This is a genomic window from Paenibacillus sp. FSL K6-3182, assembly GCF_037976325.1.
In the GTDB taxonomy this organism is placed as follows: Bacteria; Bacillota; Bacilli; order Paenibacillales; family Paenibacillaceae; genus Pristimantibacillus.
Genome location: NZ_CP150265.1, coordinates 4949326 through 5064668 on the forward strand (window position 1 = coordinate 4949326; position 115343 = coordinate 5064668).

Consider the following 115343-nt stretch of genomic DNA (forward strand, 5'->3'; position numbering starts at 1 on the left):
TTGCAATTTGCCCTCGCAAATAACCGGTCATTTCAATCCCCCTCTTATGTTGGTTGAAAGATTGTTCTGAAGAGACACACAGGCTGATCATAGGTCTTAATGTTTTAATTAGAGAATAGTATTGTAGTTATGCCAAAACGAAAATGCTATAATATACTAATTATGGATCTAAAAAGTAAAAACCAAACAAATTTAAAAGTCGATAAAGGATCAGCCATGAACAAAAAAACTCGTAAACCAAAATTAAAAGTCATAATGAAAATCGTAGTGTCTGTTGTCATCCTTCTGTTAATAGGAGGAATGTGGCAATACAATATGATGAATAAAGAATCGCAAATGTTTTTGCCGCAAGGAAAACGATTTACGATAAACTCGCATGACATGCACGTATACAGTGTTGGAACTGCTGGTAGCCTAACCATTGTTTTTGTTGCTGGGTCTGGTACGCCTAATGCTTTTACTGATTTTTACTACTTACAAAACGAACTGCAACAATATGCGAGAACCGTAAGTTTTGACCATGCTGGTTTTGGTTGGAGCGAGCAAACACATATCCCTAGAACGATTGATACATTAGTTGATGAACTGCATGAATTGCTTAATACATCAAATGAAACCGCGCCTTACGTTTTAATTGGACACTCGCTCGCATCATTAGAGGTGCTTCGTTTTGCACAACGATACCCTGACGAAGTAGAACAAATCATTTTATTAGATGGCGGCAGCCCTGAATATTATGCAAATGCTAGGGAGATGCAGCCCTATTTGATAAATCGCTTTATGGCAGGTCTGCGTGTAACTGGAATAGCTAGAGCTTTAGGAAATATAGGCGTTTTACTTCCATTTACCGCTGAGAACATACGTAATCAACGGCTCCCTATCGCATGGAAAGCCACTGACTTAGCCATGTATTATAATCATATTGGAGATTCCAATAATTTGAGTTTCATAAAAAATATGAATGAGAATGCTCGTGCTGTATTAGATGGCGGTTACTTAAAAGACACCCCGCTGCTTATTTTATCTTCAGATAGTGGAGGCGAATGGGCGAAAGTGCAGCGACAGCTTTTACAATGGTCCAGCCTTAGTAAACAAGAAACCATTTCTGATTCTGAGCATTACATTCATTGGTCTAACAGAGAAGAAGTATTGCAAAAAATAGTGAACACAATTAATAATAATTAAAGCTAATTTTAAAAATATGGCATTCATACTAGAAACCTTCTTCAACTATTTCTCGGGAAATGAATCATCCAAAGCTTCCTTATATTTATTCTCTTTATAGCCAATAACCTCAGACATGACATCACTTATACTTTTACCTTGTTCTCTCATCTCGTCTATATAAAAGTCCGCTTTAATTCTGCCCTTATGAACAATAATGGCACGGTCGATAACATGCTCAATTTCTTCTATTAAATGTGTCGTAAGCAGGATCGTCTCATCGCCTTTTAAATTGGAAACCATCAGCTTTAAAAAATCCTTTCTAGTGAACATATCTTTGCCCTGAAAAGGTTCGTCCATCAGCATATATTTTGCGTCCTTAGCAAACCCCGCACAAATTTCAAGCTTCAGCTTTTGCCCTTTGGAAAATGTTTTGATTTTTTGCTGCGGTTCAAGCTCATAAAAGCTGATCAGCTTGTCAAAATGTTTTCTATTGAATCTAGGAAAAAAACCAGCCAAAAACTCTGCATATTGAACGGGTGTTAGATCAGGAAGAAAGCTGCCCTCTTCCGTAATCAACGCAATGTTGTCATACTGCTCCGTTACTGGTCTGCCTTCTACTGTTATGGTTCCGTTCTGAATTTCTCCGATTCCCATAATCGCTTTCAGCAATGTTGTTTTTCCGCTGCCGTTTCCGCCAAGAATACCAACGATTTCACCTTTGTTTATCGTTAAGCTATCCACGTATAAGTACTCACTGCTCCCAGGATAGCGCTTTTCCACATATTTCAGCTCGATCATCCATGCCCCTCCTGCCTGCTAACCTTTTATTCAATAGTGAGGTTATCGTAATACCTATACTCTGATTGGCTGTATCCAAACCCGCCTGGCAGCGGCGGTAGATTCATCGCTCTCATATTATCGTCATTCAGATCAGTCATAAGCTCGCCTTTGTAGAGCAATCTTGAGGCTTGATACACGTAAATCATAAATCGTTTAGGAAGCACAATATCATATTGAAGCTGACTTTCATCTTTAGGCTTGCTTCTCATTGTTTTAACGACATATAACTTATCGTTGCGATAGCTCATCGCGAGCATACCGCTGAAATTGTCCTCTTCTCCGTCCGCAAAGCTTTCTTTTATCGTTTCGTTTAATTTCATTTCACTCGATAAATGAAAACTAAACATTGTTTTATTATTATTATTGGCAACAGCATCCTCTGCTGAAGAGGACCGGCTAAAACTCAGATTTAGCGTGTTCTGATCGTGATCGCTAAATGCTTCATAGTTTTCATAATAGGTATCCCCGCTCGGATTATTGAAAGAGCTCGCTCGATTCCGTCCTGCCAAGTAAAAATGAGGAACTATTGTCTCACCTAATTGCTTCCCGCTGATACTGTCATATGCCCGAATAATAAGCTGGTTATCTTCAACTGCAATTAATGCCAAGCTGCTGCCAACGGCTTCTAATCCAAGAATTTCAATGCTTGAATTCGGATTATCTTTGTTTTTATCCAGGCTGAAGGTTGCCACGGTACGCGGCTCCTGCCCTTTGTCTCCGGTTATGCCTCGATAACCCCAATTATCTGAAAACTTGAGCTCATAGATTCCGTTCTCTCCTGTGTAATGCGTTGTCGTTGGCAATGTAAAATATACGTTATCGCCAATTTTGGCAAGTCCACATTCAAGAGCATTCGTATAAGTGACGCTGTTACCCTTCTGATCCGCTCTATTATAATGAACAGGCGGGTTAACCGTTGCCGTACCGATAGGAATGGGAATCGCGTTCCGTCGATCACGAGCAACGATTTCAAAAAGCGGTCCAGTATTCGAAATATCATATTCAACGCCATTCATTATTTTTGCATTTCCCGGAATAAATCGTTTTGGGGTTTGCTGCTGCATCTGCTCAAATAACACGGTACTCGTTTTCACTTGGCCTTTCTCAATACGGAAACTAGTGCGATGGCTCCCATCCTTCAGCTCTCCACTTATGGCTGCATCCTCAATCGCTTGGCGTGAACCCTGCAAATCTTTTAAAAAAAATGTCCCTTGATCCTTCTTCGAGTATATACTGCCGGACATTATCCCTATGACAGCTATCGCTGCAATTAGAGCAACAAGAACTGCATGATTTTTCAGCTTTTTCATAGCGATCCCATCCCTTTCTTAAGCGATAGCTGCTTTTTTTATTAGCTTGATGCTGTGCCATATGAAAAATCCACTTAAAATAAGCATAATTGAACTGCTAATATACAAATGACTTGGTGCTGCATAAGAATAGGATTCACTCATTCGATAGCTCAGTATTTTAATTGCCACTATAACCGCGGCTCCAATAGCGACAAAACCCCAGTACCTTTTGCTTCGTTCACATAAAGCCCCGTAATATAGAGCTGTTGTGATCATAAATAAAATACTTGCTGATGATAAGATTCTGCTTAGGTTTAATGGCATGATGATTCGAAAAAAATCAGAACGGATAACCGCTAAAAAAAGTCCATTTGTCATCGAAAAGCGGCCTTCACCATAGCTTGCAAACTTCGCCGATACCACATCGTATCCAAGCTTTATGCTAATTAGCTGCGACCCGAGCAGCATGAGCAAGCAAATGACAAAAACAACGATTTTGCTAAAATAAATCGATTCACGCCTTACAGGCAGTGATAAAAACATGTATATACTTTTACTGCCCCAATAACCTGCATAAATCGTCTTTAAGAAAAATCCGCATGCTGCTGCTATGCATAGGAGGAATACGATGATGCAGCCTGAAGAGGCATAAATATTTTCATAGCGCTCGTGAATGGTATATTCACCATAGTCTTTGACAAACATGTGGAGCAGATAAAGAGGGATAACGATTACAGCTGTGCAAAGCAGCATAATCGCTTTCAACCAGGTTGAAAATTCATATTGCAGCAATCGATAAAAGGTTCTCATGATACCACCTCAATTGTATTATAGTAGTAGTACAGATACGCCAAAAAAAACTATTCCCAACGCTCGCTAATGAGGGAAATGACTTGTTGGAACGACAAATGAATCTCCTTAGCGGAGCCAATAAACGCTTTCACTAACTCATCCGTCAGCTCAGCTTCAATTTGCTTTAAGATCGCCTCATCTACATAAATGACACTGCCGAGCGTACTGCTCGTGCGAACATAACCTTCATCCTCCATAAGCTTAAAAGCCTTTTGCACTGTATTCGGATTAATGTTCAGTTGTGCAGCTATTTCTCGCCTAGACGGCAGCTTATCTCCCGATTCAACTTTCCCCAGCAGTATTTGCCTCTTCACATACAATGCGGCCTGCACGTATACGGGCTCCTTGTTGTTTAGCTTTAATTCATAAAAATTTAGCACGTACACATCACCTGCCTTATCTCTTGGTTGTATTATTGCACTAGTACAATTTAGTTGTCAATATGTAACAAAAAAAGGAGCGTGATTTTGAGATCTGCTCCTTTTCTTCGATGATATGTAATAAATCTTTCTAAACCTTTTAAAAATGAAACCTTTTCTTTATTTCCTCTTTAAATTGCCGATCCGAAAAAATAATCATGCCGATGATCGTGAGCAATGAGTAAACAATCGCTGCCACACTTGGCCAAATGACATCCGCTAATTGAAAAATAAATAAAATCGCAGGACATAGGCTGATGAAAAACATCGCTAATAAATAACCGATATCATTATGCCATAACGATTTTTTTATAATGGCGAGCAGAGTCATCATAAAAGTTGCTGCCATACCAAACAGCGGAATGGCATAGGTGGTTGACCACTTCATAAACCCAACAAAAATATCGATTACGAGTAAAAAAAGCGCTAATATCGCGTAATGAAACAATATCTTTTTGCCGATATGCGCCTTTGACAAAATCGTATCTTTTACGATCACCCATGCATAGATTAACCCGGTCGTCACAATCGCAGACCACAATTTAGGATTGAGCTGCAACGTTAATAAATTAATCGTAATCGAGAGTACTATAGCCGATATCGTTAAAAACAAAAACAGCTTCGTACGTGTAAATACGGCTGTTTCTTGATGTAATTTTGCATAGGAGGGGTACTCTGACGCACTATTCCCGCGATTCCCAAGAGGCCTCGAGCATAACGGACAATAGTCGTGCTGATCGTCAACGCTCACATTGCATCGATTGCATAACCTCATCCATTCCTCCCCCAATCATTTGAATATACTCTCACGTCAAGCTCAGCCTGAGCCGCTAAATAAGAGAAAAAATATTGCAGTATATCGGCTTCTACAATACTTCTCGTAAACGTAATCGTCAGCTTATCATTAACCGTACAGACGCCGCAGCTTACTGGGCTTTTATTTGATGGATAGACTACAGCCTCAATAACGTCGATATAGTCATACATTTGCTGCGGCAAAATGATGTTGCCAACATTGGATAACGTCATCGTTCTTCTGCTTTCTCCTAGTGTGCGAAAACCAAAATCAACAAACCAGCTTTTGAGAAACAGCGGAATAAAAAGAGTAGCTTTGTTGCGTTCGAGCGCTACATTGTTATAAATAATATTTTGCAAATTTTCTTTTCCAGTTTTCTGCTTTAACATTTCATTTACTCGAATAATGAGCTCATCAAATGAAGCGTCCTCGGTTACTTTTATTCCGATATTTACAACGCCAAAAAAATTGCGAAGCGTTCGCGACGGGAAGGCTTTGCGTAAATTGGCTGGAATAGATATGACCACCGGGGCATTCTGCTCACTAAATTTAATCCTTGTTTGATAAATAGAGTAAATGAGCAATGTCGTTAAATACGCTGTTATCGTACAGCCCTTTTGCTTGGCAAGTGCATTCAATGCAGAAGCACTAACAACGCCGTGCACCACATTGTTTCCGAAGTGCTCAAAGCGTGTACCTTTAACATGATAAGATTTGCTCGTTATCACTCGTTCAACATAACAATCCTTGTAATACCTGCGAAAGCTGTCCTCCATATCAAGCACATCCACTCCAGTATCCGCGAGCAAAATTTTCCCTTCAGGATCGATGTTTTTTCCCAAATATATGAGGTAATAGTATAAAAGTGATTTTAAAAATTCAATGGTTCCATTGCCATCCGTAAGGGAATGAAAAACTTCAATCGATACTCTATTTTGATAATATAAAACCTTAAATAGGTAGCCATTATTCGTATTCGGATCAATATCCCGACATGGATACTGCTCGTCCTCTTCGATCACAATTTTCTCCGTATTTTCATCCAAGTAATTCCAAAACACACCTTTACGTAGTTTAACTGTAAACATCGGAAAACGATCAAATACGGTATCAGCCGCTCTCTGCAAGGCGTCAGCATCTATTCTATCCTTCAATACGGCTGAAATTCGATAAACAGAGGTGTTTTTTGTATTCGTAACGGATGGAAAAAGCTTTGCAGCATTATCGAGTTTATACCATTTGTTCAATTGGAATTTCTTCCTTTCTAGATTCATGCTGTTTAGCTCTTGTTTGTATAATCAATCGAATTTATTTACAATGAAAATCATAAACTCTTGTGTAACATAAGAGTCAATAGGAGCAGATTGACATGAGGACATACTACTCTATCGGAGAAACAGCCAAACGAAGCAGCACGACCATAGAAACCTTACGGCATTATGACAGAATTGGCTTGTTGAAGCCTGCAAAAGTAGATGTTCACACAGGTTATCGCTATTATTCAGATGAGGAATTGGTTTATCTGAACGTGATTAACTTTTGCAAACAACGAAGTATGCCTTTAAACGATATTAAAGAGTTGTTCGCAAATGACCATTATGAATATATTATTCCTTGTCTAATAGCGACTGAAGATAAAATAGATCAGGAAATCAAACAACTGCAACAAACTAAAAAATTGCTTTTAGCTTTGAGAGAACAGTATGAAACGCGTACGACACTCATACCTGAGCAGCTTTCCGATCATGTTTTTTCAAGCAAAATGATTCCAAAAAGAATGATCTTAACGTTTCCTTCTATCCAGCAGCCGAGCATTGAAAATTTCCAGCTGCTGCAAGATCTGCTCCTGCAATATAGCAGTGACGGCGAGGGAGGTTCATTTATTTTCGAACATACAGCATTTATATTGACGACATTAGAGAAAGAGCAGTCTGAAAACCATTCTGTCCTATTTGGTGTCTGTGAAAAGTGGCCTGCTGAGGCAGACAATATGGCCGTATTGCCTGCCGGAACGTATATTTATGGTTATTGCTCCGAAGAGCAAAAACCATTGGCCATGCAAAATATGATTAATGATGCAAAAACGAAATATGATGCTGAACTAACATTTATTGTCCAATCGGTTATTTTTACAGGCATTTTTCAATGGGTATATGAACTTCAAGCGTTATTGGTGCCCTGTTCAGAGTAAAAAGCAAACGGGACTGTCACTCAAGGTCATAGACCTTAAGGGACAGTCCCGTTTTTTGTAAAATTAAATATAGTCCATAATAAGTCCAGCCGTTTCTTCTATCGCTTTGTTCGTCACATTGATAACGACGCAGCCTATTTGCTTCATTAACGCTTGCCCGTATTCCAGCTCTTCTATAATACGCTGAAATGTTGCATATTGGGACCCCGTAGGAAGTCCAAGCACTTTCAACCGCTCCGTACGGATATTCAGAATATGCTCAGCATCCATCGTAAGTCCAATGATGCGGCGGCTTGGAATTTTGAATAGCTCCATAGGTGGATTGACCTCTGGCATGATGGGCAAGTTCGCGGATTTTATGCCTTTATGCGCCAAATAGATACTTAACGGCGTTTTTGATGTACGGGATACGCCAATCAGAACGACTTGGGCTTGCAGCATGCCGCGAGCATCCCGACCGTCATCATATTTGACCGCAAACTCCATCGCTTCTATTCTCCGGAAGTAATCCTCATTCATTTCATGGAGCAAGCCCGGTTGTCGTTTAGGTGTATTTCCATACGTGTCCACGAACGCCTGAAGCATCGGACCCATAATATCTACTGCGCGAATTTGAAATCGTGTGGCTTCTGCTTTCATCATTTCCCGCAGTTCAGGCTGGACTAGCGTATAAGCAATAAAACCACCTTTTTCTGCCGTTTCCTTAACAACTTGCCGAACCTCATTTACGCTTCGTATATTGCTAAACCGCCTGACCGTAACTTGCTCTGGGTTAAATTGACGAATGGTCGCCTGAGCAACCGCCTCGGCCGTTTCGCCAATTGAATCAGAGCAAATGACTAAATATTGCTGCTCATTGTGCATCATTGTTTTCCGAATTTCAGCTTGGCTTGAGCCGCAGCTATTCTTGCCAGAGGCACCCGGTAAGGGGAACAGCTGACATAATCTAATCCCGCGTTATGGCAGAAAAAGATCGATTCCTTATCCCCGCCATGCTCCCCGCAAATGCCTGTTTTGAGCTGCGGTTTACGCGATCGGCCTTTCTGAACAGCCCATTCGACTAAGAGGCCAACCCCTTCGGTGTCCAGCACCTGAAATGGATTTACGGGTAATATCTCATGGTCAACATAGTGACTGAGAAACTTGCCCTCCGCATCGTCCCGACTATAGCCGAAGGTCATTTGTGTCAGATCATTTGTACCAAAAGAGAAAAAGTCAGCATGCTCGGCAATTTTGTCTGCGGTTAACGCCGCTCTAGGCACCTCAATCATCGTCCCTATTTTATAGGATATGTGTTCTTTATTTGGGCCAAGCACCGTATCAGCGGCACCTTCAACGAGCGATCGCATCACTTTCAGCTCGTTCGCATGCCCCACAAGAGGAATCATAATTTCAGGTAAAACTTGAATGCCTCTATTTTTACAATTCAGTACAGCATGGAATATCGCAATGGCTTGCATTTCGTAAATCTCGGGGAAAAGAATGCCTAAACGACAGCCTCGTTGTCCAAGCATCGGGTTCATCTCTTGCAGATTGCGCACCTTACGTATAAGAGCATCCAATGCTTGCTTTTCGCTGACATGCTCGTGAACATTTGCAGCTAGGAGTATTTGCTGCTGTCTCACGACCAGCTCCTCCAAATGCGGTAAAAATTCATGTAAAGGTGGGTCAAGCAGCCTTATTGTTACAGGAAAACCATCCATCGCAGTAAATATACCTTCGAAATCGCTCTGCTGCATCGGGAGAAGCAGATCGAGTGCTCGTTGCCGCTCCTCCTTCGTATCCGCCAGGATCATGGCTTGAACGACAGGCAAGCGCTCCGCGGACATGAACATATGCTCCGTTCTGCATAGACCGATGCCTTCTGCGCCGAATGCTCTTGCTTTCTCCGCATCCTCCGGTGTGTCGGCATTCGTTCGAACGGCCAAATCGCGGACTTCATCCGCCCATTCGAGCAGCTCCTCCAGCTCCACGCTAATTTCTGGTTCTTTGAGCGTCACTCCGCCCAAAATAACGCGTCCAGTGGAACCGTCCAGCGTAATCCAATCGCCTTCACGTACCGTGATTTCACCGGCAGTGAATAATGCAGCATCTTTATCGATGCGAACTTCCTCGCAGCCGCATACACATGGCTTGCCCATTCCCCGAGCCACAACGGCGGCGTGGCTTGTCATCCCCCCGCGGCTTGTTAACACGCCTTCGGCAGCGATTACGCCGTGAATATCTTCCGGACTTGTCTCTGCGCTGACAAGCACAACCCTTCTGCCTTCGCGCACCCATTCCTCTGCTTTGTCAGCATCGAAAACAACTTGGCCCGTTGCTGCTCCCGGCGATGCTGGCAGTCCCGTTGCCAGCACATCCAGCTTAGCATCCTCATCAATCGCTCGGTGAAGCAATTTATCCAAATGCTCCACCTCTATTCGAGCGAGCGCCTCCTCCCGCTTCAGTATGCCTTCCTTGGCAAAATGAACAGCTAGCTTAACCGCTGCTTGTGCCGTTCTTTTCCCATTCCGTGTCTGCAAAATGAACAGTGAGCCGTTCTCCACCGTAAATTCAATATCCTGCATATCCTTATAATGAGCTTCCAGCTTTGCGGCCGTTTCTACAAGTTGTTTAAATACTGCTGGCATTTCCTCCTCCAGCTTTGCAATCGGAAGAGGTGTTCGCACGCCAGCGACAACGTCCTCACCTTGGGCGTTGATCAAGTACTCCCCGTAGAGCATCTTGGCGCCCGTTGAAGGATTCCGGGTAAACAATACGCCTGTTCCGCAGTTATCCCCCATATTGCCGAACACCATCGATTGAATATTTACTGCTGTTCCTTGATAATCTGGAATGTTATACGCTTTCCGATAGACGATTGCCCGGTGATTGTTCCACGAACGAAATACCGCTTCGACGGCTAGCTCAAGCTGGATGTAAACATTTTGCGGAAACGTTTTTCGCGATTTAGCTTCTATTAACTGTTTATAGGAAACAATCAACTCCATCCAAGCTTCAGCCGGCAAATCCTTATCATCTTCTATAGATCTGCTTTGCTTCAATTGATGCAGCAGTGATTCAAAATATAAACCTTCAATATCAAATACGACGTTGCCGAACATTTGGATGAGCCTTCTATAACAATCATAAGCGAAACGCGGATTTCCCGTTTGGCGAGCAAGCGCCTCTACCGTAACATCGTTCAGTCCTAGATTAAGTATAGTGTCCATCATTCCAGGCATTGAATTAACCGAGCCCGATCGGACTGATACCAGCAGTGGATTCTCATCCCCGCCGAATGATTGTCCTTTCAGCTTTTCCACTTTCATTAAAGCATTCCGGATCTCCACGAATAGACCTTCCGGCAAAAGCTGCCCTCCAGCATAATAAGCTCTGCAAGCCTCCGTTGTAACTGTGAACCCAGGAGGAACTGGAAGTCCGGCATTCGTCATTTCTGCTAAATTCGCACCTTTTCCTCCGAGCAAATGCTTCATCCCTGCGTTGCCTTCATGAAAGAACAGCACTCTATTGCTCGTCATCACTCGTGCCTCCTTGTATTCTCCCGGAATTGTAATTCGTACAATCGGCTTGACCGCATTCCAAGTAATAGACCGTTGCTTTTTCAGTATCCAAGGTATCAATGACTGAATCGCAATGCTTACAGAGTATCACTCCCATTTTTACCTTGCAGCGGTTTGTTTCCATCCCTCTACACCTCCGATAGAATGTGGATTGCATGCCCATTGCGCCAAATCCATTACTCTGCAGGAATAAGCCCACTCATTGTCATACCATGCCAAAACCTTTAATTGGTCTCCGCTCACCATAAGAGATGAACCATCAATAATAGCTGAAAACTCATTACCAATGTAATCCGATGAAACAAGCGGTACATCGACTACATCTAGATAAGATTTTAAGTTCGTCGCAGCGGAAAATAAAAAAGCTTGTTTTACTGCCTCATATGAAGTCTTTTTGGCCAGATGAACAGTCAAATCAACTAACGATACATTAGGAGTCGGAACACGTACCGAGATACCTTGAACGAGCGAAGCTAAGTGCGGCAGTACATCAGTAAGCGCTTTACCTGCTCCCGTTGAAGTGGGGATAATGGATTGTGCACATGCACGCGCACGTCTAAGATCTTTGTGAGGATTGTCCATATGATTCTGATCACTGGTGTAGGAATGTATCGTAGTCATCCATGCCTGCTTTATGCCGTAAGCTTGATCTAACACATCTAGCACTGGAGCAACACAGTTTGTCGTACAAGAGGCTGCGGAGATAATGCGATGTCGATTCGAATCAAAGCGATGCTCGTTAACTCCCATCACAACCGTAAGGTCGGCTCCCTTGCAAGGAGCAGTAATCAGTACCATCTCGGCACCTGCCGCAATATGTTTTGATGCACCTTCACGATCAGTAAACTTACCCGTCGCATCAATTGCCAGCGTTACGCCAAGCTCCTTCCAAGGAAGCCGCGACGGATCTTTTTCCGTCAAATATTTAATTTTATTATTATTAATCAGGAGATCTCCATCTTGTACAGATACATCTACATCCCAGATGCCATGTACGGTGTCATATTTTAATAAATGTGCAATGGTCTCAACAGGATAGGTTGAGTTGACCGCTTTAACCCTCAGTCCTTTCATTTTTCTGGAAAAAGCTCTGCGTATAAGTAATCTGCCAATTCTACCCGTGCCGCTAATGCCTACTCCAACCTCCATTACCATTACCCCCTGTTGTGATTTGAATCTATATAATACATAACATATAAATAATTAGTACGCAATATATAATTATTTAAGACACATAAATCGCATATTATTTACTTAGTTTTTATATATGCGTCATATACTGGAGTGAGTATGAATGTTAAGACGATTTGCGCCAGCCACTTGATCGACTCGTTTTGTTGATTGTACACCATTTTGAATAATATTGACACCATGTCATAATTATAATATAGTTATCTAAACAATAATAGAATTTACTCAAGAAGAGGTGACATAATTGAAAGCGATTACGCAGGATTATTCGTTAGAGTACGCCAAACAATTAGATCATATGGATAAGCTGGCACATTTGCGCGAAGAGTTTTATGTACCTGACGGCATGATTTATTTAGACGGAAATTCGCTTGGCCTCATTTCCAAACGCGCTGAACGAACGATGCTTGAGATGCTTGAGTCATGGAAAACACAAACGATCGATGGTTGGACCCAGGGCGAGCGCCCATGGTTTTTCTTGCCTGAATCCCTTTCCAAGCAGATGGCTGCCCTTGTCGGGGCAGATGCGGAGGAAGTAATTATTACAGGTTCTACATCGACGAATATTCATCAGCTTGTGTCGACCTTCTACCAACCATCAGGCAATCGCACGAAAATAATGGCAACTGATCTCGATTTTCCGACCGACATTTATGCTCTTCAAAGCCAGCTTCGCCTAAAGGGGTATGATCCCGAGACACATCTGATTCGTGTAGCCAGCCGTGATGGCCGAATGATTGAAGAAGAGGATATTATCGCAGCAATGTCCGATGAGATCTCTGTTATACTGCTTCCTACCGTTCTATATAGAAGCGGACAATTACTAGATATTAAACGTCTAACAGCAGAAGCACATGCTCGTGGTATTATAATTGGGTTTGATGGCTGTCATTCGGTAGGCTCTATTCCTCATTATTTCAGTGATTGGGACGTGGATTTTGCGCTGTGGTGCAATTATAAATATTTGAATGGCGGACCGGGCGGCGTTGCCTCTCTTTATGTGAACAAGAAGCATTTTGGCCGTGTTCCTGGTTTAACGGGTTGGTACAGCTCTAATAAAAGCAAGCAATTCGATATGGAGCACAATTTAACAGTCGAGCACACTGCAGGCGCTTATCAAATCGGAACGCCGCATATATTCAGCATCGCACCGCTCATTGGAGCATTGGAAATTTTTGAAATGACTTCGATCGAACAAATTCGCGAGAAGTCACTGCATATATCACGCTACATGGTTGAGTTAATTAATCATGAGCTGCCGGGTCTTGGTTATGTGCTTGCAAATCCACAAGAGGATGACCGCCGCGGCGGCCATATCAGCTTGGAGCACGATGAGGCGATTCGAATATGCAAAGCTCTTAAGCAAAATCATGTCATCCCCGACTACCGTTCTCCGAACGTCGTGCGCCTTGCACCTGTTGCTCTCTACACGACCTATGCAGACGTTTGGCAAACCGTACAAATTCTCAAGAATATCATCGTAGAGAAGCAGTACGAAGCATTTGATGCCAAGCGCGGCGTTGTTGCCTAGTTGACTAGTTGACTAACCGAATAACAAATGTAACGCAGCCCCCTCTCCACAAATAGTGGAACGGGGGCTTTTGAAGCGGTACGGTAGACATTATTACGGAGTTTATTAATAGTATGGAATGAGTTTCAATCACCGTATAAAAACGCATCTGCTCAGCCAACTCACCCATCCCCAAACGCATTCTAACGAACTCCACAGGTGCTATTTGATCAAATTAGGCTTGTTTTAAATTCTAACGAACCACACACTCGCTATCTACCTAAGTTACCTCGCATTTGGACATCATTTTGAGCAATAGCGCTTCTGGAGTTCGTTAGCGTTCAGAAAACACAATTTCCTGCCAAATAGCGTCTACTGAGTTCGTTAGGATTGGTAGACTACCCTCGCACCCTAGCCCCTACCTCATCACATTCTAACGAACTCCACAGGCGCTATTTGATCAAATTAGGCTTGTTTTATTTTCTAACGAACCCCACGCTCGCTATTTACCTAAGTTACCTCGCATATGGACATCATTTTGAGCAATAACGCCACTGGGGTTCGTTAGCGTTCAGAAAACACAATTTCCTGCCCAATAGCGTCTACTGGGTTCGTTAGGAATTGGAAGACTACGCTCGCAACCTAGCCCCTACCTAGACACATTCTAACGAACTCAACAGGCGCTATTTGATCAAATTAGGCTTGTTTTATTTTCTAACAAACCCCACACTCACTATCTACCTAAGTTACCTCACATTTAAACATCATTTTGAGCAATAACGCCTCTGGGGTTCGTTAGCGTTCAGAAAACACAATTTTCTGCCCAATAACGTCTACTGAGTTCGTTAGGAATTAGTAGACTAAGCTCGCAACCCAGCCCCTACCTCGATACATCCTAACGAACTCCACAGGCCCTATTTGATCAAAATAGGCTTGTTTTATTTTCTAACGAACTCCACACTCGCTATTTATCTAAGTTACCTCGCATTTGGACATCATTTTGAGCAATAACGCGACTGGAGTTCGTTAGCGTTCAGAAAACACAATTTCCTGCCAAATAGCGACTACTGAGTTCGTTAGGAATGAAAATGTAATTGTAATGTGAGCATCCCCTCAACCAAAACAAACTAAAAATGACACCCAAACTGTTATCAGTTTGAATGTCATTTTCATTTCCAAGCCATGCTTATACGCAGCTTAAAGATACGCTTCCCAGATGAGCAAACTGTGCTTGAATTGTATCTCCCGGCTGAAAAGCAATCGCTTCCGTAATCGCTCCGCTCAGCACAATATCGCCCTTGCGCAGCCCTAAGCCACGCTCGCCTAACTTATTAACAGCCCATGCGACCGATACAGCGGGGTCGCCCAGCACCGCGGCACCGGCGCCAGTAGCCATCACTTGATTGTTTTTCGAGAGCACAACGCCGATTTCAGGCAAATTCAACTCTCGCACGGGAACCATTTTGCTGCCAATTATAAATTTAGCCGATGAGCAATTGTCCGCTACAACATCCGCAAGCGTAAACTTGAAATCCAAATACCTGCTGTCTATTACTTCAATCGCTGCAGCAACATACTGCGTTGCTCGCAGCACATCTTCACCGGTTATATTCGTTCCTTGCAAATCCTCACCTATAAAGAAAGCAATTTCCGGCTCAGCCTTCGGATGAATCAACTGTTTGAAATCAATAGATTCCCATTCCAAAGCTAGCATATCGCTAGTCAGCTCACCGTAAATCGCTTCATAGACACCCATCATTTCCTGCTTTGCTTTGCTAGTCAGCCCCAGTTTATAGCCAATCGAGCGCGTGCCAGCTTGAATCTTGCGCTGCAACAGCTGCTTTTGCACATCATAAGCCTTCTCTATCGTTAAGTCTGGATATTGATCTGTAACCTTAATTACTTCTCTGCACTCTTTCTCGGCATCGTACAAATACATTACGATTTCTTGTTGCATTTCGCGTGTGATCTCCATTGTTTACAACACCCCGTTCTTATTTCTGTCCGCCAGCTCTGCGGCAACATCAACAATCATGTCTTCTTGTCCGCCGATAATGCCCCTTCTGCCAAGCTCTATTAGAATGTCGCGCGAGTCAATGCCAAATCTTTTGCTTGCGCGATCCGCATGCAGCAGGAAGCTGGAGTATACACCCGCATAACCCATCACGAGACTGCCCGTGACGATTTCTTGCGGACGCTGAAGAAGTGGACCGACGATATGCTCAGCCAAATCCATCATTTTATACAAATCGATCCCGATATTCAGACCTAATCGATCTAACACCGCAATTAAAACCTCTGTTTGGGTATTGCCCGCTCCAGCTCCCAAGCATCGCACGCTGCCATCAATTCGAGTTGCACCTTCTTCGATTGCTACAAGCGTATTGGCAACTGCCAAAGACAGATTATTATGCGCGTGGAAACCAATTTCAATCGATAAGGCTTGTTTTAACGCTTCAATTCGCTCACGAACCTGATGCGGCAGCAGCGCTCCGGCAGAATCCGTCACATACACAGCCTCAGCGCCATAGCTTTCCATCAATTTCGCTTGTTCCACCAGTTTCTCTACGGGAGCGGAATGCGACATCATCAGGAAACCAATCGCTTCCATTCCGAGCTCTCTAGCCATATAAAGATGCTGGGCTGACACATCTGCTTCCGTGACATGAGTTGCTACTCGTACTAGGCTTGCCCCTAGAGCTCTTGCTTGCTTCAGCTCATGGACCGTCCCTATGCCTGGCAGCAGTAGAACGGCGATCTTCGCTTGTTTGCTTTCATCTACGGCTGCTTCAATCAGCTTCATTTCATCAATGAGCGAACGGCCATACTGCAAAGTTGACCCGCCTAAACCATCGCCATGGCTGACTTCAATATTGTGCATGCCCGCATCATCAAGCGCACGAACAACGCTCCGTACCTGTTCTTCTGTAAATTGGTGTGCAACCGCATGGCTGCCATCCCGCAAGGACACTTCCGTAATTTGGACCGGCTGATTACTTTTTCGGTTCACCCTTTACACCTCGCTATTCGTTTCGCTAGACTGGTTAGATAGGCGGTTTTTTGCATAATCTTCAGCTACCCGGACAGAGGCAGCCGTCATAATATCAAGATTGCCTGCGTATGGCGCGAAGTAATCTCCTGCTCCCTCAACCTCGAGAAACACCGATACTCGATTTCCATCAAAAATAGGCTCTTGCTTCAAGCGATAGCCTGGCACGTATTCTTTTACGCGTTCAACCATGACATAAATCGCTTTGCTTATAACAGCCTCATCCATATTTTTCACTTCGCAATAAACGGTGTCTCGCATCATAAACGGCGGGTCTGCTGGATTTAAGACGATTAGCGCTTTTCCACGATCTGCACCGCCCACCTCTTCTATACCGCGGCGTGTTGTAATCGTAAACTCATCGATATTAGCCCGCGTGCCTGGCCCCGCGCTTTTGCTTGCGATTGTCGCTACAATCTCAGCATAAACGACGTCCGCCGCTTCATTTATAGCATGAATGATCGGGATCGTTGCTTGCCCCCCGCATGTGATCATATTGACGTTCGTCGCTTGCAGATGATTGCCCATGTTTACGACAGGGGATAGGAATGGCCCAACTGCTGCCGGTGTTAAATCAATGACCATTTTCCCCATCTTTTGCAGCACTTCATTATGTTTAACATGAGCTTTGGCGGAAGTCGCATCAAAAATAATGTCTGCAAGCTCAGGATTGTCGATAAGCCCCTGAATGCCATTCGAAAAAGTCGCATATCCGCGTCCTTTGGCCCGCTCAAGTCCTTCCGAATTCGGATCGATGCCGATTACCGCTGTAAGCGTAAGCCAATGGCTTCTTTCCAGCTTGTACATTAAATCCGTACCGATGTTGCCAGATCCGATAATAGCTGCTTTCAATTTCCCCATATGGTTTGTCCTCCTACTCGAATGCTACGGATACCGACCCGATAGAACCAAATCGTGCTTCGATGTGGTCTCCGGCTTTAACCTGAACCGCTCCTGACAAAGCACCCGGCAAAATAATTTCTCCAGCCTTTAATGAAATATCAAATTCACTAAGCTTGTTCGCAAGCCATGCAATCGCATGAGCTGGATGTCCGAGTGCAGCTGCTCCCGCTCCCGTTGCGACTTGCTCGCCATTTTTAAATAAAATCATTCCAAGATCGCGTAAATCTATATTGTCGATAGACGTTTTTTTCTTCCCGATCACAACTTTTGCCGAAGAACCATTGTCAGCTACCGTATCGATCAGCTTGATTTTCCATTCTGCAATTCGGCTATCAATAATTTCTAATGTAGGCACAATATATTTTGTAGCTAACAGCACATCGAGGAACGTTACATCCGGCCCCTTCAGATCCCGATCAAGGATGAAGCCAATTTCCGCCTCAATGCGCGGCGCGATCATTTCCTTTGCTTTTACGATGCTTTGATCTTGCACTTCCATATCATCCAGCAAATGTCCATAATCCGGCTCATTGACATTCAGCATCGTTTGCATCGCTTTGCTTGTTAGTCCAACTTTCTTGCCTATAATGTGACGACCTGCCTCCAGCTTTTGCTTGACGACCTGCAATTGTACGTGATAGGCATCGGTTACAGTTATTTCCGAGTAACGTTCAGTAAAAGGTGCGATAGCCACTTGTGTCGCTTCCGCTTTCAATAGTTCACTTGCTAGCTTTTCAATGATTGGATTCATATTAAGCGTCCTCTCTTTCCTCCTAAAAATAAAGCGGATGGTGACGATATCGTCACCATCTTCCTTATAGCTTCATCGTGATCGATTTGGCTTCTGTATAGAAATCAAAGCTATGACGACCGCCTTCACGGCCGATTCCACTTGCTTTCGAGCCTCCAAATGGGGTACGCAGATCGCGGAAATACCAGCAATTAATCCAAAACAATCCGGAGTTTACAGAAGCGGCCACACGATGTGCGCGGCGCAGGTCATTCGTCCAAACGACGCCTGCAAGTCCATAAATCGAGTCGTTTGCTATTCGAATCGCATCTTCTTCTGTTTTGAATGGAATGACCACGAGAACCGGTCCAAAAATCTCCTCCTGCGCAACTCGCATCTTGTTGTCTACATCATAAAGCACAGTTGGCTTATAGAAGTTGCCATTTCCAAGCCCTTCGACGCGTGTGCCTCCGCAGCCGAGCTTCGCACCCTCAGCGAGTCCTATCTCCACATAGCTGTGGACCTCTTCGAGATGTGATTTGGATACGAGTGCCCCCATATCCGTCTCTTCGTCAAGCGGCATACCTACTTTTATTTGATTAACAGCTGCAATAAATTTTTCCAAAAACGTATCGTATACGCTTTCATGAAGCAGCATACGTGAGCCAGCAAGACAGATTTGTCCTTGGTTACGGTAGATGGCATCGATTGAGCCTTTCACAACTTCATCCAAATCAGCATCTTCAAAAACGATATTAGCTGATTTGCCGCCCAGCTCGAGAGAAACTGGAATCAATGATTCTGCTGCATTTCGCATGACCGTCTTACCTGTACCCGACTCGCCGACGAATGAAATTCGGCGAACATAAGGATGGGAAGCCATAATTGTGCCAACCGTGCTGCCTGATCCGGCAATAATGTTCAATACGCCCGGAGGAAGCCCAGCTTCATTTGCAATTTCCCCAAGAAGAAAAGCACTGAGCGGTGTGTTCGAAGCTGGTTTAACAACAACCGTATTGCCAGCTGCAAGTGCTGCCGATACCTTCCAGGTCATTTGCATGAAGGGCAAGTTCCAAGGAATAATGATGCTGGTTACGCCCGCTGGTGCATATTTGGTATAGGACATCATGCCTTGCTTTTCAAAATTTTCAGCATGATGATAGAGTGCCATTTCGGCAAAAAATCGCATATTCGATGCCGCTCTCGGTATATCAAAGCCACGGCTTTCTTTAATCGGCTTGCCGACATCAAGTGTTTCTAGTACCGCAATTTCTTGATGCCTTTGCATAATCAAATCGGACATGCGGCATAAAATTTCGGCTCTTTTCTCTACTGTCATATGGCTCCAAACGCCGCTTTCGAACGTTCTCTGCGCTACCTCGATCGCCCTGATCGTATCTGCTTCATTCGCCATTGCCACTGAGGCCAGCTTCATATTCGTTGCCGGATTAATCGTATCGAATGTGGCACTCGAAATGGAATCTACGAATGCGCCGCCGATAAATAGCTTCGCATCTTTTACAGCAGGATTTGCTATAATGTCATGATTCATTTACAGCCCTCCTACTCTTCAATTTCGAGAGTCATTTCAATTTCAATGGCTGTATTGTTTGGCAGCTGCGCCATTCCAACCGCGGATCTTCCATGCTTGCCCTTATCTCCGAATACATCGACCAGCAAGTCAGATGCGCCATTCATTACTTTCGGCTGCTGTGTGAAATCTTCTGTGCTATTTACGAAACCTAAGATTTTGACCACACGTTTCACTTTGCTAAGCTCGCCGAGCTCCTGCTTCACGACTTTTAATAAATTTATCATCGATTGCCGTGCAGCCAGATAACCTTCCTCAACGGTTAAATCCCTGCCCAGTTTTCCATGATACTCATCTACTCCCTGACCTGCTGTGAAGAGCAGGTTCCCCGCCCTAACGCAGGTTACATAATTGCCTACCAGCGGACGTGAGGAGCCAAGCGTGATGCCAAGCTTTTGCAAGTTTTCTTCCGGTGTTGCCAGCGCTTGATTTTCCACCTAAGTCACCTTCTTATTCTGGTTTCCATTCCTTAACTTCTTCAGACATTACATGTCCGCATGATTTGCAAGTACGCACTTCTATATTTGAATTGAAGCTGTGGATCGCTCCTTTTACTTGTGTTTCAATGTCGGTTAACTGTACGGTTACGCGGTGCATCTCGTGGTTGCAGCTCTCGCAAAACCATACAAAATCCTCTAGCTCCCCTTTGTCGCGTTTGCGCTCAATAACGATGCCAAACGTGTCAGCCACACGATGCGGTGAATGCGGTACCATTGCTGGCAGCATGAATACTTCGCCTTCATTAACGGCAACAACCTTACGCTCACCAGCCTCGGTAATACATTCCACATAACAAGAGCCCTTCACTTGATAGAAGAACTCATCAGACGGATCAATGTGAAAGTCTCTGCGTCTGTTCGGTCCGCCAAGCACCATTGCAATAAACTCAGAATCTTCCCATATTACCTTGTTATTAACGGGAGGTTTGAGCTGTTCCTTGTTATCTTCGATCCATTTCAAAAGATTAAAAGCGGTTAATGATTTAGCAGTTGCCATAATAAACCCTCACCTTCAAATCGATATTTTTTGGATAAAAGCTGATCTTGTTTTCACTATAAGATAATGTCGACACCATGTCAATATTAATATTGACGATATGTCAGTTTTATTTGAAAGCACATTAAAAAAGGGAAAAGACCGCGTCGCCAATCGGCACTACTGCGGTCTTCTCCCTGCCAAATCATCTTAAATACTAGTCACAACAATCGCCTTATCATCCTGATTCCACACGGCTTTACTTCCGGTTGCTAGTTCAATAAAGGAGATCGGAATATACGTTGTACCGCCCACCATGACTGAAGAAGCAGCCATCGGTTTCTTCACTCCATTCACCGTTGCTTCCTTCTGCCCAATCTGCAATTGAATAGTAACGCCGTCTTTTGTCCCCGTTACCGTCTTGGAAGCACCATTCCATTTCACTTCATAACCTAATTTCTCAAAAATAGTACGCAATGGAACGAGCGTTGCACCATCTTTACTAAACGGCTGTGCTGCCAAAGGAAGTGCCGCCTCACCGTTAAGCTGCAGACTCGCCTTAGGCAGTCCGCTAACAGGATCACCAAGTAGCGGCGAAGAAAGGACGTACATCCCATGGCCAGAGAACACCCAAATTAAATGGCGATCCCATTCTACAAAGGTGCCGTGCACAGGATCCGATTGATCGCTCATATATTTTTTACCTTCATCGTCAGTCAATTCGCCTGACATTTTCGGTACAAAATAAGCAGCAATCGTTGGTTTTAACGGATCTTTAAGATCAAACATTTGAATGCCTGCATTGTAGAATGCATAAGGCATATATTGTTGGCTTGGTGTACCTGGCTGAATTTCAGCATAGCCGGTACGCTTCGGTCCGAAGCTGCCTCGTCGCTGGCAATAGTCCGTAAACGGCGCATCTGCCGGCGGCGTTGGACGCGGCATAATCGTTGCTATTTTCGGATTAAGCGGATCTTTAACATCAATTGCATAAATTTCTTTATACGGCTCATGGCAATCCTCGCTGAGCGGATAACCGCTGTAATAAACCATGCCTGTCGTCTCTACTTTACTGACGTCGATATTATCGCCTTCAGTTCCTGCAAAGCTCATCGGCATTTCAAGATGCGATACCGTCTTCATATTGTTCGGATCAGAAATATCTACAATGTAGAAGCCTAATCCCCCCATCGCTGCATAACCGTATTTTCCGCCTTCTTCTACTGTTTTGGGAATAAACAACGGCATTCGCGATCCCATCCAGCTTGTTTTATTACCTGCTCGCGGATTTAGATTATATTGTGCTTTTTCGCCAATGCGTTGTCCAGGTACTGACCAAATCGATAGCTGCTTTGGTTTTGTTGGATCAGAGATGTCATAGACAAGCTGTGCACCTGAATAAAGATAGGTTTTATATTCTGTGTTCGCGTAGCTGTCGTCTGGAGCACCTGCAACAAATAAATATTTATCGCCGGAATAGACCGGGATGTCTTGGCAGCCAGATCCTTGCTGCGGCTTATCTTTGGAGTAAGTACTTGAATCAAGCGGCGTCTCGGAAAGAATTTTCCAATCCGTCCAGTTCGGGCCGTTCACCTCATAAATTCGGAAGCCGCGCAGCATTTCAAAGTCGCGAATTGCCTTTACTTCGTCTGGATTCGTGTACTTATTCGTTATTTTGCCGTAGCGCGGAACCTCATAGCACTGAACAGCTAAATTTTTATCTAATTCCTCGTTGTACTTCACGTTAAACGGGCCAAATTGATGTTCACCCGCTTGTTTGTCGATCCATTTTGTCGTAATAAGCTCGGCCTTTAGCGGGTCCGTTATATCAAACAAATTGTATTGATTGGTCTCATAGTCATACAAATAGCGACGTCCATCCAAATCAAAGGATGTTTGCCAGCTGTGTCCGTACCCCGCTACGAATGGATAAAAGGCTTCAACCTTCATGTTTTTAATATATTGATTCAAGTCTAGATAAGGCAAGCTGCCGTTGAACGGCTGTGGTCCTTCATTTTCCGGCATGACCGTCGGATGAGTAAATACGCCAGTCTCTACATTGTAACCCCAGCTGCCTTCTGCTGGTTCGGCGGGCTCACCCGGCAATCGTTTATGCGTTTCGTCTACTGGATACGGTTGTCCAGCATCAGGTGCATTCACGTTGACGCCTGTGCGCTTCGCAACATAGGCGCCTGAATTGGATTCTGCCTTCACGGCTGCTGTATCTGAGGATGCAAAGATAGGTAAAGACGGAAAGATGAGCGTACTAACAACAGTTACGAGGAGAACACTACTAAAAATTCGCTGCCTGACCGCTTTTTTCATCAGTTCAAAACCTCCAGGAATAAAATATTCATTACCTTTTGGAAACGCTTGCAAATGACCTGATCGAGCAACCCTGACAAGACATTCATGCTGTTCTTAGCTCGAACGTATTCAGCCCCTTTAACAGCCTCCTTCAAAAACATCAGATGTAATTCCAGAATCAACCTAACAATATATTGAATATGACACAGTGTCAATATGATTAATTTCATTTTTTTTATCCAAAAAAAAGCTGCAACGACAAATAAGAGTCTGTCGAAATTACCATTCGCCAAGACTCATTTTCAGTCATCATCCCCTATCGATCACACAAAATTAAATCGTTAAACGTCTTTCCAATCTGCGTGCAAGTAAAGAAAGCGTATAATTTACGATGAAGTAAAGAATAGCGACTAACAATAAAATTGGAATAACAAACTTAACATTATAGTTATAAATAATTTGTGCACTTCGCATCATTTCTGGGAGTGTAATTACAATAGCAAGCGAAGAGCCTTTGAGAATAGAAGTACACTCGCTGACGATAGGCGGAATCATCCGTTTTAGCGCTTGTGGGAGAATAATATGCCATATCGTTTGGACATAGGTTAAGCCGGAAGCTCTTGCAGCCTCCACCTGCCCCTTAGAAATGGAATTTAAACCACTGCGAACAATTTCACATAACATTGCTGACGCATAGATCGTCAAGCCCGCAACTGATGCGGTAAACACGTCCAGCTTTAAGCCAATTTCAGGCAGTGCAAAAAAGATAAAGAAAAAGACGAGCAGAAGCGGAATGTTGCGAATTAAACCTACATAGAGAGCAATGATTCTCGCAATAATAGGAATTTTTGCATATCTAATAATGCCCATGATCGTACCAAATACGAAGGCTAATACAATAGAGAGAGCTGATACTTCAATCGTTACTAAAAATCCTTTAAGTAAGTAAAGAAGATTATTCGCTGAGTAAGCACCTATGAAATCCATGACAGCTCTCCTTTCTAATCGCTCGCCGATAATTTCCGTTCTAGATAGCCGATAAAGAGACTGAGCGGAAGCGTCAATATTAAGTAGAAAATAGCTACAAAAATGTATACATCAAATACAATAAACGTATCCGATGAAATAATGTCCCCGTAGTACATAAGATCCTTGCCGGATATCGACCCCAGAATAGCAGATCCCATCACCAAATTTAGAAATTGATTGCCAAGAGGCGGGATAACAACTTTAACCGCCTGCGGCAAAATAATATGTCGCATCGTTTGAATGTAAGTAAGTCCTGATGCCCGCCCCGCCTCAACCTGCCCATGAGGTACTGCTTGAATTCCTGCCCTAATCGCCTCTGCAATATAGGCACCCGAATATACGGCTAATCCAAGCGTTCCGCTTACAAAGGCATTTAATTGGATCCCTACCGCCGGTAAACCAAAATAGAAGAAAAAGATTTGAATGAGCAAGGGCGTATTTTGAATAAATTCAATATACATCGTCGCCAAGCCCTTAACGGGCTTCACGGGAGAAATCTTCATGACGGCAACGATCGTTCCAATCACTAAACTTAATAGCAGCGCGAGCAGACTGACCTGAAGCGTTGTTAGAAAACCAGCCCAAAATTGTTCCCTGTATTCAAGTAAAATTGAAAAATCCAACATCTAACTCAGTCCTCTCCGCTTCTAGATGTCTAAGGAGATAAAGGGACGAATGAACGCATTCGTCCCCTCCTGCCATTATTCTGGTTTTTGTTTTAACCATTTTTCATATATTTTGTCGTACTCACCGGTTTCTTTTAATTTTTTTAGCGAAGCATTAACCTTATCCAGCATTTCTTTATCGCCTTTTCTAACTGCGATTCCCCATGGCTGATCTTCAATAACACCGCCAACTAGTTTATATCCCGGGTTTTCCAAGGCAAGTCCCATTAAAATAGCATTGTCAGTCGTTAGCACATCACCTTTGCCCGTGCTAAGCGCCGTAAACGCTTCGCCAAGGTTCTCATATTCAGATACGACTGCTTCCGGTGATTTCTCTTCAATTACTTTGCCGTCTCTCGTTCCTTTAACAGCGATAACCTTCTTGCCCTTTAAATCTGCAATGCTTGTAATTGCTGAATTCTCCGGCACGAGCAGTGATTGCCCTGCACTGAAATACGGATCAGAGAAATCCACTTCCTGCTTTCTCTCTTCTGTAATTGTCATCGTGCGGACAATCAGATCGATGTCGCCATTTTTCAGCATCGGAATTCTTGTTTTACCATTCACTTCAACATATTCAATATTGTCTTCCGAGCCCGTGATGTCTTTTACGATAGCTGCTGCAATATCGAGGTCAAAACCTTTGGTTTTGTTATCTCCCGTGTCAACATAACCAAATGGAAAAGCATCTGCGCCAATTCCGACGGCAATTTTTTTCTGATCCTTGCCTGATGCCGGTTCTGCTTTACCTCCACACCCAGCCAGACTAACAGTAAGCAACACCGATGCAACCGTTATACTTAGATTCTTCTGCCATTTCTTCATACGTAAATCCCCCTTATTCCCTTTTATTAATGAACCAGAATTCGACTAAGAAACAATCTCGTTCTGTCTTCACTTGGACTTGCAAAGAAATGTTCAGGTTTTCCTTCTTCAACGATCTGACCTTGATCCATGAATATAACGCGATCGGCTACTTCACGTGCGAAGCCCATTTCATGCGTAACCACAACCATAGTCATCCCTTCACGTGTTAGCGCTTTCATGACGTCTAAAACTTCACCAACCATTTCAGGATCTAATGCAGAGGTCGGTTCGTCAAAAAGCATGACTTTCGGCTTCATTGCAAGTCCCCTTGCAATAGCAACCCTTTGCTGCTGACCACCTGATAGTTTGGATGGGAAAACATTTGCTTTCTCCGTTATCCCAACTTTATCAAGGTAATACATAGCCAGCTTCTCAGCCTCGTTCTTTGGCATGCCTCGTACTTTGATAGGAGCAAGCGTAATATTCTCGATCACTGATTTATGTGGATATAGATTAAAATGCTGAAACACCATTCCAATCTCTTGCCGCATGACATTAATATTCGTGTGCTTGTCATTCACTTTATGGCCGTTCACAACAAGTTCTCCAGAAGTAACATTCTCCAATCGGTTAATGCAGCGCAGAAGTGTGCTTTTTCCAGATCCTGATGGACCAATGATGACAACCACTTCTCCTTCTTTGATGTTTAGATCTATATCTTTCAGGACGTGGTTCGAGCCATAATGTTTATTTATTTTGCGAAATTGAATCACGCGGTGAACCTCCGATACGAAAGAATTTTGCAGCATTTCCGCCAAATAAAGCGGCCTTTTCTTCTTCGGTTAAGCTGAGGCTTTGTTCGATGACCTGGCCTGGAGGAACCTCCCTAAGCAAAAAGGGGTAATCAGAGCCCATCATAATTTGTTCATGACCAAATCTATCTATCATGAATTTGAGGTTAAGAGGATCGAACACTAAAGAATCATAAAACATTTTTTTGGCATAATAGCTGGGCGGATGCGTTGTTAAACGAAGCTGCGGCCAAACGTTCCACCCTTGATCAAGCCTCGGCAGAATATAGGGAAACGATCCACCGCCATGAGCAAAACAAACCTGCAAATCTGGGAATCTCTCCATCAGGCCGCTCCAAACAAAAGTAGCTGCTGCTAGAGCCGTTTCGCTTGGCATGCCTATCGTATACATGAAATTATGCCTTGGCGTTCTATCTTTTCCGAGTGTCTCCCATGGATGAATGAACAAGGGAACCTTCCATTCTTCAGCCATTTGGAAAAATGCAATAAAAGAAGGATCGTCTAAATTTTTGCCATTTATGTTGGAGCCGATTTCAATTCCATTTAAATGAAGCTCAAGCATGCAGCGATCCATTTCACGAATAGCGGCATCAGCGTCCTGCATCGGGACGGTACCGAGCCCGGCAAAACGGTTTCTATGCTGCGCGACCGTTTCAGCTATAAAGTCATTCTGAATGCGTGACATCTCTATTGCTTCATCTAATGGTGCCCAATAAGAAAAGGTAACCGGAATTGGAGACAAAACCTGCATATCAACGTTTTCCCTATCCATATCCTCTATTCTTTTTTGGGGGCTCCATACTTGATCTGTTACTTCACGAAATGATTTGCCGGCTACCATAATCGTAGCACCGCAAGTACATGTTCGATTTAATATCGGCCATCGATCTCCCCCGTATTTCTGATAAAAATCGGGAAGCTGCTCAGGTATAATATGCGTATGCGTATCGATTCGCATGATTTGAAACCTCCTTATAAAAGGGATATCATTCTAAGTAGAGAAGCATGTGCTGGGAATAAAGATGACGAGATGTCAGTTTTTTTGAAAAAAAACACCATCGAATCCCAAATGAGGTATACTATTTAAATAAACCGCTTACAAATTGTGCAGCCTTTGTAAACTTTCAGCTTGGATATCTATCATATTATGATGATCATGACATCATGTCAATAAGAATTATGCAAATTTGATTTTGGATGATAGCCGATGAACCGCCATTCTTTTTTATATTTACAATAGGGATGTCATTCGACTAGAATGTATAGTACTCTACAGGCAATATTCTCTTGAAAGGTTGAGATCCTATATGGAAAACGAAATAAAAGATATCGACGGTCGACACCTTAGATCGCAGCAAACGAGGCAAAAGCTTTTAAAAGCAGCCAGAACCGTTTATTTGAAAGAAGGCTTCCAGAACAGTACAATTAATCAAATTATTAAATTGGCAAAAACTGGTTATGGTACAGCCTATACCCATTTTACCGGAAAAGATGATTTTCTAATCGTATTGATGGAAGATGTCATGCAGCAGTTTTTTGATATCGCGAATATCTCCTTCCAACCGACATCCAAAGAAGAGGCTAAAAAGGTCATTAAGAGTCAAGTACTCACCTTCTTCCAAATAGCCGAATCAGAACGAGACATGATGAAAGTGTTTGCTGAAGCTATGGGACTCTCATCCGCGGTAAATACAAAATGGGAAGAAATACGACACAAGCTTATTCAAAGTATAACGACTGACATCACCTACTCTCAGCAGCATGGTTTAGCTCGAACAGACTTAAAAGCAGAGCTTGTTGCATGCCAATGGTTCTATTCGAATGAAATGTATCAATGGGATATTGTTCATAACAGACACCAATATTCTCTCGAAGAAATTGCGAATACCATCACAACTATGTATACCGACGCTCTTTACTTATAAGGGCTCGGTATGCCTTTTTGGCATTCTTGCACAATAATATTGACACTTTGTCATATTTATTTTATATTGATGCTGCGTCAACTTGTTTGCACAAAATTGGTTGAAGGGATGGAAAAGCAGATGATTATCGGGGTTCCAAAAGAAATCAAAAACAATGAAAACCGTGTCGGAATTGCACCAGCCGGAGTAACGGCCTTCTTGAACAATGGTCATGAGGTTTGGATAGAAGCACAAGCAGGAGCAGGCAGCGGATTCTCGGATGCTGACTACTTAGCCGCAGGAGCTAAAATTGTATCCACTGCTCAGGAAGTCTGGTCTGCAGAAATGGTTATTAAAGTGAAAGAGCCGCTTGCAGAAGAATATGTTTATTTTCGTGAAGGCTTATTATTATATACCTATCTTCACCTTGCTCCAGAAGCAGAGCTAACGAAAGCATTGGTCGATCGCAAGGTCGTGGCCATCGCCTATGAAACAATTCAATTCGATAATGGAGCTTTGCCGCTGCTCATGCCGATGAGTGAAGTTGCCGGACGGATGTCGATCCAGATCGGTGCCCAATTCCTTGAGAAGCCGCATGGCGGAAAAGGTGTTTTATTAGGCGGCGTGCCTGGGGTAGCACCTGGTGAGGTGGTCATTATCGGGGGCGGAATCGTTGGTACAAATGCGATTAAGATCGCTGTCGGATTCGGCGCTTCTGTTACCGTACTCGATGTAAGTCCAGATCGCCTTCGGCAGCTTGACGATATGTTTGGCGGGCGTATTCGAACGCTAATGTCCAATAGCTATAACATCGCAGAAGCGGTGAAAAAGGCTGATCTTTTAATCGGTGCTGTTCTTATTCCAGGAGCGAGGGCTCCTCGCTTGGTGACGGAGGAAATGGTTAAAACGATGCAGCCGGGGTCTGTCATCGTCGACGTTGCCATCGATCAAGGCGGTTCTATTGAAACGGTGGACCGTATTACTACCCACAGCAATCCTACCTATGAAAAACATGGTGTCATCCACTATTCCGTTGCGAACATGCCTGGTGCCGTCGCTCGAACTTCTACGATTGCTTTAACTAATGTAACGATTCCTTATGGCGTACAAATTGCCAACAAAGGCTACAAGCAGGCTGCTCTAGACAACAAAGCCATTGCTAGAGGAATTAATATTGCTGAGGGCAATGTAACCTATAAAGCGGTTGCCGATGCACACGGATACGATTACATTGACATTTCCGACTATTTGAATACCCCTTCTAAGCAAGTTGCCGTGTAAGGGAGAATCATTAGATATGCCAATCGTAACGATTCAGATGATGGAAGGAAGATCAACCGAGCAAATAAAGTCTCTTATTGCCAGTGTAACAGAGACCATTGCAGCAGAATTGAACTCTCCAAAGGAGCGAATTCGCGTTTTAGTTACAGAAATCCCCTCCACCCATTGGGGAATTGCCGGTGTTCCAGCAGCAGAAATTATCGCTCCACCTAAACATACGTAGTGACTTCCACCTGCATAAATTCAGCCACTTTATTGGACGGTGAGATCGGTACCGCCAATGATGGTGGCTATTTGTTTTGATAAAGTTGCTTAGAAAAGGGGTTTACCTAACGATGAAACAAATCAGCAATTCTAAACAAATGAAACTATCTTTTTTTGGAAAAAACCTGCTTCTCTCCGGTTTGAACATCGTCTTGATTGCGCTTATCCTCATTGCAGCCAGCTATTTTATCCAAGAACGAGTTTTAGTCAAAACCTTAAATCAACAGGCAGAAGGTTTTGCAGCGCTTGCTGCAAGTGAATTCCAATTAGCCGAAGTTAAAGAAGCTTTCCAAAATCATGACGTAAACAGTCCGCTCCACAAAAAACTTATTGGGAAAATAGCTCATTTTCAAGAAACGAACAACAGTGTATCCCAATCCTATCTATACTCTGTTGATATCGCACAAGGAAAAACACCGATCCTGCTAGCCGTCCCGCAAGACTATATTGACTCCGGCTACACGCCCGGCACCGCTTATGAGCAATCCCCCGTTATGCTGAAGGTCATGAAAAAGCTGCTCGAAAGCAAAAAAGCAGCAACAACAGACATTTACACGAACAGTTATGGACAATGGATAACCGTCGTTCATCCCATCATGGATGAGCAGAACAAGGTCATTGCAGCATTTGCGATTGATCTTCATGCGGATATCGTCTCCGAAGGAAAAAAAGAGCTGCTCCTATGGACGGTATCCGTTCTGATAGCAGCGCTTCTCGTCATTTTGTTTATCCAAATTGTTGTGCTGCGCAAATTGCTTTCACCTATTAAAGAGTTGAACGGTGCTTTTCGTAAAGTTAGCGAGGGTCAGCTTGATGTGAGCCTGCCTACAAATCGTCTGGATGAATTAGGCTTATTGAATGCCCGTTTCAATGAGATGATATTAAGCTTACGAGACATGATTAGTGGTGTGCAGCAAAATGCCCATCAAGCAACGATTCAAGCGAATGAACTAGCAATGAATGCCGAGCAAAATTCGAAGTCGCTTAGTGAGGTTTCACACCGCATTCGCCAGGTTGCTGATGGCGCAGAAACGCAGGAACAGGTAGCCTTCGAAAGCTCTCGTGCGATGGAGGAAATGGCAGCGGGCATACAGCGTGTAGCCGAATCCGCAGCTAGTATGGCTGTTGCCTCTGAGGATATGTCTGAGGAAGCCTCACAAGGCAATCTCTATATTACGAAAGTTATCCATCAGATGGATGGCATTCATCAATCCGTTCAACAATCGTCCGCTTCCATCAACTCGCTAAGCGATCGCTCTAACGAAATTGTGCAAATTGTCGAGGTCATTGCTGGAATTGCGTCACAGACCAACTTATTGGCACTGAATGCCGCCATTGAAGCGGCAAGAGCCGGCGAACAGGGAAAAGGATTTGCAGTTGTCGCAAGCGAAGTTAGGAAGCTCGCTGATCAATCCCATCAGGCTGCCACTCAAATTGGCGTATTAATCCTTGAGATTCAACGAGAAATAACGCAGGCGGTACATGCTATGGATGAAGGAACGAAGGAAGTAACACAAGGCATGTTAATCGCGGAGGAGACGGGAGACAAATTTCAAACCATATATGCGGCCACGCAAAATGTTGCTCAGCTGATTCAAGAGGTTTCAGCCATATCTGAGCAAATGTCAGCGGGCTCTGAGGAAGTCGCCTCCTCTGTTCAGGAGCTCTCAACTATAGCTGAAAGCTCTTCAAAGGCTGCTGTTGACGTCGCTAATGCATCGGATGCACAGCTCGATTCTACGAAGGAAATTAGCGCTTCTGCTGTATCACTTAATGAAATGTCCAAGCAGCTTCAAACATTAATTAGCAAATTCAAACTATAAAATAAAAAAATGCGTCGGCAGATATAAACCCTACACTCTGCCGGCGCATTCATTTCCTCCCACCTAAATAGGGAAAGCTTATTTTGTTCAGGGCGTATAAAAAAATCATAGTTTTACCTTGTTTTTCACAACTGCACTCTTATGAATTTTCAGTTCATCGCGGTATTCCACCGTCTCAATTTCGCAGTCTATACCTATAGTTACATTCTCTCCTCTAACGATACTTGCCTTCGTATAATGAAGCTCGATGTTATCGCCCTCGATCAACCCCGCATTGAAAATAACCCCGTCCATCGATTTCATCAGCCTCAGCAATGTTCCCACTTTGCTTCTTTTAATTTTGATTTTGCTGCCTCCGACCTCTTTAGCAAAGCTAGGTCCGAACATACTAATAGCCAGCTGATCTGAGCTTAATAATCCATCGATATTTACTGCGCCAGTTATGTGCAGCTCTTCCGCTTCACAATCACCTGCTGCATCCAATTGACCCGTTAACTTAATTTTGTCTACTCTGACTCTTCCTTTTGACTTCATCTCACCTCGTCCTTGCAAGCTAACCCCGTTTAAGCTGCCGTCAACGGCACATACGCCCGTTATCTTCATATCTTTCGCAATTAAATTTCCAGCGATCTTGACTTCTCCCGTCAGCCTGAGCTTCTCACAATCCACATCACCGTTAAATTTACATTCGCCTGTTATATTCACATTTTGATAAAACCCGCCCGCTGACGTTGTTTCACCTAATACTTTCAATGGATTCCGTATAGGCTCAGTCACTAACCTTCTCCTCCTTCATAATTGCAGCGCCGGGATGTACGGACAGCTTCGAGCGATATTCTACTCGTCCTATCGAGCAGCCCTGACCAATGATGACAACATTACCCCTAACGATATCTGCAGTTGTAAATTCAATATCAATATTGTCGCCTTCAATGACCCCAACACGCAGCTCAGGCTTTAGCTTCGGAATAATTCCACTGAATAATTTATTCCACATCCCCACGTCTGCCTGCCTGATGATCAGGTTTTCCACGCCAATCTCATTCGCTTTTCCTTGGCCTTGCAGTTGAAATTCCAGCTGGCCCGCACTGAGCAAGCCGCCAACCGTGAAGCCGCCCTTGCCTGTAAAATGCTCTAGCTCACAATCACCTTTTATGCTCATCATGCCATTTAATTCACAGCTTTCGCCGCTAACTCCGCCCGCGATAGTAAGCAAACCATCCGCCTTCATATTTCCAAATTTCATATTGCCTTTTACATCCATCGTACCATTAACTTCAAGCTCATCTGCCGTAAGATGCGCCTTCATTCGTATATGTCCATTTCCCTTAAATCTACGCGCAACAATAGGTCCGCTTACTTTGCCAACACCATCTATAGATACGTTATCGTAGCTTCCACCTGCGGCACCGCTAACTCCGCTAATCTTTAAATCTGACAGCTGATATTCCATCATCGCTCTTCCCTCCATTAAGAAAGCTTCCCTTTTAATTGTTCAATCAAATCACCTAAGCTTAGCTTGGCAACAAGTCGGACACCTTCGTCAAATACTAATTCAGTTGGCGAGTGCGCCATGATAAAGGAAGTCATCCCCATTTTTCGAATAAAAAATAGATCCCAACTCTTCCCCTCGAACTTCCTGACCTTCTCGTTCAAGGTTTGAAACAACAGTTCTGCTTCCTCTAAGCTCAGCTCTCCGAGGCCAAGCAGGTAATCAACTGCAAATAAATGCACAAGCTCGTCAAACGAATATTGTCCACCAATTCCAGATAACGCTCCGAACCTGCTTAGGGTCATAGACGAAACAATGTTACGTTCTTCGACTTCTGCAGCAGTCAGTGTCATATCGTTAATAGCGGACGTATCAGATAACTTACCCGCTAGGTCATCTAACGAAAGATCATCCTTCATATTAATAATGTTATGGATGCGCGCTAATATCGTCTGTTTTGGGAAAAAGGTTTCTTGTCCTGTAAACGTTGATTTTCGAATAAACCATTCCTCAGGAATAAGCTTCTTTCGTTTCCAACGATATAGTTGCCCATACGAAATGCCGGTTAAATCCAGCAGTTCCTTTTTCGAAATTAAATCCTTATCCACTATAATCACCTCTCGAAATGATCGTAACATAACACTGTTACGTTGTAAATGAGAATATCGCAATAAAGAAAGGTTATGCTGGCTTGCTATTCTTCATTTATATAAAAGAAAAAGGCAGCTCCCGATTCCATTACGAATCAGAAGCTGCCTTTTGATGAAAAAACTTTTAAGAATTTATGCCATGTTCATTTCGGATGTTATACATGCCTTGAATCAGCAGCTCCGCAGGATCCCGGTTCAACTGCAAATGTGTCAACAATAGATGTAACGGAATAGCGCAAACGTTGTTTCCGTCTTTAATCGTTGGAAATCCAGCTTCAAAGACTGGACCGTGTTCTTCGTTCCAAGCTAGACCCGCATGTACCTGTTCCGGAGCAAACTCTTCCGTCACAGCTGTTATACATTGCGGAACGAGGATTTTATCGATTACCGCTTTAGCCTCCTCTTCACTTGCAGCTGCTTGTGAGAGAGGTTTCCCACCCTCGATCTCCATAAGATCGACGAAGAAAGAAGCCATCCACACCGCAGGATCATTCCCCGATTGGAATCTATTGACCAACTCATGCAGGAAAAATCCGCAGGAATATACGCTGTCCGACTCATCCTTCACATGAAATACAAAAACTGGTCCATAAGCTTCGTGGTTCAACACTTGTCCTTCAACATCGTTAAATTGCATTTTTAAAGCTACGATGCCATTATGGTGAACAGCCTTAATAAGCTCCGCCCATTTCTCCTCGGTCATCGCCGAATCCTTACTGCTTACTTCCTCATTTGTTGTCTCATTGTTTATTGTCATAGTTCTACTCGTCTCCTATAACAGCATCATCTTGTAAATCTCGTTTTTTTCACTAGCCTATCCATCAGCAAGCTTTCTGCTCATTAATTATAGATTACCACAATTGCTTACTTTGTTTATATGCAAGTATTTTCCAGACTCATAATCGACTGCGAAGAAACTCAGCCACATTATGGTTTCCTTGCTTAACTGCAAGAGACAAGGCAGTATCCCCTTCTTGATCTTCAGTCTTTATATTTGCTCCATGTTCAAGCAATAAGCAAATGATTTCAATATTATCATCATGAAAAGCTGCAGTATGCAAGCAAGTATGACCATTGCTGTCTAGAAGATTAGTGTCGGCATGATGCTTCATAAACAAATTAATGAGATCTATATTTCTTTCGCCTGCTATCGCAGCATGCAAGGCTGTATTAGAGGGAATGAAAGAAATCTTGGAATGAGATACTGCATTAATGTCAGCACCATAGTCAAGCAATACCTGTGCCGCTTCTTTATTGCCGAAATGTGCTGCGAAACCGAGTGGTGTAAGACCATCCTTATTTTCGGTATTTGCTAGGCTCGGGTCCGATTCTAATAAGCTATTTAGCTGAGTTCCTGACTGAATCGCTTGAAATAAATCTTCGATCAACGGACCATTCATTTTTTTCCCACTCCATTTCAACTGGTTTCATTCTACAACATTACCAAACTTTAATAGACGATTTCAATTATAATAAAATACGTTTATAAACTATTTTTTACTGCTTCTATTTCGAACAATTGTGATAGATTAAAATAGATAGGTATTTTTGCTTGCATGAGGTAAATGCAGGGATTAGAGAGGCGTGTGAAGTATGGAATTATATATATCAAATGAATGGAATAACGATGATAAATCGTATGTTAGCAGCAATATGTTTGCTTTTAATTTAAAGCATTTTCCAGATGACCTTAAAGGTCGCTATCAGGAGGTGAATCTATTTCTAAAGAACGCTGATGGTCAAATTTTCGGTGGACTCCTTAGCGAAATATGTTGGAACTGGATGCAGATCGAGTACTTATTTGTTGCGGACGAAATTCGTAAATCCGGGTATGGCAAGCAGCTTTTAGACGAAGCCGAAAAAATAGCTAAAGCGAAAAACTGTAATTTCATAAAGCTGGATACATTAAGCTTTCAGGCGCTCGATTTTTACAAGAAGCAAGGCTTCGAGGTGTTTGGATCGATACCGAATGCTGGCGGTTATACGCACTATTATCTAAAAAAAGACCTTTAAGCTCAGTTGCTTAGCTGTTCTAATTAATCTTTTAGCGCCAAATAAAAAAAACTCCATCGAAGGATGGAGGGAGCTTTGTCGAAACTGATTATAAGAAAAACAGTTGCACGATGCTCCTCCCTCATCTTTACTTCTTACCAAATAAATGAAGAATCGAAACATTCATGTCCTCTAGTGAGCAAGCTGCTTCCACGTTTTATTAAGCCACTCCGCAAATAACTCCTTCTCCTCAAATTGCGGATAATGAGCCGATTGTTCAAACAGAACAAAATCTTTCACAGGAGCATGCAGCACGTCAAAATATTGTTTTGCAGCATTCACCGATGTCATATAATCATATTTCCCCATCACAAAATAACTAGGAATATCCAGTGCCTTCACTACATCAATAATATTATTGCTCGCTTCCTCAGCGAGCAGCATCTTTTGCGTTACAGAAATTCCTCTTAAATAGCGAACAACATCAAGCAAATTATACTCAGGCTGAAATATAAAACCTTTGTAATAATCCATGTTGTCGTCAATTAACCTTGCTGCCCCGCCATATTTTCGAATGATCGATCTAGGCGTCGTTTCCTCCCCTTTTTCGATTGGTTCCCGAAGTGACTCTAATCTTTCCACTTCCTTGGTATTGTCAGCCAGCTTCGCCTGTTCTATAACGTATTGCAAACTATCCAATTCGCTCGTTACCGTATCAGCCACTTGCCCAATTCCGATATAAGCCGCAAACTTGTCAGGTGCTTTAGCCGCAGCTTTCATCCCAATGTATGTGCCAAAAGAATGACCGATCAGCAGCACTTTTTGTTGTCCAAATTTCGCGGTAACATAATCGGTCAACGCAAGCAGATCATCAACAAGCACGTCAGTCGTTAGATTAGAATAGTCTTCATTAAAATGATAAGATTTCCCGCTCCCGCGCTGGTCATAATGTACGATTGTATAGTTTTTCTCAAGTAGATCTTGATATTTCCTTACATACGGAATTTCAGAACAACCCGGGCCGCCATGCACAAAAATGACAATCGGATTGCGTTTGTCTACTCCTCTAATCATCACTTCATGCCCAGTACCATTGATTTCAACTTGCTCTAACGTACTTATGCTGTTGTCACCTTTAATGCGAGGTGTCCACGTTGGGAATATCAATCCGACCAGAACAATCAGAACGATGATCATAATAGTGACCTTCCCTATTTTTATTATTTTCCTATTCAAGAGCTGGCTCCTTCAAAACGTTATTATCCTTTCATTATAAATGATTTCATTTTGACTTCATAATTAACGATTTCCTTGCTAAACTTTGCTGCTGTAGGAAGAAATGAAAAAAACGACATCGCTGTCGTTTCTCATGGCTATGATGATATAGAGGTATCGAATTAAAAAAACTGATCACTATTATGATGCAGCTTCATCTGATGCAGAGAGCCTTTTTCCATAAACCCGATATAGAATGAGACCAAACAGCATGCCTACAAAAGATATGGCGGAAATAGACAAGTACAATGTTTTGCCTCCAAAGCTACCATACACGGCTCCGCCTACATAGGAGGCTAAAATGCCTGAAACACCAAAAAACAGCAGCGCAAGCACCGTTTGACCTGTGGCGCGCCATTCGGTTGGTACTATTCGATAAAGATACTGAATAGCTGCTGAATAGAACACAGGGAAAGTCAACAGCTGTAAAATTTGCAAATACGCGAGTATGTGCGGATCGGTAATCCAAGCTGAGAGGAAAAACCGAAGGAAATAGAACACGGCTGAAAACGAAATAATAAGCAGCTCTTTACCTTTGCGCATCCACCAAAAGCTCAGAGCGAACACTACAATTTCACTGCCTGCTGCCAAGAAGAACGCTTGACCAACCAATTCGGTACTCCCGCCAAGCTCACGAATGTATACGCCAAGAAAGGTATCGTTCATCCGTGCAGGGACGGAACAGATAAACACCAAGAGCAGAAACATTAGTGTCTCTTTATTGCTAATAAAATGCTTGAGGCTCTTTAAGGTAACCGGCTTGCCTGTCACAGGCGCATCCGGCATGATCCAACCTATAATAAAACTGATTAACCCGATTCCTCCAAAAAGCAGCGCCAAGCTATGTTCACCGAAATAAGAGATAACATAACCTGTAAGCAGCGCTGCTAAGGCATAACCCAATGCGCCATAAGTACGAATAGAGCCGTAGCTGGTTCCTGAAGATTCGGCAATTGTAAAATTCAAGCTTTCCGTTAATGGATCGATGGACATGAGAAAGAAGTACAACAGCATAGCGTACAGAATGAGCTGCGGATAACTGCTGGAATCATAAAGCAAATAACCAATTATGGTTGAGAAAAATAACAGTACCAACAATACTTTACGAATGGATTTGGTTCTATCGCTTATCATCCCCCATAAAGGTTGAGCGATTAGGGTAACAAATCCGCCTGTTCCAATAATGAAGCCAATTTGCGAAGGACTTAGTCCTTGTACATCTAAATAAACCGGAAGGAATGAAATAAACATAGCCAATAGTGCAAAATACAAAAAATTAAAGCCTCGTAATAAGTTTGATGCCTTCATAAAAGTTTAGTTCCTCCACTTATTTCTTAAATATAGCTATCTCAATCTTTTATTCTACCATGAAATGAACTTTTATATGTGGATCAAAATTAAAAAGCGTTTATGCTGCTGAATTTGTTTTCATTGAGGCTTATCACATTTCGCGAACATAATTTCGAAAATGTTTATGTGGATTTTATATTTTATTAATAACTGGTTTCTTGGGCGTTTAACTCTATCCTCTATTATAGAAACAGGCAATAACAACCGAAACGATCTGAGGAGGATTTACAAATGAGAAACTATAAGAAAAAAGCAGCAGCCCTTTTGGTTGCAGCAGCACTAGGAGCATCCACCATTCCGTATGCTGTTATGAACGTATCCGCAGCACCAGCAGTCATTACAAAAGTTTCTGCATCCTCACCATTATCCAATAAAGATATAGAAGCAGCTGTTAAGGAGCTCGTAAAGCTTGGTGTTATGCAAGGTTATCCCGACCAATCCATGGGCAGCCTAAACCCAATTAATCGTGCCGAACTTGCCAAAATGATCGTAAAAACTTTCCTTCTCGAAGACTCTGCTCCAAATGCAGTAACCTTAACGGATGTGAGTCCGAATGCTTGGTATGAAGATTATGCTGCAACGGTTGTAGCGCTTGGCATCATGCAAGCTGAGAACGGTCAATTTGGGCCTCGAGCTGTGGTCTCAGATGAAGAGCTGATTCAAGCTGTATCCAAAGCATTAAAGCGTGATCTCAAGTCCGTGAATGCATGGGCCAGTCCGTTCAGCTCTACGAATAATAACTTAACCCGCGGCGAAGCTGCTTATTTGTTGCAAACCGCTCACAAGGCTATTCCATCAGACCAAGCTAAAATTACAAACGTCCAAACGCTAAATGCCATTACACTCATCGTGACTTTCGATAAACCGCTTACGACAACGGATGAAGAATTCACGAAGGCAAAAACAGATTTTGCTTTTAACGATGGGCTTACTTTAACCAATATGCCGCGTCTAAAAACCGGTTCCATCGCAACCTATATCGTTCCTACTTCCGTTCAGCAAGCAGGCACAACCTATAATCTCACTTATAAAGGTCAAAATGCCGCTTCTTTTACTGGAAATGCAACGAAAGTAAATATGACAACAGCAAGCCAAGTAACAAATGATACGTTTGAGGTAGAAGCGCTGCAAGCAAACGGAGTAACTGACTATGGCTATATCATCTCAGCCTATAGCGGCGGTCGAGGTGCGAATGCATTCATCCTCGATGAGAACAACCAAGCAGGCGGCAAGACATTCCAAATCATTTCTTCAATGCAAGCTCGCCAAGTGACGATTACACCTGAAGGCGGTCAACCGATCATTGCGAAATATGTACCATTCACACAATCAACAGATGGAAAGCAGGAGCCAAAATTCCGCCTTCCCGAAGGGCAAGCATTGAAGCCGGGCGTGACTTATATGGTAACATCAGATTGGGCTGCTATCGCGAACGCTTCCTTTGTAGCAAAAGAAATACCAACCTTGCAGTTAACAGGTGCTGAAGCTGCTAGTGAAACTTCGATTCTCTTGACTCTAACACAAGACCCGGGAGATGAACTATTCTCTGGCCGCAGTGTCGAGTTAACGGCGCCAACTGGCGAGAAGATCGTTGCTTCCTATAAATATTCCAGCCGTAAAGGCGCAGTTGGCGTATTTGATTTGGCGAAAGACACGAAATTAACGCCAGGAACAACGTACACAGTAAAACCGATAGGCTCGTGGGCAACCGCTCAAGATGTTACAATGTCCTTAAAATAAATTAATTTCTGAGAAAGGATGGGTGTGTGATGTTGCGATTAATTATAATCATGCTGGCTCTTGTCATTTCGGGCTGTCAGGAAAATAATGATCAGGAATTAACAAATGATGAGCAGCATGCAGCCCAATCGGTGAACAACGAAATGGACAAGTTGAATAAAGCTTTGTTAGCAGCAGCAAAACAAGGAGATCGAGCGTCAATAACTAAGCTGCTAGCCGAAGGTGCCGACATCAACGCGACTGACGATCAAGGCAGAACCTCTGCAATGATTGCCGTGCATACGAACCAGCTCGATGTGTTTAACCTCTTCATAGAAAAAGGAGCAAATATCAATATTCAAGACAATCGCTCTGACAACCCGCTCCTTTATTCCGGCGCAGAGGGGCTGATGGACTTCGTTCAAGCATCGATAGCTGCCGGCGCAGATACAACCATCACCAATCGCTTTGGCGGTACCGCACTCATTCCAGCTGCTGATCGTGGACATGTTGAGATTGTAAGGGAGCTGCTAACCACATCCGACGTCAATATCGATCATGTGAATCAGCTTGGATGGACCGCACTTCTTGAGGCTATTATTCTCGGGGATGGCGGAGCAGATCATCAGGCGATTGTGCGATTATTAATCGATCACGGCGCTAATGTAAATATTGCGGATTCAGAAGGCGTAACCCCGCTGAAGCATGCCCAGAACCGGGGTTTTAAAGAAATGATTGAAGCCTTGCAGCAAGCTGGTGCACAGAAATAGCGGAACGATAATTTATACAAGAACAACCCACGTGGAGTGGGTTGTTCTTTTGTATATTTATTTCAACGCTTTAATACTAAATGAAGTATCGGAAATGGTCGTCCTGAACTGTCTAGTTCAGAGCGTCCTTGCTGCACAAAACCATATCGTTTGTAGAAGGTGAATGCTCCTTCGTTTTGCTCATTGACATCGACTTGGAGACTGCTGCCTTTTAATGCTTCGGCATGTTTTATTAATCGACTGCCTATACCCCTTCCGTGGTTATCGGGGTGTACGAAAAGCATCTCGATCTTTGTTCCATCAAGCCCAATGAACCCTGTCAGTACTTTGTTTTCATTTACCTCTACCCAAATCTCAACTTCCTTTAACGCACCGTTTTGAAGCATCTGATGATAGAATGCAATATCCTCATCTGTCAAAAATGTGTGCGTATGTCGCACAGCCTGAAACCAAATATCCACTAATTTATCGTGATCGTTTTCTTGATAGGGAACAATTTTGTTTATCATAACTCATCCTCCGTATTCATTCACTCATTTGTCAGAGAGTTGTTTTAACCAGGAATAACTAATACTAACCTGCGAGAATCCAAGTGATTTATATAAACCTACATCCGATGCGACATAAACATTTTCAGCACCTAAAAGCCTGCATCTCCGCATTCCTTCCGTAAGTGCAATGCTTGCTAGTCCCATACGCCGGTAATCCGGATCTACACAAACAGGTTCAATATAGGCTGTACGACTAAGATGATCATACCAGAACCCTGCATAAGCAACAAAATTCCCTTCTTCATTTTCAATTACGATATTTATAGAAGGATCATATCCAGGTGCACTCTGCATATAGCATGAATTCCATAAATCTTTGGGATCCGGTTCTCCAACATGATCAAAACCGCGCCATAAAACGCGCAGCCTGCGTCCATCGTCTTCTTTTTTTCGAATATTTCTTACAAGAAGTCCTTCAGGCAGCTTCAGATCAGGGAGCTCGTCTACGATTGACCTGCCGGAGTAAACCTCATAGAGGGCAACATCCCGTATATATCCTCTTTCTTCTAATAAAGCTTTCAATGCTTCATTGCTCTCATCCACATGAAACTCTATACTTTTCCGGCCATCTTCTTTTATTTCATATAAATTCGCTTCCGCGTATTCAATCATTTCCGAATACAGAAATGTATAATTCGGGTCTACATCCAAATATACCTCGCCTAGTTCGCTCTCGAAATGAGCAACTGCTACTATTTCTCCATCTTCTTCCCACAGTCCGATTTGTTCGAACACTCCAGCTTGTTTCAGCGGAACGATATTGGGATGAAAAACGATATATTCCCACCGGGCTGGCATAAACACATGACCAACCGACCATTTTCCAAATATATTTTTTAGAAAATCTCTAACCCTGATAAAATCATCTTCTTTATAATGCCTGCACTCTATTCTCATTTGCTTACATTCCTCTCAAACTGCTATTCGGTTGCGCCTTTGACTATCTACAACTATTTAAGCATAGTTACTGCAAATCAGAGATACTAGGGATAAAATAGATATAAACAAATAATCCTGCGCTTAAGATAGCAAATCCCTTTCAATCCTTCATTTTATACAAGTTTACATAACCCTCGTTTTTGCTTTTAAACAGCAAGTAAAATATTTTTAAATTTTTTATGAAATGGTGTCGATATTCCCATCAGCGGTTCGTCGTCTTAATAAAGACATAAGGCTGTTTATTCTAAGGAGGCAATCAAATGTATACCGCAACTTCTAAAGATGGAACCAAAATCGCATATGACAAAATGGGTAAAGGGCAAGCACTCATATTAGTAGCAGGTGCTTTCAGTTACCGAAAATTCCCCGCACAAGTACAGTTAGCACGATTATTGAGCGAGCACTTTACGGTTTTCAACTACGACCGCCGCGGCCGCGGCGATAGCGGCGATACACAGCCATATGACACAACCCATGAAATCGATGACCTTAAGGCGATGATTGAAGAGGCGGGCGGCTCAGCATATGTTTGGGGACTGTCATCTGGAGCAGTTCTCGCTCTACAGGCCGCTTCGAATGGAGCTAATATCACGAAACTGGCTTTGCATGAGCCGCCATTTGTTGTCGATGCAGCAGATCGCAAAGCGCCGAAAGACTTTGCACAACAGGTCAAGAAGCTGATTGCACAAAATCACCGTGCCGATGCCATCAAATATTTTATGACTAAAGGAATGGGAGCCCCCTCCTTCATTGTTACCATGATGCGCATGATGCCAAGCGTTTGGTCTAATCTTATGGCTGTCGCACATACGCTCCCTTACGATGCAGCATTATTGGATGGCTTTATGGATGGAAAACCACTTCCTGCCAAGCTTTGGAGTACGGTTACAATGCCAACACTGGTGATTGAAGGAACCGAAAGTCCAGCTTCACTGCGGCGGGGTGCCCAGGCCACTGCGAAGGCGCTCCCACATGCCCAGCTCGTTAGTAAAAAAGGGCTTGGACATACCAAGAAGCTCGACGCCAAACGAATTTCTGCGGAGCTTATCGCTTTTTTTAAGAACAATCACTAAATATAAATATTAACGAATAGATGTAGATGAGATGTCGATCTAACGATGATTGATTCGTCTAATGAGTAGAAGCTGAATTATCGGACTTACTTCAATCGGTAGAAGCTTCACTAAAAAATAGGAGGAATACACCTATGAGATTTATGATGATTGTAAAGGCTACAACAGATTCAGAGGCTGGGGTTATGCCAAGTTTGGAGCTCATTAATGCTATGCAGAAGTATAACGAGGAGTTGGTAAAAGCCGGTGCCTTGCTTGCTGCAGATGGACTGCTGCCGAGCTCCAGCGGCATTCGGATTTCTTATCCGGAACCCGGCGGCAAGCCGAAGGTGATAGACGGGCCGTTTACGGAAGCCAAAGAATTAATTGCCGGTTACACGTTGATTGAGGTCAAATCCAGAGAGGAAGCTGTTGAATGGGCGCTTCGTTTCCCGGATCCCCATGGATTTGGCCAAGGCGTAATTGAGCTAAGGCAAGTATTCGAGGCAGAAGACTTAATGAACAATCCCGAAACCCTTGCAAAGGAAATGGAGCTTCGTAAACAAGTTGTCGAGCAGAAGAATGCGTTTCTTCACCACGCTATTGTTAAAACCGCTAAGTTTTGAGAAAGGAGATCCTTGTCGATCTCCTTTTTCATTTTTCCAACTAACAATAGCCTGGATTACTTTTGACTCGGCATAACAATTTTTGTCCTTTTTTCGTTCAAGGGTCTACAGGACATACTAATTTCATATAGATAGACAAGTTGGATGCCTGTACTAGTTGAGCGAATTATATTAGAAAGGATGCGATTGTCGTTATATGGAGCATCTGTTGCCTTTAAAAGTAGAGTTTCGTCTCATGTTTGGGATAGCACTATTTTGGACGATCGTCTATATTCTCGTTATTTACAAAGGATTTAAGGATCAAGCCTGTGGAATGCCGCTCGCTTGCATATGTGCAAATATTACTTGGGAATTTCTATTTACCTTTATTATGCCGTTCCACCCGCTTCAGCAACTCGCGACCTTAATTTGGTTCCTGCTTGACTGCATTATTTTACTGCAATCCCTCTACTATTCCAAAGGCACCTATCCAAAACGCGTTATTCACGCATCTGTGTTTGCGCTGCTTGTTATCGCTTTTCTGCTGCATTATGGTATGGCGGTTGAATTCCATGATAAGATGGGCATATATTCGGCTTTTGGCATCAATCTGCTCATGTCGATTCTCTTCATCCGAATGCTGATGATCAAAGATTTGAAGGGACAATCCCTGTCTATCGCTTATTTCAAAATGATAGGTACCTTATTCGCCTCGATCCTCTGCTTCTCGCTCTTTCCGCAATCTCTATTATTGTTTATCATGTATGTTCTGATCCTTGTACTGGACATTGCTTATATCCTACTTGTTTATAGGCTTTCAATTAAAACCGTTCACAAACATACGATCAATAAAACACCGCATATCAATGCTTAATGCCTGCTAGCGAAAGCTTAGAAAGCGTAAACTTTCGCTAGCGGATTTCTATACTGGCTGCTTATTCTGCTGTGTATCCACCATCAACCATCAGACTGGTTCCCGTAATAAAAGATGCATCATCGCTAGCTAGAAATAGAACGGCTTTCGCCACCTCTTCTGGTTTGCCTAATCTGCCTATTGGATGTAATCCTGTTAAATATTTTTTTGCTTCTTCACTCAATTCCGCAATTAATGGAGTATCAATATAACCTGGGCAAACGGCGTTTATACGGATACCTCTAGCAGCATACGCTATCGCTGTAGACTTTGTAAGCAGCTTGACACCGCCTTTTGCAGCTGCGTATGCGGTAACTCTTGCTTTACCTACATGGCTATGGATGGAACCACAGTTAACAATCGCACCGCCATCTCCTTGCAACAGCATTTGCTTGATTGCATATTTGTTGCAAAGAAAAACACCTGATAAGTTAATATCGAGCGTATGCTTCCAATCCTCAAAGCTTAACTGATCTGCAGGTGCATCCTTTGCTATTCCAGCGTTAGCGTACATTATATTAAGCTTGCCATATCGCTTAACGGTCTGTTCTACCATCTGGATAACTTCATTTTCTTGGGTTACATCTGTTTTTATAAAATAGGTATCCAGTCCATTTTCATTGCATTGATTCGAAAATAATAACCCTTGCTCAGAGTAATCTGCTATAACAACCTTTGCGCCCTCTTCCGCGAATAATCGTGCTGTCACAGCTCCGATGCCGCTTGCTCCCCCTGTAACAATTACCACTTTTTGCTCAAATCTCATACCTGTCATTCTCCTTTTCGTTCATTTATCGTTTCAACCTCTTCGATCACACGTACCAATAAAAGCATGCTAAGCAGCTCCAGATTTTTAAATTTTCTTTAAGCATCACCACCCTCTTAAGCTAACGGGAGATTTCTAAAAGTTTATATTTTTAAAACTAACTAGTTATTTATAAATTATTTAAAAGAAATCCGCCTTATCAAACTAAAGGCGGCTCGGCTCCATAACTCCATATATGACTAACTTTTTAACCTGTTCTCTAAAAGCATCCTGTGACATTGTCCACGTTATCTCATCTCTTTTATCATTAAGCCTTTCGAATGTTTGCAAGAACGGAATAACCGCATTCATCATTAAGATTGGAACCATAATCGGCTCCAAATCTTGCCGGATGATACCGTTGTTCTTAGCAGCTAGCGCAATCTCATAAAATGGAGAAACATCATCGGGAGGATTGGATATACTGCCCCATGTTTTCCATCCCTCTGCTGCCTCCCAAGCATATATTTTTAAGTACCGGGGATTGTCAGAAAGAATTTGAAATGAAATATCTATAACCTTTTCAAGTAATTGCTTAAACTTCACAGCATCAGACGTAGCCGTCTCGTCCAACATCAAATTTCCAGCTAAATCCTCCAGCATTTTATTCCCCGATTGTTCCGCTCGTTTCACTACTTCTGTATAAAGCCCAAGCTTATCGTGAAAATACTGATAAATAAGACTTTTATTATATCCTGCTGCGCTTGCAATCGCGTCAATTCGCGCTGCGGAATAACCTTGCTCGGCAAATAATTGCTCGGCTGCATCAAGAATAATCTCTTTGCTTCGTGCAGCATCATAAGTCCTTTTCTTCTGAACAGCCATCTTAATAAACTCCATCCATTTCAAAAGTAACCAACTGGTTAGATTATAAAAACAATCCATTTTAAAGTCAAGCATAATCGCTTTTCCGCCTTAGAACTAAAGACAATCCCCTCCAATATGCAAACTAACTAAGAGTTGCGTTTTAGTTGCTGGGTGAATACCCTATTGCAATGAACTCAAATGGAGGATATCATGATGATTCCGTTTTATCCCTATTATGGCTACGAAACAAAGTGCAAACAGGAACCCCTAACCTTTCCGCCCCAGCATCAAGACAGGCAGCCTGGCCTTGAATACAAAATGAACCCGCTACCGATTTCCGACAATCCCGCATATAAAGGAAGTGGAAAGCTGTCCGGCAAAGTAGCGATCATTACTGGAGGAGACAGCGGAATTGGCCGAGCTGTTGCCATTGGCTTCGCCAAAGAGGGTGCTGATGTCGTTATCGTTTATTTGTACGAACGTCAAGACGCGCTTGCAACTCAGCAAATGGTAGCGCAATACGGTGGTCGCTGCCTGCTAATTGAAGGTGATCTCCGCAGGCCAGAGCTCTCCACAGAAATCATCAGAATAACACTCGAGCATTATGGAAAAATCAATTGCTTGGTGCTTAACCAAGGAGTCCAGTTTCCTCAGACGAGTATTTTGGACATATCGAATGAGCAGCTGGAAGATACTTATCGGACCAATATTTTTCCTCATTTCTATTTGACGAAAGCCGCGCTTGCATATCTTCATCCAGGCAGCACCATCATCAGCACAGCGTCCGTAACTGCATATGCAGGTGCCCCGCTTCTGGTCGATTATTCTTCAACAAAAGGGGCAGTCGTATCTTTTACCCGTTCGTTATCGCTGCAGCTCGTTAATTGCGGGATACGTGTTAATGCAGTTGCACCGGGTCCGATATGGACACCTCTGACCGTCTCCAGCTATCCAGCTGAATATGTGCAAACATTTGGCGCCAATACGCCAATGAAACGTGCAGGGCAGCCATTCGAGCTCGCTCCAACCTACATTTATTTAGCTTCAGACGATTCATCATTCGTTACAGGTCAGGTATTGCATGTCAATGGCGGAATCATGACAGAAACTTAGTCTTCACTGCCTTCTTACCTTTTCACAAAATAAGGGGTTGCTCCTCAAGTAGATTAAGCTACTTGAGAAGCAACCCCTTAGCATTTATGAATGCTTTAAATAATAGGAAGCCGTCATGGGACGTTTCTCACATTTCTTGCGATAGGTTACTGGACTAAGTCCCGTCACCTTCTTGAAAATTCGGCTGAAATGCTCAGGATTAACATACCCTACACTTTCCGCTACATCGTAAATTTTCAACCCGTTCTCTAGTCCTTCTTTCGCTTTTTCAATTCTTAAATTGGTTAAATAGTTGATAAAATTAATACCGATTTCTTTCGCAAACTGTTTGCTAAGATAACTGTCGCTCACACCGACCATGGCGCAAATCGTAGACAAATGCAAATCTTCATTAAAATGATTATCTAATATCGCTTTAGCTTTCGCTACAACAGGGCTCAGCCAAGCAGCTGTTTTGTCGAGCTTAGGATGCAGCTTATCATGCAATGCATCAAGAAATAATTGCAGCCATTCCATGGTCTCATCCCATGTCTCTATACTCCGGACATGCTCAACCGGTTGAGGAAATCTTTCATGCAGCTTATCCCACGACATTCCTCGCTCATGCATCAGCGTGCCCGTTTCCCAGATCAAATCGCTGAGTGCTTTTTTGATAGGCTCAGGCGAGGATGGAAAGTATTCAAGCAGCAGCTTGAATCCGTGCTGAATGGACTGTTTCCATCGCATAGGGTCAGCATCTTTTAGCGCTTGCAGCAGCTCGAGCTTAAATGGCGCCCATGCTTCTTTCCAATTGTCCTTCTCTGCACCCATTGATCGTTCGGCTTCTGGATAAATCAAGTGGTCATATCCTTGATAGTAACTAAGAAGGGAAAGCCGTTCAGCTTGACGGAACAAACGATTCCACTGCATGACTCCATTCGCAGAGTCACTGATGCCGATCGATAAATGAAGATTCAAAAACTGCCGCAGCCTTATTTTCACATCCGTTAAGACGGCTTGGGTCAAACTTCGAATAGCCATCGCACTGCATTGCTCAGGGAAGGTGAAATACAGGATATAGTTCCGTTCATCATGACGACAAACGCGGCATATTCCTTCATTTCTATCCGTGTTCGTCACGGTTCTAATGGTTTGCATAATAATTTGCTTCGTATGCTCGAAGTGAACCACTTGAGATAGTCTAATAAAGGCTACCTTTTGATTTTTCTCGCCCAACTGTTTCCGAACGATATTCAATCCTAATTTCAACTGTTCATCCAGTTCACAATCAGATGAGCTCAATCCATCTGACACGGACAGCTGATGGAGCATGGAACAAACGATTTCGTCTTCATCCAGGGCAGACAATTCAGGTTCCGCAGCCTTGCTCCGCTGTCGCCTATTCAATTCCTCCACTGTCTTATTCAGCACTGGCGCAATATATTGTTCATCCAATTTCGCCTTTAGCATATAATCAAACGCCCCAAGCACAAATGAGTCTCTTACATAGCCATAGTCGCCATATGCACTAAGCATAATAATAAGCGGCGGGCGTTCGAACGACACTTCTCTAAGTGCGGCAAGAAGCTCCACACCATTCATGCGCGGCATCTTTATATCTGCGAAGATGATGTCGATATCCTGACGATCCTTTAGAAGATGCAATGCTTCTTCTCCGTCGCCAGCCTCTCCTACAATTTCAATATCTGTTGAAGTTAAAGCGATATATTCCCGAAGCGCTAATCTGGCTAAAGGCTCGTCATCCACGATAAAAGCTTGGTATTTCGGCATCTTACTCCCCCTCATACATCGATAGGCTTTAATTATGCTGAACATATTGGACCGCTTTGCTCCAGTTTTCATTTATCTTGTTCTGAATGCCTGCTGCTGACTCGCCTGCAAAAATTTCTTGTGCCAGCTTTTTCTCGTCATACTGCGCTGCGTTTTTCACTTGTACAAATTTCTCATCTAACGCGGAATACATAAAAGGTACAAATGGATGCTCTCTATTCTCCTCATTAAAAAAGGGAAGTATGGACTGAACATCCGTTAACGTCGATGAGCTTTGTGAGTTGTTAATAAAAGCCTGATAAACCTCAGGGCTGAATACCCATTCAAGAAATTGTATCGCTTCTTCTTTGTTTTTGGAGTTTTTGTTAATCGCCATATACTGGTCCGGCATCGTTACAGAAAGCAGCGGTTCTTTGGTCGTTTCCCTCCACGGCAGTGCAAAAGCACCTATATCCTCATCATTGCTCACTTTTGCCACATGATCCGAGTAATACCATTGACCGAGTGCGATCATTGCCGCTTCTCCGGACTGAAACAATTGTTTCGCCTGATCAAAGCCAATTTCGAGCGCGTTGGGACCAGCTAATTTATTTTCCGCGATCGTCTTGAGCATATCGGCTGCTTTGCCAAAGGCTGAGCCTTCTCCGAATGGTCTCAATTCGTTTGATATATTAGCCAAATAGTTCTCGTCCTTCGCAAAGATTGGCGGTCCAAATTCAATAAATGGATAGAAGGTCCAATCATCTTTGCCCCCGATAGCAATCGGAATATATTTGCCGTGCAATTTAATTTGATTCAGTATATCCATAAATTGTCCTAAGGTTTGCGGAACACTAACGCCTACCTCTTCAAAAATACTTGGTCGATAATACACATACTCAGAGAAGGATATGAGAGGCAAGCCAAGTGTTTCCCCCTCTATTTCAGCTGGGTATTTATTTCTGCTCGTTGCTTGCAATTGATTAAGAGACAGCAATGAATTTTTATAAATAGGCAAATGACCCGGTTTCAAATAAAATAGGTCAGGCAAATCATTTGCCGTCAGACGCACCTTTAAATATTGGCCGCTATTATCTGGAATCGTCTCTACTTCCACGGTTACATTTGGTTTGAGAGCCGAATATTCCTTCACCTTCTCCGTCCAAAATTCGATATCCGTCTTCGATTCCCATATTCCAAATTTCATTTTTACCGGCTGATTTTGATTGGAGGTTTGTTTCTGTGGTGCATTAACAACCAAAGAATAAATCGTGTCATTGGTATCAGCCTTAAACATTCCAATCCATCCTGCAAGCAAGCCTACCGATATCAAAGTAACGACTAAGACTGAGACAATATTTTTGTTAAATTTCATTTCCACTTCTCCCAGCAAAACCTGAACCCGCAAAGAAATGATTGCGCTTTCAAGTATATGGCATTTATTATACAGCGTTTATGGATAGAAAAGATGACATTTTTAGTTCAAACATGATCATTTATGCTGAAAAATCAGCCATTTCCTCATCCGGTTCATTAATCAAAGGCAATCGAATGCTAACCTTTGTTCCCTGCGGCAGATTAGACTCGTATCGTAATCCATATTGCAAGCCGTAGTGCAGTTGTATCCGTCGATGTACATTTCGATTACCCATTCCGCTAAACGTATAGGAGGCCGTTCTGTCTTCAAGCTGATCAATTACGTCTGACGTTATTCCCATCCCATTGTCTGCGATCGTAATGAGTAAATTTTTATCCTCCTTTACGATTGTGATTGTGATAATTCCAGGGTAATCAATATCCTTCAGACCATGAATGATGCTATTTTCCAATATAGGCTGCAGCAATAGCTTTAACAGATAATGTCCTGTAACCTCAGGATCAATGTTCCATTCCATTTGGATGGGCCTGCCGAAACGTATCTCCATTATGTACAAATAATGCTTCAAATGGTCGACTTCGTCCGCTATCGTAGTTAGAAGCCCTCCGCGGTTAAAAGAGGATGCTAAAAGCTGTGTCAACGAGTGAGTCATGTTGCGGATATTGTCCGCTTTGCTTATAAAAGCCATAAATTTAATTGCGTTTAACGTGTTGATTAGAAAATGCGGATTAATTTGCGACTGCAGCGCGGCAAATTCAGCTTTACGCTTTTCGACCTCCTGCTTCTCACGCTGGCTTATTAACTGGCGAACCTGTTCGGTCATCAGATTAAAAGAATGGCCCAGCCTCACCATCTCCAAGCTGCCTGAGCCTGTAAATTTCGCATTTAAATCTCCACCCGTTACACGAACCATTTGGTGGAGCAGCACACGAATCGGCTTGGTCACATTGGAAACGAAATAGAAGGAAACGAGCACAAACGCTAAAATGATCAAAATAGCGAGAAACCATACAAACGAATTTACATTCCGGTAATTGGCGAGCAAATCTGCGAATGGAATAATTTGAACAATGTACCAATCTGTATTGTCTACTTTTGCATATGTTATTAATTTCTTATTATCCTCTGAGTCATCCACGAAGGACCCTTCTACCCCGCGGCTTATTTCTTTCGACCAATTCTTCACAACGTGGCTTCCTCTATCAATAACTGTATTTGAAGCGATGATTTGACCTTTGCCGCTTACAATATGCAGAACTGATTCAGAATTATCGCGTGACTGCAAAATATGATCGAAAGTTCCGCTTTCAAATGTAAATAGGATCAATTCCATTTTGGACATTCGATTAGTCGTGCTTGGAGAGAGCGCAGCGGCCATCATGTACGGATTGTAATTCCCATAAAGAGCGTTGGGAAGCATGCCTTGAAACCGTATGACATCAGGCTTGCTAATTATGTCACGGTACCAATCTTGCTCGCGTACAGCAGAGTCATCCATCATCATGTTTTTCAAATAAGAATATGATTTTCCGTTATCAAAAAAAAAGTTAACAGAGAGCACACGGCCAGAGACCGATGCGGTGTACTTCTCGATCATTATTTTCAGCTTATTGGCAGCCTTCTGCTTCTCGATGCCGCTCAAACGATTAATATCAAATATGGTAAAAATGACATCCTGATCTACGCCAATCGAAGCAAACAGACCAGACATTCGGTTAATTTCCTGACTCACCGAATATGAAAGCGCTTTCGATATTTGCAGCGAGCGCCCAGTGTTTTGTTCGAGAATATCCCGTTCGTAAATGTTCAATATAACGGAGCATATTAAAAAGACAGGTACGATAACAACAGAAATAAAAAATAGTTTTAATATGGTAGACATGCGCAAGTTTTTTTGCATATTGGCTCCTTGATTAGATGTTAGGCTTACTCCTCGTATATAACCACCTCAAGCTCATCGCTGTCAATATTCATTTTGGCAAAATCAGTTTCCTTTCTATTAATAAAGTAGTGCACCCGCTCGCTGTTTGCTGTAACCGCTTCCTTATCAGCTATAACCAAATATAAATTGAGTACAAAATATGACGGATTCAGTTCAAAAATGGTCATGTACCCGGTTGCATACCCAGCGGTATACTTACCAAAAAAAGGAGGAGTCAACAATGCAAAGAAACAAAATATTTTCGATTTTATTAACAGTAATGATGATCTTTTTAGCCGTCGGGTGCTCAAACTCGAAGAGCAACAACCCGGAGGTTACCGAGTCTCCCGCTCCTGCTGCAACAACCGAGCCCACTTCTGCTGCCGAGCCAAGTCCTGATGCTGCCGGCCTTGAAGGCAAAGTCGTCTTCTGGTCCATGTGGAGCGACACCGAACCGCAAGCAAAAGTGATTAAAGTGGCAGTCGATGAATTTAAAGCTGCTAATCCAAAAGTTACCGTCGATCTGAAGTTTACAGGACGGGATATTAGAAAGCTGATTAAACCAGCACTCGACGGCGGCGAACAAATCGATATATTCGAGGATGATCCTTCCGTTACGATGGCGATCGTTAAGGACCATTTGCTGAAGCTGGATGAATATTTGGCTACACCATCTGTAGGCATGGAAGGAAAATCATTGCAAGATTCACTTATGCCAAGCTTAATGGATTGGACAAAATCTTTATCAGTAACAGCAGGACTTGAAGAAGGCCACTATGCGATTCCGCAGCAGCCGTTCGCTGTACTATTTTTCTACAACAAAGAAGTGTTTGAGAAAGCAGGAATTACGACTCCGCCTAGCTCATGGGAGCAGTTTATGGAATATTGTGAGCTGATTAAAAAATCTGGCGTTGCTCCGATTACATTTGATGATGCATACCGTGATTTGTTCATCGGCGGATACCTCAGCAGCGCAATGGGCAATGAATGGGTCGATGCACTTGTGAATGACAAAACAGGCGAGATGTGGAAGGATCCGATCATCCTTCAATTCGCCAAAGATATGGTCATGATGAAAGAGAAAGGTTACTTCTCTTCTAAGCTTGCAGGCAGTAAATACCCAGCTGCACAGCAGGATCTCGTATTCGGTCAATCCGCAGCTTATCTGAACGGCACTTGGCTTCCGAATGAAGTTTCTGCAACAGCAGGTCCTGATTTCAAATGGGGCTCCTTCCAATTCCCAACTGTGCCTAACGGCAACGGAAAAGGCCAGAATGAGCTGACATTTGGCGCACAAGCTCTTATGCTGAACAAAAACAGCAGCAATAAAGAAGCTGCTATCGAATTGGTTAAATACCTGGTAAGCCAAAAAACACAAGCTGAAATGGTGAAGCAAGCTCAAGCTATTCCCGTTTCTATCGATACAGAATGGCCTGCAGCACTCGCTGAAGCAGAAACAGCAATTAACAACGCTAAGGTCAATGCGCCATGGGGCTACGGAATCAACAACTCCGCTGACTTCTCCAAAGGCGTAATCGTACCCGTATTTATGGAGCTTGCCGCTGGTAAATTAACGGCAGACGCATACGTCAACAAAATGAGTGCAGAAGCCAAAAAGTTTTATGGCACAAAATAACGTTAATTAAATACTTCGATCATTGTGCAGCGATCCTTCGGATTGCTGCACAATGACGTTATAACGGATTATGAATCATATCCGGGAGGGAAATTTACATGCAAATTAAAAAACCGATGATTGCCCTTTTCCTTTTGCCGGCGGTACTCATCTATCTTGCAGTCTTTCTATATCCAACGCTCAGAGCTTTGCTGATGAGTTTCTATTCCTTGCCGTCCATATCCAGCAAAATGTCAGAGTGGTCATTTATCGGATTCGAAAATTACACAGACCTGTTCCGCAACAGCTATTTTATGGACTCTGCATGGAATGTATTGAAAATATGGCTGTTTGGCGGCATCATCACGATTTGCTCCGCCCTCCTTTTTGCTGCTATTTTATCATCCGGTGTCCGCGGCAAAACGTTCTGGCGCTCGCTCGTTTATTTGCCGAATACCGTATCTGCAGTCGTGTTATCCGTTATTTGGATTCATTATATATTTAATTCAAGCTATGGCTTCTTAACGAAGCTGTTCCGTTTCCTTGGACTCGATATGCTTGCCGATATTCAGTGGACGAGCGACAGTTATTTGTTCCTCTCCATGCTGCTGGCGTACTGCTTTGGTTCCATCGGCTACTTTATGCTTATCCTTAACGCCGGAATGGACCGTATACCACGCGATTATTACGAAGCTGCCCTGCTCGAAGGGGCTAACCCATTGCACAAGTTTTTCCGAATCACGCTGCCGCTGCTTCAGGACATATTCCGTATGACGCTCGTTTTATGGACGGTAACAGCCGTGAATTTCTTTGTCTGGTCCGCTACCTTTGGCGGTGCGAGTGAAAGCGTCGCTACGATGACGCCGGGCTACTTTATGTATCTCAAAGTGTTTGGCGACGGCACTTCAGTTTATACGCAGGATGCCTTTAATGTAGGAGCAGGCGCGGCAGTAGGCGTTAGTATTACGATATCAATTCTAATCCTATCCGCCATCATCAATCAGTTCTTCCGTAAAGAACGTCTTGAATATTAAAGATGAGGTGTTAGCATGGTTAATAAAATTCGGTACGTACCGCTCTATTTGTGGCTGCTGTTCACGATTGTATTGTTCGGCTTCGCCATTCTAGCTTCACTGAGCACAACAAGAGGCATTTTTACGAATTCACTATTTGAGAGCGGCATTCATTTCTCCAATTATATCGATTTATTCAAAACCCAGAAGATGGGACGGTACTTTCTGAACAGTGTTATTTATACCGTTTCAGCTTGCGTCGGTGTTCTCGTATTCGCTGCTCCTGCCGCTTATGTTTTGGGCAGAGTAAAATTTCGCGGCAAAAAAATAGTCAATCTGATGTTTTTATCCGCAATTTCCATCCCTGGCCTGCTCATATCCATCCCGCTTTTTTCATTGTTCGTTGAGCTGAAGCTTACGGGTTCCATTATTACGCTCGTATTAATCTATATTTTCACTAATATTCCGTTTAGCGTATTCCTTCTCACCGGATTTTTCGCTTCCATTCCGAAGGAATTGGAAGAATCAGCAGCTGTTGACGGCTGCGGCCCTATCCAGACGTTTATCAAAATTATATTACCTGTTGCCCAGCCTGGCCTAATTACAGTTTCTATTTTCAACTTTATGTCGATATGGAATGAGTATTTGTATGCGCTTATATTTGCTGGTGATCCGAAACATCATACGCTCGCGCTTGCATTGCAATCCATCGTACTCGGCTTTACCAACACAGGAAACTATTCCGGTATTTTTGCAGCATCCATCATCGTATTTTTGCCTACTTTCATTTTGTATTTGTTTATTTCCAAGCGAATTGTTGCAGGCATTACAGTTGGATCAGTAAAAGGATAGAAAGGAGTTCATTCACCATGCGTGTATATCAATCTACCTTACGGATCGAAGGCTCAAGCATTGGCGATCAAAATCCGCTGCCGATGTTTCGGAATCGTCAAAAACATAGAGAAGTCAGTGATAACGGCACTCTCCCAAGCGAGCTGCGATCAAAGCTAGGATATGAAGCAGGGGAACGTTATTTACCCTACCGAATGCAGGATCGTTATACTAGAGATCGGAAAAATCTATTGCTAGAAACTATCGTGCTCGAAAATGAACATTTGCAGGCTGTTTTTTTACCTGCTTATGGTGGAAGATTGTATTCTCTTACGGAGAAAAAAACGAATCGCAGCCTTCTCTATACGAATCCGGTGCTGCAGCCTGCCAACCTAGCCATATTGAACGCTTGGTTCTCTGGAGGAATCGAGTGGAATATCGGTCAGCTCGGACATACGTTTACCACATGCTCCCCCGTTCATGCAGCCATTCTGCAAGATGAGAACGGAAATGATTTTCTAAGGCTCTATGATTACGAGCGCTGTAAAAACGCATTTTGGCAAATTGACTTTCATCTGCCCGCCGATTCAAACAAGCTCATTCTTTATGTGCGGATCATTAATGACAATGAAAAGTCGGTTCCGATGTACTGGTGGACGAACATCGCTGTAGAGGAAACACCGCAAGCCCGTCTTTTTTCATCAACAGATGAAGTCATTTATATTGACCATAAAGTGAAAGGATTTGGCCTTGGCAAGCTGCCTTATCTGCCGACTGTACCGGGCAAGGACGTCACCTATCCGCTGAGCTTTCCTTTCTCTAATGAATATTTCTTTCAAACGCCGGCAATCTGTGATGCGCCTTGGGAAGCTGTCGCTTATGAGGATGGACGATTGTTTTATGAACGCTCCACCTCTCTTCTCCGTTATCGCAAAATGTTTTGCTGGGGAAACCATGCCGGAGGAAGACGATGGTGCGATTATCTTGCTAACCCCGGTGAAGGAAATTACATTGAAATTCAAAGCGGCTTAGCTCCAACGCAGCTGCATGGACTTGATATGCCTGCTCAATCGGAGTGGGATTTCACACAAGTAATCGGCATGACCGATATTAAAATCGACAAAGCCCACCAACAGGATTGGAATCAGGCGAATCAATACATTCGAGATTGTGTCGATCATCATATCGATGCCGAAGAAATGGATAAGCTGCATGAGTCCATGCGAATTCTCGCACAACAAGCGCCTGAGCAAGTCCTTTATACGGGCTCTCCATGGGGTGCACTAGAACAGCTGCGCCGAGAACTCAAGGAAAATCGAACGATTCCTGAAGGCTTTTATTTTACGAAGTTAAGCACAGCGCCCGAAGCCGAGCATAGCGATTGGCTCGCCCTTCTTGAAACAGGAACGCTTCCAGTCCACGACGTGCAAGAAGTGCCGAAAGCATGGATGGTTCAGGATGAGTGGCTAACTCTGCTTGAAGAGAGCCTTGAGCACCAAGAGAACCAATCATGGAACGCTTATATGCATTTGGGCATCATGCTTTATGAGCGAGGAATGGAGCAGGAAGCTATCGATGCATGGGAGAAATCGATAGACATTCAACCATCCCTATGGGTGTATCGAAACCTAGCAGAAGCGATGAAATATGCCTCGCGAATCGATCTGGCGCTTGCCTACTGGAAGAAAGCCTATCTCGTTTCCAACTCGTTCCCTGATCGAGCTTTGGCTGAAGAATATTTAAATTTGCTCATTGCTGACAAACAGTACGAAGAGGCATGGCAAATGTACAATGAATTGCCTGAAGCCTATTCGAGCAGTGACCGCATTCAAATTATAGTAGGCGTTGCTGCACTTGAGCTTGAACAGGATGCGTTCGTGAAGCAATTGTTCCTTAAGGAATTTGCGGTCATACGTGAAGGTGAAATATTAATCATAGAGCTATGGTATAAATACAATGCCAAGAAGCTTGCACAATCAAGGAATGAATCCTATTCCGAAATACATCTTAAAGAGGCGAAAAATAAATTTCCGCCGCCAACCAATATTGACTTCAGAATCATAGGTGAATAAAAAGATGACGGTGCGTAGTAACGTACCGTTTTTCTGTGCTTTGAGAATGCTGCCTCGCCCTATTCTGTTCCGTTTTAGGCATAATATAAAAATTGAAATTGGCTGTAGACATATACAAATTTTGTGTGTTACATTGATTAACATAGAGGCATGAACGAAAAACAACCATCAAGAATGGATGGCTAGAAGTAACTGGGTTGATTCTATAGTGTGTCCTGCACCTTTAGTCTCATCTGAATTACTTTTTTTATAGGCCTAAAGTTAAAGCGCTTAAATGTTTTATTTTTTTGCGTTTAAATTAAAGCGCTTTAATTTTGTTTAAGCTTGATTACATGCAAAGGAGGCTGCGAATCTGTCGACGGTTATACAACTATAATTTTAGGAGGAGTTTTAATTGTGCACTTTAAAAGCAAACAAAAGTATGATGAAATGGATGGGCCATGTCTTTCTCTGTTCAGCGATGCTTCTAACTTTATTGGGTGCACCCGCTCCACTTCAAACGAAGGTGCATGCTGCAGGAGAGCTTAGACCATTTCCACAGCAGCTGAGCTATCCTGGCATTATAAAACCTAACCATGTCACTCAGGCAGCTATGAATACAGCAGTTTCGAGTTATTATACTTACTGGAAATCAACCTATTTAAAAAATAACCTCTCCTCATTGCCTGGCGGCTATTATGTCAAAGGGGATATTACCGGCGACGCTGATGGTTATGATCCGCTTGGCACTTCAGAGGGGCAAGGCTATGGCATGGTCATCACCGCTTTGATGGCAGGTTTTGATTCAAATGCCAAAACCATTTATGACGGCCTATTCAAAACCGCTAGAGCTTTTAAGAGTTCAGGCAACTCAAATCTTATGGGCTGGGTTGTTGCAGATGCTGCTGGAGCACAAGGACATTTTGGCTCCGCTACCGATGGTGATTTGGACATCGCTTATTCCTTAATACTTGCTGACCAGCAATGGGGATCAGCTGGCACGATAAATTATTTGGCAGAAGCCAAAAAAATGATTACGAACGGTATCAAGGCGAGCAATGTCACGACGAATAACCGCCTGAACCTTGGCGATTGGGATGCTAAGAGTGCATTAAATACCCGTCCCTCCGACTGGATGCTCTCGCATTTAAGAGCTTTTTATGAGGTGACTGGAGATCAAACCTGGTTGAATGTCATTAACAACTTGTACACTGTTTATAGTCAGTTCTCAAGCGCCTATTCAGCTAGCACAGGGCTGATTTCAGATTTTGTTGTCGACAATCCTCCAAAGCCAGCTCCACAAAACTACTTAGATGAATTTCCAGAAACTAACGAATACAATTACAATGCAAGCCGGGTTCCATTAAGAATCGTAATGGACTATGCTTTCTACGGCGACACGAGAGGCCGAGATATTGCTAACAAAATGGCCGTATGGATCAAAGGAGCCACAAGCGGCAATCCGAATAACATTAAAGATGGATATAAACTAAATGGCGGAGTTAGCGGTTCCTACGCAACTGCTGTTTTTGTATCGCCGTTTATTTCAGCAGCAACCACGAGCAGCACGCACCAAGCATGGGTAAATGCAGGATGGGATTGGATGAAAAACAAAAAAGAATCCTATTTCAGCGATTCCTTCAATTTGCTTAATATGTTATTCATTTCAGGAAACTGGTGGATACCAACTGCTGGTGGAACTACGGACACCCAGGCACCTACTGCACCAGCGAATTTGACTGCATCCGCTGCATCAAGCAGCCAAATTAATTTGAACTGGTCAGCTTCTACCGACAATGTTGGCGTATCAGGTTATCAAGTATTTCGCGGCGGCACATTAGTAGGCTCTCCTTCTGGCACGACCTATACTGACACTGGCCTAAACGCTTCCACGTCATATAGTTATACAGTGAAGGCCATTGATGCTGCGGGCAATCTTTCTGCGAGCAGCAATACAGCCAGCGCAACAACGAGTCCGAATTCAACAACAACGAACCTTGCTTTAGGCAAGACCGCTGTAGCAAGCTCAATTGAGGGAACAGGATTTGAAGCTTCCAAAGCGACGGATGGCAATTCGACGACAAGATGGGCGAGTGTTGAAGGAAGCAACAACGAGTGGATTTACGTAGACCTTGGTTCCATTCAAAACGTCAACCGTGTGAAATTAAACTGGGAAGCCGCTTACGGTAAAGGCTATAAAATCCAAGTTTCCACAAATAGTACAACTTGGACAGATGCTTTTACAACGACAACAGGCAATGGAGCCATCGATGATATTACGTTTGCATCCAAAAGCGGAAGATATGTAAGAGTGCTTTGCACGGCACGAGGTACAGCTTACGGATACTCACTTTTTGATTTCGAGGTATACGGCTCTTAATAGGTAAACACATACAAAGCCTGACCGATAACTGTCGGTCAGGCTTTGTGTTGTTTGTCTCTCATTTAACGAAGGCCGTCTAGAAGCTTACGCAGCGTCTGCAAACAATCCTCCATCGCTTCAGCAGCCTCAGCAGTATCCGATATTTGCGCGAGCCAAAGCGCCGCTTCATTCATAGCTCCCGACAACAAATGAGTGGCAGCATCCAGACGAACACCCTTAAGGTAGCCCTGCTGCTGCATCATTTCCAGCTGTTCTAGCAGCAATTTCATCGACTGCTGCTCATCCAGAAGCCGCCACTCCTCCCAGCCAAGCACGGCAGGACCATCGATTAGCATGATCCGCCTGTTTTGCGGCTCGATTGCGACAGTCACAAATGCGCGGCATCCCAGACATAATTGCTCCCACAAATCATCGCTAAGGGAAGCCTCTTCCTCCAGCCGTTGCGCTACTTCAGACTGAACTAGTGAAAGCACCGCTCGGAATAAACCTTTTTTACTGCCAAAATGGTGATAAACAGCCCCCCGTGTGACCTCAGCGTCTTTGGCTATTTCCTCTAGTGAACTGTCCGCAAACCCGAAAGTGGTAAAATGATGCCTTGCCACTTCCTCTAGCTTATGAATCGTCTCTTCCGTATCTTTTTTCGTTTTCCTCATCCAGTTGCTCCTATTTTCTTAAAGCTCAGAAGGAGCTTTAAGCAAGCTTATTTAATTATCCGCTGCTGCTCCCTCTTGCTGCCACAATGCTTGCACATAGTTCATACTTTCTTCCTCCGAGGGCGGAATAATTGCAATGACATCTATTAATACGCCGCCGGGATCAGAGAGAATAAAGTGCCGTTGCCCAAAGTCCTCATCGCGAATATCCTGCTCCAAAGACAGCTTCGCGTCAAGGACCAAGCGCTTGTACTCACTATCTACATTATCAACTTCCATGTTAAGAATCAATCCTTCAGCTCTCTTACGATAGCTCGCGGGAACCGTGGAATGACTTGCTGATAACAGCGCTAATTCATAAAAGCATTGCCCTTCACCCGTCTTCCGCAAGCTCACATACCAGTCGGACTCGTACACAACTTCAAAACCAAAGTAACGTTGATAAAAATCAGCACTTTTCGCTACATCCTGTGACATCACAACTGGATAAAAACTGTTCATTTTCAAATGGAAGCTCTCCTTTAGTATTTATAGGATTGAATACAGTTCGATATTAACATACGTACAGTATGTATGTAAATAGTTTTGTTATTTACTCTGGCCGATCGCAAAAAAATGACCTTCCGGTAATGAAGAAGGTCATTTCTTATGTCAGGCTAGCGATAGCTCAATCCAAAGTTTCTTGAGTATTCGTTATTTAAGGTCACAGGCAGCTTCCCCTGTGGCTTGGAACCAAATATAACCTTCACAGCAGCTTCCCACGATATCGGAATCGGTGTTATCCAGTACCAATTATCAAGCGCATAAGTCGAGACATATGCCTTCACGTTCGGATATCCCAAAATATCGCTTGGGTTTCCCAGGGAGACAGCTGCTACCGGCTTTCCAGTTGCAAGTAATCCGTTCACCAGATCCACTTGCCCTTGCGGTATTTGCTGATCCGACTTCGTAAAAACAATAATTCGATCTGCATTTTCAGCCTTCTCAACCGCTTTCTTAACCGCTGACCTTGTAGCATCTAACACTTCTCCCGCAGCTTCTGCTGCCTGATAAGAAATGACTTTGCCTTTGCTTATTTGCCTAACTGCTTCTGCAATCTGATCTGCATAAGCCATACTTACGACAAGCGTTGTCTGATTTGCTTCCGCATCAAATGGAAGGACATTTTCATTTTTGATGAGCGTTATGGATTCCAATGCCATTCGCTCAGATAACTCACGGTGTTCTTTTTTCCCTACTGCTTGGCTCACATGATCAATGTCTACCAAACGATGCTCAAACATCTCTAGCTTGAATTTATAGGTCAGTATCCGTTCCACCGATTCATCCATTCGGCTTCTCTCGAGCTTACCAGCCTGCAATGCTTCATAAAGGGACTCCAACGTATCGAATTGATCAGCTTCAGAGCCATTTGCCATGACGATATCTGCTCCCGCATTGATGGCCATAACCGCTGCTTCGCCCGCTCCCCAATTGTCGGATATCGCTTGCATCACCATAGCGTCTGTGACAATGATCCCTTTAAAACCCATTTCCTTTCTCAACAATCCTGTAAGAACTTTCTTTGAAAGTGTCGCAGGAAGTTCAGCATCAATTGCTTCAATAATAATATGTGAAGTCATAATAGACTCGATTCCTTGGTTGATTACTGCTTGAAATGGAGGGAGATGCACGGTCCGCAGCACTTCTTCGCTGTAAGACACTTTTGATAATGACATATGAGTATCAAAACCTGTATCCCCATGCCCTGGAAAATGCTTGGCGCTGGATATCATTCCTTCGCTTTGATAACCCCTCACCTCTGCAACAGCCATATCGCTTACAAGCTTCGTGTCTTCTCCAAAAGACCGAACCCCAATCACTGGGTTCATCAGGTTCGAATTGACATCAACGACCGGCGAGAAACTCCAGTGAAAACCCATTGCTTTGGATTCAACAGCCGTCAAGCGCGCAGCTTGTTCTGCATAATCCACATTTTGTGTAGCTCCAATTGCCATCTGCCTTGGCAGTACCGTTGCCTCATCAGGTACTCTTTGAGCAGCGCCGTATTCCAAATCGCCAGAAATAAATAGAGGGATACCTAATCTGGATTCAGATCCCAGTTGCTGGAGCGCATTAGTAAACCGGGCAGTACCGGCAGCAGAATTCATTCGTCGATTCAAGAGGGCACTGCCTACACCGTATTCCTTGATCATTTTATTTGAGAACGAATCCGCTTGACCCGTAGGTGTATACATCACAAGCTGGCCTATCTTTTCCTTGTCCGTCATTTGACTTACAAGCTGTTTAGCTTTACTCGCATTGGATATCTCTTTGTCTGTAGATTCCGAAGGTGATGGTGTTTGAGCCGTTTCGGGTTCATTACTCTTTTTTTGGAAGTCAATCGGTGTTATTACGAATATTACAGCTATGGCGATAACCATTACAAATGTAAATAACATAACTGATCGCTTCTTCATCGTTACCTTCCTTTGCTTATTCATTTCGAATGATATGAGTTAATACTTCCCATATGTTCCGAATAAATCCCCTTCATTCACAGTTCTTGCCTAGTGTAGCACGACCATTTTTAGGAGAACAATATTGGAAATTCATTATTTATTATAGTTATCCATGCTTTTAAATTTGCTCAAAAAACAACACTTGTCAGACTACAACTAACGAACCCAGCAGCACTTATTTAAAGCATTCGTAGTGGAATAAAATTGTAACGAACTCCAGAAACGTTATTTCGAGAAAAACAGCCCATTAGACCCTGTAAACCTTGTAATAGCGCCAATAAGGTTCGTTAAAATCTGAGAACAATCGTTTTCTGCATAATAAGCATGATACAGTTCCTTAGAGAGTCGACTTGGGCTGACTAGAGCAAATCTATCCTTGTATCGCTGCATCGCTGCATGCCAAAAGTAAGTCTAGTGCTTCGCTTGCCCATAATCGGTTTAAGCAAACAATCATTCACCAAAAAAAATAGCGGTGAAGGGACAGCCCTTCACCGCTATTTTTTCATGTTCTATAATATCTCTGCTCAAAGAGAGAGATCACTCAGGCGAGTTAACTACTACTGCTGGAACAGCTTCCCCCGTTCACAATTACTCTACTGTGATTTCACCGATCAAGCCCTTCTCGGAATGAGGACCAACCATCAGCTGGAAAACGCCAGGCTCAACCGACAAACGGTCATCTGCTCCTATGATTGCAAGCTCCGAAGGGGTTACCGAGAATGTCACCGTCTTCATCTCACCGGCACTTAAGCTCACCTTGGCAAAACCTTTTAGTTTCTTGAGAGGCTGTGTCACGCTTGCCGCTGCATCACGAATGTACAGCTGTACTACTTCTTCACCTGTAACGCTGCCTGTATTCGTAACATTTACAGAAACAGATACGGAATCCGAGCTGCTTATGCGAGATGAGCTCACGACAAGATTGTTATAATCAAAGTCGGTATAGCTCAGACCGTACCCGAACGGATATAATGCTTGCACTGGAGCATCGATATATCTTGAAGAATATACGCCTCCTGGAGGACGTCCTGTGTTCTTCCTGTAATAATAAAGCGGGATTTGTCCTACACTCCGCGGAAATGTTGCTGTCAGCTTGCCGCTTGGGTTATAGTCACCAAACAAGACATCAGCTATTGCATTGCCGCTTTGAATACCTAAGTGCCATGCTTCTACAATTGCTGTTGCCGTGTCATCCAGCCAAACGGTTGTCAGCGGACGGCCATTGAACAAAACAATGATAACCGGCTTGCCCAGCTGTATTGCTGCTTCAACGAGCTCACGCTGCTTACCCGGCAAGTCCAGTTCTGATCTGGAGTTTCCTTCACCGCTCATCGTCAGACTTTCGCCTACTGCAATAATAGCAGCATCCGCCCCAGCAACTGCTGCCAGAGCCTGTTCAAAGCCGCTCTCGTCTTCACTTTCAATGCCGCAGCCTTCCGCATATAGCAGCTGTGTGTCTGGCGATACTTTCGCCTTAATGCCATCAAGCAGTGAAACGACATCATCCGCATTGCCGTCGGCTGCCCAGCAGCCAAGAGGATCTTTCGTGTTCGTTGCCATCGGTCCAATAACAGCCAGCGTTTTCAGCTGCTTAGAAAGAGGCAGTATACGATTATCATTTTTAAGCAGAACGATAGACTCTCTTGCTGCCTCGCGCGCCAATGCCACATGCTCCTCTGACAAAATAACACTTTGGCTTCGTTCTGGATTTACGTATGCATTCTCGAACAATCCAAGCTTCATCTTTACAGCTAAAATTCTGCCTACAGCGGCGTCGATCAGACTCTCGGCAACCCGTCCCTCTTGAACGAGCTTCGGCAAGTATTTGTAGAATATGCCTGAATGCATATCCATATCCGTACCCGCTTTAATCGCAATTTCACACGCTTCCTCCGCGTCTTTGGCAACACCATGAGTGATTAATTCACCTAGAGCATTGTAATCACTAACGATAACACCTTCAAAGCCCCATTCCTCACGTAAAATAGTCGTAAGCAAATAACGGTTGGCACATGCAGGAATGCCATTCAATTCATTAAAGGATGCCATAATGCTAAGCGCTCCAGCTTCAACCGCTTTACGAAACGGTGGCAAAATAACTTCACGCAGCACGCGGTCCGAGACGTCTACCGTATTATAATCCCTGCCCGCTTCCGCAAATCCATATCCGGCAAAATGTTTAGGACAGCTCGCTACAGAGAGGCTTTCGCTTGAAGCATCATCGAGCTCGGCGCCCTCAACCCACGCTTTTGCCATAATCTCGCCTACATAAGGGTCTTCTCCCATCGTTTCGGCAATTCTTCCCCATCTAGGATCTCTCGTAATATCGATCATCGGCGCAAACACCCACGAAATACCGTCGGAAGCTGCTTCCTTAGACGCTGCTGCTGCTGTTCTTCTAATCAGATCTGGGTTCCAGCTTGCCGATTGAGCGAGTGGAATAGGGAATACTGAACGGTAGCCGTGAATAACGTCTCTCCCAACGATCATCGGTATGCCAAGGCGTGACTTTTCAATGGTTTGTTTTTGCAGTGTATTCGCTTGTTCAACGCCCGATAAATTAAACAACGAGCCTAACATTCCTTTATCGATGAGATCCTTCATGATTAGATTGATCTCACCGCCGGCATCCGGATTTATCGCATGAAAGCCCCAGTCAAATTGCGACATTTGGCCAATTTTTTCTTCTAATGTCATTTGGGAAATAAAGGACAATACTTTCTCTTTTATTTCCGACGAGAACAACTTCTTGTTTCCTGCCATCGATAACAACTCCTTCATGTATATACTGTCCATTATGAAGGAAATAGACAGGCATGTGTAGAAACAAACTAATGATAAACATCAACGATCTGCTTATGGAAGAGGAGAAACAGTCATGAAGGAAACTGGAATAAAGCTCGATTATTGTGCCTTTATGTACCATAATACGCCTTTTAGACATACCTATAAATCCGGCCTCGAAACCTATATCATTCGATTGCAGACTGAAGGCTTATGCCAAGCATTGATTGCAGGGCAGGTCGATATCATCGAGCCTGGTGACCTTCTTCTGTTTGCCCCTGGTGAAGTTTATGATCTGAGAATTGGCGAGCTTGGGCCAAGCGGAGACTATTATGTGATCTGCAGCGGTCCTTGGCTTGATGAATGGTGGAAGCTTCAGCGAAGACCTCAAAAAACAAAAATAGGTGAGAACGGCAGAATAGCGGCTTTATGGCAGCAATTAATATTAGAAAGCAGGCGGCATGACGGCGGGAATCCTGAACTATTATGTACGCTGATGCAATCACTTTGCTATTTGCTCGATAGAGCTATAGATGAAGCAACCTCCTACAACTCCGGTCCAAAGCTGCTGGCATATAAAATAAAGCTTTATATCGAGGAGCATGCAGCGATTCCGTTTACTTTAACCGATGCTGCGAAACATACGGGACTAAGCGTATCCCGCTCTGTTCAGTTGTTCAAATCTGAATTCGGCATGTCCATCATGCAATATGCCCAGAAGGTGCGTCTGGCGATGGCGCTTGAATTAATGGGCAAAAGTCCGCTTACGCTCGAACGCATTGCCGAAGAAACTGGATTCGGCAGCTATACTTACTTCCATCGCGTGTTCCAGCGATATTACGGCATCTCACCTGGCGCATACCGAAAACAAATGACAGAGAAACAATAAGCCACGTCCAGAGGACGTGGCTTATTGTTTCATTTCCTTTTTTATAAAACGGTTTGTATTCGAATTAGGATTGAATGATTGCCTCTTCTGAATTGTTTTTAAAATATTGCTTCAAACCTTCAACAATAGCTTTCGCAGCACGATCTTGTCCATCTTCTCCAAGTAAAACTGCTTCTTCAGCGGGGTTTGTCAAATAACCTACTTCGAGCAAAATCGCCGGCACCTTGCTTAGTGAAAGAACCTTTAACTCTTCATTTCGTATTCCGCGATCCCGAAAGCCCATTGCCTTTACAACCTGATTGTGCATGGTCTGAGCTAATTCTATATTTTCATCAAAACGATAAAACGTTTCAATTCCACCAACATTCTCGTCCTTATAGGTGTTCGCATGAATGGATAGAAGAACATCTGCTTCCATTTGATTCGCTATATCAGGACGTACGTCCAGATCAATAAACGTATCATCATTCCGAGTTAGATGTGGCTCAAACATGTTCTCTTGCTTTAACAGCTCGTACACTTTCTGAGATAGCGATAGTGTAAAATGTTTTTCCCTTTTCCCGCTAGCTCCTTCCGCCCCAGGATCTTTGCCGCCATGTCCTGCATCAATGACAACTTTGTATATCCTATCTGGTTTTCCATCCAAGGATTGCTGCTTCGTTGGAACAATTGGCGGATTGGCTGACAGAGCTTGCGACTTTTCTTCTTTGTTTGCGGCAAAGCCAATTAAAGTTACACTAATTAAAACTAGAGTGAATAAAAGCACTATAAGCCTGACTATACGCGATTTTCGTTTTTTCGTATACGAGTACATGTTGTCCTCCTAAGTAATAGATGTTTAGCAGCTTCTTTATTTATACATAATCCTCATTTCGAGCACTTCTCCAATTTGTAAACAAGTTGTATCTAAAAATGTTGAAATCCGTCGTCATATGAAACACAAAAAAACAGCCATCACCGATGGAAGCAGTGATGGCTGTTTAGAAACATGTTTTATTTGAACTCAATGATGTAATTCATCGGTAACTGTACGGATAATTGGCTTTTAACTTGAGCGTCAAATGACTTCCAGCCGCTCAAATAGAGCTTGTTGCCCGATGGACTCCACTCCATTTGACCCGGATTTATTCCTTTGAATACCTCCTGTTCATTCAAAAGATTGTTTCCTTGCAATTTGGCAATATAGATATTCAGCGAATCTTTCGAGTAAGCAATATATTTGCGATCTCTTGTTAAACGGAAATTACCCACTTGCTCACCTAAAATCGTGGTAGCTTTATTGCGGCGATCATATGCAAACAGCAAATTGTTCTCGCTGACAAACAAAATTTGATCATTATTGAGAAAGTCTACCGTCCCATCACGATTCAACAGATGATTATACAAACTGGAAATTCCAGTGCCGTCTATTTTACCGAACAAAATCGATTGTCCATCATACATTTGTCTGATGATCAATACCGTTTCTCCATTATCAGAAATTTTCACATATCTCGACCAGCTTTTCTCACTTTCATACGGAACATCATATTTCTTCATCTTTTTAGTCGTAACGTCGTAAACGGCAAGCTTTTCTACTTTCTGATCATCCCATATGAAAAAAGAGAGATACCGGCTGTTGTTAGACCAGATCATCGTAGCCGACAAAGAGTCCTGCATATCCTCGACAGTAATCGCCTTGCCATCAATCTGGCTGTAGATCTTCAGGGTTCTGTTTTTGTTATTATCCCAACCGTATACTGCGATTTTAAGCCCATCTGGGGACACCATGCTTGCTTCTGAATATTGATTGAAATTCATAACCTCTTTCATCGTCTGATTCTTATAATCAAAGCGCTGCAAGGTTTGAGTAAAATCTATATTTTTGAGCATGCCTAGAATCTGCTCATTGTCTGTCCATCCGAGAATTTGGATTTCACTCTCATCTTCCTCAAACATGCGATAGATTTTGCTTACTTCAAAATCACCGTTCGAATGGGCCAATTCTGGTGCCGCTTCTGTATCTGGTATAACGACGGTTCTTGAATTAAATTTCGTAGATGCGCAGCCCGACAAAATAACGAAGATAAGCAGAGCAAATATTGATTTTCTAATCATGAGGTCACCTGCTTGTTATCAAATTGCGGGATGTGAACAATTACGCTTGTTTCTCTATCCTCGCTTTGGATTTGAATGGTTCCTTGATGCTCTTCAACAATGGCTTTGCAAATGCTAAGCCCCAATCCGCGGCTCCCGACTTCTTTCACAAGACGACCATTTTCTCTATAAAAGGGTTCATAAATGCGGGCTAAATGTTTTGGTGCAATGACATCTCCCTGATTTATAAAAGTGAATTGTATGACCTCGGAGATCAGACCTGCCTTCACTATAATTTCAGAGGAAGCATCGCTGTATTTAATCGCATTATCAATCAAGTTGATAAACAGCTGTCTTAATTTAGTTGGACTGCCCTCAATGATGAGATGATCTTCTAATTCGCAAACAATATTTTTGTTATACTTTTGGGCTTTAAACGCCATACCTTCACAAACGCTTAGCAAAATAAACCCTGCATCAACCATTTCATAGGATGCTTTAGAATCTGTTTCCTTAGACAACTCCAATAGCTGCAAAACCATTTCGTGAAGGCGAGCACTTTCATCCGCTATATGCGCAATACCTTTCTCGAAAAAAACCTCATCATTTTGCCCATTGTCTTTGATCATCTGCGCGTAGCCCATGATAGAAGTTAGAGGTGTTTTCAGCTCATGGGTAACATTGTCGTAAAATTGCTTGCGATGTTGGTTTAACTCTTTAAGGCGGTCACGGTCCTTTTCTATTTTGCCAATTTGAAGTCTAATTTTCTCAATCATTTGATTGAAGTTATGAGCAAGCTTGCCCAGCTCGTCCTTTCGGTTTAAAGAGATATGGACATTAAGATTGCCGTTTATCACTTCCGTTGAAACTTTGGTCATCTTGACGATGGGCAGTGTAATGTTCCAGAACAATGCATAACAAAGCAGCAAGCCCATAGCGAAGATAGCGATCGTGACATACAAAATGACATCTAATATTTGCCTGCTGTTCTCATAAAGCATCGATACGTCTTTGGAAAATCGTAAAATACCTATTTTTTCACCGTCAATTACAACAGGATATGAAAAATAGATCGTAGATATTTTTTCTTGATGGGAGATGGTATAAGCGGTTTCTCCCTTGAGAGCATGCTTGAAATCGTCTCCAAGTGGACTCATGAAGGGAGCACTGTCCGATGCAGCAAGCTGCTTGCCCTTTAATGAATAAACAGCCACTTGGCTAGACGTAATGTTTTTCAAATCAACAACCAACTCTTTAGACATCTGCTCGAAATAAATTTCATCATGACTGTAATGATTGATCATAAACGTCTGTTTTACATAAACATTGCTGTTTTTCTTCATCGTATTCAAATCCTGCGTAATGATGGTTTCGTTGCTGGATTCAATAATTTGCATGACAAAATGATGCAGCAGCAATAGCGAGGTGAAAAAAATAACTAACAATCCGATTAAAAACTTAACCTTGATAGACTGTACCATATTCATTCCACATTCTTCTCGAATTTGTACCCGACACGAAATACCGTAGTGATTATGTCATTGGCATCAAGCTTTTTGCGCAAACGCTGAATATGAATATCCACGGTTCGAGTATCACCAAAATAATTATAGCCCCATACTAAATCAAGCAAATTTGAACGAGTAAATACGCGTCCTCTAGAGCTCGTCAAAGTCATCAATAGGTCAAATTCTTTTGGTGTCAGCTCAATGAGCTCATTGTCTTTTTTGACCATTCTTTCGGGCACATTAATTTCTATCGTTTTGAACTTGATGATTGCTGGCGCTGCTTCTTCGTTCACAGCCGTTATAGGATTGATTCTGCGCAGTAATGTACGAATGCGGACGATTACTTCACGCATATCAAATGGTTTCGTAATATAGTCGTCGGCGCCAAGCTCCATTCCGATAACTTTGTCGGAAATATCAGACCTAGCCGTAATCATGATGATCGGAAGGATGTATTTCCCCATAATTTGCTTGCAAATATCAAGTCCGCTTTGATCGGGAAGCATCCAATCAAGCAGCAGCAGATCTGGCTTGAACTCTTCGATTTCTCTTAAGCCATCCTTGCCGTTATGCGCAAGCTTGGTTTGAAATCCCTCTTTCTGCAAGCCATATGCAAGCAAATCAGCTATCGCTTCTTCATCTTCTATAATTAATATTTTGGTAAGCTCCATTCGTTCATCTCCATTCACCCTTGATCGTATCACAGCCTCGTTTTCACAAACAACTAAGCCCACAAAAGTTTACAGTATTGAAACAAGTCGGATGCATAACAGTTGGATATACTTAGCATGCGCAAAAAAGCAAATATCGACTATTAAAATTTGAAGTTGCTCGCTGTTTACGAATAAAAAAAACGCAACCCTTATCGGGTTGCGCTAAATACATTTTGATTCGTAAATGTTAGCCTATGCCATGTTCTTTTCGGATGTTGTACATTTCTTGAATCAACAGATCTCCTGGATCCCGGTTCAACTGCAAATGAATCAACAAGAAATGCAAAGAAATCGCACATACGTTATTTCCGCCTGTGAGCGCCGGAAATCCAGCTTCAAAGACTGGACCGTGGTCTTCCTTCCAAGCCAGACCTGCATGTACCTGCTCCGCAGCAAACTCTTCCGTTACTGCTTTTATACATTCCGGTACGAGTATGTTGTCAATTATCGCTTTAGCCTCAGCTTCAGTCGTTGCTGGTTTTGGGAGGGGCTTGCCACCCTTCGTCTCCATAAGTTCAACGAAAAAGGAAGACATCCATACTGCAGGGTCATTGTCCGATTGGAACCTGTTAAGCAACTCATGCAGAAAAAAACCGCAGGAATATCTACTACCCGACTCATCCTTCACATGAAATATAAAAACTGGGCCATAATCATGGAAATTCGAAACCTGTGCCTCAACATCGTTATAATGCATTCTTAAAGCTGCAAGGCCATTATCGTAAACAGCTTTTATAAGCTCCGCCCATTCTTCCTTGGACATCTCTGTTTCCTCGCTATTTACTTCCAAGTCAGTTGTCTCATTGTTTAAGTTCATAGTTCCACCTGTCTCCTATCATACTATCATCCTGTAAAGTAGGCTTCATTGCGATCATATCATACGGCAACTCTACTGCAAATCTATTATAGATTACCACAAATGGTTTCAGTCATCCAACAACGATACGGCAGCTCTGTCTTCATCCTCTTAACAACAAGGGGAACAAATCCATTGGACTTGTTCCCCTTGTTTTCTGCACCTTGCAATGGTTCAGCGGCAATCTTACAACTATTTTGCAAAGCTATGATTGTCGATTGTCACAATAACATCTAAGCTGGACCAAAACGATCCTTTGGAAATATCGGGATTGAAGAAATAAACGGCATTCTCCACATTATTTTTACCGTTAAGCGCATCTTTCGCTGCACGAAGTGAGCTTGCGTTTGGCTTACTTTTATCTAAGAGTCCATTATGCGCTGGAGGAAACTGCTTGCCTGAATAAATGACGTCGCGTATCGTATCCGGAAACCGCTCATCCTTCACTCTGTTTAATATGACATTCGCTAATCCAAGCTGTCCTTCATAGGATTCATTGCCTGCTTCAACCATCGTAATCTTAGCAAGCAGCATATAATCCGCATCAGTGAACGGTTTTGCTATTTGATCAACATTTGAAGGAATGATGACCTTGAGCTTTGTTCCCGGCTTGATCTTCGCCTTGCTATCGAGTCCATTCCATTTGAGCAGTTCTGATTTGGTGCTGCCAAACTCCTTGCTGATCTCATCCAAGCCGTACTCTTCTGTAATTACAGCAGGCTGTACTTTTATAAGTTCAATAACGTTTGACTCTGCATTCAACACCACGTTAGCATGCAGCATTTCTGACAATTGGCGCAGAGGAGCATACAGCCTATTGTCCTTTAAAAATGGCACCGCGTCCAATTTATAACGGGCTTCGTTAAAATATACGACTGGTACTCCATTTCCCAGCACAACTTTATCTTTGATTTCTGTATGTATTGTTACTTCTTCGTTTACATTATCCCAGCTCGACTTCGCACCGAACATATCAGCTATGCGGGCTACCGGAACAAACAATCTTCCTTCTGACATATAAAGCGGATCTGTTATCTTCACTATTTTCCCATTAAATTTAATCGTCCAATCATCCGCAGCAGCTGCATTCCCTGCATGGACACTCGACATAGGTCCGATACAAAGCAGAAACAAACCCAATATCATGGTGATTATAAGACCTCTAATCCGCTTGGCATCCCTGATCATGCGTACCTCCCAGTTAATTAAGTTGGTGTAAAATCCAACGTTCATCTTCTGGGCAAAATTATATCACAGTTTATTGGGACTTTAGCATTAACATTTTCACAGAATTAACATAAGCCTTAGTTTGCCTTCTTCATTAGCCGGTACTGATTAGGTGACACACCATGCTTCTTCTTGAACACAGTAATGAAGTACGTACTGTTCAAAAAGCCAATTTGCTCGCTAATTTCCTTGATTCGAAGCGGAGTATGAAGCAGCAGCGATTCAGCCTCACTAAGCCGGAGGCTCGTAACATAGCTGGAAAAGGTCATCCTCATGTTCTCATTGAACAATTTACTAAAGTAAGGAACAGAGATATTGAGCGTAGCGGCGACAGCGTCTGCTGAGAGATCCCCATTTCGATAGTTCTGCTGAATATAATCACAAGCATTTTTTACCACTTCCTTGCTGTCCCTATATCGATTGCCCTTTAAATCTTGAATAATATAATCAACCAGCTCCAAACAAAATTGATGCAGTTTTTCAATATAATTCAAACCTTCGATAACGCCAATCAAGGATTCCTTCTCATACTTTGTGCAAAGAGGAGCAAAGTTCACCATATTGCGAAACTCGTTGTCGATGCTTGAACCAAGCTGCTTTAAAATAGCATACATCTCCTTAATGGAATAAAGCTTAATTTCTTTGAATATAGCTTCGATCGTTTCACGAGAGCCACTGCTATCATTGAGCTTCAAATGATTCATTAGTACATGCTCTAGCTTAATGGGATACTGAACCTGCTTGCTTAATTTAGTTTGTATTTCGTCATAGTAATAGACGCTTTCACCGCTGGCTACAAACTGGTAATGAAGAGCCTCTTTTGCTGACTCATACGATTTTGGCAACCCTTGAATCGTGCCTGCCCGAACGCCGACACCGATTTTCAATTGAAAGCTCATTAATTTTTCGACCTGATATAGAAATTCACCCATTTTAGCCTCGATGCCATTTTCTTCGTAATCATTTATGATGAAGACTAACGTATGGCTTCCCGTCACGATTTTTTCCAAGTCTGCAATATCCGCAAACACGTGCAGAGCAAGCTCATACATCGCATCGACGACAAAGCTCATTCTGTTTTCCAATTGCTCCTGCTCCAAAGCGATGATTGCCTGTTGCTCTTTAATAACCAATACGAGCACACGCAGATCGTTTGGTTTCAGTTGAATGTTAAGCTTGCTGAAGTTCAGTGCAATATCGCCCTCATCCATCCGTCCCTCATGATTAAGCATATCTCTAAGAAAAGCAGCTTTTAATCGATTACGATCCTTTACAGCCGAATCTTCAAGCGTCGTTACTTTTTGGATAAGCCCTTTGAATACATCGCTCATATATTCAACATCATCGTAGCTCTCTTCTTCAGAATAAGAAGGATGATTGAATTTAATCATTTTAACTATTTTGCCGAAGGGCGTATAAATTTTATTAAGGAGCAGCACCGTGGCTGCAATACTTACAATCAGAATAATCATGGAAATCATAATAATATTTTTGAGTACAGCAAGATTGTCCTTGGCCAAATATTCATAGCTGGTCGTATTAATGAGATACCATTCCAATTTGTCATTGTAAACGTAGGTGACAAGCGATTTCACGCCATCCACACTGCCTATAAAATTAGCGGATTTTGCATCTGCATGAATAACCTTATTAATGTAGGCTTGGTCGCTGGTATCGTGAAGAAATAGCTCTGGCTTTGAGCCATTAATAATATTCAATCCGTTTTTATCCACGATAATGAAGTTGGAGTACACAGAGTTGCCCATTTTATTAAACAGTTCCAAAATCGCGTTCAGCTCCAAATTGATAAAAATCGCATAGCCGTTTTTTGACCCTGAATATGTAAAAATCAAGGAAAGCAAGTTGTTGTCATAGGCTTTGGATTCATAAATATAGCTCTGCTTATGAGGCAAAAATATCATTTTCTTCATTTGCTTCCGAACCTCAATGAGAGAAGGCGCATTTTTATCTATCGTTTGAATGGTTACATTCTTGCGAATCGTATGTATAAACCGGTCCTTCTCACCATTATAAAGATAAATCGAATTGATAGATTTGTTCGTAATTACGATATCGTTAATTCTGTTTTGAACCTTGAGGGAGTCCAATGGGCTTAGCTTATTCGAATAGAGACCTTTTATTACTTCGCTATCATTTAGAAGCTGTTCACCTATTTGAAATACCCTCTCATATAATGCCTCAATGTTATAGTCGGTTTGAGAGAGCAATCTCTTGTACATGACAGAGGTATGCTTATCAATAATTCTAGTATTGTTATCGTAATTCAGAATGGAAATCGTAATAATCGCTATTACAAAAATAACAACATTCGCAACGATTATTCGACTTAAGAAACTTCCGCGCGTCTTTAAAGGCTTCAACATCGAACCATCCCTGTCTTTTATTTTTGTAAACGTTTTCAAACCCTCTAACAATGAGCCGCATCGCAACAAGAATATACTCTTTATCTTGAAATAACGTCAAGTTCTACTTTGACTTTCTACTTATTTAATAACGAATTCAAATCCAAAAGCGCTTGGATACCTCTTTGTAAAAAGAAGGCCAAGCGCTTTCGATTTGTTGCTTCTGAGTCTGCTTTAATCCATTAGTCTAACAATTGCCTGAGCACCTTCCGCACGAGTAGCTAGACCTTGAGGCTGAAATTGATTTTGTCCTACGCCTTCAAGAATTCCTAGGTCAAGAGCGGCATTTACGGAGTCTCTTGCCCACTCATGAATCTGATCACTATCCGCAAATTGGCTTTGCTTAGCTGCTTCGGCTTTCTTGCCCGTTTTCACCTCATATGCTCGAACGATCATAACCGCCATTTCTTCGCGTGTTATCGTTTCATGAGGCGCAAATCGGGTTAGGCTTCGACCTGTCGCAATTCCGGCATTGCAGGCCGTTACTACCGCGGATTCGTACCATGCGTCTTTCTCCAAATCCGTAAACGATGTTGTCCCTTCAGTTTGCAATCCTAATGCACGAACCAACATTGTGATAAACTGAGCACGGGTTATTTTAGCTTGCGGCGCAAACTGTGTTGCATTCACACCAGTCACGATGCCTTTAGCTGCTAACCTCCTAATCGCCTGAGCTGCCCAGTGACTTTGAGGAACGTCACTGAATGACTTCTCGAAAGAGAGCACCCCATAAAGGCTTAAATGATTGATTTGCGTTTCAAGCAAACCATTGTTTTGTTTGCTCCGTAAAAATTCAAGCTCCCCATCTTCCTTGATGTAATAAATAGAAACCAAATCGCTTAAGTCTTCTTCAAATGCTGTAAGCTTTAACGTAATAGGCTCAGCTAAGGTGTTCAGCTTCTTCCGCTCAACCTGATTTAAACTAGCTGCTGCCAGAGACAAATCATAGATATGACTTGATGCAGCAATAGCCGCATGTGCCTTGTTGGATGACTCCTTCAGCAAACGATCAACGTCCGCTTGCGCTTTCTTCGTAAATAAGAAAGCGATAAAGTCATGCTTCTGATCCTTCGCCAGCTCAAGCAGCTGAGCAATGACTTTGCCCGTTAACTCCAGTGATATACCATCAGCTTGGAATACGAGTTTATTCAGATCCTGAAGCCCCTTAGTATTTGCAGGAATCAGCACCTCCTTAACACCTTTTTGAATGGCTATAATAGCCTTTCCGTTTTCGGATTTGAGCTCAGATATGATCTGCTGCTCCTTACTTACACTAACGGATCCTTGACCTTCCCCTGTCGGCGTTCCCGTCTCAGGATCAGTCGGGCCGTGCACAACAGTGAAATGGATGACATAGATAAGCTTAGTTATACCATCCTCGGCTGTCACTTCTATTGAAGTTGTTCCCGGCAGACCTGCGGCTGGACTTAACTTGACAGTCGCCTGGCTATCCGATGTGTTGACTGTAACATTCGGTACCGAATGCATTCCAGCCGGCAGTGTCACATCATAAGTCAGCTTGTTTTTCTCGAAAGAAATGATCGCTTCATTATTAATGCTTATCCCGCTGAGTGCTGCATCGGTACTTGGAAGCACCGCATTCGATTGTTTCAGCAATTTCGCATCCGCAAAGTTCCCATGATCGCTGACAACGCTATTGCCGCCATCAGTTACAATTAGCTTCAGCTCGCGTTTACCTGTGATGTTTACATTAATCTTCTTCGCTGCTGTACGGCTTTCCATGACATCACTATCAAAGAGCTTCTGACCATCTGCCCATACTTGGAAGGCCAATTTACCTACGTTAGTTTCTTGATCGACGCCTACGTAGGCTTCAAAGCTCTCAAAGCCCAATCCATCGATGTCATATACAATTTCCGAGTTTGCATGTGTGCCAATGCCTTTTGCATACGACTTGCTTCCCATGCCGTCAAATAAGGTTAATACATTACCTTGAATGCTGGAATCTTTTTTGACTTCCCCCCAGCCTGTCGTCGCCGAAGTCCAGTTCATATCGCTTAGATAGGTTGGCACATCGGCATAGCTAACGCTGTAATCATCATGATCGTCTAGTCTGACATTGATTGTGTTCATATACGCAGCAGCTAATGTAATCGGTTTGCTAATGGAATTCGCCTCTATCCAGCCCGGGAATGCAGCGGGATGCGACCAGATCGAATTGATCTCAAACCGAATGGTTCCATCTGGATTGACCGAGCTTTTGACCGAGCCATAACCATCTCCTTGTGCTGTAATACGTTTGCCCGTCTCGCCCAAAATCAAGGAAGCATAGTTAAAATTGTTCTTCGAGGCAACAAAGTCAGCTGTCCCGCGCTGCCCGGCATCATCTTTGCCATATTTGCTGAAATTTTTCTCATCCTGCGACCATGCCCAAGTCGGCTTCACACCGTACTGTTCATTTCCTTCGCCTCTAACCCGGAATGCCGTTCCTTCGTTTCTCCCAACCTGATCCTCTGGATAGGTCGACCATAGACCATTGCGATTCCATGTTATGCGGTCTGCTTTGGCTGCAATATCGAAGGCAACGCCAATAGAGTCATAGACAGCAGGCAGGTTTGTAACGGTATACGTGGTGGAAATCAACCCGCTCCCGTCAATGGATAACACAAACAATACTCCCGTTTGACCATAACTGCCGGCAATGTTCACGATTGCCTCGTTTCCAACAGTCATGCTGTTCATGCTCGAGAAAGTCCATGAGCCAAGGTTGGACGTAAAGCCCATATTCAAATAAGGACCCCCGGTAATGATCGTTTCTCCTTTATATGTTCCTTCTTGAATCATACCTGTTGCATTATTGAACACCAGTTTAAAGTCTTGCCCCGTAATAGTGGTTGCTGTATCATCCTTCGTAATGGCTGGGGCGCTACCCTCCGCGCCTGTGAAATGGAATATTTTGTTGCCGATACTTAGTTTATACTCATCCACTAATCGATTAGCCTTGTACCGATCGCTTTGGTAAAACTTCAAGCTCACGTTATCACCGAGCTTCCATGCTCTAGCCGGTATAATCAAATGACCGCTGGACATCGGTTCAATGGAAGGACCCGTTAACGTGCCTGATTGATTGCCGACCGTCCATTCGACCTTGATTTCGTTCAGATTCGTATGGTTAAAGCGGTTCTCAATCGGAAGGCTTAGCGGGGTTCTCGCACCTGGATTCGGCAAGGAATTGGCATTAATTCGAATCGGCGAATAAGCCTTCTTCACGTTCCAGTACTCTGGTTTCTCCCGATTCCATGAATCCATAATTCCCCATTCCACTCTAAAACCGCAAACGGCTGTCTCGCAATAGGTCGTTAAATCCCGAGAATGCCAGATTGCACCTCCCAGAGCACCATCTGAGCCATTTATATTGTCCCAAGAGCGCTTGATGGACTCACCGTAGAAATCTTCGAAGGCAGGATCATCATTAAACCAGTCTTCATAATACACATACAGATGTGCGTACTCATCCACGATTTCCGGCTTATCAAGTCCTCCAAATTTCAAGCTATTATCCACATAATGAACGCTGAATAGGTCATTATATTGGCTCGGAGCGTTGTAACCGAAACTCGATTTAATCACACGCGTCGGATCAACGGCCTTCACATAATCATGGGTTGCTGCCACATTGCTTCCCCAACCGCTCTCGTTCGTGAGTGACCAGATTACGACGCTTGGGTGGCTTCGATCCTTCTCAATCGTTTCAGAGAATTGACCCATGAAATAACTTAGGTAATTCGCATCATTCAACCGAGGACCATTGACGAACATGACGGAATTTTCCTGCTCGACATACAAGCCGATTTCATCCGCATAATCCAGCACGTATTCGAATTGCGGCCAATGAGAAGCCCGAATATAATTGATATTGCCATCCTTGAGCTTTAACAAGGATTCCTTGTCATGCTCTGGATCAACTGCAACTCCTGCTGAGGGAGAGGATTGATGCCAATTGACACCACGGAGCTTGACTTCTTTTCCGTTGACCAGCATCTTATTCCCGACAACCTTAATCGTTCGAAAGCCGATCTTGCGAGTAATCGTTTGCACGATTTTACCGTCTTCCTTAATATTCGCAACCAGCTTATAAAGGTTTGGATGCTCTGCATCCCATTTCTGCGGATTTTTCACTGGAATGCTTACCGTTCGATTAAGATGCTGTGGATCCAATGCAATGACCCCTGGCTCGATGGGTACGATTTGTCCATCCGGATCAATTAAAGTAAGCTCGACAAGAGAATCAGACTCACTTCCATAAATCATTCCGACAGAAACGTTTAACATCGCATCGGTATAAGTTCCGTCAAAGATCGTTTCTGCATGCAAGCGGGTCAAGTAATTATGAGGCAGCGCAAACAGCTTCACTTCACCAATCAACCCTCGAACATGCTGATACTCGACGAAGCCCTTCTCAGCCGTAATGCCTACGGTTATCCATGCGTTTTCGCCGGGTGTTACATAATCTGTAATATCACAATCAAACGTTGTAAAACCGCCGCGATGCGTACGAACGAGCTTTCCGTTCACCCAAATTCTAGCGACATTAAACGCCGCTTCGAAACGCAGCATAACCCGTTGCCCTTGAAAGTCCTGCGGAATTGAAACGGATTTCTTATACACATTCTCGATATTTCGGTCTGGGAACCAGTCACCGCCCTGTTTACCGCGAATATCGAACCCGAGCACCTCTAAATTTGCCGGCACCTTAGCATCAGACCATGTCGAAGGTTCAACACTGTTTTTCCAAAATCCTTGTTCTGGCGTTTGTGTAAACTTCCAAGTTCCGCTTAAATTGATTACGGGATTCTGAACGCCGTTTACAGAATCAGGAAAAGGCGCAATGATCGGTCTCGCCCAGCCGTTCGTCGATGGTCCTACAGGTACTTCTGGCATCTCTTCACTTGGATATCCGAGAACTTTGAACTCCGATATTCCCGTTTTGCTTCCAAGTTCGAAATCCGTAATGGTTATCCGAACATAACGCCTTGCTGCATCAAGAAAACGATCCGTACTCACTTGCTCTCTATCCGAAGCGCTCGTTTGATCGACAGCCGGGTACCAATTCATGGCATCCGAAGACACTTCGATTTTGTACTTGTAATTTTTGCTGTCCCTCCAAGTCACTGACGTACCCGTCAATTCATAATCCGCGCCTAGATCAACCTGAAGCCATTGACCTTTCCCTGAGTTGCTGGCAACCCATGCGGTATCAACATTTCCATCTACGGCTTGAGCGGCCAAGCTTGCACTTTCTTCAGAAGAGGCTGTTGCCGCCTTACCTAGCGCTGCATTCGTTTCTTCTATGCTGATGCTGTATGAAAAATTGATAGCCGTGCTTTTATGTCCGTCTGCATTGGCATATGCTCTGATAGCCAAATCCTGCGTAATCGCAATAGGCTGTGTATAGAGCTTCTTCGCTGCCGAAACGATCGGATCCGAACCATCGATTGTGTAATAGATGGATGCACCCGCTACTGAACTAGATAATGCAACAGCAGTATTCTCATTTACGATACCCGGCTCTGGGTTTGCTGATATCGCCACAACCTGATACAAGAATGAGCGGACTTCGCTTTCTTCCTTCCCTACTGCTTTCGCATACGCCTTAATCGTTATCGTCGAGTCTATTGAAGAAGCGATGAGAGGAACTCCGGTCGAATAAAGCTGCTTGCTTAAAGATGTTATGGGATCGCTCCCATCAGTCGTGTAGTAGATGGCGGCATTAGGTTCTAAAGTGGATAGTCCGATCCGAGTACCCTCAGCAACTACTTTAGATGATACATCTGCTTGAACAGGAAATGCTTTGGATGTGTTATACAGCTCAAATTCCCATACCGCAGCAGCCAGGCCGACTTTCGCTACTTGATGCAACCTAACGTACCGAGTACTTTGCACCTCAAATTTATACCATAGATCCTCTAAGTCTGTATTGCTATTCTCCGTAGCTACCGTCTTCCAATCGGTTCCATTATTCGAAACATCAATCGTAAATTGAGTAATATAGTTTTGATGATTTGGATTTTTGCGTAAGACCGCATAATTGACTGGCTGTTGATTACCGAGATCGACAATCAAATCCCATACGCCAGCTTGCTCTGGTTGAGCGTAGGTTGTCATGTCACCATCAATGGCTCGCCCTGCTACGTTGCCCCAACCCGCTTCAACCGTCATCGAGGCATCGGATCCCCTTGCTAGGTTGGGATACGCTGACAAGTCTTCAGTCGGAATCGTGTAATGGAGCGTCTGTATCTCACTTACCCCTCCGCCTTTCTCATCTACTGCGACTACCTTTATGCTTACAGTACTGTTGATCGTTAGCGGTTCAGAATAGAGTATTCTATTCTGAGATGTCGATGGATCGCTTCCGTCAATCGTATAGTAAATTGAGGCGGTTGCCGGCGTACTTCTAAGCGTAACCTTAGTGCCTTTAATAACGGAACCGGAATCTGGCGAAACCGAGAGCAGTGGAACAATCGCTGGGTCCGAATAAAGCTCGAGCTCGCCGATCCTCACTGCCGGCCAATCAGATCCTTCCTTTGCCTTCTTCGTAACGCGAATCCGAACATACTTCGCTTGAACGGAAGATAGGAGTATCCGATCCGTGATAATAGACGTATTGTCTGTGACCGTGTCAGCTATCAGCCATGGTCCGTCCGGATTCCCTGTACTGTACTCCAGTTGAAAGTCCTGCGTTGTTAAATCACCTGAAGCGGCATGCTTGACGATCCACCTAGAAATGTCATAAGTATCTCCCAAATCAACCATCGCCCATTCGTTGGATAATGGGCTTGATCTCCAACCCGTATCGCTTGTTGACCACATGGTATCCATAGATCCATCTGTCATATAGCTAGGCGAATGCTGCGATAACGAGCTGCTGGCCGTTACACTCTTGCCAAGCGCTACATTCCCTTTCACCCTATCCTTCGGTATTTGATATGTTAATGTCAAAATGTCACTTATGCTTCCTCCCAGCTCATCGATAGCAACTGCTTTAATCGTTATGTCGCTATCGATCGTAAGCGGCTCATTGTAGAGCTGCTTGCTTGAAGAGAGTGTTGGATCACTGTCATCCGTCGTGTAATAAATGGCTGCAGCTGCGATCGAGCTCGTAAGCGTCACTTTGGTTCCTCTCTCAACAAGACCCGATGGGAAATCAGCTGATATTTCCGGCACCTCCGTAGCAGACGAATACAGCTCTAATTCGCCAATTCTAACGGCTGGCCAATCGGCTCCATCTGACGTTTTCTTCGTAATGTGAAGCCTCACAAATCTTGCACTAACCGCTTGATCCAATACGCGGTCCGTGAAACGAGTGGTATTCGCGGTCACGGTATCCGCCGTTTGCCATGGCCCGTTATCCGAATCTGTACTGTATTCGAGCTGATAGTCACTTGTCACCAGAGTATCAGCACCACCGCTCTTCACGACCCAACGAGAAATCGCATAAGTTTCTCCAAGATCCACAACTGCCCATTCATCCGTAATTGGGCTCGTAGCATATCCGGTATCACTCGTTGACCACATCGTGTCCATCGAGCCGTCTGCCAAATAGCTTGGTGAATGCTGGGCAAGCGAGCTGCTTGCCGTTACTGCCTTGCCTAATGCCAAATTGCCTGTATTCGCTGCTGCTGAAACCTGAATGGGCTGTGCATTCCAAGACACAACACTACTAGATAGAATGACTAAGCTTAGAAAGAAATGAAGCAGAAACCTTCCTCTTCGCATTTCGAATGGGCCTCCTTTACCACTTATCGGTCAAGTCATCTTACTTTTACTCATTTTGACGCTTGATTTGCTTTGAAATCATTGAATTGCTTCTGTACTTCAGCGATTATTTTATCGATTCCAGCTGACTTCAGCTTGCTCTTAAATTCAGGATAAAACTTTTCATAGTCGATGAAGCCAGAATACGCAGCACCCACATACTCCGCCCCAACCGCGTCAATTTGAGCAATTTCGGATTTCACCGGATCAGCGTTGAAACGGAAGCCAAGTGTAGGCGCAACGACGGAACCATTATCCCATACCTTCAAGTTCTCAATGTAGCTCGGATCAACATTTTTACTAAAATGCTTCATGCGGATATCATCCCATGCCCAGTAAACCTGATTGTAGGTGGAGTTCTCAGCAATGCCTTCAACCGAAACCGCATCACCGTCAAGCTTATAATTCACGTCTTTAACGCCATAAGAGAACAGATCATAATTCTGTTGATTGCTTCTGAACCAGTTAATAAAGGCCATAGCTCCTTCGCTGTTCTTGCTGGTCGAGAAAATAGACAATAGATTTCCAGCTGCATCAAAAACATATTTAGGTTTTTCCGGATTTAAGAATACATCCTCCAGCTTGCCGTTTGGCAGCGTTTGTTTGAAGGCATCGATACGCTCTGATGTCTTAAGAACATTTGACCATGTCGCTGCGATTTTGCCATTGTTGAGTGCGGTTTCAGAATCTTTAATCTCCTGTGCATCTTTCGGCATCCAGCCATTCAAATACCATCTTCTTTTTGTTTCTACTATTTTTCTGAAAATATCAGATTCAAAAAAGCTTTTAACTTCCAAATTCGGATCTGCCGGGTCAATGTAAGCTGGACCTGCGCCGTTATCGCCAAGAGGCAAATAGACATCGCCAAATTCTCTCAATAAGGCGCGATTGTTATCATTTGCAATTGGAACCATGTCAGGCTCATTTTTCTTAATCGTATCTAAGTAGGCTTCGAAATCTGCTAATGTTTTAATTGGAGCCAGATTGTATTTCTCTCTTAAATCGCCGCGGATGACAAAAAAGTTATTGTTCTCAGCAGTCGGAACTAGAGTAGGAATGCCGTATATCTTATTATCAATAGATACGCTCAAGAAATTAGCAGCCGGTATGCTTTCTTTCAGCTGCATGCCTTGCTCATCGAGTAGATCATTGAGAGGAATGATGACATTTTTGGCCGTAATTTGCGACAGCCAGCTTACATGCGTCCAGGCCATATCATAATCCTCTCCTGAAGCGGCAATTAGATTAAGCTTGTTTGAATACTGATCCCATGGGAAATATGTAAATTGCAATTTGATGTTAAGTCCATCTGCTTTCAGCTTCTCTTCCATCGCCTTTTGAACGCCTGCCATATCCTTCGGTTGATCGCCTGGCAGAACAATTTTTACCGTTCCTACAGGCTTGGAGGTTTCTTCCGTAACATCGGGCTTCTCAGCACCCTCCTTATTTCCCGTCGTTGTTGCAGGGGCATTTGTTTGTTTGTTGCCCCCTTCATTAGACGAGCATGCAGCTAACATGCTAAGCAATAAAACGATAACCATGACGAAACCCGATACTCTAATCTGTACTTTTTTCAATTGAATACCTCCCTATTTTCTCTTCTATAATGAACCTATTGCTAGGCTGCAACCTATCCTTTAACCGCTCCGATCATGATCCCTTTAATGAAATACTTTTGAACAAAAGGATACACAAGGACGATCGGCCCGATGGTAACGAGCACCATAGCCATTTGTGCAGAGTCAGAAGGCAATGTACTGTTGCCTACTCCGTAATTGCCGCCAGAGCTCATATAATTGATCATGGATTGAATTTTAAACAACATGAATTGAAGTGGATATAATTCACGGCTATCGATGAGCCACAGGGCTAAATTCCAGTCATTCCAGTAAGCTAAAGCGTAAAAAAGAGCGATAGTCGCTATAATGGGCGCCGATAGAGGGAGTATTATTTTTCTGAAAATATAAAGCGGGCTTGCTCCTTCTATTTCTGCTGATTCCATAAGCGCCGGCGGCAATGACTTAAAGTAATTTCGCACGAGAAAAACATTAAACGGGCTCACCAGCATCGGTAAAATTAGCGCGAAAATAGAATCTTTTAGATGCAGATACTTCGTAATGAATATATACCATGGAACAAGTCCCGCGTTGAATATCATCGGAATAAACACGAGAAGCGCGATAGCATTTCTGTACTTTACCTTCTGAACCGCAATCGCATAGGCTAGCATAGAGGTAATCAACAGACTTAGGAGGGTTCCTAAGACGGTCACGGCAATAGAGATCGTATAGGCGTTATAGATCTCACTGCTTGAGAAAATCAGTCTATAAGCATCCAGCGAGAAGCGGTCAGGAATGAATCGATATCCATTTTTTACAATCGAGTTCTCATTCGTGATCGACACGATAATGGTGAGTATAAAAGGTATCGTCGTAAACAGACAAAATGCAAGGAAAATGACATGGAATAGAATTTGCGCTGCTCTTCCATTATGGTTGCTCACTACTCCACCCCGATCTAAAACAATGAATGGTCATCGTTATATTTTTTTACTGCCCAGTTGCATGCAACAACGGTAATAAATCCGCATACCGATTGATAGAGTCCCACAGCAGCCGGCATGCTGATGTCGCCTACCGATTTAACTGCTCTGAACACATAAGTATCGATAACGTCCGTCGTTGCGAAGAGCAGCCCGTTATCACCAACGATGGAATAGATAGTTTGAAAATCACCGTAAAACATTTTACCCACCGACAATAACGTAAGAATAATAATCGTTGGTACTAATAACGGCAGCGTAATGTAACGGACCTTTTGCCATCTTCCTGCGCCGTCCAGAGCCGCAGCCTCATAAAGCTCATCGTCGATCCCAACGATCGTAGCTAAATACATAACCACCGCATACCCCGTATTTTTCCAAATAAATACACCGACCAGAATAGAAACCCAGTACTGCGCGTTAGAATACCAATCAATCGTTGAAAGGTGCCATGTGTCCAACAGCTGATTCGCAATGCCGTATTTGGTACTGAAGACCAAATAAACGAAGTTCCCAACAACGATTGCGGAGAAGAAATACGGCAAGAACATAAGGCTTTGGTACAGCCTCTTGAGCAGACCATTTCTTAATTCATTTAGCAATAAGGCAAAAGCTACGGAGAACAGCGTACCGAAAACAATGTAATTGGCATTAATAAACAGCGTGTTAAATGTGGTTCTCCATGCGTATTCTCCATGAAAGAAAAACTTGAAGTTATTGAGCCCTACCCACTTGCTCCCAAACATACCCTCAAGAAAATTGTAATCTTTAAAGGCAATGACTAAGCCCGGAAGCGGCATATAGCTGAAAACTAAGAAAAACAATATTCCCGGCAGCGCCATCATGTAATACCAGCCATTTTTCCACAGTTCATAAAACAAACCTCTTTTTGATTTGCGCACCTGATAATCCTTACTTGTAATTAGTGATACCTGACTCAAATGATTTCTCCCTTCTGCCTGCGGCTTGTTTGTAAGCGTTTTATATTTACAATGCGATCATAGGGTTTGGAACCCCTTTTTGAAAATATCTCATTCCACAGAAAGGTTAATTTTTTTATGATTTGGGGCTTCATTTTTTTATGAAGATATAAATTTATTATGTTTCTTCCGAAAAAATCGAAATAAGGAAGAGAAATTTATAGATGGATTGTAATATAAAGTGCGACACCTAGGAATGCACAAAAAAGCCCATGATCGGATTTGTGTAAAATGGAGGTTTTCACACCACCATAATTACAGAAAAATCCAACATGAGCTACTCTCATAATAACGTCATTTCTATGATGCTAAGCGATGATATTGAATTTAATAAAAGGAACGAGGAAAAAAGAGCCGTTTCCAAAAAAATGGTGTGTAAATTGGGTGAAAGTTGGTTCAGTTTTGCTTTGAATTCATTGTTTACAGCTTCACAAAGATACAGGAAGGCGGTATAAAATCAGAAAGCCAAACGCCATTATTAGCTAAATAAAAGCTGACGCCAAGAGATAATGCAAGCTCGGTGTTAACATGAAGAATGACGAGTTCTCCTCGCCTTTTTCCTGCAAGTGTTGCAAAATCAAGCGATTCCGAAAGATGAACATATTGTCTTCCCATTGGCTTTAAACCTTCAGCTAAAATAATATTCGAAACCTTAGTGTTCGTACCATGAAACAAGAGGGCAGGGGGCTTCGCCTCTTTATAAGTTATTCTTTCAACGCTGTGCCCATAGTTTGCACGAATAAAGGCACCGACAATTTCATATCGCTGCTTCTTACAATGGCGAACGACCTGCTCAATATCACTATTTTGAATGCTGCTCCATCTTGCTTCATTCCGAATGGAGGAAACGAAATCATCCAGTTTACAAAATCCCTCTTGGTCTAAAGTAATGCCAAAAGCATCAGGTGAATGTCTTAAAATTTTACTCATGAACTTACTTAGAGATTCTTCTTGTTTTTCCGTTAACATTTTGTTGTCCCTCCTTTTTTCGGAAATTCATGTTATTGGGACTTGCCCGTCTCACAAATGGAAAGTGCTTGCCGAATCGTCTCCGCAACAATATCCTCCGCAGTTTGGCCAGAAGTAAGCATCCTCGTTCCTTGACCAGCCCATAGGGACATATATTCTGAATTGTTTTGGCTGCTTGCAGCGTTTCTTATATCACGAGTCACGGTGTTTTGCGTAGGAAACGGAAGGGGCTCGATCCCGTTCTCTTCCCATTGCTTAACAAATGAATTACGTATGCCTCTAGCTGGTCGACCCGAGAAAGCTTTCGTAATAACCGTGCTCTCCTCTGTACTTTTCAGCAGAGCCTGCTTATAAACCTCATGCGCACCAGATTCAATCGCTGTAAGAAATCGCGTCCCCATCTGGACTCCCTGTGCTCCTAAAATAAGTGACGCTACTAAACCTCGTCCATCCATAATGCCACCCGCAGCAATGACTGGAATGCTCACACGATCTACAATTTGCGGTATCAAAGCAAATGTTCCAATATTTGCACCCAGCTGATGTTCGGTTATATCAAACGTTCCTCGATGTCCGCCCGCTTCGCTGCCTTGGGCAACTATCGCATCGCAGCCTGCTTGCTCCGCCAGAAGCGCTTCGTTCACCGTAGTTACCATCGCTACAACAAGAAGATTAGCCTCTTTAGCTTGCCGCAAGAAAGGCTCCGGAAGAATACCGAATGCTGTGCTGATTACAGGAACCTTCTCTTCGAGCAAAACAGCCATTTGTTGGTCAAAACGATCGGGAGTCGTCACATGTTCCGCACTCGCATGAGAAATTCCAAGCACATTCCGCATAAGGTTTAACTCTCGCTGAACTTCTCCAATTCGAGTATTGTGATCCGAAGTTTGCGTCGCAAACAGATTAACTGCAAAAGGCTTATCTGTCAGCTTGCGGATTTCATTAATCGCTTCTCGAATGGCAGCCGGCTCCATATATGCAGCACCAAGCTTTCCTAGACCACCTGCATTCGATACTGCTGCTACCAACTTTGCAGTTGATGGCCCGCCAGCCATTCCAGCTAAAAAAAGCGGATAACGAATATTAAACCGTTGGCAAAGCTCAGTATGTAGATTTATATTCATGTTTTCTTCTCCAATTTGTTATGATTTTTGAATCATTAGCATCAACCCATTTATTATTCTTATTCTCTTAAATTGTACACTTTTTATGATCTTTGATCGATTTTATCATATAAAAAAAACGCAGCCTAATCAGGCTGCGTTAAATCCTATCCTCGTTATTTATTCTAAGCCATGCTCATTCCGAATGTCATACAATCCTTGAATTAGCAGCTCCCCTGGATCCCGATTCAACTGCAAATGTGTTAGCAATAGATGCAAAGAAACAGCACATACGTTATTTCCATCTATGATTTCTGGAAAACCCACTTCAAAAATCGGACCGTGGTCTTCCTTCCAAGCCAGCCCCGCATGTACCTGTTCCGGAGCAAACTCTTCTGTTACAGCTTTTATACATTGCGGTACGAGTACTTTGTCTATGATCTCTTTAGCCTCATCTTCATTCGTAGCCGGTTTAGGAAGAGGCTTGCCACCTTCTGTCTCCATAAGATCGACGAAAAAAGAAGCCAACCATACGGCTGGATCATTATCCGATTGGAATCTAGCGATTAACTCGCGCAGAAAAAATCCGCACGAATACACACTGCCCGATTCATCCTTCACGTTAAATACAAAAACCGGGCCGTAATCTACGAAATTTGATACCTGTGCTTCAACCTCGTTAAAGTGCATTTTTAACGCTACAAGTCCATTATGGTGAACAGCCTTTATAAGCTCAGCCCATTTCTCCTCGGACATCGCAGCTTCCTTATTATTTACTTCCTCGTTGGTTGTCTCATTATTCGTTGTCATCGTCTCACCTGTCTCCTATCCTACTATCATCTCTTAAAGCAGGCTATATTTAGCTATCTCGTAGGGTAACTCTTCTTCAATACGATTATGGAATACCACAAATGCTACATCTAATATTATAGGCATGTGTCAATCAGACTAGCAAACACTATACGATAGCAAATAGAGGATATTCAACGGATTATTACAGAGGGAATGATGCAATTTTTAATCAGAGGCCATATATCACGAGGTTTGCTGACGATTTTGGAAGCTATGGTTACTATCAAATCTTTGGCCGGAATGCAAACAATAGCATTGCCTCCATCACCCATTGCCATATATGCAAAATACCCATCCTCTTCCTGCAGCCACCACAAATAACCGTATTTGTTCGCATTCATTGCGATCGACTCATCATGCCATGTTTTGGAGACGATCTGTTTATCCTCCCAAATACCGTCATTTAAATATAGAAATCCAAAACGCGCCATGTCTCTGAGCGTTAAACAAAGCCCCCAACCCCCTGTCGAATTTCCGTTAGGGTCATGAATCCATCCTTTTAGGTTTTTCCCAAATACATCTTCGAGACCAAATGATTTCATTTGGCGATCAGCAATGATTTTCATCCCAATTGGCCCAAACAACTGCTCATTTGCAAACTCACGAGCGCTTTTACCTGTCGTGCGTGTCAATATAACCGACAGCAGATGTGCACCCGCAGTACAATACTGAAACTCGCCCATTCGCCCTTTTTGTCCTAATAGGTCAAGCGTATATTGGGTCCAATTCTTTTGCCTCCGCAGTCTGTCCAGCGGCTCCCTCACTCCCCCTCCTGGTTTCCATGTAAAAGGAAATGGCGCCGTCATCGTGAGAAGCTGCCGGATCGTTACCGCCCGCTTCTGAATGTCGCTAGCATCGGAAACATATTCGGGAAAGAAATCCAGTATCTTTTCGTCTACACTTTTGATAAATCCTTTGTCAATAGCTATGCCGATGAGGGCAGATGTCACGCTTTTCGTTACCGAAGCTACATGATGGGTATCACTAGCGATAAAGCTGTTTTCATACTTTTCAAAGGCGATATAACCCTTATGCACAACAACAATACCATTTAGATTGCTATATTGGGTTTTAATTAAATGGTTAAGTTCGGAGAACTTCTCTGTGTCCAAGCCGAGAGCTGCTGGCTCCCTCGTCCGCCACTCTGTTGTTGGCCAGTAATCTCTTTGCATTATAGATACCTCCCGGTTAAGGACTTTGGATTTCCTTTCAGCACATCGGGTGAACCTTCTGCAATAATATAACCTCCTTCTGGGCCGCCACCTGGTCCAAGTTCTATCATCCAGTCGCAGGAAGCGAGAACAGCCGGGTTATGCTCAACAACGATTACAGAATTCCCATTTGCTACAAGCTCGTCTAACAATTCGATGAGCTTTGCGGTATCATACAGACTAAGACCAGTAGTAGGCTCATCCAGTATATACAGGGTATTCCCTTTCCGCCTTCGGCCAATCTCTTTAGCGAGTTTAATTCTTTGCGCTTCACCGCCACTTAAAGTGGGAGTGGGCTGGCCCAGTTTTAAGTATCCGAGCCCCATTCGATCCATTACTTTCAAAGCTGTCACAATCACCTTGTTGTCTTCAAAGAAAACAACCGATTCCGAGACGCTCAGTTCAAGAATGTCATAAATATTTTTACCTTTGTATTCGACCGATAACGTGTCATGGTTAAACCTTTTCCCATAGCATGCTGTGCATGGTTTTTCTATTTTCAAATTGCCGCCCAGCCAGATTGCCGTATGTCCACTGCCGTAGCATTCCGAACAAGCCCCTTTCGAGTTGAATGAGAAGTGGCCTGAAAATAATTTCCGCTTCACGGCTGCCGGCTGTTTGGCAAACAGGCTGCGAATTTTATCCCAAATGCCTATATAAGATGCAGGATTGGAGCTCGAGCTCCTGCCTATAGGTGCCTGTGATATTTCGGCATAGCCACAAATATGCTCCAAGCCCTCCAGCCTATCCGCAACCATTTGAGTCATCATGGCTTCTACCTCATTGCCCATTTCGGTTTCTTCGTTGCCATCCTGCTTATTACGAAAATAGTTTTTCAGGAGAGGAAGCAGTGTATTTGAAATCAGCGAGCTTTTACCGCTTCCCGACATACCTGCAATCCCGACCATTACACCTAAAGGAATAGCTGCTGTCACATTCTTGAGGTTGTTCGTTTTGGCATGTCGAATGGTCAGACTAGGTACTGTTTCAATACACGGATGTTTAGTTCTGGACGGCATGGGCATTTTGCCTGAAAGATATTGGCCAGTGATAGACTCCTTGCACTCGAGCAATCCTTCTAAATCACCCTCATAAATAACCTTTCCACCTTCAATACCCGCCATGGGTCCTATGTCAATAATGTGCTCAGCTATTTTGATTGCATTACTATGGTGCTCTACAACAATCACCGTGTTGCCCAGGTCTTTGAGTTCTTGTATAAATTTTAAAACATCCAATTTTTCAGACTCATGCAGTCCTGCAGTAGGTTCGTCGAGAACATAGATCATTGAATCCATTTTTGCATCCAAATGTGAATGCAGAAATAATCGCTGTATTTCACCACCACTCAAAGTTGGCATTTCTCTGTAAAGGGACAGATGGCCGAGGCGTGCTTTAATCAAATTATTCGTTTTAAGCAATATTTCTTGCAGCAAGTTTTTCCCCATCATCGTGAACGTGTTTTGCTGGGACAAATCTTCAAGTAATTCATTCACTTCTGAGATTGTCATCCGCCCAAGTTGACCGATATGCTTGCCATTTAACAGCACCGCTCTTGCTTCTTCACCCACTCTAAATCCATGGCACTCGGAACATACAATATTAGCATACACACCATTTAACGGTTCTCCTCTATGAAGGCGAGTATGAAATATGTTCGTTAAACAGGCGCTTCGTTTTTCAGAATTGCCGTTTGCATAATGCCCATAGATGATTTCTCCCCTTACTTCTTCTGGCAGCTGTAAGAAAGGAATAGCTAAATATGAATGGAACTTCCTTTGAAATAATCGCAAATAACCAGGAGTTAAGCCGACTCCATCAAGAGCCTGCTCCAAAGTCATACGGCTATCTGAAACAAGTTTTTCCATGTCAACTTCAAAATACGATCCTCGCCCAGAGCACTTGATACACATTCCATTTGGAGAAAGGTTGGAAAAATAACTTGGCGACAATCGCTCCTCGCTATTTCCGCATTCTAAGCAGAATAGGTTGTCATTCACAGCTGTTCCGCAGTTGGAGCAAAGGATTGACCCTTCTCCAGCATAGAGCAGTGCCAGCCTATTCATAATATTGGTCTTTGAGCCTACGGTTGAGCGCGTGTTGCTTTGACAGATCGTATTTTGCTGCACGGCTATGGCTGGGCTTAAGCCTTGTATACTGTCGAATTTGTCTTCATTATCAAGCCCAGCAACAATACCTAAGGATTGCAAGTATTGCTTGCGTCCTTCCTCAAAAATAATATCAAACACAAGGCTGGATTTGCCTGATCCGCTGACGCCAGTTGCTGCCACCAGCTTGTTTTTTGGAATTGAAATGTCGATGTTCTTGAGGTTATGCATTCGTGCCCCTTTTATCGTTATGGTTTTCTGCTCCATTTCATCGCCCCTTATTCTAGATTTGACTATGCAAGAGGTCCTACTGGCAAATAAATATCTACGAAATGTTTTGTTTGTGGGTTTGGGTCTGGTTCGCTGACATATACTTCAAAACTTGAAGTGTCACGAGGAAGATAACCGCTTTGGGGCAGCCATTCGCCGCATAAATAGTCCCAAGCCTCACTATACTCATTTTGGTATATTTCAAAATGACCTACAGCGTATTTGCCGGAAGGTATAATCATGATTCCGACATCACTATCCCCTTTTTCGATGACCTTCGCAGCACTGCTTGGGATTGTCACACAAAGGCTGGTTCTTCTATGATGATCCTCTGTAATTTCCGGATGATCATGATAGATCGTCAACACTTTTATGCTGCTCGAATCGATGAGGTTCCATTTGCTTAAATAAGCGAACAGCTGTCGCATGAGTGATTGAAAAACAAGTTTTAATTGTTCATAGCTGCCAAGATGTCTCACATAGGCAACATTCATGTCGCCAATCGTCTCAATGGTTACCTTTCCTTTTACCTTATTTTCATCATCCTTTTTTGTCATTTTCAGCATACTTTCATGATAAGGAGATATTTTTATCAAGTCTTTGCAATTCTTGCGATGTTGATTTCTATAATAGCTCGGGCTTACACCATAATAATTTTTAAACGCCCGTGAAAAAATCGCAGTATCCGTAAAACCAAATTGATAAGCGATAGCCGTAACTGTCCTATCTGGCCGATGAATGAGAAAATTTAATGCTTTCTCCAGCTTCACTCGATTTACGTATTGCAGCAATGATTCATTCACGATCCCTTTAAAAATTTTATGAAAGTGATACTTTGAAAACCCGGCAATGGAAGCAAGCTCATCTAGTGAAAGAGAATCACATACATTTGCTTCTATATAATCCTGCACTTTATGAATGCGACGCAAATACTCTTTTTTACTTTGAGAAATTGTCATATATGATCCCTCCGCACCTTCAGGAGCAACATTACTCCATTACAGAATACAGAATAACATATGTTAAAATATGTTTTTCCAAAAACGAATTAAATAATGTATTACATTTGTGTATTGTTCTGGCATCAGATGAAGTTTAGAATGAATAAAACTTCAAGAGAAGCGAGTGAGGACTAAAATGAGAATGTGGATTGAAAAATGGAAACACCTTTTAGGCATTCTTTCCATTCCTCTTCAGGGGTTTATTTATATGGGGATTGCCAGCAATGTTGGACCAGACATTATTTTGGATTATTTTTGGATAGATACGTTAATTCCTTTTGTAAAATGGTTTATCTTCCCTTATATAAGCTGGATGCCCGTTTTATATCTTAGCTTTTTGTATCTGGCTATTAAACATCGCAGTATTTATTGGCGTACTCTATTGATCTATAATATTTCCGTCATGGCGTGCAATGTTGTTTTCTGGTTTTTTGCTACCCTTGTACCTCGGCCCGATGTTGATGGCGCTGACTTGGCAAGCAGGCTTGTTAATTTTATTTACGAGTCTGACGCACCCTTTAACTGTTTTCCAAGTGTCCACTGCTTAACGAGTTATTTGCTATTCATAACTTTGAAACGTGAATTAGTTGTCAAACTGTCTGTTAGAGTCTTTATGTACATTTTGTTGTGGCTTATTATCATTTCAACTGTCTTCACCAAGCAGCATGCACTCATTGATGTATTTGGGGGAATTCTCTTCGCTGAAGTGACATACCAGATTGTCCATTATATCTCATCTCGAAATCAGCGGCGTGACAAGCTGGCTACTACAAGTATGTAGTAATGGACTTATGATCATTACAAAGGGCTGGAAAGTCGAGGTAACAAAAGGGAGGACCATCCCAGAAATCGGAATTGGGTTTAACTGGAAAAATTACATAATGGGGAGTAGGTTTCCTGCAAACTTGCTTCCTCCAAAGAAGACCGTTCCCCTATTATGCATAGGAAAACGGCCGCCGCTTAATTTACTATTTTACTACTTCTTCCCGTTCTCCCCAAGTCGTCACTCTGACGCTAACTAGAGGCTTCGGATCGCCTTCGAATTTACAACTGAATGATAGCGGCTGTCCACCCGTTCTTACGATTGGCGCATCGGCGGAAGCATGAATGGTTCTTAGCAGATTCCAGTTCTGATCATAAACTTTACCGATTCTGTCACCTTCACAAACGAGATATTGGTTCACGAAAACTTCTGTATCAAACGTCATATAAACACCATTCGTATAAAAAGTTGGACGTTTAATCGAAGCATCATCGTTACCATATGAAGGAATGACACGCAGCGTAAATTTTAGCGGTTGATCCGCATAACGGTTGAAATACGTCCAATCTGCTCCCCCTGGCTGGCCTGGCTGCAGCTCCGCCGGGTTGCATACGAGCGGTTTTGAGATATGGACAGGGTATAAATTCCACTTCCCTTCACTTGAGGCTTCCAAATGCCAGTCGCTTTTCGGATCCTTCAACCGTTCCCGTTGTTCGGATGTGAAGGCGCCGACTTGTCTTGCTGTCTCCCACTCGCGCACGGATGTAAATACCGACTCGATGTTACCGTTACGACCAAGCACCTGCATATCGGCAACTAAAGCAAAACCAGCGTTGAAACCTGCCGCTTTCGATAATACCCACTCTATTTCATCAGGTGACGTCGCTTCGAACTGATCGGAAGCAGAACGAACAAGAAACCATCCAAGCATTGACGGAATGAAGTTACGGGCAAAATACCGCTGGTTGGTAAGCCGCCATTCAAGCTGCCCTTCACGTGTTGCAGCACCCCAAGGCTCGCCCCAATTGAACCTTGTGAATACATGCCACAAATAGTTCGGAACGACAATGCTAGCATCGTTAATAACTTCTTCTCCCCAGCCGTCATAACACATTTTCACAAAACGATTCACTCCGTACCCGTCATGACCTGTTGCATAGCAGCCTTCCAAACCATCAAATGATATTTGCTTCAAGCCTGTTTTCATAAATAGATCGTTGATGCGAACGCAATATTCGTCCTGCAGCTCAATGTTCGGGAAAAATACATCGTAAGGGTGATCCCATAGTCGACCTATAAGCGTACCACTTTCATGCGTCGCGATGGTTGTTCCATTTGCTCCACGCTTAACGCCTGTAATCTTCCACGGCGCGCTTTCTGTAACTCCATCATATTCGATTTGTTCACTTCCGATTTGTGCTGTATGCCGGAACAAATGTAGTTGAAACGGCGCGGGATCATCAATCTCGATACAATCTGCTTCTAAGTCGACCATTGCAACTAATCGCGACATACCTGCCATTTGCAGCCTTTCATCCGGCACTGGCGTTACATAGGAATCATTTAATGTCGTAAAGTTGGATAGTGTATGCACGCCGACATGAACACCCTCACCTTCTGCCATTGCCACAGAAGACTTTAAACCCTCATCCCCATTCGGGAAGCTTTTTGGCTTCAGAGCGAAATGTCCCCAATTGATGAAAGGATCGGGATGATACACGTATTTGAGACCAGCCATTTTCGTAAAACGTATGGCTTCGGACATTGTAGATTCAGAGAAATCTGTAATCAGGTAGGATTGGTTTGCCATAGGCGATATTTTACCCCAGACCCCTTCGATCATAGGATGAGGCAGCCCTTCTCCAATCTCAATCGCTTCAATCGTCTCAAGCACATGCTGTAACTCACAACCGAACAAAGCAATACTTGTTCCAACGATTGATGCGTCGTCCCCACTTATGGGCGCTACTTGAACAAGCGGTAAGTTCCATGCCGGACGACGAAAGCTCTTCAACCGATTTCTAGCAAATGCCTGCAGCAGGCTTCCTTCGCTTGTCGGCCATGCTGCGCAAACATCATACTCGAATTTACTATCGGATATTTGCTGACTGTCAGGATCCGGCTTTACGTTCCCGTTGTCCGAATAACTTTGCTGCACATTTTCCAATCGATCAAGCTCGATCGGCCACCCCCCAACAGTCTTGATATTCAATGCCTGAAGGCCGATTGCGAATTGTCCATTATGAACGACACCAACCGATTCACCGATTGAACCGGCAACCGTTGTCATATACGGTCCCCATATGACACCATCCACATCGGCGCCTTCAATACGCTGAATCTCAAATGTCGCATACTGCGATTTTTCTACTATTAATACATCGACCACAGCACCGCTATCTGCAAATTCAAATGTTATTAGCCCCAGTACCGCATTCAAGGATGCCTGCGAAGGCACTTCCATTCGACCATCGATGACAATGCGTATAAGCACAGTAGTTTGCGAAGTTGATGCATACGCGTGATCCCTACTATCGTTCATAGCTGTGATTTGACCTTTTTCGTTCAACTGCAATTTTAAGGCTCCAGCGTTTATGGTATACATAGTTCTCTTATCTCCCTGCTGCATAATTTTTCATTTAAGCGCATCCTTAGATCGATACCTAGCTTTTCAAAATAATTATGATTTTAAATTGTCGTCATATACTTGTTGCGCTTCGTTTAACACATCATCGCCGCCCATCTTTTTCCATTCAGCTACAAAACTATCGAATTCGCTCAGCGGTTTGCGACCCGTAATAAAATCTATAAAATTTTGCAGTGTATACTGTTTCAACTTATCTTGCGTTTCATTGTAGATGGGCTTGTTGAATGGTGCTAGAATATCAATATTTCTCGTTCCCTTGGCACGTGTATCCTTCGCAAGCTGACGCAGACTTTCTTCAGATGTATATGACGTTTGAAATTCGTAGTCATTGAACGAGCCTGCCATCGAGTAACCGCCAAGCCCTATTTTTTTGCGTTCTTTCTCGTCTGTATATGGAGCGATGAATTCAACCGTTCCTTTGTCGCTCTTATTCCAATGGACACCTTTCTCTCCAAAGTTCATTTTTTCATAAATTTCCGGATCAAATTGGCTAGCTTCGAAAATTTGCATGTATTTAATCAGTTTATCCTGGTCTTTTTCTAAATGCTTACCGAACATAACACCCGATGCAAAGGCTGGGTTGTACTGTGATATGCCGTATTTCCCATCGGGTCCCTTAATTCCGCCTTCAATTGCAAAATTAAAGCCCGGGTACTTCTTAGCCAGCTTGTCATACCACTGTTCCCCACCAAGGAATGCGTTGCCCGGCAAGAACGCCCACCAATAATATTCAATCGCTCCTATTTTGTCCGTAAGCACTTTGTCTTCAACATTATTACCTTTATTAACGACAAATTCGGGATCAATCAATTCATTTTTATACCAACGATTCAGAACTTCAAGCGCTTGCTTCGCGCCTGGTTCAATTTCTCCGCGGACGATTACTCCATCTTTCTCACGGAATATATTAGGATAAGCATCATAAGCGCCAAACACGGAGCTGAAAATAGATTCGATATTTTCACCTGCTGCAGTGATGCCATACGTATCTTTTTTACCATTACCGTCAGGATCCTCGTTCCGGAATTTCGTCAATGCAGCTTCCATCTCATCAAGCGTTTCCGGTGTTTTTGTTATGCCTACTTTTTTCAACCAATCTTCACGAAAACCAAGCTGTATACCATCGATACCAATATCCCAGATGACCGGTAATCCATAGATTTTCCCATCTCTTCTTATATACTTAAATGGATCTTCCCCAAGGTAACGTTTGAGCCATTCCGTATATTTCGGCATATTTTGTTCAATTAATTGTTGCGGAATTTCAGCGGCAACATCCTGTTGGAGAAATTTATCGTAATCCGTAAACGATGGCTCTTTCCACCAATCTGGAATTTCACCAGAGGATATAAGAAGGTTCAGTTTTTCTTTCATCGCTTCCCTGGTTGATGCAATACTTTCCAAATCGACGTTGTACTTCTCTTTCAGTGCATTTAATCCGACAGAGTCTGTCGTTTGATTCTCATCTAAATTCCAAAACATCAATTTCATTTTTTTATTCGTCGCTTCTCCACCGACTGCCGATTGTTTATTCCCATTATCAGTCTGATTACCCGAGGAATCATTTTTGCCGCATCCCGCCATGATCGACATCAGCATGACTGTGGATAGCCCTCCTAGCAATATACGCTTTTTCATCATTTCAACCAGCCCTCTCTGTTTATGAAATATTATCTATTAGGGGGGTTACCCTTTAATAGCACCAATCATAACGCCTTTGACAAAATACTTCTGGATAAATGGATATACGACCAGCATTGGAATGATCGAGAACATGACAACCGTGGCTTGCAGCTGTCTTCCCGAAAACTCTGTTGTTTTACCGATATTTTGAATGACGCTGTTAATATCCGCCATGTTGTTCTGGATAATAATTTTGCGTAAAACAATCTGCAGTACTTGCTTATTAGGATCTGAAATGTAGATCATGCTGTCAAACCATGCATTCCAGTGGCCCACACCTACCCATAATGCAATCGTAGCCAGCACTGGCTTCGATAATGGAATGACGATCTGAGTAAATATCCGCAAGTAACCTGCACCATCCACACGTGCCGATTCTTCCAGTTCTTCCGGAATCGAACGAAAAAAATTTCGCATAATCAACACGTTAAACGCACCAATCATACCTGGAATAACAAGAGACCAAATCGTATCAAGCATATTCAGCTCCTTAATAAGCAGATACGAAGGAATCGTCCCCCCAGCAAACAACATCGTGAACAAAATCATGCTTGTAAACGATCGGTTGAAGGGAAGGTCTTTTTTTGCTAATGGATAGGCGGTTATGGCTGTGAAAAATATAGATAATATAACACCCAGCGCGGTTCGAATAATCGTATTCCAGTATCCCGTCCATAGCGCATCGAACTTAAAGGCCAGCTTGTAGCTCTCGAATGTGAGCTGTGTCGGCAACCATATGAAGCCTGATGAATAGGCAGCACTATCTGCTCCTGCGCCATCTAAAGAAATCACGACCTGCGTCCAAAAGGGATACAATGTGATAAAGATAATACCTGCCAGAATGAGATACAAAAAGACGTCGACTATTTTGTCTGCCGCTGATTTTTTTATGTTAATCATCGTTCTCGCTCCCTCGTCTAATTAAGAAAATTACCATATGGCATGCTCCTTGCCGCCGATCCATTTCACTATCTTATTTACGATAACGATCAGGATCAAAGCAACCACGGATTTGAACAATCCAACGGCCGTCGCGTAGCTATAGTTCATCTCAATTAAACCTTTACGATACACATAAGTATCGATTATGTCTGAAACGTTATACACTTTGACATTATACATATTGAATATTTGATCAAAACCCGCATCCAAAATACCGGACATTGATAGAATAAGCATAATGGCTATAACGGGCGCAAGCATCGGTATAGATATATAAACCATCCGTTTAAACCGACCAGCTCCGTCGAGTACAGCCGCTTCGTACAACTGCGGATCGATACTCGAAATGGCTGCGAAATAGATAATTGAACCCCAACCGAAGCCTTGAAAAATACTCGTCGCCACAAGTATAGTGCGGAAGTAGCGATCATCTGCCAAGAATAACATCGGATCGCCGCCTAATAGTTTTACAATGCCATTGATAGGACCGTCCAAGGAAAACAACGTAAAGAATATCCCAGCCATGACAACCCATGATATAAAATGAGGTAAATAGGATACAGTCTGAGCTAACCTCTTGAATTTCATATTTGAAATCTCACTCAATAACAATGCAAAAATAATGGGTACCGGGAAACCAAACACCAGCTTGCTTAAACTGATAATTAGTGTATTTTTCAACACAGTGTAGAAATACGTGTCGTTCATGATCTTTTCGAAATGATGAAGTCCAGCCCATGGACTTCCGATGATGCCCTGTGTAATTTTAAAATCTTTGAATGCCAACAATACGCCGTACATGGGGAGATAATGAAATAAAATGTAATAGACAACTGCCGGAATCATCATAATCAGCAGCACACGGTATTGTTTATATTTTTTTATCTTCTCCCTCCTCAGCACCTGTTTCGTGCTAATTGCCCTAATCGTATCGCTCATTGCTTTATTTCCTCCTTTTTGTAAGCGGTTCCATTGTGCTAAAGAGAATATAACATAGGAAACTTATTTAATAATTATCAAATATTTTAGAAATGATGCAGTTTATTACGGAGTTAAAAAAACCCGTCCGGCTAGCCGGCGGGCAAAGTTGAATTTGGGAGATTAAGTTGTTTATACTGTGGAACTATACAAGCTTTGTGGAATAACGATAGTCATAACTGTACCATAGCCAAGTCGACTTTGGATGGAGATGCCGTATTTAGTGCCGAACCGCAGTTGCAGACGCTCGTTGACATTTCTGAGGCCATATCCTGTCGATTGCATCGTAAGTATCGTATCGATCGTCTCCTTCTCCATACCTGGACCGTTGTCTTCAATCGCGAAATTGATCGTCCCTTTATCAAGCCAGGCACTAACATACAGTAGACCCTTTCCATTATTTTTCTGTTTGATACCATGCTTGATCGCATTTTCTGCGAGCGGTTGAAGAATTAAATTTATTGTTGAATACTCGTTAACCTCCTCATCAATTTTATAAACCACATCGAAGCTATAATCACCCATAACCTGAATAATCTCAATATAGGATTTGATATTTTCCAATTCGTTACGCACAGTAATAATATTGTTGCCTTGATTAAGAGCCGTTCGATAAAATTTCGACATCGATGTAACGATATGACTAATTTCCGGCGCATCGTTTTTGAGCGCCTTCCAATTGATGAATGAGAGCGTATTGTATAGGAAGTGAGGATTGATTTGCGATTGCAGCGCTTTCAGCTCTGCCTCTTTCTGAATGATTTTACTTCGATAAGTTTCATCGATCTGTTCATTAAGTCGATTAAGCATCTTGCCGAATCGATTAGTCAGTTCGCCGATTTCATCCCTGGCCTCACTTTGAACCTGTAAATCCAACTCCCCCCATTCGACCCGTTTCATTATCGCATTGAGTGAGAATATCCGTTTGATAAATGTTTTGGAAAAGATCGAAATAATGATCAGCAAGCTGACAATACAAGCAAGGATCACGATTAGCGTCGCATTAATGATTGAACCTGCGTTATGGGACACAAGTGCTGCGGGTACGAAACAATAGACCGTCCAATTAGCCTGCACGATCTTCTTCTTGACAAGAAACATTTCCGTTTGACCGATGCGTACCGTCCCCTCATTCATTTTCGTCATTTCTTTGAAGTCAAAGGCAATCAACTTTGCACTTTGATTCGCATATACGATCCGGTTATTGCCATCAGAGATAATGACAGCATACTCCTGATCTAGATCGGTAATGTTTTTGAAGAAACTATTCTCATTAATTCGCATATAGACCATATTCGTATTAGCCTCTTTTAGAGTTTTTGGGAATTTATGAATGACAAACAGTTCGTTATCCTCATATTTCCATAGCGGTTCTATCCCCTTCATAGCTTCGTTGTACCATGGCTTCTCATTAACCCGTTTATATGAGACTACTGAATCGCCGAATTCTGGAACAGTGCTTTGCGTGTAAAAGGTAATTTTCTCAATGTCCTTGTCAAGGTTCATCATCATGATAAAATACGGATCCAAGAAATCTTTCAAATCCCGTGAAAGATTGACTAAGTCGATATAATCGTTGGCTACAATTTTCTGAAACATCTTAGTGAATACGATCGACCGAATCGCATGATTGTAGCGTTCAACCGAATTGTCAATACTCTGAGTAACGGTATTCACATTCTTATCAATCCCTTGCAATGCCTGCAATTTGAGCATGTCCTTTGATTGATTGTAGGCGTATATGCCAAGCACCATAATAGGAATGATAATAACGATTAAATAAGAAAGAAATAGTTTTTGATTAAACCGTAAACGATTGAACAAACCATAGATCAGCCGTTTCATCGTTTATGCCTCTTCTCTGTATTTGGAAGGCGTTCGGCCAAAATGATTTTTGAATAACGAGCTGAAGTAGGAGAAGTTGTTATAACCAACATCCTGGCCGATATCGATAATTTTACGATTGGTTGTTATAAGCAGTTCCTTTGCCTTTTCCATTCGGTGCACGGTCATGAACTTATTAAGACTTATCCCTTTCTGTTTCTTGAATAAATGGCTCAAATAACTAGGAGATAAATAAACCCGCTCCGACAATAATTCCAATGACAAGTCAGTCTGATATTCGTTCTCGATTATTCGGACGACTTCATCGATCGCTTTGGAGGTCGCTTCCAAATTCGTTTCGCAGAAAGACTCGTTTTCCTTTAGAATACTCAGTACTACTTTACGCAAATCGCTCAGCTTTACCGTTTTATAGATGTCCTCCAAACTATGCTTGAATCTATCGTTATTCTTTTTTATAGAGGCATTGAATGCAGCTTTGACAATTTCGGTGCACACATATTTTACATAGATAACCGTTAAATGCTCACTGTTTTGTAGAGCATCAAACAGTTGCTCGACATACAGTTGCGCGATATCATATCGGTTGTGCTGAATATTTTGCGTCAATTGCGTTAACACATCATTTACTGCTGCTGTCATATCGCCCTGAGCAAATGATGTGCGGTTTGCCAGCATCACCGTACCCTCATCGAAAAAGAACTTGTTTTCCAGCATCGTTTCCATTTCATGAAATTGTTTGTGGAGCTGCTTCACATCATCCATCAATCCGCTGATCACAACACAAATATCATTATCGTACATATCCTGGAATATCCGGATCAATTGCTGGCCAAGCTCCGTTATAGCTTCCAGCGACTCGTCGGGGGCTGTTTCCAAGAACAGCAACGCTTGAAACTCATTCAAATGAATAAAATCGACGTTGCGATGAATGAGTTCGCCCAACTGCTCTTCGATATCGAGATCAAGCCGATCGAAAAAACGTTTACGAGAATCCAGCATCAGCATCCGCATGTAAGGATAATTATCGAACCTGCCGGTAGGCACCTTCAGATCTCGTTTGTCATCCGCCTCCTCTGCCTTGCTGAGTATAATATCGGTAAGCTGCTTCTGCTTTTCGTATCTGACTTCCTTCAAATAGGCAGCTTCTAGTTTTTCCTGCTGAACCTTCAATTTCAACGCTTCCTCGCACAGTTCGATGACCTCGGTCATATTTTTAATAAATTCGCTAACCTGCACAGGTTTTAATATATAATGGATTGCCTTCAGATCGATTGCCTTCTGTGCATACTCGAACTCACCATAGGCGCTCATAAACATCGTTTTGATAGGCTTACCTAGTTCACGAACCTTCTCAGCTAGCTGTAATCCGTCCATGCCGTTCATCCGGATATCGGTGAGCAAGATGTCAATATCATGGCTTTCGATATACAAGAGAGCGCTTTCACCACTGTCAGCTTCAAAGATCTCCAAATGCAGACCGTATTTATCAACGAGAAACCTAACGCCGTCCCGTTCGAACTTGTCATCATCAACAACAAGCATTTTTAACAAGTACATCACCACATTTCGCCAGAAATATTTTCAATGGGAGTTTACCACTAACTTAAGCTATTCATATACCAATACAGTACTATACTTTCCAGTTCATTAACAAACACATCTTTACCAACCAGATACCCGACAAAGGTAACTGGTACGATAACACCTTTTCCAGTGCATCTTTGGCACAATGAAATCTGAATTTCTTTATATAAATGAATTTGAAAGTAATGAACATTTTAATTATGAACTATCAAAATATATCGATTACTACAATAACAAGCGTATTAAGACAAAATTAAAAGGAATGAGTCCGGTACTGTACCGGACTCATTCCCAGAAAATCGCCTAATAAAATAACCTGTCTCACTTTATGGGGTCACTTTAATACCTCTACTCAGCTTTTTAATTATCGTTTCATTCCTTAATGCTTAATCCTAAAGAATTATGCAAAAACAATAATGCTAATGCATTCCTAGCTTCACATGATTAAAGAGTCAGCCTCCGAATAAAGCCAAACAAGCTGACGCCGTTAAAATACCGGAGCCAGCTTTCAGCACATTGCGCTTTTCAATTATCTTTTATCTGCGGCCTTGTCCCCTCCCTACCTATTCATATGTTTTTAGCTGCTCCTAGCACTTTTAAAATTTGCGGGAATTGCTTATCTAATTTATAGAAGTAGAGAATAACGGCCATGAGCGCACTAATGAAAATCGGCAAATAGATGTACATGAACAAAATTGAGGAACGAGCGGATTCGCTAATATGCTCCTGACCACCAACATAACCTCCAAATGCGAGCATACAACCGACTATCGCGGCGCTAAGCCCGCTGCCTGCCTTTGAGCCGAAGCTTCCAGCGCTGTAAACTAAACCTTCTGTTCGCATGCCTGTTTTCCATTCTCCATAATCTACGGTGTCTGCAAGCATCGCGAACATCGTTGCAGCTAATGGAACGCCGCCAAGTGATTTGATCACCGACGCGATGATTACGATTTTAATGCTAGTTGGATCAATAACCGTAATCGCGGCTCGGGACCGTATTTTGGACTACTGCTGGCTTAACTCTCTCTTTCGTCGTGCGGAAAGTAATCAAGAACAACACCGCTGCAATCGCACCATAAATAGTAAACGTCATCATCCATCCCTGTTTGCCGCCGCCGAATGCATTTACGATGGGAACCGTCATGGTCGAGACGAGCACTGCGCCAAAGATAGCCATTAACATACGGAATATGTTAAGCAAAGATCGCTCATAAGGATTTTGTATAATCAATGAGTTCAACACACCATAAGGAACGTTCGCTCCTGAATAAATAATGTTGAGAATGAGATAGGTCACGTAAGCGTAAATATCTCCAACGCCATACCCAAGCTTCTCCGAAAATGAAAGTATAGTCTGTTCCATAGTAGCAACCTCGATTGTATGATTATTTTTGTCCGTTTAGTTGGAGAAGAAGCTGTTCGACCATTTCATCTGAAAAAGCACCTTTAAATGCCAAGCATCCAAGCCAGAGTACATATCTGCTTTTTCTTCCAATGTCGTTTGTACAACCATTTTCTTTAGGTCACGATTCATACTGAATCCCCCATAAATAAACTCACAAACTGTAAAGCGTTTTCATTTTTTACTCCACACTCATTATAGATGATCAAAAAATCGGAAATATGGTATGATTATTTGAATAAAAGTAAATTTATTTGGAGGCATTAGATGGAATTTAATCCTTCCTTTTTAGCTAAATTACTTCATGAGAGCTTGCAGCTGCCCGTTTATTGGTTGAGTGCGGATGATCCAAGCGGGCAGGAATATTTTGAATCCAACGCTCCTATCCCATTTTCCGCCTTACTAAATACTGAATACTTCCAGCAATTAATAAAACGAACCTGGGATAAAACTTTTCCCGTTATACAGACAACGGAGTTTGAGGAATTTTTTATCGTGCAGCCCGTTTATTCGAATTTGAAGCGAGCAGGAACCATTATTATTGGTCCCTCAATTGACTATGTTCCTTCCGAGGAAACCGTTCGAAATCTCATGAATGATAATAATATTCCTAGAAGACTCCATCCAGCTTGGGATGAATATTTGCGCAGTCTCCCTCTTGTTTCCAAGCAGAGATTATTTCACATTGGCATCATGGCACATTGGATTGTCAATCAAGAGACGTTAGAATTGATGGATGTTCTTGAGTATAATTTCCGGTTGGGCCAACGGTTTTTGTCAGAGGAAGCTATCGAGTTATCGATGTCTAATATGAAGGAATTTTCTATTCTTCACACGAGCCGGGAATTTGAACAGATATTATTACGGCATATTAAGAACGGTGATAAAGCTGCACTTAAGAATCTATTCGTAATGGGTGTAATTGGGGAGGCAGGCACACTATCCAAACGAAGCCATTTGAGAAGCCGCAAAAATATTGCCATCTGCGCAATTGCTGTAGCCATTCGAGCGGGTATGGAGGGCGGGCTGTATACTGAGCTGGCATATCGCTTAAGTGATACTTACATTCAGCATATTGAGGATTTAACGGATGTTCGCTCGGTTGAAACCGCGATGATAAACGCCTTCTTAGATATTACGGATCGCGTTAGCGAAAATCGGAAAGGCACCGTTTCTAAGCCAATCGCGAAATGCCGCGAATACATTTTTAATCATTTATATGATGTGATTTCTATCTCTGAGCTGGCTGAGCTGACTGGACTTAACGGTACCTATTTATCCACCCTTTTCAAAAAAGAAACAGGACTCACGATCAGTCATTTCATCCATCAGGAGAAAATAGAAGAAGCTAAGAAGCTGCTCGATTTCACAAGTGAATCGGTCTCAACTATCGCTACTCGTTTGAACTATTATGACCAGACTCACTTTATTAAATCGTTTAAAAAACATGCCGATATCACACCTAAGCAGTATCGTGATCGAAAACGGAATGGTGATAAAAAGCCCACAAAAATATCCCCTCCAAGTTCGCTCTCTTGAGCGACCACTTTGCGGGCTGCGCAGTCAGCCCGAGTGAATGGATCAGCTGGAGCCATTGCAGCTATACAAAGAGAACTGCTCTACGTTATTGAGTTTACAATAGTGCAGTTGAAAATCACCGAGTTTGATTTAAACTCGATCCTCACTCGAACGGCTGCTAACCTTAATGGTCAAAAGCAATTTGCTCCTCTTCACTGCCAGCAACACATTTCGTTCCCAAAACTCAGCTGGCGGTAGAAAATAAAGCATTAAACTGGGTGTCTTTATTCCACGCTGATTCTCAATTGTAATATCGTCAGACTTCATACAATAAGTTTTAGACTGACCTCAGAAATTGAAACAGCGACAGCCAAGGACAAAAAATAAAGTCCTAGACTATCGCTGTTTCATTGAACTACCGTTCCTCGTTAGTTGAACTTTACTGTGCTTAATATTACTTACGTAAGACTATCTAACCAGCCACGATAGTACTCCGCTTGAGCGCAAATGCTCACTGATCTTAATTCCTTTTCGAATTCAAAAATATCGACTACATCATTTACTCGTGCCTGTTCACCAACCGTAAGTTTATAAACCTTTCTGCCCACACCCATGGACAACTGCATTGGTGAAGTAAATACGTTTTCGGTTGCACCATTACAAGCAATGAGAATGTTGTCCTTTTCTAATTCCTCTCTAATACTTATCAATGCATCAAAAAAGCAACCACTTTCGCTGAATAATTGCCTTTCGTCATAAAATAACTGCAACAGAACCAACTCTGAATTATGAGGAGCCTCTTCAAATAAATAGAACTCACCATTAGATCGTTCACCATTAATATGAATCAGTTGTACTTTTATTTTCTCAACATCCATTCTAGCTTCTCCTTTGTTAAGCCAACTTGTATTGTCTTTAACTAACGTCTCTCGTTAGAGTAACAGTTGTATTAGATCGAACGCTCGTTGTATCTCTCTTTTTATCTTGGAAACTGAATTTTTTTAAAAATCGTATCAATCAACCATAAACCTATTGCGACAATAAAAACTGAGTACACAAAAACACTGGCGTACTTAAAAAGAAAAAGGAAGCCTTCTGATTCGGTAAGAGAAAACAAATACAAAATAATAACTGCAAATATTAGATGTGAGGCTAACCCCATGAGCATGCCCATCATTTTTTTTATTACCTTCATTTTTAAGATAATCATGTCTGTAATTAATGAACACGGTACGCCTATTATTAAGCAACCGATGAATGAGTACATAAAATAGATGAAAAACGGTGCATAACCATGAAATTCCACAAGAATTAACGAAAGAATTACTGTTGTGATTATACTAGAAATTATCTTCCTACTAATATCAATTTTCATTAAAATTGTAAGTCTCCCCCTTGTCTATGGATGATTAATAAACAAATCTCCCATTATTTCAGTGATGGATTCCATGAAGATTTTAAACATAACTGCCCGATATTTGAAAGGCTACCAAGGTGCTGGTAGCCTATTGTCATGGTGCTATCGTGTCCCGTTAGCTTAATAAAGCATCGTCGCATCGGCAGTCTAATACTTTATTTTCTCAGTCTACAACTTTATTTTCCTAGTCTAACACTTTATTTTTCAGTCAAGAACTTTATTTTCTTCTAACTTCTGCTACTCCTGTTGTGCTTACGACTCATAAAAATTACTAGTCAGCTCCATGCTTAAAACCCATAGCTTCGCCGAATTTTCAGTATCGATAGCGTATTTAGGATAGCTTCCCGAACCAAATATGTTTTTCAATTGCTCTACACCTTTTTCGCTTTTGGATGGTGCAACTATCTCTCGCTTGTGGTTAATTAGCTGGCCTGTTACATCGCGGAATTCATCTGAAGTACAGATATAAAAATAATTGTCTGCCATGCCGGCTGGTAGCGGATTCGTTAAATTTTGAGCCGTAGCAAGCACTTTCCAAAATAGGCTAAGTTTGCTTATCGTTTCTTTTGATAATTTTACTCGGTTGATCTGAAGCGCATTGATTTTAATTCCCTTGCTTTTCAATTGTTCAGCTAATTTGAAGGTTAATATCAATAACGCCATTTTGGAGTCTCCGTACATCTTATATACACTGTAACGCTGCTTGTTTTGCAGTTCACCGCGTAAATTATCGAAGTCAATTTTTCTTTTGGGATCGAAGAAATTTTTAATATTGGTCGTACAGGCATTAAGAATTCTCGGGTCCTGCGATTTTTGAAGATGGTCTGTCAGCAAATTAGTCATTAAGAAGGGACCAAATGTGTTTGTAGCAAAAGACAGTTCAATATGTTCAGGACTAAGCTTATATTGCTTTTCTCCATGATTTAAGTAAGCTGCGTTATGTATTAAAATGTCCAAACGTGAGTATTTAGCTTTGAATGCAGCGCAGAATAAACGAATAGAATCAAACGATGAAATATCCAGCTCCATCAAATCTACATTAACATTGTTTGCTGCTAGTATGATTTCTTGTTGCACAGGTCTACTAATCTGCAAATTGCGGCAAGCCATGACAACATGATATCCTTCGGTTGCAAACTTCAGCGTTGCTGCTTTTCCGATCCCCGAATTTGCTCCTGTTATAATAACAATCTTAGCTTTCATGCCGAACCTCCTATTGGATATTTTACGGTTACCCTTCAAGATTTGATTCTTAAGCGCTTGAACAAATGCTTTTAGTGCTTTTACACAGTTATGTCTTCTCTATTTTGATGATATTATGGTGCGAAGGAATTGTTTCGATTTTATAAGCTGCGTTATCAGTTGGGTTCTTGAGAAAAATTGATTAGATGTCAATTGTTTGGGTGTGTTACTCAAGCTGTATATCAATAATATATCGTATTTTTTCAATTAATAGTGCATCTTACAAAAACTATGAGACACTTATGAATATTAGAAATAACGGCTATTGATGAAATAGTCAGCTGACGATATACTGACAACATAGGTCGTGAAGAACACGCCGCTGTCATACAACCATTCCTGTTTGGGAGTGTTTGTATGACAGCGGCGTTTTTATTTTGTAGAGGGGAAGTGTAAGTTATGGCATCTCAATTTGATCACAAATATAAGGAATGGTTACAAGCCAATATTGATTCAGAGAGTAATCATAGAAGACTTGAATTGCTCAATAAGGGACTTGGCCACGGAACAGTTGAATTTCTACGATCAGTATGGTTCCCTGCTGTCGGACATTTTGATCATCTGCTGCCTGAATGGGAAGTTCGCGATTTCAATAATGGCTATCGATATCTGGATCTTGCCTATATGCCAGGTGCCGCAAAAGGTGGAATTGAGATTCAAGGATATGCGTCCCATGCTCGAGATCTTGATGTAAGACGATTTAAAGATTTGTGTAGAAGGCATTGTTTGTTAGCTCTTGACGGTTGGATGCTGCTGCCTGTTGCTTACCCTTCTATTACGGACGAACCGCAACAATGCCAGCAGCTCGTTCTTGCTTTCATAGGTAAATTTATTTCTTCAGATGTGCCTTCACAGCTAATGAGCTCTGAAGCGGAAACATTACGACTGGCACAACGTTTGCTCCGACCAATAACTCCCTTAGAACTCGCTGAGCATCTCAGAGTAAGTGATCGACATGCAAGGCGTATTTTGTACAAACTCGTTGAACTCCAACTTTTAGAGGTATCAAGTGGCCACCAACGTTGCCGTACCTTTAAAATTCGATTGTAACGTTATACGTCGTAGGAGCATGAGAGTGGGTAATGCGACGGTGATAGTCTAAATTACGTGCGTGTGTACATGAGTCAGTAATACTCAATGTAACTTGGGTGTGGACTTGTGTCGGTAATGCTCAATGTAAAATCGGCGTGGGGTTATTTCGGTAATACTCAATGTTGCTTGGACGTGGGTTTGTTCCGGTAATACTAGATGTAACTTGGGCGTAGGTTTGTCTCGGTAATACTCAATGTAACATCGGCGTGGATTTTTTATCGGTAGTTCTCAATGTTGCTTGGGCCTGGGTTTGTGTGGGTCAAAGTTGCGTGGGGCGTTTGAATTCTTACTGTGACAGAAGAAGCAGCTTGGGTGGCGGGTGTTACGGACATAGGTTCCGCTATTTAATAAATTTAGCTCTTTTTTTGATCTTAACGGACATAGGTTCCGTTATTTACTAGAAAACCAGAGTATCTGGAGTGTTTCAACACATATAACGGAACATATGTAAACCTCCCAAGGTTCTCAAATAGCGGAACTGATGTCCGTTAGAAAAACTTGAGCAGGTTACGATTGTAGATAAGCATACAGATGTTGTATTTTCGCCATTGAATGGTCAATGTTCCTACGGTTCTCCCTAATTTCATATCCATGATTTGCTTAAACTCGGCGAAATGCAGCTGTTACAGGTATCATGTGGTCATCAACGTTTCCGGACCTTTAAAATTTGGTTGTAGTGATGTATATCATAATAGTTGGGTGCGGGATTCAGAAGGTGACAGATAAAGTAGCAGGGGTGGGATAAATAATTTCGTCGATAATATCGGAGTATTCATAAATAAATTATAATAACCATCGTTTACCAACGTCAGCTATAGTCCTAAGTTACTTTTTCTAAAATTCCCCCAATGACAAATGCCCCGAGTGCTGCACACAGCAAAATAAAAACAAGAACCCCCTCGGACGAAGTGGTTCTTGTTTCTGTTCTTGTTTGTTGCTCCTTATTAAGAAGACCTCATTAACAAATACAAAAAATAAGGAACGCTAAGCATCGTTACAAATATTCCAGCTGGCATATCAGGTCCTGACACAAGTGCCCTGACAATTGTATCCGCACTAAGTAAAATGATTCCACCGATCATACCCGATGCAGGCAATAGAAACTTATGGTCCGAGCCTACTAGCTTGCGTGCCAAATGCGGACTAATTAAACCGATAAAAAAAATCGAGCCGCCCAAAGCAACACTGCCTGATGCCAAAGCAACTGCTGCGAGCGCCAAGCTTACAAACGACTTTCGGACGTTCACACCTACTCCTGTAGCTGTTGTATAACCAAGACCAATCGTATTCAGCAGGCTAGATTTATACCATACGTAACCGGATAAGAGCAAAACCCAAGGAGCTAGAATAGCGATATAGCTCCATTCGTCTCCCCACAGATAACCGGCTTGCCATTTTTGCGCGAATACAAACTGATCGTTATTAAGCTTAAGCGTCAGGAACAACGTTACTGCACCGAGTCCTACATTAATAGCGACACCTGTTAAAATAAGACGGGTTGGAGACGGAAACGCTCCTTTTCTATAAGCCAGCAAATAAATCAATAATGCAGCCAGCAATCCGCCTACAAAGGCGAGCAATGGCAAAAAAATAGCAGAGGACATACTTGTAAGTCCGACAGTAGAAATAAAGAGTAATACAGCTAAGCCTGATCCCGCGCTAATGCCAATCATTCCCGGATCAGCCAGATCATTGCGAAGAATGCCTTGCATGACTGTACCTGAAGCGGCCATCCCCATGCCAACTAACACAGCCAGCACGATGCGGGGAAGTCTAAACTTAAATACGACCAACTCGTTTTTCGCCGTACCATTGCCAAATAACGTTTGAATGACATCGACTGGACCAAGCGACATTTTACCGAGATTCATACTGCATATCGCGCCAGCGATAAGAAGAACGAACAATGAGACCACGATAAAAATCCGTTTGCGCTTCGCTCGTTGGTTATATGGATCAGCTGCTGATGGCTTTATACGACTTAGCTCAGCATTCATTCAAGGTCACTCCTCACTCTGCTCGAAATGAACAGAAAAAGCGGGACACCAAGCATTGCAAACACAATGCCAAGTGCTACTTCATTCGGACGATTAACTAACCGCCCCGTCAAATCCGCAGCCAACATGAAAATGCCGCCATATACAGCTGATGCTGGGATGATATATCGGTAATCAACACCGACGATTAGCCTCATTAAATGGGGAACGATTAGCCCAACAAATGCTATAGGGCCAACAAGTACAACAGATAAGCCGGAAAGGATGAGAACCGCTAGCGTAGATAATAGCTTAATTTGCGTTATACGCTGCCCGAAGCCCACCGCAATATCTTCTCCAAGACTTAATATGGCAATGGAAGGAGACAAAACAAAAGCAAGAATCATTCCTCCTACAAACCAAGGCGCAATTAGTGCGAGCTCACTCCAAGTTGCCCCGGCCACACTGCCGGCTGTCCAATAGGAAAGCGCTTGTCCAACGTTAAATCGAATGGAGACAAAAGTACCCATTGCCCCAAACAGCATTGTAATGGACATACCAGCAAGGACGAGCCGCTGGGGAGTCATGCCTCGTTTGTTAAGTGATGCGACTAGGTAAGTCATGACGGCTCCAAGACCCGCTCCTGCAAAACATACAAGAAGCTTATCCATATAACTAATACCCGGTATAAATGCAAGAACGAGCACCATGGCAAAAGCTGCCCCCGAGTTTACGCCCATTAAGCCTGAATCAGCAAGCGGGTTGCGGGTCGTTCCTTGCATAATCGCTCCAGCCACCGATAAGCTGATTCCTACTATAATGTCAGCAACCGTTCGCGGAAACCTTAGTGCTTGAATGATTTGATGTTCTGGTATGT

96 protein-coding genes and 2 pseudogenes (2 of these 98 only partly in view) are annotated in these 115343 nt (G+C 42.8%); 25 read left to right on the forward strand and 73 right to left on the reverse strand.

Going from position 1 to position 115343, the window contains the following annotated elements:
* Positions 1 to 31: the 5' portion of a MerR family transcriptional regulator gene (locus tag MHH56_RS21975; RefSeq protein WP_339203813.1), read on the reverse strand. It extends 377 nt beyond the left edge of the window; 31 of the gene's 408 nt are visible here — the first part of the coding sequence; the start codon lies at positions 29 to 31; the stop codon falls past the left edge of the window.
* A gap of 131 nt (positions 32 to 162) precedes the next feature.
* On the opposite strand from MHH56_RS21975, the gene MHH56_RS21980 reads away from it, so the two are divergent.
* Entirely contained in the window at positions 163 to 1185 is a 1023-nt protein-coding gene (locus MHH56_RS21980) for an alpha/beta hydrolase (RefSeq protein ID WP_339203814.1), read from the forward strand.
* A 45-nt stretch (positions 1186 to 1230) separates the two neighbouring features.
* Here the strand turns inward: MHH56_RS21980 and MHH56_RS21985 are convergent, their stop codons facing one another.
* The 6 genes from MHH56_RS21985 to MHH56_RS22010 form a co-directional block, all read right to left on the reverse strand.
* Positions 1231 to 1965: an ABC transporter ATP-binding protein gene (locus MHH56_RS21985; protein ID WP_339203816.1), complete on the reverse strand. Its 735-nt coding sequence runs from the start codon at positions 1963 to 1965 to the stop codon at positions 1231 to 1233.
* Between the two features lie 26 nt (positions 1966 to 1991).
* The gene (locus MHH56_RS21990; RefSeq protein ID WP_339203818.1) at positions 1992 to 3317 is read right to left on the reverse strand and encodes a hypothetical protein; all 1326 of its coding nucleotides are present in this window, start codon (positions 3315 to 3317) and stop codon (positions 1992 to 1994) included.
* An 18-nt stretch (positions 3318 to 3335) separates the two neighbouring features.
* Positions 3336 to 4109 (reverse strand): hypothetical protein, encoded by a 774-nt coding sequence (locus tag MHH56_RS21995; RefSeq protein WP_339203819.1) that lies wholly within the window; start codon positions 4107 to 4109, stop codon positions 3336 to 3338.
* 50 nt (positions 4110 to 4159) lie between these two features.
* A complete protein-coding gene (locus MHH56_RS22000) occupies positions 4160 to 4483 on the reverse strand; it encodes a GntR family transcriptional regulator (protein WP_339203820.1) in 324 nt (107 codons plus the stop codon).
* A 187-nt stretch (positions 4484 to 4670) separates the two neighbouring features.
* Complete coding sequence (locus tag MHH56_RS22005; protein WP_339203821.1) at positions 4671 to 5345, reverse strand: DUF6320 domain-containing protein; 675 nt, start codon at positions 5343 to 5345, stop codon at positions 4671 to 4673.
* On the reverse strand, positions 5342 to 6613 hold the full coding sequence (locus MHH56_RS22010) for an alcohol acetyltransferase (RefSeq protein WP_339203822.1): 1272 nt from the start codon (positions 6611 to 6613) through the stop codon (positions 5342 to 5344). Before MHH56_RS22010 ends, MHH56_RS22005 begins: the two co-directional genes overlap by 4 nt.
* A gap of 122 nt (positions 6614 to 6735) precedes the next feature.
* Between MHH56_RS22010 and MHH56_RS22015 the strand changes: the two genes are divergently transcribed.
* The gene (locus tag MHH56_RS22015; RefSeq protein ID WP_339203823.1) at positions 6736 to 7557 is read left to right on the forward strand and encodes a MerR family transcriptional regulator; all 822 of its coding nucleotides are present in this window, start codon (positions 6736 to 6738) and stop codon (positions 7555 to 7557) included.
* Positions 7558 to 7620: 63 nt separating this feature from the next.
* On the opposite strand, the gene MHH56_RS22020 is transcribed toward MHH56_RS22015, so the two are convergent.
* Genes MHH56_RS22020 through gap form a run of 4 tightly spaced genes read right to left on the reverse strand, consistent with a single transcriptional unit; the run spans position 7621 to position 12269 of the window.
* A complete protein-coding gene (locus tag MHH56_RS22020; RefSeq protein ID WP_339209700.1) occupies positions 7621 to 8421 on the reverse strand; it encodes a pyruvate, water dikinase regulatory protein in 801 nt (266 codons plus the stop codon).
* Complete coding sequence (gene ppdK / locus MHH56_RS22025) at positions 8421 to 11078, reverse strand: pyruvate, phosphate dikinase (protein WP_339203825.1); 2658 nt, start codon at positions 11076 to 11078, stop codon at positions 8421 to 8423. The genes MHH56_RS22020 and ppdK overlap by 1 nt, the downstream gene beginning before the upstream one ends.
* Positions 11065 to 11283 (reverse strand): GapA-binding peptide SR1P, encoded by a 219-nt coding sequence (locus MHH56_RS22030; protein ID WP_339203826.1) that lies wholly within the window; start codon positions 11281 to 11283, stop codon positions 11065 to 11067. The genes ppdK and MHH56_RS22030 overlap by 14 nt, the downstream gene beginning before the upstream one ends.
* On the reverse strand, positions 11220 to 12269 hold the full coding sequence (gene gap / locus MHH56_RS22035; RefSeq protein WP_339203827.1) for a type I glyceraldehyde-3-phosphate dehydrogenase: 1050 nt from the start codon (positions 12267 to 12269) through the stop codon (positions 11220 to 11222). The genes MHH56_RS22030 and gap overlap by 64 nt, the downstream gene beginning before the upstream one ends.
* 286 nt (positions 12270 to 12555) lie before the next feature.
* Here gap and kynU point away from each other — a divergent pair, with 286 nt between their 5' ends.
* On the forward strand, positions 12556 to 13842 hold the full coding sequence (gene kynU / locus MHH56_RS22040; RefSeq protein ID WP_339203828.1) for a kynureninase: 1287 nt from the start codon (positions 12556 to 12558) through the stop codon (positions 13840 to 13842).
* Positions 13843 to 15007: 1165 nt separating this feature from the next.
* Here kynU and MHH56_RS22045 read toward each other — a convergent pair.
* From MHH56_RS22045 to MHH56_RS22105, 13 genes are all read right to left on the reverse strand, one after another.
* Positions 15008 to 15796 carry a fumarylacetoacetate hydrolase family protein gene (locus tag MHH56_RS22045; RefSeq protein WP_339203829.1) on the reverse strand — a complete coding sequence of 263 codons (789 nt, stop codon included), beginning with the start codon at positions 15794 to 15796 and terminating at the stop codon, positions 15008 to 15010.
* A 3-nt stretch (positions 15797 to 15799) separates the two neighbouring features.
* The gene (gene dmpG / locus MHH56_RS22050; RefSeq protein ID WP_339203830.1) at positions 15800 to 16831 is read right to left on the reverse strand and encodes a 4-hydroxy-2-oxovalerate aldolase; all 1032 of its coding nucleotides are present in this window, start codon (positions 16829 to 16831) and stop codon (positions 15800 to 15802) included.
* A gap of 3 nt (positions 16832 to 16834) precedes the next feature.
* Positions 16835 to 17731, reverse strand: coding sequence for an acetaldehyde dehydrogenase (acetylating) (locus tag MHH56_RS22055; protein ID WP_339203831.1), 897 nt, complete (start codon positions 17729 to 17731; stop codon positions 16835 to 16837).
* Positions 17732 to 17744: 13 nt separating this feature from the next.
* Positions 17745 to 18524 carry a 2-keto-4-pentenoate hydratase gene (locus MHH56_RS22060; RefSeq protein ID WP_339203832.1) on the reverse strand — a complete coding sequence of 260 codons (780 nt, stop codon included), beginning with the start codon at positions 18522 to 18524 and terminating at the stop codon, positions 17745 to 17747.
* Between the two features lie 64 nt (positions 18525 to 18588).
* Positions 18589 to 20055 carry an aldehyde dehydrogenase gene (locus tag MHH56_RS22065; protein ID WP_339203833.1) on the reverse strand — a complete coding sequence of 489 codons (1467 nt, stop codon included), beginning with the start codon at positions 20053 to 20055 and terminating at the stop codon, positions 18589 to 18591.
* Positions 20056 to 20066: 11 nt separating this feature from the next.
* Positions 20067 to 20531: a RidA family protein gene (locus MHH56_RS22070; RefSeq protein WP_339203834.1), complete on the reverse strand. Its 465-nt coding sequence runs from the start codon at positions 20529 to 20531 to the stop codon at positions 20067 to 20069.
* A 13-nt stretch (positions 20532 to 20544) separates the two neighbouring features.
* Positions 20545 to 21090: a 3-hydroxyanthranilate 3,4-dioxygenase gene (locus MHH56_RS22075; protein WP_339203835.1), complete on the reverse strand. Its 546-nt coding sequence runs from the start codon at positions 21088 to 21090 to the stop codon at positions 20545 to 20547.
* Between the two features lie 189 nt (positions 21091 to 21279).
* On the reverse strand, positions 21280 to 23394 hold the full coding sequence (locus tag MHH56_RS22080; protein WP_339203836.1) for a copper amine oxidase N-terminal domain-containing protein: 2115 nt from the start codon (positions 23392 to 23394) through the stop codon (positions 21280 to 21282).
* A gap of 315 nt (positions 23395 to 23709) precedes the next feature.
* On the reverse strand, positions 23710 to 24363 hold the full coding sequence (locus MHH56_RS22085) for an amino acid ABC transporter permease (protein WP_339203837.1): 654 nt from the start codon (positions 24361 to 24363) through the stop codon (positions 23710 to 23712).
* 14 nt (positions 24364 to 24377) lie between these two features.
* Positions 24378 to 25031, reverse strand: coding sequence for an amino acid ABC transporter permease (locus MHH56_RS22090; RefSeq protein WP_339203838.1), 654 nt, complete (start codon positions 25029 to 25031; stop codon positions 24378 to 24380).
* 75 nt (positions 25032 to 25106) lie between these two features.
* A complete protein-coding gene (locus MHH56_RS22095; protein WP_339203839.1) occupies positions 25107 to 25895 on the reverse strand; it encodes a transporter substrate-binding domain-containing protein in 789 nt (262 codons plus the stop codon).
* A 26-nt stretch (positions 25896 to 25921) separates the two neighbouring features.
* Positions 25922 to 26650, reverse strand: a complete 729-nt coding sequence (locus MHH56_RS22100; RefSeq protein ID WP_339203840.1) for an amino acid ABC transporter ATP-binding protein — start codon at positions 26648 to 26650, stop codon at positions 25922 to 25924.
* Complete coding sequence (locus MHH56_RS22105) at positions 26625 to 27647, reverse strand: amidohydrolase family protein (RefSeq protein WP_339203841.1); 1023 nt, start codon at positions 27645 to 27647, stop codon at positions 26625 to 26627. The genes MHH56_RS22100 and MHH56_RS22105 overlap by 26 nt, the downstream gene beginning before the upstream one ends.
* A 349-nt stretch (positions 27648 to 27996) precedes the next feature.
* Here MHH56_RS22105 and MHH56_RS22110 point away from each other — a divergent pair, with 349 nt between their 5' ends.
* From MHH56_RS22110 to MHH56_RS22125, 4 genes are all read left to right on the forward strand, one after another.
* A complete protein-coding gene (locus tag MHH56_RS22110) occupies positions 27997 to 28614 on the forward strand; it encodes a TetR/AcrR family transcriptional regulator (protein WP_339203842.1) in 618 nt (205 codons plus the stop codon).
* 120 nt (positions 28615 to 28734) lie between these two features.
* Positions 28735 to 29874 (forward strand): alanine dehydrogenase, encoded by a 1140-nt coding sequence (gene ald / locus MHH56_RS22115; protein ID WP_339209701.1) that lies wholly within the window; start codon positions 28735 to 28737, stop codon positions 29872 to 29874.
* A gap of 16 nt (positions 29875 to 29890) precedes the next feature.
* Positions 29891 to 30097 carry a 4-oxalocrotonate tautomerase gene (locus MHH56_RS22120; protein ID WP_339203843.1) on the forward strand — a complete coding sequence of 69 codons (207 nt, stop codon included), beginning with the start codon at positions 29891 to 29893 and terminating at the stop codon, positions 30095 to 30097.
* A gap of 112 nt (positions 30098 to 30209) precedes the next feature.
* Entirely contained in the window at positions 30210 to 31961 is a 1752-nt protein-coding gene (locus tag MHH56_RS22125; RefSeq protein WP_339203844.1) for a HAMP domain-containing methyl-accepting chemotaxis protein, read from the forward strand.
* A gap of 105 nt (positions 31962 to 32066) precedes the next feature.
* Here MHH56_RS22125 and MHH56_RS22130 read toward each other — a convergent pair whose 3' ends face one another.
* The 5 genes from MHH56_RS22130 to MHH56_RS22150 all read right to left on the reverse strand — a co-directional run bounded on the left by MHH56_RS22130 (position 32067) and on the right by MHH56_RS22150 (position 35503).
* The gene (locus MHH56_RS22130) at positions 32067 to 32738 is read right to left on the reverse strand and encodes a hypothetical protein (RefSeq protein ID WP_339203845.1); all 672 of its coding nucleotides are present in this window, start codon (positions 32736 to 32738) and stop codon (positions 32067 to 32069) included.
* Positions 32731 to 33417, reverse strand: a complete 687-nt coding sequence (locus MHH56_RS22135) for a hypothetical protein (protein WP_339203846.1) — start codon at positions 33415 to 33417, stop codon at positions 32731 to 32733. The genes MHH56_RS22130 and MHH56_RS22135 overlap by 8 nt, the downstream gene beginning before the upstream one ends.
* Positions 33418 to 33431: 14 nt before the next feature.
* On the reverse strand, positions 33432 to 34061 hold the full coding sequence (locus MHH56_RS22140; RefSeq protein WP_339203847.1) for a DUF4004 family protein: 630 nt from the start codon (positions 34059 to 34061) through the stop codon (positions 33432 to 33434).
* A 166-nt stretch (positions 34062 to 34227) separates the two neighbouring features.
* The gene (locus MHH56_RS22145; protein ID WP_339203848.1) at positions 34228 to 34860 is read right to left on the reverse strand and encodes a hypothetical protein; all 633 of its coding nucleotides are present in this window, start codon (positions 34858 to 34860) and stop codon (positions 34228 to 34230) included.
* Between the two features lie 139 nt (positions 34861 to 34999).
* Positions 35000 to 35503, reverse strand: coding sequence for an ankyrin repeat domain-containing protein (locus tag MHH56_RS22150; RefSeq protein ID WP_339203849.1), 504 nt, complete (start codon positions 35501 to 35503; stop codon positions 35000 to 35002).
* Positions 35504 to 35696: 193 nt separating this feature from the next.
* On the opposite strand from MHH56_RS22150, the gene MHH56_RS22155 reads away from it, so the two are divergent.
* Positions 35697 to 36116 (forward strand): GNAT family N-acetyltransferase, encoded by a 420-nt coding sequence (locus tag MHH56_RS22155; protein ID WP_339203850.1) that lies wholly within the window; start codon positions 35697 to 35699, stop codon positions 36114 to 36116.
* Positions 36117 to 36287: 171 nt separating this feature from the next.
* Here MHH56_RS22155 and MHH56_RS22160 read toward each other — a convergent pair whose 3' ends face one another.
* Entirely contained in the window at positions 36288 to 37292 is a 1005-nt protein-coding gene (locus MHH56_RS22160) for an alpha/beta hydrolase (protein ID WP_339203851.1), read from the reverse strand.
* Positions 37293 to 37511: 219 nt separating this feature from the next.
* Positions 37512 to 38678, reverse strand: a complete 1167-nt coding sequence (locus MHH56_RS22165) for an MFS transporter (protein WP_339203852.1) — start codon at positions 38676 to 38678, stop codon at positions 37512 to 37514.
* A gap of 273 nt (positions 38679 to 38951) precedes the next feature.
* Here MHH56_RS22165 and MHH56_RS22170 point away from each other — a divergent pair, with 273 nt between their 5' ends.
* Together MHH56_RS22170 and MHH56_RS22175 are read left to right on the forward strand one after the other, a co-directional pair.
* The gene (locus MHH56_RS22170) at positions 38952 to 40460 is read left to right on the forward strand and encodes an S-layer homology domain-containing protein (protein ID WP_339203853.1); all 1509 of its coding nucleotides are present in this window, start codon (positions 38952 to 38954) and stop codon (positions 40458 to 40460) included.
* Between the two features lie 29 nt (positions 40461 to 40489).
* The gene (locus MHH56_RS22175; RefSeq protein WP_339203854.1) at positions 40490 to 41209 is read left to right on the forward strand and encodes an ankyrin repeat domain-containing protein; all 720 of its coding nucleotides are present in this window, start codon (positions 40490 to 40492) and stop codon (positions 41207 to 41209) included.
* A 62-nt stretch (positions 41210 to 41271) separates the two neighbouring features.
* Here MHH56_RS22175 and MHH56_RS22180 read toward each other — a convergent pair whose 3' ends face one another.
* Both MHH56_RS22180 and MHH56_RS22185 read right to left on the reverse strand, forming a co-directional pair.
* Entirely contained in the window at positions 41272 to 41718 is a 447-nt protein-coding gene (locus MHH56_RS22180) for a GNAT family N-acetyltransferase (RefSeq protein ID WP_339203855.1), read from the reverse strand.
* Positions 41719 to 41742: 24 nt separating this feature from the next.
* Positions 41743 to 42657: a GNAT family N-acetyltransferase gene (locus MHH56_RS22185; protein WP_339203856.1), complete on the reverse strand. Its 915-nt coding sequence runs from the start codon at positions 42655 to 42657 to the stop codon at positions 41743 to 41745.
* A 302-nt stretch (positions 42658 to 42959) separates the two neighbouring features.
* Here MHH56_RS22185 and MHH56_RS22190 point away from each other — a divergent pair, with 302 nt between their 5' ends.
* From MHH56_RS22190 to MHH56_RS22200, 3 genes are all read left to right on the forward strand, one after another.
* Positions 42960 to 43772: an alpha/beta hydrolase gene (locus MHH56_RS22190; protein ID WP_339203857.1), complete on the forward strand. Its 813-nt coding sequence runs from the start codon at positions 42960 to 42962 to the stop codon at positions 43770 to 43772.
* 134 nt (positions 43773 to 43906) lie between these two features.
* Complete coding sequence (locus MHH56_RS22195) at positions 43907 to 44377, forward strand: YciI family protein (RefSeq protein ID WP_339203858.1); 471 nt, start codon at positions 43907 to 43909, stop codon at positions 44375 to 44377.
* 196 nt (positions 44378 to 44573) lie between these two features.
* Positions 44574 to 45230: a hypothetical protein gene (locus MHH56_RS22200; protein WP_339203859.1), complete on the forward strand. Its 657-nt coding sequence runs from the start codon at positions 44574 to 44576 to the stop codon at positions 45228 to 45230.
* Between the two features lie 61 nt (positions 45231 to 45291).
* On the opposite strand, the gene MHH56_RS22205 is transcribed toward MHH56_RS22200, so the two are convergent.
* Complete coding sequence (locus tag MHH56_RS22205; protein ID WP_339203860.1) at positions 45292 to 46035, reverse strand: SDR family oxidoreductase; 744 nt, start codon at positions 46033 to 46035, stop codon at positions 45292 to 45294.
* A 204-nt stretch (positions 46036 to 46239) separates the two neighbouring features.
* Entirely contained in the window at positions 46240 to 46974 is a 735-nt protein-coding gene (locus MHH56_RS22210) for a helix-turn-helix domain-containing protein (protein ID WP_339203861.1), read from the reverse strand.
* A 120-nt stretch (positions 46975 to 47094) separates the two neighbouring features.
* Between MHH56_RS22210 and MHH56_RS22215 the strand changes: the two genes are divergently transcribed.
* Positions 47095 to 47994, forward strand: a complete 900-nt coding sequence (locus tag MHH56_RS22215) for an SDR family oxidoreductase (protein WP_339209702.1) — start codon at positions 47095 to 47097, stop codon at positions 47992 to 47994.
* An 84-nt stretch (positions 47995 to 48078) separates the two neighbouring features.
* On the opposite strand, the gene MHH56_RS22220 is transcribed toward MHH56_RS22215, so the two are convergent.
* The 4 genes from MHH56_RS22220 to MHH56_RS22235 all read right to left on the reverse strand — a co-directional run bounded on the left by MHH56_RS22220 (position 48079) and on the right by MHH56_RS22235 (position 53230).
* A complete protein-coding gene (locus MHH56_RS22220; protein WP_339203862.1) occupies positions 48079 to 49764 on the reverse strand; it encodes a helix-turn-helix domain-containing protein in 1686 nt (561 codons plus the stop codon).
* A gap of 28 nt (positions 49765 to 49792) precedes the next feature.
* Entirely contained in the window at positions 49793 to 51118 is a 1326-nt protein-coding gene (locus tag MHH56_RS22225; protein WP_339203863.1) for an extracellular solute-binding protein, read from the reverse strand.
* A gap of 121 nt (positions 51119 to 51239) precedes the next feature.
* Positions 51240 to 53021, reverse strand: coding sequence for a histidine kinase (locus tag MHH56_RS22230; protein ID WP_339203864.1), 1782 nt, complete (start codon positions 53019 to 53021; stop codon positions 51240 to 51242).
* 26 nt (positions 53022 to 53047) lie between these two features.
* Complete coding sequence (locus tag MHH56_RS22235) at positions 53048 to 53230, reverse strand: hypothetical protein (RefSeq protein ID WP_339203865.1); 183 nt, start codon at positions 53228 to 53230, stop codon at positions 53048 to 53050.
* 53 nt (positions 53231 to 53283) lie between these two features.
* Between MHH56_RS22235 and MHH56_RS22240 the strand changes: the two genes are divergently transcribed.
* The 6 genes and pseudogenes from MHH56_RS22240 to MHH56_RS22265 all read left to right on the forward strand — a co-directional run bounded on the left by MHH56_RS22240 (position 53284) and on the right by MHH56_RS22265 (position 60932).
* Positions 53284 to 54678 carry an extracellular solute-binding protein gene (locus tag MHH56_RS22240; RefSeq protein ID WP_339203866.1) on the forward strand — a complete coding sequence of 465 codons (1395 nt, stop codon included), beginning with the start codon at positions 53284 to 53286 and terminating at the stop codon, positions 54676 to 54678.
* A 98-nt stretch (positions 54679 to 54776) separates the two neighbouring features.
* Positions 54777 to 55691: a sugar ABC transporter permease gene (locus MHH56_RS22245; RefSeq protein ID WP_339203867.1), complete on the forward strand. Its 915-nt coding sequence runs from the start codon at positions 54777 to 54779 to the stop codon at positions 55689 to 55691.
* 15 nt (positions 55692 to 55706) lie between these two features.
* Positions 55707 to 56522 (forward strand): carbohydrate ABC transporter permease, encoded by an 816-nt coding sequence (locus tag MHH56_RS22250; RefSeq protein WP_339203868.1) that lies wholly within the window; start codon positions 55707 to 55709, stop codon positions 56520 to 56522.
* Positions 56523 to 56539: 17 nt separating this feature from the next.
* A complete protein-coding gene (locus MHH56_RS22255) occupies positions 56540 to 58573 on the forward strand; it encodes a DUF5107 domain-containing protein (RefSeq protein ID WP_339203869.1) in 2034 nt (677 codons plus the stop codon).
* A 421-nt stretch (positions 58574 to 58994) separates the two neighbouring features.
* Positions 58995 to 60233, forward strand: a pseudogene (locus tag MHH56_RS22260) (glycosyl hydrolase family 8); the annotation flags it as partial.
* The gene (locus MHH56_RS22265) at positions 60207 to 60932 is read left to right on the forward strand and encodes a discoidin domain-containing protein (RefSeq protein WP_339209704.1); all 726 of its coding nucleotides are present in this window, start codon (positions 60207 to 60209) and stop codon (positions 60930 to 60932) included. The pseudogene MHH56_RS22260 and the gene MHH56_RS22265, both read left to right, overlap by 27 nt.
* 65 nt (positions 60933 to 60997) lie before the next feature.
* Here the strand turns inward: MHH56_RS22265 and MHH56_RS22270 are convergent, their stop codons facing one another.
* The 4 genes from MHH56_RS22270 to bglX all read right to left on the reverse strand — a co-directional run bounded on the left by MHH56_RS22270 (position 60998) and on the right by bglX (position 66852).
* On the reverse strand, positions 60998 to 61588 hold the full coding sequence (locus tag MHH56_RS22270) for a TetR/AcrR family transcriptional regulator (RefSeq protein WP_339203870.1): 591 nt from the start codon (positions 61586 to 61588) through the stop codon (positions 60998 to 61000).
* Positions 61589 to 61639: 51 nt separating this feature from the next.
* Positions 61640 to 62095, reverse strand: a complete 456-nt coding sequence (locus tag MHH56_RS22275) for a VOC family protein (protein WP_339203871.1) — start codon at positions 62093 to 62095, stop codon at positions 61640 to 61642.
* A 149-nt stretch (positions 62096 to 62244) separates the two neighbouring features.
* Positions 62245 to 64047, reverse strand: coding sequence for a glycoside hydrolase family 3 N-terminal domain-containing protein (locus tag MHH56_RS22280; protein ID WP_339203872.1), 1803 nt, complete (start codon positions 64045 to 64047; stop codon positions 62245 to 62247).
* A gap of 630 nt (positions 64048 to 64677) precedes the next feature.
* Complete coding sequence (bglX, locus tag MHH56_RS22285; protein WP_339203873.1) at positions 64678 to 66852, reverse strand: beta-glucosidase BglX; 2175 nt, start codon at positions 66850 to 66852, stop codon at positions 64678 to 64680.
* Between the two features lie 115 nt (positions 66853 to 66967).
* Here bglX and MHH56_RS22290 point away from each other — a divergent pair, with 115 nt between their 5' ends.
* Positions 66968 to 67762, forward strand: coding sequence for an AraC family transcriptional regulator (locus tag MHH56_RS22290; RefSeq protein ID WP_339203874.1), 795 nt, complete (start codon positions 66968 to 66970; stop codon positions 67760 to 67762).
* A gap of 64 nt (positions 67763 to 67826) precedes the next feature.
* Here the strand turns inward: MHH56_RS22290 and MHH56_RS22295 are convergent, their stop codons facing one another.
* The 17 genes from MHH56_RS22295 to MHH56_RS22375 form a co-directional block, all read right to left on the reverse strand.
* Positions 67827 to 68576 (reverse strand): N-acetylmuramoyl-L-alanine amidase, encoded by a 750-nt coding sequence (locus tag MHH56_RS22295; RefSeq protein WP_339203875.1) that lies wholly within the window; start codon positions 68574 to 68576, stop codon positions 67827 to 67829.
* Between the two features lie 179 nt (positions 68577 to 68755).
* Positions 68756 to 69859, reverse strand: a complete 1104-nt coding sequence (locus tag MHH56_RS22300; protein ID WP_339203876.1) for a hypothetical protein — start codon at positions 69857 to 69859, stop codon at positions 68756 to 68758.
* Positions 69856 to 71325 carry a HAMP domain-containing sensor histidine kinase gene (locus MHH56_RS22305; RefSeq protein WP_339203877.1) on the reverse strand — a complete coding sequence of 490 codons (1470 nt, stop codon included), beginning with the start codon at positions 71323 to 71325 and terminating at the stop codon, positions 69856 to 69858. Before MHH56_RS22305 ends, MHH56_RS22300 begins: the two co-directional genes overlap by 4 nt.
* Positions 71322 to 72017, reverse strand: a complete 696-nt coding sequence (locus MHH56_RS22310) for a response regulator transcription factor (RefSeq protein ID WP_339203879.1) — start codon at positions 72015 to 72017, stop codon at positions 71322 to 71324. Before MHH56_RS22310 ends, MHH56_RS22305 begins: the two co-directional genes overlap by 4 nt.
* A 229-nt stretch (positions 72018 to 72246) precedes the next feature.
* The gene (locus tag MHH56_RS22315) at positions 72247 to 72876 is read right to left on the reverse strand and encodes a hypothetical protein (protein WP_339203880.1); all 630 of its coding nucleotides are present in this window, start codon (positions 72874 to 72876) and stop codon (positions 72247 to 72249) included.
* A gap of 231 nt (positions 72877 to 73107) precedes the next feature.
* The gene (locus MHH56_RS22320) at positions 73108 to 74061 is read right to left on the reverse strand and encodes a cell wall hydrolase (protein ID WP_339203881.1); all 954 of its coding nucleotides are present in this window, start codon (positions 74059 to 74061) and stop codon (positions 73108 to 73110) included.
* Between the two features lie 158 nt (positions 74062 to 74219).
* Positions 74220 to 76526, reverse strand: a complete 2307-nt coding sequence (locus MHH56_RS22325; RefSeq protein WP_339203882.1) for a helix-turn-helix domain-containing protein — start codon at positions 76524 to 76526, stop codon at positions 74220 to 74222.
* A gap of 213 nt (positions 76527 to 76739) precedes the next feature.
* The gene (locus MHH56_RS22330; RefSeq protein ID WP_339203883.1) at positions 76740 to 84302 is read right to left on the reverse strand and encodes a discoidin domain-containing protein; all 7563 of its coding nucleotides are present in this window, start codon (positions 84300 to 84302) and stop codon (positions 76740 to 76742) included.
* Positions 84303 to 84352: 50 nt separating this feature from the next.
* Complete coding sequence (locus MHH56_RS22335) at positions 84353 to 85918, reverse strand: ABC transporter substrate-binding protein (RefSeq protein WP_339203884.1); 1566 nt, start codon at positions 85916 to 85918, stop codon at positions 84353 to 84355.
* Positions 85919 to 85971: 53 nt separating this feature from the next.
* A complete protein-coding gene (locus MHH56_RS22340; RefSeq protein ID WP_339203885.1) occupies positions 85972 to 86844 on the reverse strand; it encodes a carbohydrate ABC transporter permease in 873 nt (290 codons plus the stop codon).
* Positions 86845 to 86858: 14 nt separating this feature from the next.
* Positions 86859 to 87824 (reverse strand): ABC transporter permease subunit, encoded by a 966-nt coding sequence (locus tag MHH56_RS22345; protein ID WP_339203886.1) that lies wholly within the window; start codon positions 87822 to 87824, stop codon positions 86859 to 86861.
* A 459-nt stretch (positions 87825 to 88283) separates the two neighbouring features.
* A complete protein-coding gene (locus MHH56_RS22350; protein ID WP_339203887.1) occupies positions 88284 to 88832 on the reverse strand; it encodes an RNA 2'-phosphotransferase in 549 nt (182 codons plus the stop codon).
* 32 nt (positions 88833 to 88864) lie between these two features.
* Positions 88865 to 89956 (reverse strand): nitronate monooxygenase family protein, encoded by a 1092-nt coding sequence (locus MHH56_RS22355; RefSeq protein WP_339203888.1) that lies wholly within the window; start codon positions 89954 to 89956, stop codon positions 88865 to 88867.
* 159 nt (positions 89957 to 90115) lie between these two features.
* Positions 90116 to 90745, reverse strand: coding sequence for a hypothetical protein (locus tag MHH56_RS22360; RefSeq protein ID WP_339203889.1), 630 nt, complete (start codon positions 90743 to 90745; stop codon positions 90116 to 90118).
* Positions 90746 to 90918: 173 nt separating this feature from the next.
* Positions 90919 to 91959 carry a serine hydrolase gene (locus tag MHH56_RS22365; RefSeq protein ID WP_339203890.1) on the reverse strand — a complete coding sequence of 347 codons (1041 nt, stop codon included), beginning with the start codon at positions 91957 to 91959 and terminating at the stop codon, positions 90919 to 90921.
* Positions 91959 to 94247, reverse strand: a complete 2289-nt coding sequence (locus MHH56_RS22370; RefSeq protein ID WP_339203891.1) for an excinuclease ABC subunit UvrA — start codon at positions 94245 to 94247, stop codon at positions 91959 to 91961. Before MHH56_RS22370 ends, MHH56_RS22365 begins: the two co-directional genes overlap by 1 nt.
* Before the next feature lie 152 nt (positions 94248 to 94399).
* Positions 94400 to 95335, reverse strand: coding sequence for an AraC family transcriptional regulator (locus MHH56_RS22375; RefSeq protein WP_339203892.1), 936 nt, complete (start codon positions 95333 to 95335; stop codon positions 94400 to 94402).
* 178 nt (positions 95336 to 95513) lie between these two features.
* Between MHH56_RS22375 and MHH56_RS22380 the strand changes: the two genes are divergently transcribed.
* A complete protein-coding gene (locus MHH56_RS22380) occupies positions 95514 to 96158 on the forward strand; it encodes a phosphatase PAP2 family protein (protein WP_339203893.1) in 645 nt (214 codons plus the stop codon).
* Positions 96159 to 96345: 187 nt separating this feature from the next.
* On the opposite strand, the gene MHH56_RS22385 is transcribed toward MHH56_RS22380, so the two are convergent.
* The 6 genes from MHH56_RS22385 to MHH56_RS22410 all read right to left on the reverse strand — a co-directional run bounded on the left by MHH56_RS22385 (position 96346) and on the right by MHH56_RS22410 (position 105792).
* Positions 96346 to 98745 (reverse strand): hypothetical protein, encoded by a 2400-nt coding sequence (locus MHH56_RS22385; RefSeq protein WP_339203894.1) that lies wholly within the window; start codon positions 98743 to 98745, stop codon positions 96346 to 96348.
* 75 nt (positions 98746 to 98820) lie between these two features.
* Positions 98821 to 100428: an extracellular solute-binding protein gene (locus tag MHH56_RS22390; protein ID WP_339203895.1), complete on the reverse strand. Its 1608-nt coding sequence runs from the start codon at positions 100426 to 100428 to the stop codon at positions 98821 to 98823.
* A 45-nt stretch (positions 100429 to 100473) separates the two neighbouring features.
* Entirely contained in the window at positions 100474 to 101370 is an 897-nt protein-coding gene (locus MHH56_RS22395; RefSeq protein WP_339203896.1) for a carbohydrate ABC transporter permease, read from the reverse strand.
* Positions 101371 to 101400: 30 nt separating this feature from the next.
* Entirely contained in the window at positions 101401 to 102351 is a 951-nt protein-coding gene (locus MHH56_RS22400) for an ABC transporter permease subunit (RefSeq protein WP_339203897.1), read from the reverse strand.
* 171 nt (positions 102352 to 102522) lie between these two features.
* Positions 102523 to 104235: a sensor histidine kinase gene (locus MHH56_RS22405; protein ID WP_339203898.1), complete on the reverse strand. Its 1713-nt coding sequence runs from the start codon at positions 104233 to 104235 to the stop codon at positions 102523 to 102525.
* Between the two features lie 3 nt (positions 104236 to 104238).
* On the reverse strand, positions 104239 to 105792 hold the full coding sequence (locus MHH56_RS22410; RefSeq protein ID WP_339203899.1) for a response regulator: 1554 nt from the start codon (positions 105790 to 105792) through the stop codon (positions 104239 to 104241).
* A 125-nt stretch (positions 105793 to 105917) separates the two neighbouring features.
* Here MHH56_RS22410 and MHH56_RS22415 point away from each other — a divergent pair.
* Positions 105918 to 106126, forward strand: a pseudogene (locus MHH56_RS22415) (IS3 family transposase); the annotation flags it as partial.
* A gap of 260 nt (positions 106127 to 106386) precedes the next feature.
* Here MHH56_RS22415 and MHH56_RS22420 read toward each other — a convergent pair.
* Genes MHH56_RS22420 through MHH56_RS22430 form a run of 3 tightly spaced genes read right to left on the reverse strand, consistent with a single transcriptional unit; the run spans position 106387 to position 107353 of the window.
* The gene (locus MHH56_RS22420; RefSeq protein ID WP_339203900.1) at positions 106387 to 106752 is read right to left on the reverse strand and encodes an MFS transporter; all 366 of its coding nucleotides are present in this window, start codon (positions 106750 to 106752) and stop codon (positions 106387 to 106389) included.
* A 34-nt stretch (positions 106753 to 106786) separates the two neighbouring features.
* A complete protein-coding gene (locus MHH56_RS22425) occupies positions 106787 to 107182 on the reverse strand; it encodes an MFS transporter (RefSeq protein ID WP_339203901.1) in 396 nt (131 codons plus the stop codon).
* Between the two features lie 36 nt (positions 107183 to 107218).
* On the reverse strand, positions 107219 to 107353 hold the full coding sequence (locus MHH56_RS22430) for a hypothetical protein (protein ID WP_339203902.1): 135 nt from the start codon (positions 107351 to 107353) through the stop codon (positions 107219 to 107221).
* Between the two features lie 135 nt (positions 107354 to 107488).
* Between MHH56_RS22430 and MHH56_RS22435 the strand changes: the two genes are divergently transcribed.
* Positions 107489 to 108760 (forward strand): helix-turn-helix domain-containing protein, encoded by a 1272-nt coding sequence (locus MHH56_RS22435; protein WP_339203903.1) that lies wholly within the window; start codon positions 107489 to 107491, stop codon positions 108758 to 108760.
* A gap of 437 nt (positions 108761 to 109197) precedes the next feature.
* Here the strand turns inward: MHH56_RS22435 and MHH56_RS22440 are convergent, their stop codons facing one another.
* Positions 109198 to 109617, reverse strand: a complete 420-nt coding sequence (locus MHH56_RS22440) for a hypothetical protein (protein ID WP_339203904.1) — start codon at positions 109615 to 109617, stop codon at positions 109198 to 109200.
* 791 nt (positions 109618 to 110408) lie between these two features.
* Positions 110409 to 111359 (reverse strand): SDR family NAD(P)-dependent oxidoreductase, encoded by a 951-nt coding sequence (locus MHH56_RS22445; protein ID WP_339203905.1) that lies wholly within the window; start codon positions 111357 to 111359, stop codon positions 110409 to 110411.
* A gap of 438 nt (positions 111360 to 111797) precedes the next feature.
* Here MHH56_RS22445 and MHH56_RS22450 point away from each other — a divergent pair, with 438 nt between their 5' ends.
* Positions 111798 to 112448 (forward strand): transcriptional regulator, encoded by a 651-nt coding sequence (locus MHH56_RS22450; protein WP_339203906.1) that lies wholly within the window; start codon positions 111798 to 111800, stop codon positions 112446 to 112448.
* Between the two features lie 986 nt (positions 112449 to 113434).
* On the opposite strand, the gene MHH56_RS22455 is transcribed toward MHH56_RS22450, so the two are convergent.
* Both MHH56_RS22455 and MHH56_RS22460 read right to left on the reverse strand, forming a co-directional pair.
* Positions 113435 to 114487 (reverse strand): iron ABC transporter permease, encoded by a 1053-nt coding sequence (locus MHH56_RS22455; protein ID WP_339203907.1) that lies wholly within the window; start codon positions 114485 to 114487, stop codon positions 113435 to 113437.
* Positions 114484 to 115343, reverse strand: the 3' portion of a protein-coding gene (locus MHH56_RS22460; RefSeq protein ID WP_339209705.1) for an iron ABC transporter permease. Its footprint extends 100 nt past the window's final position; 860 of the gene's 960 nt are visible here — the last part of the coding sequence; its start codon lies beyond the right edge, outside the window — the gene reads right to left on this strand; its stop codon occupies positions 114484 to 114486. The genes MHH56_RS22455 and MHH56_RS22460 overlap by 4 nt, the downstream gene beginning before the upstream one ends.

Excerpts from the sequence above, each read along its gene's own strand:
- MHH56_RS22055 (WP_339203831.1), bottom strand. The coding sequence starts at position 17,731 with ATGGGGAAATTGAAAGCAGCTATTATCGGATCTGGCAACATCGGTACG.
- MHH56_RS22125 (WP_339203844.1), top strand. The coding sequence starts at position 30,210 with ATGAAACAAATCAGCAATTCTAAACAAATGAAACTATCTTTTTTTGGA.
- MHH56_RS22295 (WP_339203875.1), bottom strand. The coding sequence starts at position 68,576 with ATGTACTCGTATACGAAAAAACGAAAATCGCGTATAGTCAGGCTTATA.
- MHH56_RS22120 (WP_339203843.1), top strand. The coding sequence starts at position 29,891 with ATGCCAATCGTAACGATTCAGATGATGGAAGGAAGATCAACCGAGCAA.
- MHH56_RS22185 (WP_339203856.1), bottom strand. The coding sequence starts at position 42,657 with ATGAGAATAGAGTGCAGGCATTATAAAGAAGATGATTTTATCAGGGTT.
- MHH56_RS22005 (WP_339203821.1), bottom strand. The coding sequence starts at position 5,345 with ATGAGGTTATGCAATCGATGCAATGTGAGCGTTGACGATCAGCACGAC.
- MHH56_RS22235 (WP_339203865.1), bottom strand. The coding sequence starts at position 53,230 with ATGACCATTTTTGAACTGAATCCGTCATATTTTGTACTCAATTTATAT.
- MHH56_RS22220 (WP_339203862.1), bottom strand. The coding sequence starts at position 49,764 with ATGCCGAAATACCAAGCTTTTATCGTGGATGACGAGCCTTTAGCCAGA.
- MHH56_RS22255 (WP_339203869.1), top strand. The coding sequence starts at position 56,540 with ATGCGTGTATATCAATCTACCTTACGGATCGAAGGCTCAAGCATTGGC.
- MHH56_RS22095 (WP_339203839.1), bottom strand. The coding sequence starts at position 25,895 with ATGAAGAAATGGCAGAAGAATCTAAGTATAACGGTTGCATCGGTGTTG.
- MHH56_RS22145 (WP_339203848.1), bottom strand. The coding sequence starts at position 34,860 with ATGACAATAAACAATGAGACAACAAATGAGGAAGTAAGCAGTAAGGAT.
- MHH56_RS22045 (WP_339203829.1), bottom strand. The coding sequence starts at position 15,796 with ATGGAGATCACACGCGAAATGCAACAAGAAATCGTAATGTATTTGTAC.
- MHH56_RS22205 (WP_339203860.1), bottom strand. The coding sequence starts at position 46,035 with ATGAGATTTGAGCAAAAAGTGGTAATTGTTACAGGGGGAGCAAGCGGC.
- MHH56_RS22325 (WP_339203882.1), bottom strand. The coding sequence starts at position 76,526 with ATGTTGAAGCCTTTAAAGACGCGCGGAAGTTTCTTAAGTCGAATAATC.
- MHH56_RS22085 (WP_339203837.1), bottom strand. The coding sequence starts at position 24,363 with ATGGATTTCATAGGTGCTTACTCAGCGAATAATCTTCTTTACTTACTT.
- MHH56_RS22305 (WP_339203877.1), bottom strand. The coding sequence starts at position 71,325 with ATGAATATGGTACAGTCTATCAAGGTTAAGTTTTTAATCGGATTGTTA.
- MHH56_RS22020 (WP_339209700.1), bottom strand. The coding sequence starts at position 8,421 with ATGCACAATGAGCAGCAATATTTAGTCATTTGCTCTGATTCAATTGGC.
- MHH56_RS22160 (WP_339203851.1), bottom strand. The coding sequence starts at position 37,292 with ATGATCATCGTTCTGATTGTTCTGGTCGGATTGATATTCCCAACGTGG.
- gap (WP_339203827.1), bottom strand. The coding sequence starts at position 12,269 with ATGGAGGTTGGAGTAGGCATTAGCGGCACGGGTAGAATTGGCAGATTA.
- MHH56_RS22090 (WP_339203838.1), bottom strand. The coding sequence starts at position 25,031 with ATGTTGGATTTTTCAATTTTACTTGAATACAGGGAACAATTTTGGGCT.
- MHH56_RS22230 (WP_339203864.1), bottom strand. The coding sequence starts at position 53,021 with ATGCAAAAAAACTTGCGCATGTCTACCATATTAAAACTATTTTTTATT.
- MHH56_RS22385 (WP_339203894.1), bottom strand. The coding sequence starts at position 98,745 with ATGTATACCATAAACGCTGGAGCCTTAAAATTGCAGTTGAACGAAAAA.
- MHH56_RS22400 (WP_339203897.1), bottom strand. The coding sequence starts at position 102,351 with ATGAGCGATACGATTAGGGCAATTAGCACGAAACAGGTGCTGAGGAGG.
- MHH56_RS22350 (WP_339203887.1), bottom strand. The coding sequence starts at position 88,832 with ATGTTAACGGAAAAACAAGAAGAATCTCTAAGTAAGTTCATGAGTAAA.
- MHH56_RS22170 (WP_339203853.1), top strand. The coding sequence starts at position 38,952 with ATGAGAAACTATAAGAAAAAAGCAGCAGCCCTTTTGGTTGCAGCAGCA.
- MHH56_RS22410 (WP_339203899.1), bottom strand. The coding sequence starts at position 105,792 with ATGTACTTGTTAAAAATGCTTGTTGTTGATGATGACAAGTTCGAACGG.
- MHH56_RS22315 (WP_339203880.1), bottom strand. The coding sequence starts at position 72,876 with ATGAACTTAAACAATGAGACAACTGACTTGGAAGTAAATAGCGAGGAA.
- MHH56_RS22375 (WP_339203892.1), bottom strand. The coding sequence starts at position 95,335 with ATGACAATTTCTCAAAGTAAAAAAGAGTATTTGCGTCGCATTCATAAA.
- MHH56_RS21980 (WP_339203814.1), top strand. The coding sequence starts at position 163 with ATGGATCTAAAAAGTAAAAACCAAACAAATTTAAAAGTCGATAAAGGA.
- MHH56_RS22365 (WP_339203890.1), bottom strand. The coding sequence starts at position 91,959 with ATGCAAAGAGATTACTGGCCAACAACAGAGTGGCGGACGAGGGAGCCA.
- MHH56_RS22015 (WP_339203823.1), top strand. The coding sequence starts at position 6,736 with ATGAGGACATACTACTCTATCGGAGAAACAGCCAAACGAAGCAGCACG.
- MHH56_RS22150 (WP_339203849.1), bottom strand. The coding sequence starts at position 35,503 with ATGAATGGTCCGTTGATCGAAGATTTATTTCAAGCGATTCAGTCAGGA.
- ppdK (WP_339203825.1), bottom strand. The coding sequence starts at position 11,078 with ATGACGAGCAATAGAGTGCTGTTCTTTCATGAAGGCAACGCAGGGATG.
- MHH56_RS22265 (WP_339209704.1), top strand. The coding sequence starts at position 60,207 with ATGTTATTCATTTCAGGAAACTGGTGGATACCAACTGCTGGTGGAACT.
- MHH56_RS22105 (WP_339203841.1), bottom strand. The coding sequence starts at position 27,647 with ATGCGAATCGATACGCATACGCATATTATACCTGAGCAGCTTCCCGAT.
- MHH56_RS22360 (WP_339203889.1), bottom strand. The coding sequence starts at position 90,745 with ATGACAACGAATAATGAGACAACCAACGAGGAAGTAAATAATAAGGAA.
- MHH56_RS22200 (WP_339203859.1), top strand. The coding sequence starts at position 44,574 with ATGGAGCATCTGTTGCCTTTAAAAGTAGAGTTTCGTCTCATGTTTGGG.
- MHH56_RS21995 (WP_339203819.1), bottom strand. The coding sequence starts at position 4,109 with ATGAGAACCTTTTATCGATTGCTGCAATATGAATTTTCAACCTGGTTG.
- MHH56_RS22180 (WP_339203855.1), bottom strand. The coding sequence starts at position 41,718 with ATGATAAACAAAATTGTTCCCTATCAAGAAAACGATCACGATAAATTA.
- MHH56_RS22440 (WP_339203904.1), bottom strand. The coding sequence starts at position 109,617 with ATGGATGTTGAGAAAATAAAAGTACAACTGATTCATATTAATGGTGAA.
- MHH56_RS22190 (WP_339203857.1), top strand. The coding sequence starts at position 42,960 with ATGTATACCGCAACTTCTAAAGATGGAACCAAAATCGCATATGACAAA.
- MHH56_RS22175 (WP_339203854.1), top strand. The coding sequence starts at position 40,490 with ATGTTGCGATTAATTATAATCATGCTGGCTCTTGTCATTTCGGGCTGT.
- MHH56_RS22330 (WP_339203883.1), bottom strand. The coding sequence starts at position 84,302 with ATGCGAAGAGGAAGGTTTCTGCTTCATTTCTTTCTAAGCTTAGTCATT.
- MHH56_RS22075 (WP_339203835.1), bottom strand. The coding sequence starts at position 21,090 with ATGGCAACTGCTAAATCATTAACCGCTTTTAATCTTTTGAAATGGATC.
- MHH56_RS22380 (WP_339203893.1), top strand. The coding sequence starts at position 95,514 with ATGAGAATGTGGATTGAAAAATGGAAACACCTTTTAGGCATTCTTTCC.
- MHH56_RS22395 (WP_339203896.1), bottom strand. The coding sequence starts at position 101,370 with ATGATTAACATAAAAAAATCAGCGGCAGACAAAATAGTCGACGTCTTT.
- MHH56_RS22355 (WP_339203888.1), bottom strand. The coding sequence starts at position 89,956 with ATGAATATAAATCTACATACTGAGCTTTGCCAACGGTTTAATATTCGT.
- MHH56_RS22270 (WP_339203870.1), bottom strand. The coding sequence starts at position 61,588 with ATGAGGAAAACGAAAAAAGATACGGAAGAGACGATTCATAAGCTAGAG.
- MHH56_RS22280 (WP_339203872.1), bottom strand. The coding sequence starts at position 64,047 with ATGAAGAAGCGATCAGTTATGTTATTTACATTTGTAATGGTTATCGCC.
- MHH56_RS22290 (WP_339203874.1), top strand. The coding sequence starts at position 66,968 with ATGAAGGAAACTGGAATAAAGCTCGATTATTGTGCCTTTATGTACCAT.
- MHH56_RS22450 (WP_339203906.1), top strand. The coding sequence starts at position 111,798 with ATGGCATCTCAATTTGATCACAAATATAAGGAATGGTTACAAGCCAAT.
- MHH56_RS22215 (WP_339209702.1), top strand. The coding sequence starts at position 47,095 with ATGATTCCGTTTTATCCCTATTATGGCTACGAAACAAAGTGCAAACAG.
- MHH56_RS22300 (WP_339203876.1), bottom strand. The coding sequence starts at position 69,859 with ATGATTAGAAAATCAATATTTGCTCTGCTTATCTTCGTTATTTTGTCG.
- MHH56_RS22065 (WP_339203833.1), bottom strand. The coding sequence starts at position 20,055 with ATGAATCATGACATTATAGCAAATCCTGCTGTAAAAGATGCGAAGCTA.
- MHH56_RS22210 (WP_339203861.1), bottom strand. The coding sequence starts at position 46,974 with ATGCTTGACTTTAAAATGGATTGTTTTTATAATCTAACCAGTTGGTTA.
- MHH56_RS21990 (WP_339203818.1), bottom strand. The coding sequence starts at position 3,317 with ATGAAAAAGCTGAAAAATCATGCAGTTCTTGTTGCTCTAATTGCAGCG.
- MHH56_RS22425 (WP_339203901.1), bottom strand. The coding sequence starts at position 107,182 with ATGGAACAGACTATACTTTCATTTTCGGAGAAGCTTGGGTATGGCGTT.
- MHH56_RS22030 (WP_339203826.1), bottom strand. The coding sequence starts at position 11,283 with ATGGGCATGCAATCCACATTCTATCGGAGGTGTAGAGGGATGGAAACA.
- MHH56_RS21985 (WP_339203816.1), bottom strand. The coding sequence starts at position 1,965 with ATGATCGAGCTGAAATATGTGGAAAAGCGCTATCCTGGGAGCAGTGAG.
- MHH56_RS22405 (WP_339203898.1), bottom strand. The coding sequence starts at position 104,235 with ATGAAACGGCTGATCTATGGTTTGTTCAATCGTTTACGGTTTAATCAA.
- MHH56_RS22430 (WP_339203902.1), bottom strand. The coding sequence starts at position 107,353 with ATGAATCGTGACCTAAAGAAAATGGTTGTACAAACGACATTGGAAGAA.
- MHH56_RS22135 (WP_339203846.1), bottom strand. The coding sequence starts at position 33,417 with ATGATGGAATATCAGCTGTCAGATTTAAAGATTAGCGGAGTTAGCGGT.
- MHH56_RS22110 (WP_339203842.1), top strand. The coding sequence starts at position 27,997 with ATGGAAAACGAAATAAAAGATATCGACGGTCGACACCTTAGATCGCAG.
- MHH56_RS22195 (WP_339203858.1), top strand. The coding sequence starts at position 43,907 with ATGAGATTTATGATGATTGTAAAGGCTACAACAGATTCAGAGGCTGGG.
- MHH56_RS22250 (WP_339203868.1), top strand. The coding sequence starts at position 55,707 with ATGGTTAATAAAATTCGGTACGTACCGCTCTATTTGTGGCTGCTGTTC.
- MHH56_RS22445 (WP_339203905.1), bottom strand. The coding sequence starts at position 111,359 with ATGAAAGCTAAGATTGTTATTATAACAGGAGCAAATTCGGGGATCGGA.
- bglX (WP_339203873.1), bottom strand. The coding sequence starts at position 66,852 with ATGGCAGGAAACAAGAAGTTGTTCTCGTCGGAAATAAAAGAGAAAGTA.
- MHH56_RS22240 (WP_339203866.1), top strand. The coding sequence starts at position 53,284 with ATGCAAAGAAACAAAATATTTTCGATTTTATTAACAGTAATGATGATC.
- MHH56_RS22155 (WP_339203850.1), top strand. The coding sequence starts at position 35,697 with ATGGAATTATATATATCAAATGAATGGAATAACGATGATAAATCGTAT.
- MHH56_RS22060 (WP_339203832.1), bottom strand. The coding sequence starts at position 18,524 with ATGAATCCAATCATTGAAAAGCTAGCAAGTGAACTATTGAAAGCGGAA.
- MHH56_RS22165 (WP_339203852.1), bottom strand. The coding sequence starts at position 38,678 with ATGAAGGCATCAAACTTATTACGAGGCTTTAATTTTTTGTATTTTGCA.
- MHH56_RS22435 (WP_339203903.1), top strand. The coding sequence starts at position 107,489 with ATGGAATTTAATCCTTCCTTTTTAGCTAAATTACTTCATGAGAGCTTG.
- ald (WP_339209701.1), top strand. The coding sequence starts at position 28,735 with ATGATTATCGGGGTTCCAAAAGAAATCAAAAACAATGAAAACCGTGTC.
- MHH56_RS22310 (WP_339203879.1), bottom strand. The coding sequence starts at position 72,017 with ATGGAGCTTACCAAAATATTAATTATAGAAGATGAAGAAGCGATAGCT.
- MHH56_RS22390 (WP_339203895.1), bottom strand. The coding sequence starts at position 100,428 with ATGATGAAAAAGCGTATATTGCTAGGAGGGCTATCCACAGTCATGCTG.
- MHH56_RS22320 (WP_339203881.1), bottom strand. The coding sequence starts at position 74,061 with ATGATATTGGGTTTGTTTCTGCTTTGTATCGGACCTATGTCGAGTGTC.
- MHH56_RS22080 (WP_339203836.1), bottom strand. The coding sequence starts at position 23,394 with ATGAAAAAAGCGGTCAGGCAGCGAATTTTTAGTAGTGTTCTCCTCGTA.
- MHH56_RS22245 (WP_339203867.1), top strand. The coding sequence starts at position 54,777 with ATGCAAATTAAAAAACCGATGATTGCCCTTTTCCTTTTGCCGGCGGTA.
- MHH56_RS22455 (WP_339203907.1), bottom strand. The coding sequence starts at position 114,487 with ATGAATGCTGAGCTAAGTCGTATAAAGCCATCAGCAGCTGATCCATAT.
- MHH56_RS22225 (WP_339203863.1), bottom strand. The coding sequence starts at position 51,118 with ATGAAATTTAACAAAAATATTGTCTCAGTCTTAGTCGTTACTTTGATA.